The 109,878-nt window shown below is 66.9% G+C and carries 115 protein-coding genes and 6 tRNA genes (2 of these 121 cut by a window edge); 29 read left to right on the top strand and 92 right to left on the bottom strand.

The window, feature by feature from the left end:
• From AC5IG3_RS15780 to AC5IG3_RS15955, 36 genes are all read right to left on the bottom strand, one after another.
• A protein-coding gene (locus tag AC5IG3_RS15780) for a phage tail tube protein (RefSeq protein ID WP_491907244.1) crosses the window boundary here: on the bottom strand, positions 1-634 show its 5' portion. Its footprint begins 371 nt before the window's first position; 634 of the gene's 1,005 nt are visible here — the first part of the coding sequence; it begins with the start codon at positions 632-634; its stop codon lies off the left edge, out of view.
• Positions 607-828: a hypothetical protein gene (locus AC5IG3_RS15785; protein WP_491907245.1), complete on the bottom strand. Its 222-nt coding sequence runs from the start codon at positions 826-828 to the stop codon at positions 607-609. Before AC5IG3_RS15785 ends, AC5IG3_RS15780 begins: the two co-directional genes overlap by 28 nt.
• A gap of 249 nt (positions 829-1,077) precedes the next feature.
• Entirely contained in the window at positions 1,078-1,338 is a 261-nt protein-coding gene (locus tag AC5IG3_RS15790) for a hypothetical protein (protein WP_491907246.1), read from the bottom strand.
• Complete coding sequence (locus AC5IG3_RS15795; protein WP_491907247.1) at positions 1,335-1,769, bottom strand: gp436 family protein; 435 nt, start codon at positions 1,767-1,769, stop codon at positions 1,335-1,337. The genes AC5IG3_RS15790 and AC5IG3_RS15795 overlap by 4 nt, the downstream gene beginning before the upstream one ends.
• Before the next feature lie 12 nt (positions 1,770-1,781).
• Positions 1,782-1,961, bottom strand: a complete 180-nt coding sequence (locus AC5IG3_RS15800) for a hypothetical protein (protein ID WP_491907248.1) — start codon at positions 1,959-1,961, stop codon at positions 1,782-1,784.
• A gap of 10 nt (positions 1,962-1,971) precedes the next feature.
• Complete coding sequence (locus tag AC5IG3_RS15805) at positions 1,972-2,904, bottom strand: major capsid protein (protein WP_491907249.1); 933 nt, start codon at positions 2,902-2,904, stop codon at positions 1,972-1,974.
• A gap of 53 nt (positions 2,905-2,957) precedes the next feature.
• Positions 2,958-3,332, bottom strand: coding sequence for a DUF2190 domain-containing protein (locus AC5IG3_RS15810; RefSeq protein ID WP_491907250.1), 375 nt, complete (start codon positions 3,330-3,332; stop codon positions 2,958-2,960).
• Positions 3,333-3,372: 40 nt separating this feature from the next.
• A complete protein-coding gene (locus AC5IG3_RS15815) occupies positions 3,373-4,452 on the bottom strand; it encodes a phage protease (protein ID WP_491907251.1) in 1,080 nt (359 codons plus the stop codon).
• 75 nt (positions 4,453-4,527) lie between these two features.
• Positions 4,528-5,106 carry a phage virion morphogenesis protein gene (locus AC5IG3_RS15820; RefSeq protein WP_491907252.1) on the bottom strand — a complete coding sequence of 193 codons (579 nt, stop codon included), beginning with the start codon at positions 5,104-5,106 and terminating at the stop codon, positions 4,528-4,530.
• Between the two features lie 132 nt (positions 5,107-5,238).
• Positions 5,239-6,450, bottom strand: coding sequence for a phage head morphogenesis protein (locus tag AC5IG3_RS15825; RefSeq protein WP_491907253.1), 1,212 nt, complete (start codon positions 6,448-6,450; stop codon positions 5,239-5,241).
• A gap of 3 nt (positions 6,451-6,453) precedes the next feature.
• On the bottom strand, positions 6,454-6,747 hold the full coding sequence (locus tag AC5IG3_RS15830) for a hypothetical protein (RefSeq protein ID WP_491907254.1): 294 nt from the start codon (positions 6,745-6,747) through the stop codon (positions 6,454-6,456).
• Between the two features lie 2 nt (positions 6,748-6,749).
• Complete coding sequence (locus AC5IG3_RS15835; RefSeq protein ID WP_491907255.1) at positions 6,750-8,444, bottom strand: DUF935 domain-containing protein; 1,695 nt, start codon at positions 8,442-8,444, stop codon at positions 6,750-6,752.
• Positions 8,445-8,576: 132 nt separating this feature from the next.
• Positions 8,577-10,196, bottom strand: coding sequence for a terminase large subunit domain-containing protein (locus AC5IG3_RS15840; RefSeq protein ID WP_491907256.1), 1,620 nt, complete (start codon positions 10,194-10,196; stop codon positions 8,577-8,579).
• A complete protein-coding gene (locus AC5IG3_RS15845) occupies positions 10,193-10,765 on the bottom strand; it encodes a DUF3486 family protein (RefSeq protein ID WP_491907257.1) in 573 nt (190 codons plus the stop codon). Before AC5IG3_RS15845 ends, AC5IG3_RS15840 begins: the two co-directional genes overlap by 4 nt.
• Positions 10,766-10,768: 3 nt before the next feature.
• On the bottom strand, positions 10,769-11,068 hold the full coding sequence (locus AC5IG3_RS15850) for a VpaChn25_0724 family phage protein (RefSeq protein ID WP_491907258.1): 300 nt from the start codon (positions 11,066-11,068) through the stop codon (positions 10,769-10,771).
• Positions 11,065-11,412, bottom strand: coding sequence for a DUF2730 family protein (locus tag AC5IG3_RS15855; protein ID WP_491907259.1), 348 nt, complete (start codon positions 11,410-11,412; stop codon positions 11,065-11,067). The genes AC5IG3_RS15850 and AC5IG3_RS15855 overlap by 4 nt, the downstream gene beginning before the upstream one ends.
• Positions 11,413-11,423: 11 nt before the next feature.
• On the bottom strand, positions 11,424-11,684 hold the full coding sequence (locus AC5IG3_RS15860; RefSeq protein WP_491907260.1) for a hypothetical protein: 261 nt from the start codon (positions 11,682-11,684) through the stop codon (positions 11,424-11,426).
• Between the two features lie 71 nt (positions 11,685-11,755).
• A complete protein-coding gene (locus tag AC5IG3_RS15865; RefSeq protein ID WP_491907261.1) occupies positions 11,756-12,379 on the bottom strand; it encodes a phage fiber-tail adaptor protein in 624 nt (207 codons plus the stop codon).
• 18 nt (positions 12,380-12,397) lie between these two features.
• Positions 12,398-13,507 carry a hypothetical protein gene (locus AC5IG3_RS15870; protein WP_491907262.1) on the bottom strand — a complete coding sequence of 370 codons (1,110 nt, stop codon included), beginning with the start codon at positions 13,505-13,507 and terminating at the stop codon, positions 12,398-12,400.
• Between the two features lie 12 nt (positions 13,508-13,519).
• The gene (locus AC5IG3_RS15875) at positions 13,520-13,990 is read right to left on the bottom strand and encodes a phage tail fiber protein (RefSeq protein WP_491907263.1); all 471 of its coding nucleotides are present in this window, start codon (positions 13,988-13,990) and stop codon (positions 13,520-13,522) included.
• Between the two features lie 30 nt (positions 13,991-14,020).
• Positions 14,021-14,422 carry a hypothetical protein gene (locus AC5IG3_RS15880; protein WP_491907165.1) on the bottom strand — a complete coding sequence of 134 codons (402 nt, stop codon included), beginning with the start codon at positions 14,420-14,422 and terminating at the stop codon, positions 14,021-14,023.
• Positions 14,419-16,095, bottom strand: coding sequence for a phage head spike fiber domain-containing protein (locus AC5IG3_RS15885; protein WP_491907264.1), 1,677 nt, complete (start codon positions 16,093-16,095; stop codon positions 14,419-14,421). Before AC5IG3_RS15885 ends, AC5IG3_RS15880 begins: the two co-directional genes overlap by 4 nt.
• 1 nt (position 16,096) lies before the next feature.
• On the bottom strand, positions 16,097-16,393 hold the full coding sequence (locus AC5IG3_RS15890; protein WP_491907265.1) for a hypothetical protein: 297 nt from the start codon (positions 16,391-16,393) through the stop codon (positions 16,097-16,099).
• A 37-nt stretch (positions 16,394-16,430) separates the two neighbouring features.
• On the bottom strand, positions 16,431-16,937 hold the full coding sequence (locus AC5IG3_RS15895; protein WP_491907266.1) for a D-Ala-D-Ala carboxypeptidase family metallohydrolase: 507 nt from the start codon (positions 16,935-16,937) through the stop codon (positions 16,431-16,433).
• Positions 16,938-17,082: 145 nt separating this feature from the next.
• Positions 17,083-17,445 (bottom strand): Mor transcription activator family protein, encoded by a 363-nt coding sequence (locus AC5IG3_RS15900; protein WP_491907267.1) that lies wholly within the window; start codon positions 17,443-17,445, stop codon positions 17,083-17,085.
• Positions 17,442-17,867 (bottom strand): regulatory protein GemA, encoded by a 426-nt coding sequence (locus AC5IG3_RS15905; protein ID WP_491907268.1) that lies wholly within the window; start codon positions 17,865-17,867, stop codon positions 17,442-17,444. Before AC5IG3_RS15905 ends, AC5IG3_RS15900 begins: the two co-directional genes overlap by 4 nt.
• Positions 17,864-18,139, bottom strand: a complete 276-nt coding sequence (locus AC5IG3_RS15910) for a hypothetical protein (protein WP_491907269.1) — start codon at positions 18,137-18,139, stop codon at positions 17,864-17,866. The genes AC5IG3_RS15905 and AC5IG3_RS15910 overlap by 4 nt, the downstream gene beginning before the upstream one ends.
• 13 nt (positions 18,140-18,152) lie before the next feature.
• Positions 18,153-18,776, bottom strand: a complete 624-nt coding sequence (locus tag AC5IG3_RS15915) for a DUF3164 family protein (protein WP_491907270.1) — start codon at positions 18,774-18,776, stop codon at positions 18,153-18,155.
• Positions 18,769-19,479: an HI_1489 N-terminal domain-containing protein gene (locus tag AC5IG3_RS15920; RefSeq protein WP_491907271.1), complete on the bottom strand. Its 711-nt coding sequence runs from the start codon at positions 19,477-19,479 to the stop codon at positions 18,769-18,771. The genes AC5IG3_RS15915 and AC5IG3_RS15920 overlap by 8 nt, the downstream gene beginning before the upstream one ends.
• Position 19,480: 1 nt before the next feature.
• On the bottom strand, positions 19,481-19,834 hold the full coding sequence (locus AC5IG3_RS15925; protein ID WP_491907272.1) for a hypothetical protein: 354 nt from the start codon (positions 19,832-19,834) through the stop codon (positions 19,481-19,483).
• Between the two features lie 26 nt (positions 19,835-19,860).
• On the bottom strand, positions 19,861-21,222 hold the full coding sequence (locus AC5IG3_RS15930) for an ExeA family protein (protein ID WP_491907273.1): 1,362 nt from the start codon (positions 21,220-21,222) through the stop codon (positions 19,861-19,863).
• Between the two features lie 25 nt (positions 21,223-21,247).
• A complete protein-coding gene (locus AC5IG3_RS15935) occupies positions 21,248-23,083 on the bottom strand; it encodes a hypothetical protein (protein WP_491907274.1) in 1,836 nt (611 codons plus the stop codon).
• Positions 23,084-23,103: 20 nt separating this feature from the next.
• Positions 23,104-24,105, bottom strand: a complete 1,002-nt coding sequence (locus tag AC5IG3_RS15940) for a hypothetical protein (protein ID WP_491907275.1) — start codon at positions 24,103-24,105, stop codon at positions 23,104-23,106.
• 62 nt (positions 24,106-24,167) lie between these two features.
• Positions 24,168-24,488 carry a helix-turn-helix domain-containing protein gene (locus AC5IG3_RS15945; protein ID WP_491907276.1) on the bottom strand — a complete coding sequence of 107 codons (321 nt, stop codon included), beginning with the start codon at positions 24,486-24,488 and terminating at the stop codon, positions 24,168-24,170.
• The gene (locus tag AC5IG3_RS15950) at positions 24,488-24,910 is read right to left on the bottom strand and encodes a hypothetical protein (protein WP_491907277.1); all 423 of its coding nucleotides are present in this window, start codon (positions 24,908-24,910) and stop codon (positions 24,488-24,490) included. The genes AC5IG3_RS15945 and AC5IG3_RS15950 overlap by 1 nt, the downstream gene beginning before the upstream one ends.
• Positions 24,911-24,942: 32 nt before the next feature.
• Positions 24,943-25,188: a DNA-binding protein gene (locus AC5IG3_RS15955; RefSeq protein WP_491907278.1), complete on the bottom strand. Its 246-nt coding sequence runs from the start codon at positions 25,186-25,188 to the stop codon at positions 24,943-24,945.
• 111 nt (positions 25,189-25,299) lie between these two features.
• On the opposite strand from AC5IG3_RS15955, the gene AC5IG3_RS15960 reads away from it, so the two are divergent.
• The 4 genes from AC5IG3_RS15960 to AC5IG3_RS15975 all read left to right on the top strand — a co-directional run bounded on the left by AC5IG3_RS15960 (position 25,300) and on the right by AC5IG3_RS15975 (position 28,101).
• Positions 25,300-25,878, top strand: coding sequence for a helix-turn-helix domain-containing protein (locus tag AC5IG3_RS15960; protein WP_491907279.1), 579 nt, complete (start codon positions 25,300-25,302; stop codon positions 25,876-25,878).
• 53 nt (positions 25,879-25,931) lie between these two features.
• Positions 25,932-26,378: a hypothetical protein gene (locus AC5IG3_RS15965; RefSeq protein WP_491907280.1), complete on the top strand. Its 447-nt coding sequence runs from the start codon at positions 25,932-25,934 to the stop codon at positions 26,376-26,378.
• Positions 26,379-26,588: 210 nt separating this feature from the next.
• The gene (locus AC5IG3_RS15970; protein WP_491907281.1) at positions 26,589-27,530 is read left to right on the top strand and encodes a hypothetical protein; all 942 of its coding nucleotides are present in this window, start codon (positions 26,589-26,591) and stop codon (positions 27,528-27,530) included.
• Between the two features lie 10 nt (positions 27,531-27,540).
• The gene (locus AC5IG3_RS15975; protein ID WP_491907282.1) at positions 27,541-28,101 is read left to right on the top strand and encodes a hypothetical protein; all 561 of its coding nucleotides are present in this window, start codon (positions 27,541-27,543) and stop codon (positions 28,099-28,101) included.
• Between the two features lie 52 nt (positions 28,102-28,153).
• Here the strand turns inward: AC5IG3_RS15975 and AC5IG3_RS15980 are convergent, their stop codons facing one another.
• Positions 28,154-28,441, bottom strand: a complete 288-nt coding sequence (locus AC5IG3_RS15980) for a hypothetical protein (protein ID WP_491907283.1) — start codon at positions 28,439-28,441, stop codon at positions 28,154-28,156.
• A gap of 558 nt (positions 28,442-28,999) precedes the next feature.
• Here AC5IG3_RS15980 and AC5IG3_RS15985 point away from each other — a divergent pair.
• The 6 genes from AC5IG3_RS15985 (at position 29,000) to moeA (ending at position 34,518) form a co-directional block, all read left to right on the top strand.
• Positions 29,000-30,058, top strand: coding sequence for an extracellular solute-binding protein (locus tag AC5IG3_RS15985; protein WP_491907284.1), 1,059 nt, complete (start codon positions 29,000-29,002; stop codon positions 30,056-30,058).
• An 82-nt stretch (positions 30,059-30,140) separates the two neighbouring features.
• Entirely contained in the window at positions 30,141-30,482 is a 342-nt protein-coding gene (locus AC5IG3_RS15990) for an H-NS histone family protein (protein ID WP_491907285.1), read from the top strand.
• Between the two features lie 143 nt (positions 30,483-30,625).
• Positions 30,626-31,312 (top strand): C40 family peptidase, encoded by a 687-nt coding sequence (locus AC5IG3_RS15995; RefSeq protein WP_491907286.1) that lies wholly within the window; start codon positions 30,626-30,628, stop codon positions 31,310-31,312.
• Positions 31,313-31,415: 103 nt separating this feature from the next.
• Positions 31,416-32,558: a GTP 3',8-cyclase MoaA gene (gene moaA, locus AC5IG3_RS16000; RefSeq protein ID WP_491907287.1), complete on the top strand. Its 1,143-nt coding sequence runs from the start codon at positions 31,416-31,418 to the stop codon at positions 32,556-32,558.
• Positions 32,555-33,175: a molybdenum cofactor guanylyltransferase MobA gene (mobA, locus tag AC5IG3_RS16005; RefSeq protein WP_491907288.1), complete on the top strand. Its 621-nt coding sequence runs from the start codon at positions 32,555-32,557 to the stop codon at positions 33,173-33,175. Before moaA ends, mobA begins: the two co-directional genes overlap by 4 nt.
• A gap of 14 nt (positions 33,176-33,189) precedes the next feature.
• A complete protein-coding gene (moeA, locus tag AC5IG3_RS16010) occupies positions 33,190-34,518 on the top strand; it encodes a molybdopterin molybdotransferase MoeA (RefSeq protein WP_491907289.1) in 1,329 nt (442 codons plus the stop codon).
• A gap of 27 nt (positions 34,519-34,545) precedes the next feature.
• Here the strand turns inward: moeA and ispF are convergent, their stop codons facing one another.
• The 3 genes from ispF to ispD form a co-directional block, all read right to left on the bottom strand.
• On the bottom strand, positions 34,546-35,031 hold the full coding sequence (gene ispF / locus AC5IG3_RS16015; RefSeq protein ID WP_491907590.1) for a 2-C-methyl-D-erythritol 2,4-cyclodiphosphate synthase: 486 nt from the start codon (positions 35,029-35,031) through the stop codon (positions 34,546-34,548).
• A gap of 14 nt (positions 35,032-35,045) precedes the next feature.
• On the bottom strand, positions 35,046-35,753 hold the full coding sequence (locus AC5IG3_RS16020; RefSeq protein WP_491907290.1) for an NYN domain-containing protein: 708 nt from the start codon (positions 35,751-35,753) through the stop codon (positions 35,046-35,048).
• A gap of 87 nt (positions 35,754-35,840) precedes the next feature.
• Positions 35,841-36,539, bottom strand: coding sequence for a 2-C-methyl-D-erythritol 4-phosphate cytidylyltransferase (gene ispD / locus AC5IG3_RS16025; RefSeq protein WP_491907291.1), 699 nt, complete (start codon positions 36,537-36,539; stop codon positions 35,841-35,843).
• A 77-nt stretch (positions 36,540-36,616) separates the two neighbouring features.
• On the opposite strand from ispD, the gene AC5IG3_RS16030 reads away from it, so the two are divergent.
• The 5 genes from AC5IG3_RS16030 (at position 36,617) to AC5IG3_RS16050 (ending at position 42,593) form a co-directional block, all read left to right on the top strand.
• Entirely contained in the window at positions 36,617-37,141 is a 525-nt protein-coding gene (locus AC5IG3_RS16030; protein ID WP_491907292.1) for a Dps family protein, read from the top strand.
• Between the two features lie 103 nt (positions 37,142-37,244).
• Positions 37,245-40,721, top strand: coding sequence for a transcription-repair coupling factor (gene mfd / locus AC5IG3_RS16035; RefSeq protein WP_491907293.1), 3,477 nt, complete (start codon positions 37,245-37,247; stop codon positions 40,719-40,721).
• Between the two features lie 147 nt (positions 40,722-40,868).
• Positions 40,869-41,414, top strand: a complete 546-nt coding sequence (locus AC5IG3_RS16040; protein WP_491907294.1) for a DUF4405 domain-containing protein — start codon at positions 40,869-40,871, stop codon at positions 41,412-41,414.
• A gap of 60 nt (positions 41,415-41,474) precedes the next feature.
• Positions 41,475-42,197 carry a phosphoserine phosphatase SerB gene (gene serB, locus AC5IG3_RS16045; protein ID WP_491907295.1) on the top strand — a complete coding sequence of 241 codons (723 nt, stop codon included), beginning with the start codon at positions 41,475-41,477 and terminating at the stop codon, positions 42,195-42,197.
• A gap of 114 nt (positions 42,198-42,311) precedes the next feature.
• Entirely contained in the window at positions 42,312-42,593 is a 282-nt protein-coding gene (locus tag AC5IG3_RS16050; protein ID WP_491907296.1) for a hypothetical protein, read from the top strand.
• A gap of 10 nt (positions 42,594-42,603) precedes the next feature.
• Here AC5IG3_RS16050 and AC5IG3_RS16055 read toward each other — a convergent pair whose 3' ends face one another.
• The 3 genes from AC5IG3_RS16055 to dsbD all read right to left on the bottom strand — a co-directional run bounded on the left by AC5IG3_RS16055 (position 42,604) and on the right by dsbD (position 46,146).
• Positions 42,604-43,548, bottom strand: coding sequence for an HDOD domain-containing protein (locus AC5IG3_RS16055; RefSeq protein WP_491907297.1), 945 nt, complete (start codon positions 43,546-43,548; stop codon positions 42,604-42,606).
• Positions 43,549-43,689: 141 nt separating this feature from the next.
• Positions 43,690-44,190: a ribonuclease E activity regulator RraA gene (rraA, locus tag AC5IG3_RS16060; RefSeq protein WP_491907298.1), complete on the bottom strand. Its 501-nt coding sequence runs from the start codon at positions 44,188-44,190 to the stop codon at positions 43,690-43,692.
• Positions 44,191-44,247: 57 nt separating this feature from the next.
• Entirely contained in the window at positions 44,248-46,146 is a 1,899-nt protein-coding gene (dsbD, locus tag AC5IG3_RS16065) for a protein-disulfide reductase DsbD (protein WP_491907299.1), read from the bottom strand.
• A 149-nt stretch (positions 46,147-46,295) separates the two neighbouring features.
• Between dsbD and AC5IG3_RS16070 the strand changes: the two genes are divergently transcribed.
• The 4 genes from AC5IG3_RS16070 to AC5IG3_RS16085 all read left to right on the top strand — a co-directional run bounded on the left by AC5IG3_RS16070 (position 46,296) and on the right by AC5IG3_RS16085 (position 50,345).
• Positions 46,296-47,720 carry a roadblock/LC7 domain-containing protein gene (locus AC5IG3_RS16070; RefSeq protein WP_491907300.1) on the top strand — a complete coding sequence of 475 codons (1,425 nt, stop codon included), beginning with the start codon at positions 46,296-46,298 and terminating at the stop codon, positions 47,718-47,720.
• Positions 47,721-47,742: 22 nt separating this feature from the next.
• Positions 47,743-48,831, top strand: coding sequence for a hypothetical protein (locus tag AC5IG3_RS16075; protein WP_491907301.1), 1,089 nt, complete (start codon positions 47,743-47,745; stop codon positions 48,829-48,831).
• 20 nt (positions 48,832-48,851) lie between these two features.
• Positions 48,852-49,973, top strand: a complete 1,122-nt coding sequence (gene nadA / locus AC5IG3_RS16080) for a quinolinate synthase NadA (protein ID WP_491907302.1) — start codon at positions 48,852-48,854, stop codon at positions 49,971-49,973.
• Between the two features lie 87 nt (positions 49,974-50,060).
• Positions 50,061-50,345, top strand: coding sequence for a late competence development ComFB family protein (locus tag AC5IG3_RS16085; RefSeq protein ID WP_491907303.1), 285 nt, complete (start codon positions 50,061-50,063; stop codon positions 50,343-50,345).
• A 36-nt stretch (positions 50,346-50,381) separates the two neighbouring features.
• Here the strand turns inward: AC5IG3_RS16085 and nadB are convergent, their stop codons facing one another.
• A complete protein-coding gene (nadB, locus tag AC5IG3_RS16090; protein WP_491907304.1) occupies positions 50,382-52,097 on the bottom strand; it encodes an L-aspartate oxidase in 1,716 nt (571 codons plus the stop codon).
• Between the two features lie 116 nt (positions 52,098-52,213).
• On the opposite strand from nadB, the gene AC5IG3_RS16095 reads away from it, so the two are divergent.
• On the top strand, positions 52,214-53,440 hold the full coding sequence (locus tag AC5IG3_RS16095; protein ID WP_491907305.1) for a hypothetical protein: 1,227 nt from the start codon (positions 52,214-52,216) through the stop codon (positions 53,438-53,440).
• Positions 53,441-53,470: 30 nt separating this feature from the next.
• On the opposite strand, the gene clpB is transcribed toward AC5IG3_RS16095, so the two are convergent.
• From clpB to AC5IG3_RS16140, 9 genes are all read right to left on the bottom strand, one after another.
• Positions 53,471-56,074, bottom strand: a complete 2,604-nt coding sequence (gene clpB / locus AC5IG3_RS16100) for an ATP-dependent chaperone ClpB (RefSeq protein WP_491907306.1) — start codon at positions 56,072-56,074, stop codon at positions 53,471-53,473.
• Between the two features lie 94 nt (positions 56,075-56,168).
• The gene (locus AC5IG3_RS16105) at positions 56,169-56,561 is read right to left on the bottom strand and encodes a CrcB family protein (protein WP_491907307.1); all 393 of its coding nucleotides are present in this window, start codon (positions 56,559-56,561) and stop codon (positions 56,169-56,171) included.
• A gap of 6 nt (positions 56,562-56,567) precedes the next feature.
• Positions 56,568-57,074, bottom strand: coding sequence for a molybdenum cofactor biosynthesis protein MoaE (locus AC5IG3_RS16110; RefSeq protein WP_491907308.1), 507 nt, complete (start codon positions 57,072-57,074; stop codon positions 56,568-56,570).
• 1 nt (position 57,075) lies between these two features.
• Entirely contained in the window at positions 57,076-57,327 is a 252-nt protein-coding gene (gene moaD, locus AC5IG3_RS16115) for a molybdopterin converting factor subunit 1 (RefSeq protein ID WP_491907309.1), read from the bottom strand.
• A gap of 1 nt (position 57,328) precedes the next feature.
• Positions 57,329-58,600 (bottom strand): molybdopterin molybdotransferase MoeA, encoded by a 1,272-nt coding sequence (locus tag AC5IG3_RS16120; RefSeq protein WP_491907310.1) that lies wholly within the window; start codon positions 58,598-58,600, stop codon positions 57,329-57,331.
• Complete coding sequence (mobB, locus tag AC5IG3_RS16125; RefSeq protein WP_491907311.1) at positions 58,581-59,114, bottom strand: molybdopterin-guanine dinucleotide biosynthesis protein B; 534 nt, start codon at positions 59,112-59,114, stop codon at positions 58,581-58,583. Before mobB ends, AC5IG3_RS16120 begins: the two co-directional genes overlap by 20 nt.
• A gap of 25 nt (positions 59,115-59,139) precedes the next feature.
• Positions 59,140-60,570 (bottom strand): threonine synthase, encoded by a 1,431-nt coding sequence (thrC, locus tag AC5IG3_RS16130; RefSeq protein ID WP_491907312.1) that lies wholly within the window; start codon positions 60,568-60,570, stop codon positions 59,140-59,142.
• Positions 60,567-61,895 (bottom strand): homoserine dehydrogenase, encoded by a 1,329-nt coding sequence (locus AC5IG3_RS16135; protein WP_491907313.1) that lies wholly within the window; start codon positions 61,893-61,895, stop codon positions 60,567-60,569. The genes thrC and AC5IG3_RS16135 overlap by 4 nt, the downstream gene beginning before the upstream one ends.
• A 77-nt stretch (positions 61,896-61,972) precedes the next feature.
• Positions 61,973-63,199, bottom strand: a complete 1,227-nt coding sequence (locus AC5IG3_RS16140; RefSeq protein ID WP_491907314.1) for a pyridoxal phosphate-dependent aminotransferase — start codon at positions 63,197-63,199, stop codon at positions 61,973-61,975.
• Positions 63,200-63,283: 84 nt separating this feature from the next.
• On the opposite strand from AC5IG3_RS16140, the gene AC5IG3_RS16145 reads away from it, so the two are divergent.
• The 3 genes from AC5IG3_RS16145 to AC5IG3_RS16155 all read left to right on the top strand — a co-directional run bounded on the left by AC5IG3_RS16145 (position 63,284) and on the right by AC5IG3_RS16155 (position 66,078).
• The gene (locus AC5IG3_RS16145; RefSeq protein WP_491907315.1) at positions 63,284-63,655 is read left to right on the top strand and encodes an Mth938-like domain-containing protein; all 372 of its coding nucleotides are present in this window, start codon (positions 63,284-63,286) and stop codon (positions 63,653-63,655) included.
• Positions 63,656-63,722: 67 nt separating this feature from the next.
• Positions 63,723-64,193, top strand: coding sequence for a peroxiredoxin (locus tag AC5IG3_RS16150; RefSeq protein WP_491907316.1), 471 nt, complete (start codon positions 63,723-63,725; stop codon positions 64,191-64,193).
• A 148-nt stretch (positions 64,194-64,341) separates the two neighbouring features.
• Entirely contained in the window at positions 64,342-66,078 is a 1,737-nt protein-coding gene (locus tag AC5IG3_RS16155; RefSeq protein WP_491907317.1) for a PhoH family protein, read from the top strand.
• On the opposite strand, the gene AC5IG3_RS16160 is transcribed toward AC5IG3_RS16155, so the two are convergent.
• The 33 genes from AC5IG3_RS16160 to cysS all read right to left on the bottom strand — a co-directional run bounded on the left by AC5IG3_RS16160 (position 66,075) and on the right by cysS (position 99,377).
• On the bottom strand, positions 66,075-67,697 hold the full coding sequence (locus AC5IG3_RS16160; RefSeq protein WP_491907318.1) for a dipeptide ABC transporter ATP-binding protein: 1,623 nt from the start codon (positions 67,695-67,697) through the stop codon (positions 66,075-66,077). The two genes, AC5IG3_RS16155 and AC5IG3_RS16160, sit on opposite strands and share 4 nt — an antisense overlap.
• A 53-nt stretch (positions 67,698-67,750) precedes the next feature.
• A complete protein-coding gene (locus tag AC5IG3_RS16165) occupies positions 67,751-69,142 on the bottom strand; it encodes an ABC transporter permease (protein ID WP_491907319.1) in 1,392 nt (463 codons plus the stop codon).
• Positions 69,139-70,128 (bottom strand): ABC transporter permease, encoded by a 990-nt coding sequence (locus tag AC5IG3_RS16170; RefSeq protein ID WP_491907320.1) that lies wholly within the window; start codon positions 70,126-70,128, stop codon positions 69,139-69,141. The genes AC5IG3_RS16165 and AC5IG3_RS16170 overlap by 4 nt, the downstream gene beginning before the upstream one ends.
• Positions 70,122-72,308, bottom strand: a complete 2,187-nt coding sequence (locus AC5IG3_RS16175; protein WP_491907591.1) for an ABC transporter substrate-binding protein — start codon at positions 72,306-72,308, stop codon at positions 70,122-70,124. Before AC5IG3_RS16175 ends, AC5IG3_RS16170 begins: the two co-directional genes overlap by 7 nt.
• A 42-nt stretch (positions 72,309-72,350) precedes the next feature.
• Positions 72,351-73,274 (bottom strand): LD-carboxypeptidase, encoded by a 924-nt coding sequence (locus tag AC5IG3_RS16180; RefSeq protein ID WP_491907321.1) that lies wholly within the window; start codon positions 73,272-73,274, stop codon positions 72,351-72,353.
• Positions 73,271-73,897, bottom strand: a complete 627-nt coding sequence (gene tadA / locus AC5IG3_RS16185) for a tRNA adenosine(34) deaminase TadA (protein ID WP_491907322.1) — start codon at positions 73,895-73,897, stop codon at positions 73,271-73,273. Before tadA ends, AC5IG3_RS16180 begins: the two co-directional genes overlap by 4 nt.
• Before the next feature lie 58 nt (positions 73,898-73,955).
• A tRNA-Asp gene (locus tag AC5IG3_RS16190) sits at positions 73,956-74,032 on the bottom strand.
• A 62-nt stretch (positions 74,033-74,094) separates the two neighbouring features.
• Positions 74,095-74,170: transfer RNA gene (locus AC5IG3_RS16195), tRNA-Glu, on the bottom strand.
• Positions 74,171-74,192: 22 nt separating this feature from the next.
• Positions 74,193-74,269 (bottom strand) — tRNA-Asp (locus tag AC5IG3_RS16200).
• Positions 74,270-74,294: 25 nt separating this feature from the next.
• Positions 74,295-74,370, bottom strand: a tRNA-Glu gene (locus AC5IG3_RS16205).
• A gap of 35 nt (positions 74,371-74,405) precedes the next feature.
• A tRNA-Ala gene (locus AC5IG3_RS16210) sits at positions 74,406-74,481 on the bottom strand.
• Positions 74,482-74,548: 67 nt separating this feature from the next.
• A complete protein-coding gene (gene gltX, locus AC5IG3_RS16215; RefSeq protein ID WP_491907323.1) occupies positions 74,549-75,943 on the bottom strand; it encodes a glutamate--tRNA ligase in 1,395 nt (464 codons plus the stop codon).
• 7 nt (positions 75,944-75,950) lie between these two features.
• Complete coding sequence (locus AC5IG3_RS16220) at positions 75,951-77,192, bottom strand: O-succinylhomoserine sulfhydrylase (RefSeq protein WP_491907324.1); 1,242 nt, start codon at positions 77,190-77,192, stop codon at positions 75,951-75,953.
• 26 nt (positions 77,193-77,218) lie between these two features.
• Positions 77,219-78,742, bottom strand: a complete 1,524-nt coding sequence (gene purF, locus AC5IG3_RS16225) for an amidophosphoribosyltransferase (protein ID WP_491907325.1) — start codon at positions 78,740-78,742, stop codon at positions 77,219-77,221.
• A gap of 63 nt (positions 78,743-78,805) precedes the next feature.
• Entirely contained in the window at positions 78,806-79,309 is a 504-nt protein-coding gene (locus AC5IG3_RS16230; RefSeq protein ID WP_491907326.1) for a CvpA family protein, read from the bottom strand.
• An 18-nt stretch (positions 79,310-79,327) separates the two neighbouring features.
• Positions 79,328-79,981 carry an SPOR domain-containing protein gene (locus AC5IG3_RS16235; RefSeq protein WP_491907327.1) on the bottom strand — a complete coding sequence of 218 codons (654 nt, stop codon included), beginning with the start codon at positions 79,979-79,981 and terminating at the stop codon, positions 79,328-79,330.
• Positions 79,982-80,003: 22 nt separating this feature from the next.
• The gene (folC, locus tag AC5IG3_RS16240; protein ID WP_491907328.1) at positions 80,004-81,332 is read right to left on the bottom strand and encodes a bifunctional tetrahydrofolate synthase/dihydrofolate synthase; all 1,329 of its coding nucleotides are present in this window, start codon (positions 81,330-81,332) and stop codon (positions 80,004-80,006) included.
• 98 nt (positions 81,333-81,430) lie between these two features.
• Entirely contained in the window at positions 81,431-82,303 is an 873-nt protein-coding gene (gene accD, locus AC5IG3_RS16245) for an acetyl-CoA carboxylase, carboxyltransferase subunit beta (protein ID WP_491907329.1), read from the bottom strand.
• Complete coding sequence (trpA, locus tag AC5IG3_RS16250) at positions 82,300-83,148, bottom strand: tryptophan synthase subunit alpha (RefSeq protein WP_491907330.1); 849 nt, start codon at positions 83,146-83,148, stop codon at positions 82,300-82,302. The genes accD and trpA overlap by 4 nt, the downstream gene beginning before the upstream one ends.
• Positions 83,145-84,425 (bottom strand): tryptophan synthase subunit beta, encoded by a 1,281-nt coding sequence (trpB, locus tag AC5IG3_RS16255; RefSeq protein WP_491907331.1) that lies wholly within the window; start codon positions 84,423-84,425, stop codon positions 83,145-83,147. Before trpB ends, trpA begins: the two co-directional genes overlap by 4 nt.
• Before the next feature lie 41 nt (positions 84,426-84,466).
• The gene (locus tag AC5IG3_RS16260; protein ID WP_491907332.1) at positions 84,467-85,114 is read right to left on the bottom strand and encodes a phosphoribosylanthranilate isomerase; all 648 of its coding nucleotides are present in this window, start codon (positions 85,112-85,114) and stop codon (positions 84,467-84,469) included.
• 5 nt (positions 85,115-85,119) lie between these two features.
• The gene (gene truA / locus AC5IG3_RS16265) at positions 85,120-85,926 is read right to left on the bottom strand and encodes a tRNA pseudouridine(38-40) synthase TruA (RefSeq protein ID WP_491907333.1); all 807 of its coding nucleotides are present in this window, start codon (positions 85,924-85,926) and stop codon (positions 85,120-85,122) included.
• 70 nt (positions 85,927-85,996) lie between these two features.
• Positions 85,997-88,585 (bottom strand): FimV/HubP family polar landmark protein, encoded by a 2,589-nt coding sequence (locus AC5IG3_RS16270; protein ID WP_491907334.1) that lies wholly within the window; start codon positions 88,583-88,585, stop codon positions 85,997-85,999.
• A 287-nt stretch (positions 88,586-88,872) separates the two neighbouring features.
• Positions 88,873-90,000 (bottom strand): aspartate-semialdehyde dehydrogenase, encoded by a 1,128-nt coding sequence (gene asd / locus AC5IG3_RS16275; RefSeq protein ID WP_491907335.1) that lies wholly within the window; start codon positions 89,998-90,000, stop codon positions 88,873-88,875.
• 99 nt (positions 90,001-90,099) lie between these two features.
• Positions 90,100-91,191 carry a 3-isopropylmalate dehydrogenase gene (gene leuB / locus AC5IG3_RS16280; RefSeq protein WP_491907336.1) on the bottom strand — a complete coding sequence of 364 codons (1,092 nt, stop codon included), beginning with the start codon at positions 91,189-91,191 and terminating at the stop codon, positions 90,100-90,102.
• A gap of 34 nt (positions 91,192-91,225) precedes the next feature.
• A complete protein-coding gene (leuD, locus tag AC5IG3_RS16285) occupies positions 91,226-91,876 on the bottom strand; it encodes a 3-isopropylmalate dehydratase small subunit (RefSeq protein ID WP_491907337.1) in 651 nt (216 codons plus the stop codon).
• 14 nt (positions 91,877-91,890) lie between these two features.
• Entirely contained in the window at positions 91,891-93,303 is a 1,413-nt protein-coding gene (gene leuC / locus AC5IG3_RS16290) for a 3-isopropylmalate dehydratase large subunit (RefSeq protein WP_491907338.1), read from the bottom strand.
• A 90-nt stretch (positions 93,304-93,393) separates the two neighbouring features.
• Positions 93,394-93,484 (bottom strand) — tRNA-Ser (locus tag AC5IG3_RS16295).
• A 33-nt stretch (positions 93,485-93,517) separates the two neighbouring features.
• Positions 93,518-94,786: an aspartate kinase gene (locus AC5IG3_RS16300; protein ID WP_491907339.1), complete on the bottom strand. Its 1,269-nt coding sequence runs from the start codon at positions 94,784-94,786 to the stop codon at positions 93,518-93,520.
• A gap of 55 nt (positions 94,787-94,841) precedes the next feature.
• Positions 94,842-96,185, bottom strand: a complete 1,344-nt coding sequence (tilS, locus tag AC5IG3_RS16305; RefSeq protein ID WP_491907340.1) for a tRNA lysidine(34) synthetase TilS — start codon at positions 96,183-96,185, stop codon at positions 94,842-94,844.
• Between the two features lie 67 nt (positions 96,186-96,252).
• Positions 96,253-97,221, bottom strand: a complete 969-nt coding sequence (locus tag AC5IG3_RS16310) for an acetyl-CoA carboxylase carboxyltransferase subunit alpha (protein WP_491907341.1) — start codon at positions 97,219-97,221, stop codon at positions 96,253-96,255.
• 91 nt (positions 97,222-97,312) lie between these two features.
• Positions 97,313-97,990: a DNA-3-methyladenine glycosylase family protein gene (locus tag AC5IG3_RS16315; protein ID WP_491907342.1), complete on the bottom strand. Its 678-nt coding sequence runs from the start codon at positions 97,988-97,990 to the stop codon at positions 97,313-97,315.
• Positions 97,991-97,997: 7 nt separating this feature from the next.
• Positions 97,998-99,377: a cysteine--tRNA ligase gene (gene cysS, locus AC5IG3_RS16320; RefSeq protein WP_491907343.1), complete on the bottom strand. Its 1,380-nt coding sequence runs from the start codon at positions 99,375-99,377 to the stop codon at positions 97,998-98,000.
• A 225-nt stretch (positions 99,378-99,602) separates the two neighbouring features.
• Here cysS and AC5IG3_RS16325 point away from each other — a divergent pair, with 225 nt between their 5' ends.
• The 5 genes from AC5IG3_RS16325 to AC5IG3_RS16345 are packed head-to-tail and all read left to right on the top strand — an operon-like array spanning position 99,603 to position 104,185.
• The gene (locus AC5IG3_RS16325) at positions 99,603-101,447 is read left to right on the top strand and encodes a L,D-transpeptidase family protein (protein ID WP_491907344.1); all 1,845 of its coding nucleotides are present in this window, start codon (positions 99,603-99,605) and stop codon (positions 101,445-101,447) included.
• Positions 101,444-102,001, top strand: coding sequence for a peptidylprolyl isomerase (locus AC5IG3_RS16330; RefSeq protein WP_491907345.1), 558 nt, complete (start codon positions 101,444-101,446; stop codon positions 101,999-102,001). Before AC5IG3_RS16325 ends, AC5IG3_RS16330 begins: the two co-directional genes overlap by 4 nt.
• A 2-nt stretch (positions 102,002-102,003) precedes the next feature.
• Positions 102,004-102,510: a peptidylprolyl isomerase gene (locus AC5IG3_RS16335; protein ID WP_491907346.1), complete on the top strand. Its 507-nt coding sequence runs from the start codon at positions 102,004-102,006 to the stop codon at positions 102,508-102,510.
• A complete protein-coding gene (locus AC5IG3_RS16340) occupies positions 102,507-103,355 on the top strand; it encodes a UDP-2,3-diacylglucosamine diphosphatase (protein WP_491907347.1) in 849 nt (282 codons plus the stop codon). The genes AC5IG3_RS16335 and AC5IG3_RS16340 overlap by 4 nt, the downstream gene beginning before the upstream one ends.
• Positions 103,349-104,185 (top strand): M90 family metallopeptidase, encoded by an 837-nt coding sequence (locus tag AC5IG3_RS16345; protein ID WP_491907348.1) that lies wholly within the window; start codon positions 103,349-103,351, stop codon positions 104,183-104,185. The genes AC5IG3_RS16340 and AC5IG3_RS16345 overlap by 7 nt, the downstream gene beginning before the upstream one ends.
• Positions 104,186-104,249: 64 nt before the next feature.
• Here AC5IG3_RS16345 and clpA read toward each other — a convergent pair whose 3' ends face one another.
• Together clpA and clpS are read right to left on the bottom strand one after the other, a co-directional pair.
• On the bottom strand, positions 104,250-106,556 hold the full coding sequence (clpA, locus tag AC5IG3_RS16350) for an ATP-dependent Clp protease ATP-binding subunit ClpA (RefSeq protein WP_491907349.1): 2,307 nt from the start codon (positions 106,554-106,556) through the stop codon (positions 104,250-104,252).
• The gene (gene clpS / locus AC5IG3_RS16355; RefSeq protein WP_491907350.1) at positions 106,553-106,903 is read right to left on the bottom strand and encodes an ATP-dependent Clp protease adapter ClpS; all 351 of its coding nucleotides are present in this window, start codon (positions 106,901-106,903) and stop codon (positions 106,553-106,555) included. The genes clpA and clpS overlap by 4 nt, the downstream gene beginning before the upstream one ends.
• A gap of 185 nt (positions 106,904-107,088) precedes the next feature.
• On the opposite strand from clpS, the gene AC5IG3_RS16360 reads away from it, so the two are divergent.
• Positions 107,089-107,313 carry a cold-shock protein gene (locus tag AC5IG3_RS16360; RefSeq protein ID WP_491907351.1) on the top strand — a complete coding sequence of 75 codons (225 nt, stop codon included), beginning with the start codon at positions 107,089-107,091 and terminating at the stop codon, positions 107,311-107,313.
• On the opposite strand, the gene AC5IG3_RS16365 is transcribed toward AC5IG3_RS16360, so the two are convergent.
• The 4 genes from AC5IG3_RS16365 to AC5IG3_RS16380 all read right to left on the bottom strand — a co-directional run.
• A complete protein-coding gene (locus AC5IG3_RS16365; RefSeq protein ID WP_491907352.1) occupies positions 107,310-107,672 on the bottom strand; it encodes a VanZ family protein in 363 nt (120 codons plus the stop codon). The two genes, AC5IG3_RS16360 and AC5IG3_RS16365, sit on opposite strands and share 4 nt — an antisense overlap.
• A 32-nt stretch (positions 107,673-107,704) precedes the next feature.
• Positions 107,705-108,358, bottom strand: a complete 654-nt coding sequence (rsxB, locus tag AC5IG3_RS16370; protein WP_491907353.1) for an electron transport complex subunit RsxB — start codon at positions 108,356-108,358, stop codon at positions 107,705-107,707.
• A gap of 81 nt (positions 108,359-108,439) precedes the next feature.
• Positions 108,440-109,681 carry a polyhydroxyalkanoate depolymerase gene (locus tag AC5IG3_RS16375; protein ID WP_491907354.1) on the bottom strand — a complete coding sequence of 414 codons (1,242 nt, stop codon included), beginning with the start codon at positions 109,679-109,681 and terminating at the stop codon, positions 108,440-108,442.
• 185 nt (positions 109,682-109,866) lie between these two features.
• Positions 109,867-109,878, bottom strand: the 3' portion of a protein-coding gene (locus tag AC5IG3_RS16380) for an HDOD domain-containing protein (protein WP_491907355.1). Its footprint extends 855 nt past the window's final position; 12 of the gene's 867 nt are visible here — the last part of the coding sequence; its start codon lies off the right edge, out of view; its stop codon occupies positions 109,867-109,869.

A 109,878-nucleotide genomic window follows, 5' to 3' on the forward strand; every position in this document is an offset into this window, starting at 1 on the left:
CGCCGGCCGACTGCGTGACCGCGCCGATGCGGATGGCCGATGTGGTTTCAGGGCCAACCGCCACCGAGCGCTTCCACGCGGTCAGCGTGGGCGTGGGCAACGTGGCGGCGGCTGGGTCGCTGACCAGTGCGGTGAAGCTGAAATCCAGCGTGGGCGCAGCACCAGGCTTCAGCGCCGCCTTGACGCTGCCGCCGCCGTAGAGCAGCTTGATGACCAGGCCGTCCACATAGGCCCACAGCGTGAGGGACTTGAGGCCGGTGCTGGCAGGCAGGTACGTGACCGAGGCGCCTGCGGCCACCGTCTCGCTCATGGCGCAGGCCAGCAGCAGATCGCCCCAGGCGGGCGCAGTGCCGAGTGCGCCGCTGCCAGCCAGGTCGACACTCACATCCACCTTGCCGCGCCGGGTGTAGGGCAGCTTGTCGGGCGCGCCGTAGTAGCCGCGCAGCACGTCGCGCTCGGCAAACAGCTGGGTGACCGCTGATCTTGAGGTTGGTGGCGAACAGCAGCACCGCGTCGGTGGTGTTGGTCGGTGCGGCGTCGGTGCCGGCGGTGGGTTTCGATCTTGGCGAGCAAGACGACGTTGCGGAAACTGCGTCCAGGCATGGCTTACTCCGGGGTGGGTTCGGTGGCCCACGCCAGGCCGGCGGCCCGGGCGGTGGACTCATCAGCCGGGCTCAGGCCGCCGTCGGCGTCACGCCGCCAGGAGCCGCCGCAGGGCGGGTCGAGCTCGAGCGGCGCGCCGGTCGGGCCGAGCTGCGGGGGGATGCGGATGGGCACTGCGGCGACGTCGACGTCGGCGGCCGAGGCTGTGGTCTTGCGGGTAGCCATGGCGGCATCCTTTGCAGGGGTGTGAAAGTAGGTTGCAGTACAGGCCAGCGTGTGGCCTCAGCTCTGGAGTCCGTTGCCTGCCGTGCTGTGGGTCAGGCGCAAGGTGCGCTGCGCAATGGCAAACGGCGGTGTGGCCGTCAATGACGGCCCCAGTTCAGCTTGGGCGCCAGGTCGACGGCGATCACGCCCAGACCGGGCGGCCAGAAGGCGAGCAGCGGCTCGGCCGTAGCCAGCAGCAGTGCGTCCAGGTCATCGTCGGGTGTGTCGCCTGCGGCCGCGCGCGGCCAGATGGCTGATCTGCAGCGTGGTCTCCCAGGTGGTGGGGGCGCCCGGGCCGGCGTAGTCATGGCGGCCCTGGGTGGCCAGCAGCTGCACATCCACCCGCCGGATGTAATCCCCCAGCGCCTGGCGCCGCGCGCCGCTGGTGACTTTGACGCCCGCCAGTGCCGGCACCTGCTGCAGCGCAGTGACCAGGGCGGCACTCAGGCTGGTGAAGGCCGTGGTGCTCATTCCCAGTCCCCCGACGCCGCTGAGGATTCCCGCGCCCAGACCTTGCTGCCGCCGTCGAACAGCACCGGCCCGGCACCTGCCGCAGCGGGAGCGGCAGCAGGTGCCACCAGCACCACACGGCCCTCGGCCACCTTGACCAGGTAGGTCGTGGCGTCCTCATAGTCCTGGCGTGCCCCTGCGTCGGCCAGGCTGCCCAGCAGCCGGTACCAGGCGATGCTGCAGGCATGCACCTTCAGCACCGCCGGCCAGGCGGCCATGGGCAGGGCATAGCGGCCGACCAGGTAGCCGTCGATCTCGGCGTCAGCATCCGCCAGCTTGGCCATCAGCACGCTGGCGCGGATGGCGCCGGTGGCGGGCGCCTCGATGTCGGTCAGCTCCCGCAGGCGCTCGCTGCCGAAGCGGTCGATCAGGTCCTGGGCGGTGGCGTACATGGCGGGCCTCGGTCAGGCTTGGGCTTCGCCGATGACGCCCAGCGCCATCAACGGGCTGGCGACGTCGACGTCGAGCACCACGGTTTTGCCGGGGGAGTACTCGACACCGTCGTGATGCAAGACGCTCAGCACCGGGTAGGTGGCAGAGGTATCGGCGCCCTCGGTGGGCACAGCAGGTTTCTTGGTTGCCATGTCGCGCCCCTTACGCCACTGCGTTCTGGACGAAATAGCCCAGCGCCGGTGCCGTGATGATTTCCTTGCAGCGCTCACCCACGCGGATGGTTTCGCCGCCGTTGTAGCCGCGCTTCTGGTCGACCATGTTTCCGCTGGTGCGGCCGCCGAACTGAGCCGTCATGCCGAAGGTCACACCGGCTTGCGGGCCGGCAGCGCGGTCGCGGTAGACGAAGCTGGCGTGCTTGCCCCAGACCCGGCTGGTGGCCATTGCCTGGCCCTTCTTGGCGGTGTTGACGAAGCCCGCACCCACGAACACGTCGTTCAGCTCGAAGAATTCCGCGAACTCCTGCCGGCTCACCATGCCCGCACCCTGAGACGTGCCCTTGATGGCCTGCACGATCTTGGGGTGGCGGCGCAGCTTGGTCCAGGTCTGCTGGCCGAAGGTGGCGATGTTGGGGCGGTAGATGGGCACGTCCAACAGGTCGCTGATGGCGGCCACCGGATCGCTGTTGACGCTGTCGCTCCACTGGCTGGTGCCCGAGAGCGTCACGCTCTGGCCTGCGGCATAGCTGGCCGGGTTGAACACCAGGTTGGCCACGCGGATCTCGCGCGCCAGCGCCAGCAAATTCGTCAGGTACATGGTGGCCGAGCCACGCGGGTCGACGCCCTGGTTGTCGGCCTCCAGGTCCTCGTTCGGGATGAAGTCGTCCAGCGCGTAGTCCACGCACTTATCGATGATCTCGGACGCGGTGAACTCCACTTCGGTCGGGTAGCTCTTGCGGCCCACCTTCAGGTCCGGCACGGTGTAGCCCTGCGCCAGGTCGTAGCTCAGCCACTTGAACTCCTGCGCGGTGGGCGTCAGCGGCAGCACCTCGCCGCCGATCAGCGTGGCGTCGGGGTTGGCATAGGCCAGGCTGACGGCGGTCAGCACGGGGTTGACGGGAAACGGACGGCTTGCCATGGGGGCTTCTCCAGTGAATCAGGTAGGGGTCAGGGGTGGGTCAGCGCGGCTGATCAGCCTTGGATCTGGCCGGGCGCCAGCAGCACTTCGATCACGTCGCCGGCCACGCCGCTCTGGCGCGCAAAGCCACAGATGCGCTGGTTCACGCCGGCGGGCGGGGCGGCCTTCACGGCACGCGCCGTGGCATTGCTGGTGATCGGGTCGCCCGCTGCCACGGTGCCGCCCAGCGCCACCTCGGCCAGGCCGCACAGCACCACGTCGCAGCCTTCGCCGCTGGTGGGGGCCACGCCCTCGACCACGCCGATCAGGGCATCGGTGGCGGCTGCAGCGGGCAGGATGGCGTCATCGTTGGCGCCCGGTTTGACCAGGCTGTAGGCCGCAATGGCGGCGCCTGCGGTGTAGCGCTTGGTCAGGGTCTGGTAGCTCATGAAAGGCTCCGTGTGGTTGAAGGTTTTGTGGGCGGCGGCTTCAGCCGCGAAGGCCCACCAGGTGCGCCACGGCCTGCGCGCTGCTCACGGTGACGCCTGCAGCCAGCTGCTCGGTTTGATAGGCGCGCGCCTTGGCCGCCAGGGCCTGGGCGTCATCGGTCGGCATGTCGTCGCCAGCAGGCGCACGGCCGCCGGTCTGGGACTGCAGCGCGGCCACCACCGGCGCGGCGGCCACATAGGCCTTGAGGCCGGCCAGGTCCTTGCGGCCGTAGTCGGTCGCCCACTGGCGCTGCACCGGCAGCAACTTGCCGGCCGACAGGGCGGCGGTCAGCACTTCAGCCACCTCGCGCTCAGCAGCCGCTGCCGTCAGCGTGGCCAGCTCGCCCTGCAGCGCGGCGATGGTGGTGGCCGTGGTGGCGTGGCTGGCAGAGAGCGCGGCCAGCTCGGTGGCGCCCGCGTGGGCCTCGGTCTTGAGCCGGTCGACGGCTGAGAGCGCCTCGGCTTCGGTCGTGCCAGCGGGCAGGCCCAGGCGGGCCATCAATTGGGCGAGTAGATCCACGGAGGGCTCCTTCGGTTGAGATTCGGTGAACGCGCTGAGCTGCGCCGCCAGGGCCTGGCCCAGCGGATCCATGCCCAGCAGCGCAGGGAAGTTGGTGATGGCGGCCATCAGCACGCCGGTGACGCGGCCATCCGTCGGCGAGAACTGGATGACCGGACTGACGTAGCGGTACTCGCTGGCCTCGATACGGGCCTGCGCGGCCTCGGTCCACTGCACCTGGGTGGCAAACAGGCCCCGGGCGCTACGCCACTCGAACTGCGTAGCCCAGCCTGCCGCCGGCGCGGGCTGGCCGTTGACAGCGGCGTTCAGGGTCTGATGGTCGTAGTCGATGACGAAGGCCGTGCGCGCGGCCAGCGCCGTGAGGTCGGCCGCCAGGCGGGTGCCGGTGGCATCGTCGATCTGCCAGGTCTTGCCCGGGCCGGGCCGGCCGTCGCGGGCAGCGAACTTGCCGACAGGCAGCAGCTGCACCTCGGAGGTGGCGGTGGTGGCGCTCAAGCTGAGCGTGGCACTCAGCAGCGCCAGGCCGGTGGCGATAGGTTGGGAGGTCTTGCGGGGGTGCATGCCGCCATGGTCGGCGGCAGCCCTCAAAACGAACAGGGGAAGCAGTTCAGGCTTTTTGCAGCACTCCCGTGCGGCTCACGCCAGCCGGTCGATGTAGCGCTGCACCACGTCCATCACATCGGCGCGATCCTCGGCGCCCAGCGTTCCGGCGTTTGGGTCGGCGGTCAGCAGGCCGCGCCGGGGCATGCCGCCTTTGCCACGCTGGGTGCCGAACTCATGCAGCGCCGCCACGTTCCATTTGCCGTTGTCGGTCAGGCGCAGCATGCCCACTTCCACCGCATTGCCCAGCACGTTGACCTTCAGGCTGTCGCGCAGGCGGCCGGTCTGCTGCAGGTGGCTGGCGACGTTGCTGGGCGCGCGGCCGGCCGCAGCCACGGCCTTGAAGTCGCCGCGCGTGAGCTTGGCGCCGATGCCATCGGCTTTGGCCCGGCCGGCCTTGACCTTGTAGAACTCCAGCGTCGCCGCGCTCAGCGGTGCCCACTTCCGGCCGTTGGGGTCCACCCCCAAATCGAACCGCCGTTGGATGTTGGCCTCCAGCGTGGCGCCGATCTCGCTCAGCAGCGGCTGCGGGTTGGTCAGGCCTTGGGCGAGCTTGTTGAGCTTGGCCTGCAGCTCGGCTTCGCCGGTGAGTTCGATGGTGATGCGGGGTGGCATGGGCTTAGACTCTAGTGCGGGCGCGACACGGTGAAATTCTCCCGGCCGTAGCACGGTGGCTTGCCACCGGAGCGTCATGTGGGGTTTCGGCCATTGGCCGGCGGGAGGCCCCACCGCCCGCATCCCTGGCCTTCATACCGCCCGGCGCCGCAGCCGGCGCAACTCACTGTCCAGCCTGGCCTGGTCTGACGGCAGGCGGCGGAAGCTGCTGATGAACAAGCCCAGCCCCGAGCGCGTGGCCTTCACTGCGACCACCCAACCGTCCTGCTCCAGCAGGTAGACCAGGCTGAACTCACCGTCCTGGATCTTCTCGCCCTCATCGATCGCACGCTGCACGTTCAGGTAGTCGGCGGGCTGAATCTCCGGATGATGGTCAAGCTGCTTGATGGCGGTGTCAGCCGACAGGTTGACCACGGTGGTCTGCGCCCGGATGAGCGCGGCATCTTCAGCCGGCAACACCGCCACCGGCAGCATTTGCCCTGCGAGGGGCTTGCGCACGAATTCAGTGAACACGGACTGGGCCAGTGACTGCTGCAGCACCGCCTTGGCCACTGGCGCTGGCGTCGCAACCAGTGCCGTGTTGACCCGTTCGGTCAGCGCACCGCCTTGCACCCGCCCCGGGTTGTACCCAAACCCCGGATCAATCCCCCGGGGCACCGGCAGCACCTGCCCGGTGTGCGGGTTGACGTAGTCCACCGTCTGCGCTGGCGGTGCGCTGCGCTTGACCGGCTCGCCCGCGGCGACGTACTTCTGCACATCCCTTTCACTCACTGCAAACGCCGTGCAGCGGCAACGCCAGCCGTTGGGCGGGAAGTGGGTCTTCCAGAACGGGGCGTCCACCGGCAGCACCAGGCCGTGCCAGGGCTTGTGGCTCTGGCGCACGCGCTCATCGTGCCGGGTGCGGTACATGACGAAGGGGTGCGAAGCCTTGTTGCGCTCAATGCGTGCCCAGCGCCCGGCCGCATGGCTCTGGCGCAGGTTCACGTCATAGATCAGCCGCAGCCGGGCGTCGTTGAACGTGGTGGTGCGCTGCTCGCCGGTCTTGGGGTCGGTGACGTCGACGTCGCCCCAGAAGCCGGCCTTGACCAGCTGCGGGCGGATGCGCTGGGCAAAGTCCGCCAGGCTGCGGCCCTCGCGCAAGCTCAGGTCGATCTCGTCCTGGAAGGCCTTGAGCACGTCCAGCTGCAGCACGCCGGCCACGGTGAAAGCGCGGGCGTGCTCTTCCTGCCAGACGTCTTGCCAGCGGAAGCTGGGCTGCAGCAGGCCCCGGCGCACAAAGGCGGCGATGGCGTCCTGCGGCTCGATGGCGCCCAGGCGCAGGCCTTCGGGGATTGGCGTGGGCATGGTTCAGAACGCGGTCGGCTGCGCCACGGCGCGAGCCAGCGCCATCAGGCCCTGCTGCACGTCGGTGGTGCCCACGCGCAGCCAGTGCTCGGGATCGGCAGCGGTCAGGCGGGCGAGTTCGGCGGCGTCATGGACCTCGGTGTTGACCTCGTTCATGCAGCGGTAGCGCTGCGCCTCGATGTGCAGGCGCACCCGCGCCGTCAGGTTGCACAGGTGCATGCCAGCGGCCTTGATGTCGTTGATGAGGTCCACCTCGGCGGCATTCAGCGGACGATGGCCGGTGATTCGGTCGGTCATGTTCAGACTCCTTCGGTGCCACTCAAATCCAGATCAGCCTCGCCCGCCAGGCGGGCGGCAAAGGCGGCGCGGCTCAGGCCTTCGGCCAAAGGCGCGGTGCTCATCTGGCCCACCAGGCTGGCGAGCCGGTCGCGGAACTCGGCGAGGCTCAGGCCGCTGGCCACGGCGTCGTCGAGCTTGGCCAGCAGCGGCGTCACCAGGGGGTCGAGCAGCGGTTGCCAGTCGGCGGCGGCTTCGGCCACCAGGGCGTCGATGGCGTCGGGTGGCGTGGGGACGATGGCGGCCAGGGAACTGGTGGGACGCCCGTCATTCCCGCGAAGGCGGGAATCCAGCGGCTCGGTGGCGGCTTGTGCGCCTGGATCCCCGCCTTCGCGGGGATGACGGAGGGTGTCGCGGGGATGACGGGAAACCGGACCGGCAGCAGGTGCCGGCGCCCCCGTCAGCACGTCCTCGCCGTCCTCAGCCTCCTCGATCCGCAGCCGGCGGTGCATGTCCTTCACGCCAATGCGCATGCCGGCGCCGGCCAGCTTGGGCAGCGCGTCGGCATAGAGCTTCAGGTCTTCCGGCTCCGGCACGTCGAGCGTGAAGCGCGGCAGCCGACGCGGGTCGGCACCAGCCAGGTTGAACAGCACCATCGGCGCGATCAGTTGGGTGGTCAGCGTGGCGGCCACCCGCTTGGCGTCGCTCTTGAGGATGTCGAGGCGCACCTCGTTGTGCACGTTGCCCAGCGCCTGGCTGCCGCTTTTGCCCTCGCTGCTGGTCAGGGTCTGGCCCAGGATGATCTTGCTCTGCAGGGCGTCCATGCCGTCCCACATGGTCTTGAAGGGCGCCTCGTTGCCTTGCGCGGCGTTCTGGAAATCGATGGCCATGCTCTGGGGGATCACGCCGCCGGCGTTGTGGCCAATGCTCACCACCGCCTGCAGCAGCTTGCGCTTCTCGTCGTCGCTGGCGCCGGCCGGGTACTTGCCCAGGCGCATGGGCAGGCCGTAGATCTCCAGGAACTCGGCCAGGTCGCGCACCGCGTAGTGCTTGAACAGGAAGGGCCACGCCAGCACCCGCGCCAGGCTGCCGCGCGCCAGGTAGCCGTTGCGGCTCTTGTGCACGTGCAGCAGCCAGCCGTAGGGCTGCAGCGGCGTGCCGAAGGCGTTGCCGCCATCGCGCAGGCGCAGGCTGTTGCGGTCCTCGCCCAGGCACAGCCAGCGTTGCGGGCGCGGCGCGAACTTCGGCTGCAGCGTGCCCTGGTCGGGCTGCCACCACATCTCGACGGGCTTGTAGCCCTTGAGCACCGCGTCCATCAGCTCCAGCAGGATGTCTTCCTCGAACGCGGGGATGCTCCTGATCCAGTCGCGCACCTGGTCGGCCATGGCCTGTTCGGCGGGCGTGGCGTTGTCGGGCGGCTCCACGTCCCATTGCAGCGTGGTCACGGCCGTCTTGCGCTTGGACAGCTCGGCGTAGATCTGGCCGTCGCGCTCTTCCATGTCATCGGCCAGTTCCAGCTGCGCGATCAGGTTGCCGCTCTCGGCCTGCTGCAGGATGCCGTTGAGCCGCGCCGGCGTCAGCGCCCGGCCCGGGTGCGCATCGAACTCGCGCCGCAGCATGCCGGTGCGTGCGTTCAGGTCGGCCTGCTCGGTCTGCGGTTCGCGGATGGCGCTCAGGTCGATGGGTTGACCGTGCTGGTCCAGGATCTGTTTGGCCATGTTGCAGCCCTCGAAACGTTGTTTGAAGAAATCAGGCCCGCCAAGCCCCTGAAGACCCTGAAGCACACACGGATAGCCCCCAAGCCCTGTTCAGGCCCGCAAGGGCGCTTTGGATAGTTTTGGACAGGGGGTCTAGAAGTAGGCGGCGAAGGCATCGGCACCGCTGTCCCCGTCACCGTCCCACTCCTCCACCCGGTCGGGCAGCGGGATGAAGTCCACCTCGCCCGCCTCGCGGGTGAAGGCGTAGTGCGCCAGGAACAGCGCCACCGCAAAGTCACCGTGCCGGCGCAGCTTGGCGCCGCCCTCGGCCGCAGCGGCTTTGGCTGCGGCGCTCTGCGTGTCGGCCTTGGGCAGCTTGGGCACGCCTTGGACCAGGCGCAGCGCGCGCAGGTCGTCACGCAGCGCATCGTCGCGGGGGATGTCGACCAGCGTGGCGTCCTGCAGCCCGGCTTTCAGCTTGGGCATGTGCGCCAGGTAGAAGCCGTCGTTGAGCTTGACCTGCTCCACCATCTGCGTGCCGTAGCGCTGCGCCGCAGCTTCGGCCAGTGCGGCGCCGTTGCCGGTGGCGTCCATCGCGCCGCCACGGAAGCGGGGCGTCATGTCGATGATGAAGAACAGGATCTGCTGCTGGCTGCTGAACGGGCAGTTGGCCAGCTCGACCACCAAGCGCACGCGCTCGATCAGCTCGGCGTCCTGCGACAGCACAGTGATCACCGACTGGTCGCGGTTGCGGGCGAAGTCGTTGCCGAAAGCGTGGCGCTGCTCGGGGTTCAGACGCGCCAGGTGCGGTCCCAGGTGCTCCTGGCACCAGCCGGCGATGGCAAAGCGCCGCACGTCCTCGGGCAGGTAGGCAAAGCCGTCATCCCACTTGCCACGCACCAGCACCGGGCCGGCGGGGTGAGCGGGCGACCAGGCCGGCACCATGCGCTGGCTGATCAGCGCCAGGCTCAGGTAGGCGCCGCCGGACTGGCTGGGCACCACGTCCAGTTCCTCGGCCGCGTCGTCGCCGTACATGGCGCGTGCGGTGGCCACCCAGGTGGCCTGGGCGGTTTCACTCCAGGCAATGCCCTTGCGAAGGCAGACGCGCTGGTAAAGGCCCTGCGCCACCGCCTCATCGAAGGTGATGCGGTGCACCGTGGCGGCGGTGGACGGGCCGCGCTTGCCGGCGCGCACTTCTTCGATCAGCGCGTTGAACGGGTTCTCCACGCCGTCGTGCGTCGACCAGATGCGCACCTTGCTGCCCCACAGCAGCATGGCCATGGCCGCTTTGATGAGCCCGCCCAGCTCGGGCGCGAAAGCGGCCTCATCGATGCCGATGGTGCCCTGCTTGCCGCGCAGGTTGGTCGGCCGGCTGCTGAGCGCCACGATGCGCCGGCCGCTGCCCGGAAAGCTCACCTCGTAGGTCTTGATGAAGCGCCGGCCCTTTTCCGGGTCGACGCCGTCTTCATAGATGCCCTCGCCGATGGCGCTGGCCGCGTAGCTGAAGCCCTTGGCCCACATGGCCACCGCTTCGATGAACTCGCGCGCCATGTCCTGCGTGGCGCTGATGTAGAAGTAGTTCTCGCCGCCCTCGCTCGCAGCGATCAGCACGGCGTCCGCCGCCTCGGCCCAGGTGGCGCCCACCCGGCGGCTCTTCTCCCAGACCTTGAGCTGCGCGTCATCGGCGATCCAGGCCTGCTGGTAGGGCAGCAGCACCGGCGGTGGCGCGTCGTCGACCGCTTCAGGCGTCAGCAGGTCCAGCGCCTCATTCATGCCGCCGCCCGCTTCGTGATGCCCAGGATCTGCGAGCGGATCTCGTCCACCTGCGCCTTCTGCAGCCCACCGGTCTTGGCGATCTTGGCGACGGCATCGGCGGCCTGCTTGGCGGCGGTTTCCACGTCGCGCTTCCACTTGCGCTGGCTGACGCTGGCCACCGACAGGCGGGTGGCGGCCTTGGCGGCTTCGCCCATGATGGCCAGGCGCTCCATCGGGTCGTCTTCGCTCTCGGCTTCGCGGGCCTTCATCAGGCAGTTGAACATGTCGGTGCTGATCAGCGCCATCAGCGCCTCGCCCCGGTTGTCGCCATCGTCGCGCGCAGTCTCTGCAATGATCTTGGCCGCCTCGGTGCTGGCCTTGATGGCTTCCTGAGCCCGCTTGATGCGCTGGCTCTCCAGGCCCACCGCGCTCTTGCCCACGCTCACGTCACAGCCGGACTCGCGCAGCAGGGCCTGCAGCTCCTCGGTCACGCCGACGATGTCGCCAAAGGCGCGCTCCACCAGCGTCTTGTGCAGCCAGGCGCGCACGTCCTCGGGCAACTGGGCGATCTTGCTGACGGGCGGCATGACTCAGGCGCCCGGCTGGGGTTGCGCCACGCCGGGGCACTTGGCGCGGCCGGTGGCTACGTCCAGGCCCCGGGTGGTCAGCGTGGCCACTGTGACGCCCGCGCCGGTGTCGAGCGTCAGCAGGCCCTGCTCGGCCAGCCAGGCCAGGTCGGTCTCGATGCGTTCGGCGCTGACCACATGGCCCACCGCGTCGCAGAAGCGGCGCAGCAGCAGCGCGGGGCCGCGGTACTGCACCGCAGCTTCCAGGCCGCGCAGCAGCACCAGGCGGCGGTCGGCGTCTTGGTAGGTGGCGAAGTTGTTCATAGCCGGCTGTCCTTGGCTTGCAGCAGATAGGCCTCAATGCGGTTGAGCTGCACGCGGGTGATCTGCATCGATTCCTTGATGGCGCTGGTGTCCACCGCCAGCGACTGCACGGTGCCTTCGAGCTTGGCCAGGTCAGCGCTGGTGGGCATGTGGCGCACCTGCTCTTCCAGCGTCACCACGCGGTTGACCAGCTCGTTGTGGTCCCGGTTGAGGCGCTCGCCCAGCTGGGCCACGGCTGCGCTGGCGGCTTCGCCGGGGCGGCGAAGCCACGAGAACAGGCCGAGAGCGCCCATGAACAGCCACTGCAGCCAATCGCTCAGGGTCTTGGGGTCGAGATCCAGCACAGCGCACCCCTTCAGCGGCCCAGCCGCAGCTGCAGCGGCTGGGCCGTGACCAGGCGCAGCAAGGCGTTGCCCACGGCCAGCACGCCGCACAGCACTTCATAGGTGTGGTCGCCGAGTACGGGCTGCAGGACACCGAGCGCCGGCTCGGCTCCGGCCAGCAAGGCCAGCACGGCGTTGAACCAGAGCGACTTGCTCGCCAGCAGCGACTTCGGGGCCAGCGAGGCCGGCGGCGCCTCTTGATCAGGGGATGAGGTGTGCGTGGGATGCGTCATGGCGCCATGGTCGGCGCCGGCCCCCAAAACAGACAGGGGAAGCAGTTCAGGCTTTTTGCAGCATGCGCCCGTCAGGCATACGTGCGCACCGTCACCGACACCTGCACCGCGCCGCGCGTGCTGGTCAGCACCGCCTTGAAGTCGTAGTCGGTATAGGGCTGGCCCGCCGTGACCGTGCCACCCGAGAGCGTCACCTCCAGGAATGTGCCGCGCAGCAGGGCCGAGGCACCCACCGTCAGACCTGGCGCGGTGACGCTGGTGACGCCGGTCAACAGCTCGAACTTGCGCAGCAGCGCCGAGCAGTCGATCACATAGGCCCGCGCATCGCCCACGCGGCGCTCGATGCGCGCGGTGTTGATGGTGGCCAGCGTGGCCGCCACGTCGGCCAGGTTGGAGGTGTCCACGTTAACCTCCTGCACCAGCACGTGGAACTCGTCCTCCAGGCGCATCGTGCTGCCGCCGATCACGATGTCGGTCAGCACCGTCCAGCGGTAGACGGTTTCATCCGTGCCGCCGCTGAGCTGCAGCTGCACAACCTTGCCGCTCACCAGCGTGCGCTCGAGCGTCATGCCGCTGGGTACCTCGACCGTGGGCGTCACGCTGCTGGCGGTGCGGGTGCCGATGGCGTCGCTGTAGTCGAGGTCGAGCAGGAGGATTTCGCGCGGCTGTTTGAGTGTGGAACCAATGATGGCCATGGGGGTGGTGTCTCAGAGTCAGGTGCGCGCAGGGCTGCGGAACGTGGGGTATCGGGCCGGCACGGCAAAGGTCCGGGCGCGCAGCGGCGGCTTGAACACCAGCAGTGCCGGGTAGTAGTCGATCAGGTTGATGGCGGCAGTGGCGGCGGCCTGGCTCACGAGGGCCGCACTCAGGGCGATCTGCGTGCTCAGGCTGCCCGAAGCCGTGGCGCTGGCCTGCGCCGCCGCGCTCAACGCAATCTGCGTCGTCAGGCTGCTTGAGAGCGTGGCCTGACTCACGGCCGCCGCCGCAAACCCGGCCGGCACCAGTGTGGCCGTGACCGTGCTGACGGCCTGCGCCGCAGCGCTCAGGCGAATGGCCGTGGTGAGGTTGCCGGTGGCCGTTGACGACGCCACCGCTGCAGCGGCCAGCGCAATGCTGGTCGTGAGCGTGGCCGAGACGCTGGCCTGGCTGAGCGCCGCCGCCGAGAACGGCGGGCTGGCCGTCAGGTAGGGGTTGGCCGTGCCGGCCGTGAGGCTGCCGGTGGCGGTCCAGGGTCGGGCGTTGCCGCTGGTGTCGTTGAGGCCGGTGGTCGTGTCGGCCAGGGTTGCGGCTGACCACAGGCCCGCCGTCTTGACCGGGCTGTAGCTGGCCTGCTCGGCTGCGATCTCAGCAGCGGTCAGCGCGGCCGACCACACCCGCACCAGGTTGACGCTGGCGGCGGAATTGTCGACCGAGCCATCGGCGCCCGCGCCCAGCGTCTGGATGAGTGCAGGCACTGCGCCTGCGGCCAGCGCCTGCGTGACCGTGGTGGCGGTGGTGCTGTTGTTGCGCGTGACGCGGGTGGTGGTGGTCGTGCCTGACTGGCTGACCGCGACGTACAGCCAGTCTCCCGTGGCCACCGCGCCGAGGCTGGCGAACGCGCTGCCGTTGAAGGCATAGAGCACGCCGTCGCTTTGGTAGCCCACCCACGACACGGTGTTGCCAGTCGAGGAATTGAGATAAGCCAGCGTGTTGTAGCTGCCCACCACCGCACCCACGCGGAACCAGCCGGCATAGGTCAGGCTGCCGAGCGTCAGCCCGGTCGCGGCCCGGCCGATGGCGCCAGCGCCGGTGGTGGCGCTGCGCGTGAGGGTGGTCGAGGCCATCGGCGCAGGCGCTTAGTTGTCGATCTGGAACGTGAACGTGCCGGCGGCAAAGCTCGGCGCCGGGTCGGCGTTGTTGACCGTCTTGTTGGCAGCCAGGGCGGCATAGAGCAGCAGGTTGCCGCCCGTGGCCGCGTCGAACAGGCCCAGTCCCACGACCGAGCCCCACGCCGCTGTGGGCACCGGGAAGGTGATGACGGTGTTGTTGCTGGTGGTGCCCGTATTGCCGGCGCTGGCGACCGTCGACGCCGCAGCCTGCGTGCCGGCCCAGTTCGCCAAGGTGCAGGGCTCAATCACGCGGGCATAGCTGCCGCCCGCCACCTCAGTGCCGGCCGTGCTGTCGGTGGGCAGAGCCGTGAACAGGCCGACGTAGAGGTTGGTCGGGCCGGTACCGGCCGCAGCTGTTGAGCCGGTGATGCCCAGCGCTTGCCCACGGAACAGGAAGTCGATGAGCTTGTTTTCGAGAAAGTCGGTCATGGCGGCCATGGGGGGCTCCAGTGAGTTGAGAGAGTGGGGTTACAGCCAAACCCGCGCCGGCTGCTGCGGCGCCGTGGCCATGCCATCAGCCCCGACCACAAACCACCGCGCCAGATCCCCCAGCCCGGCCTGCACTGCCGGGTCGTCCGACGCCTGCGCCAGATCCATCAAGCTCGCGTCGATGCGCAGGTTGGCGTGCCAATAGGGCTGGCCATCGGGGCTGCAGATCGGCGCAGTGACGGGCGACTCGATGCCCCCCACATCCAGCATCTCGCCGGTCGGGCGGTAGATCGGGCCGACCACATCCCACGCGCCAGAGTGCGGCGGCGCGACGGTGTGGGCATCGGTGTCGGGCACGGGCTGCAGCACGCCCAGCGCGCCGGCCAAGGCATAGAGCGCGGGCACGTCGGACTCGACGCAGCGGACGAAGTAGTCGTTCATTTGGTAAGGGCCTGCAAAGTGGCTGCAGGGAGCGCGGCGGGGTAGTAGCGGACGCGGCGGATGTGGATTGGCTGATGAGCAGATGGTGAATAGGTCCAACGCCCGAGGTGGAGCGTCCCATCATTCACAGAGTTGGTCGGTATAGTGAACTGCACCGGAGTTGACCCGGAGATTGAGTTTGTAGCCACACCAGTCGTCATGTTGAAAGCCGTTGCCGAAGAGCCGTCAGCACCCGTAACCGAAGGCCCAAGGAATCCTCCAGCCCACTGCGCTCTTGAGTTGCTGTTACTAAGCAGAGCCAAAGACGAAAGCGACGAGCCAAGCGAGTACGGTGAGTTAAACCCGATTGGAGTACTCACGTAGGTGTGGCTCTCACAGATAGTCCCTGCCGTATTCCATCCACCAATTCCAGATACTGCCTTGCTGCACACCTCGGCCGCCCGCGTCGCACTCGCTCCAGCAGTCGGGATGTAGCTTGTGGCGACGGGGCCGGCCTCAAACTGATTTCCAGAAACTCGCACGCGAAAATCAACTGCAGTACCAGCCGCTACGCTTGGAACAAATGCAATTCGCAACTTTGCTGTAGTCGCATTGGCGGGTGCAGCACCTGTAGCAACGAGCTTTGTTACGAAATCAACAGCGCCACCAGACCCAGCACTGGATTGGGATATGAAGGCAGAGCTGGCGTCGTACCAAAGAATTGCGATATTTGCAGAGGATACAGCCGCCGTTCCAGAAACACGTTGGACGTTCGCCCGGTAGGTGTAAGTTGCACCTGACGAAACGCCAATAGCTACGGAATCGAGCAAAAAATGGTTGATGTTTGCCGTTGTGCCAGCCAGCCGATAGCTTGATCCATCGTAGCCAAGCGGGTCGGTATCGGATAGCTCTTCGGTAGGCTCGGCGCCGTTGCCGAATGCTTGCGCTCTCCCCCACTGAGTACTCAAGATGCTGCCCTTGCTGTTCGGGACGAGATTCGTCGCCGCAGGCTCCATCAGCAGCCCCCGACACGCGAGCGTCGCCGGGTCATATTCGATGCGCGGGCCGTAGTAGGCCGAGCCGGTGGTGGGGTAGTAGGGCTGGAGGGGGCCCGCGTTGACCTGAAGTCCGTACATCTCGATGACTTGCCCGCTGACGGCAGACCGGTCAATGCGAACTTGACCTGCCCCGCCCTGAGTTAGCCCGGTAGAAGTCACCGAGAGGCGCTGCCATGTCGACGTGACAGTGACGCCCGAGCCGGTATCTAGGTGGGTGCAAAGAGTCAAAACTCGGCTTCCAGACGAAACTCGAAACCATCCAGAAACCGTGACGGTCGAGTTGGGGATCGTGTAAGCCTGCTGCAGCCCTGCGCCACCCAGCGCACCGACCGTCCATTGCTGGGCACCCATCCCGCCGAATGGGTCAGCCACCGAGGTGACGGTGCCGCCGTTTGACTTGTTCCAGACCGCATTCGAGATGTCGCCGCTGTAGAGCAGCAAGTTATGCGGCGCCCACCCCACCAGCCCATCCTTGCCGATCATCGTGGCGTTGCTGGCGCGCGAGAACGTCAGGCCGGGGGGCATGGTGCCGCTGGAGAAGTTGAGGTCGAGGGTGGGCCGTAACCGCCCGCTCTCGGCATTGATCGCGCTGCGCACAGCAGCATTGATCGGCGTGGAAATCAGAGAGCGCAGCATGTCACTCGTCGGCGGCCACAGCGACGGCCGTGCCTGACACACAGGTGAAGCGGAAATCCCGGCCCGTGCAACTGGCGATCTGCACACAGGAAGGCCCTGTGATGACTCGGGGTCCTTTGAGCCCGTTGGAGCCGGCGGCAACGCCCTTGGGTGCGGTGTCGGTCGAGCCTCGGCGGGTCTCGATCAGCACGTCGCCCGTGCTGTCGATGTCCGCAAAGAACACGGTCTGGCTGGGCGTGAACCAGCTGCCGGATTGGCCGGCGTTGAGCGTGGCCACGCTGTTGGCGATGGTCGTCATGGTTGCGCTTCCTTGTAGGGCTGCTGGTGGGCGTGAATCAAGCCAGCCCGGCGCTGTACTGCACCGGCAGGCCCTTGACGAAGTGAGCGGTCAGCACCTGCTGGCGCATCGGGGCATCGGGGTCGGCCAGGCCGAGGTGCACCCAGGTGCCCTCGTAGATCAGCTGGTCGAACGGCAGGCCGAGCGCGACGATGCGCTCGCACACCTGGCGCGGCGTGCCGAACGCCGGGGCGGTGAAGTCCACCGCCAGGCCGCGCAGGTGGGAGCTCTTTTCTGAGCCACCCACCCGCTTGTTGACCGCGGGCGACCGGTAGCCGCTGTGCACGACGATGGGAGCGCCCAGGTTGGTGCGCAGCACCTCCAGCCACTGCGCCAGGCGCTGCAGGTTCTTGCGCTGCCAGGGCTGAGGCTTGTTGCTCAGGCCGGCGCGCACGGCGGTGGGTGAGACGATGAATTCGCTGAGGCGGAAATGCTCGCTCAGTGCCGGATCAATCGCCGGGTCAATCGCCAGATCGGGGGTGGGGGTCGTGGGGGTTTCAGCCATGGCGCCATGGTCGGCGCCGGGCTCAAAAGCCGACAGGTGAAGCAGTTCAGGGAAAGTTCATCAGGCCCGCTGGCCTGTGGCACCCCCCAATGAAAATGACGCCCGGAGGCGTCATTGGGGTGTTGCACTGGAAGTGCGTTCGGCATCAATCCAGGTCATCAAACCCTGGCAGATTGATCTGGTTGCGCTGGGTGGCCCGCTTGCGCATCAAGCCGATGATGAAGCCAATCTGCCGCTCGGTCAGCTTGTACTTCTGCGACAGCTCGAAGCTGTTGGAGCCGTTGAAGTCCCGCCAGATGGCCTCGTCCCGCTTGTCACGCACGGGGTCCAGGAACTTCGGCAGGTAGAACTCGCCGCCGCCGTACTCCGAGCACCACAGGTGCGCGACTTCCCGCATCAGCAACCGGGCTTCATCGGTCTGCAACGGCGCGCTCTGCGTCAGCACCTCGGCGCCGATCTCAATCAAGCGGCGGACCAGCTCTGGCGCCTTGGGCTTGTCACGACTCATGCCCGCCCCACCCACTGCTTGAGGCTCTCGACCGCCAGATCTTCCTGCGCCGGCTTGAGCCATTCAATACGCGCCACGCCGGTCTGCCGCTCGACCCAGGCGTTCAGCGCCGCCATGGTGCGGCTCTTGACCAGGCCGGCGTCTGCGGCCTGCATCCACAGGCTCCAGAGCTTCTTGGCATGCGGTGACAACGGCTTGCGCGCCGGCCGGGCTGCAGGCACCGGCTTGCCCTCGGCGCGGGCCTTGCAGGCCTGCAGGTGCGCCAGCAACCGGGCGCGGCCGGCGCCGTCCAGATCAGCAGCCGACCGCGCACCGCACACCGAGCCCATCACGTCGCGGTAGAGGTCATCGTCCCAGCCCAGCGCGGCCTTGAGCACGTGGATGCGTGCCAGGTCGGTGCGGCGGGTGTCGTGCGGCTTCATGCCTCGAACCAGCCTTGCGCCGGGTCGCGGTACTGCAGTGCATCAAAGCCACCGGCTGGCGTGGCCAGGGCCAGGCGATACGTGGGCTGAGATCCGCGGGTGCGAGTGCGCTGGTCTGCCTTGCACAGCACATCCACAGCCTTGCGGCAACGGTCCATGCTGTTGAGGCCGATGACGCTGAGCGTTTTCCAGGCGCCGTTGTTGTTGATCTGCAGGTGCACCTGCGGCACCGGGTCCAGGGTGCTGGCGGGAATGGCGGCCATCGTGCTCATGCTGCGCTGCTCCTCAAACCGACGCCAGATCCAGCGGGATCAGGCGGTACTGGTCGCTGTCGCCCACGCGCTCGTAGACCCGCACGTAGCTGCTGGAGCCCACCACCTGCACGCTGTCGCTGATGGCGTCCATGGCGCGCTGCCAGCGGCTGTCGGTGATGCCCAGGCGGCGCAGGCCCAGCACGCGGGCGGTGTTGACCTGGCCTTGCTGGTCGACCCGGAAGGCGTCGTTGATCAAGGTCTTGATCTCGTCACGGCTGCCCTCGCTCCAGGCGGTGATGCACTCGTCGACCAGCGCCTTGGCGGCCTGCAGGCGCTCATCGAAGCGGATGTTGTCCTGGCTGCGGCGCTCCAGCTTGAAGCGGCCGTCGAAGCTGTAGAGCACCAGGTTGCCCTTGGTGCCACGCAGCCGGGCGCCGTACTGCTCTGCGCTGGCTTCGGTGAAGGCGGCGATGTCCGCGAAGGCCATGCGCTTGAACGTGGCCAGGATCTGGTTCAGGTCCTGCGCGCCGCTGACGATGTCGCGCACCAGCGCGTCGCGCATCAGGTCGATGGGCTTGATCTGGCTCTCGGGCACCAGGCGGCCCTTGGCGTCTTGCAGGTAGCCGGCGGGGATGGTGGCGGTGTTTTCAGTCATGGGAAGCTCCTTGCGTGGGTTGAAACGAAACAGGGGGTGTTGCGGAAGAGGCTTTCTTGGCCTCGATTTCGGCGCGCAGCTTGCGGGCGTAGAGGCTGGGGCCGGCAGGACGTGCGACGGTTGGCGCGCCTGGATCCCCGCCTTCGCGGGGATGACAAACAGCAAGGGCGTCATTCCCGCGCACACCCCCGTCATTCCCGCGAAGGCGGGAATCCAGAAGCTCGGTGACGGTGGGTGCGCCTGGATTCCCGCCTTCGCGGGAATGACGGGCTGGGTCGCGGGACTGGCGGTCTTGCTCGCGCTCCCGCTCCACCACCGCCTCGGCCTTGTCGACCATCCCGAGCAGCACCTCGTAGAGGTAGCCGTGGCCGGTCAGCGGCAGGGTGAGCGTGCCCTTGTCGCGGGCGGCCAGCACGGTCTCGATCGCGGTCTGCCACTGGGCGGTGGTGGTGGCCCAGTCGCGGCCACGGCGGGTGATGACGCCGCGCTGCATGTCGGGCCATAGCTCGGTCAGCAAGGCCAGCGTGCGGCTCATGGCCAGCGAGCGTTTGGCCGGGCGGAACAGCGCGATGTAACGCAGAAGCAACGCGCCCTGCGGTACACCGGCCTGCAGCAGCTGCGCCAGCACGTGGCGGCCCTCTTCGTGGGCGAGCAGCACGTCGAGATCCATCTCCGCGTTGCAGCCGGGGCACTTCAGGCGCATGTCAGCGGCCCTCGCTGCAGGCCAGCGCGGGGTGGGCGTCGCCCAGCTGGCGCAGGCGGGCGCGTTGCTGGCGCTCGCATTCGGCACGCTGGCCCTGGTGGTAGGCGGCCAGCACCTGCGGCACCCAGTGGGCCTGGGCCTCATGTTGGGCCTGCGTGCGGGCGGCCTCGCGCACAGCGTCCAGCGTGTCCTGCTGCGACTGCGCCATGTACAGGGCCAGGCCGACAGCGGATGCGGCCAGTGCCAAGCACACCAGCACATCGCGGCCGCGCTTGCGGGCGGCTTGCAGGTCGCGCTCATCGTCACTCAGCGGGGCGCTCAGGTCGGCAAACAGCCGGCGGTTGTTGTGGCTCATGAAGGTCTCCCGGTTCAAAGCGTGGTTCAAACCGCGCGCACGACGTCGCGGTTGATGACCGGCACGCCCAAGTCGGCGGCCACGTTCAGCGCGGCGGTCATCAGGTTGTTGACGGCCAGCGGGTACAGCAAGCTGGTGGCGGCCACCTTGTTGCCAGGCCCGGGGCGGGTGTGGGTCAGGCGGGTGCGGATCTCGTCGACGCCGCTGGCGTCCATGAACTCCGCCAGGTCGCGGCCAGCGGCGCGGGCGCGGTGGGCCAGGTAGGCGCTCAGGTCGCCGTCCAGCGGCAGCAGGTGCACCACCTCGCAGCGCTGCGTCACCTCACGCAGGCTGGCACGGCGCGGGTCCAGCTTCAAGGCCAGCTCGGTCTGGCCCAGCAGCAGGATGCCCAGCAGCGGCTTGCGGCCCAGGCGCATCTCATGCAGGCGCTTCAGGTGCTTGAGCGTGGCCTCGGGCAGCGCATGCGCTTCCTCAATCACCAGCAGGTGGCTGTAGCCGGCCTCGGTGCTCTTGACCAGCAGGTCACGCGCCTGGTTGCTGCGGCCCTGCAGGGTCTGGCGCGGCTTGGCCAGCGGATCGAGCGTGGTGACGATGGCCGCCAGGATGTCGGTGCTCTTGAGCGTCTTGCCCTTGGTGTCGTTGTCCTCCATGCCCAGCACCCAGGGCTTGATGAGGATGACCGGCTTGCGGTCGCGCTCGATGCGCGCTTCCAGGTCCTGCAGCATGGTGGTCTTGCCGCCGCCGGACTCGCTCACGATGGCCACGAAGCGCCCGCCGACGGCCGCCTGCAGGCAGGCCTCGCGGACATAGGCGATCTCGCCGTTGGTGAACATCTGCGCGTCGTCGGTCACCTCGCCATCGAAGGGGTTGAGGAACAGCGAGAACGCCTTGCGCGCCGCCGGGGTCAGGGTCTGTTTGGCCATCAGCATGGGGGGATCCTTGGGGTTGAGGTCGGTGAGGTCGGCGAGGTCTTTGGAGTGGGCGGCTTTGGTGCGGGCCGAGGCGCTCCGCAGGGCTTGGGCCTGCAGTTCTTCCCGCAGCGGGCTGGGCAGCGTGGCGTGCACCAGGTGCTGCACTTCCGTGCGCCGGCCGCCATGCCGGCCCAGCGTCAGGACCAGCTTGTGGGCGGTGGCCTTGAGCAGGTCGTCGCTCATGCGCGCGGGCCACTCACCCAAGTTGAGCAATCGGTGGGTGGTGGTGCGGGGCATCGACAGCGCCCGGGCGATGTCGCTGCATGACAGCCGCAGCGCGGCGACCACTTCGGCCAGCGTGCTGACCTCTTGGGCCTGGCCGAAAACGTTCAGCACGCCCAGGGGCTCTGGCGGCGTTGGCGGTGGCAGGGGTTGAGGCACGTCGGGCGCCTCATGAAGGGGGGTGAAGGTTTCCATCGTTAGGGTCCTGGGGTTGTTGGGGTCAGCCGGTCACGACACGCAGGCCGTGGGGGGCGGCGTGCGGTGCGGCATCCGGGGTGGCGGAATAAGTGCCGGTGGCTGCCGCCGGGGTCTGGAACTGCTGGGCGATGCCTTCGAGCTGCGCCTCAGGCACGCCCTCAGGGAAGCGCTGCACCAGCCAGGCGTAGACGTGCGGGCCGTAGGCCTCACCCAGCATGGCTTTCAGGCGTTTGGCGGCATCCACCACGCTCAGCACCACGTCCACGGTGCGCCGCGTAGCGCCCGCTGCAGCCGTGGCGGCCAGTTCGGTGCCCCGGCGCGGCATGTAGGTGGGCAGCTCGGCGGCGTGGATGTCGGCCATCGGGTCGAGCCGCCCGCCCAGCGCCTGCGCGTGCTTCTTGCGCAGCTTCTGGGCCTCTTCCAGCGTGGGCAGTGCGGCGACTTGACCGTCTGCGCCGTCTTCCTTTTTCTGGCGATAGGTCTCGCGCAGCAACTCGTTGCGCTGGTGCTCGGCCTGCGAATAGGCCGCCGGGCGGAAGCTCTGGCCCAGCGTGGGCGCGTCAATCGGAAAGCCGAACTGGTTGACGATCTCCGGCGCCACGGTGTGCAGCACGGTGCCGGCGGCGCCGTCTTCATGCACGTCGATGGCCGGGGCGCGGTAGGCGTTGATCGTCAGCGTCACCTTGACGCCCGCCGATGCGCCGGGCACGTCGCGCAGGTTGTAGGTCTGCGCGCCGAAGCCCTTGATGCTCACGCTCACCGTCAGCGTGTTGCTGACGCGGCGCGTCATCGGCTCTGCATAGGCCAGCTCGCGCAGCAACTCCACGCTGGTGGGGATGCGCAGTTCGGCCTCTTTGATCAGCAACCAGGCCGCATCCCGCGTCATGCCGTGGCGGGTGTGGCGCTCGGTGGCGCAGTGCACGGCCGCCCACTGCGGGCCGGCCACATTCAGCCAGTCCAGCGTGATGGTGGCGGGGTCCATGAAGGGGAAGCCCCCTTCAAAGTTGCGCTCCCAGATGTCGCCGTGCTTCTCCACCGACCCGGTGGCGTTGGCGCGGCCTGGCTCGTGGCGCAGCAGGGTCACACCCAGGTTCTTGGCGAAGTTGAGCCACAGCCCCGCCTTGTTACCTGAGCCCTGGTCGGTGTAGACGTGCAGCGGCACGCCATGCATGGGGCTGTCACCCTGCTTGGTGACGCAGTAGATGAAGAAGTCGATCAGGTTCTCTGCCGACTCGCCGCCCAGGTAGTAGCGGCCCTTGAAGTTGCCGCTGGCGTGGTCGACCGCCAGGTAGCGCGTGATCAGGTCGTTGACCACGCGGGCAAAGTTCTGCGGCTTGTTCTTGTAGAACTCGTCCGTGCTCATGCTGCGCAGGCGGCCGGTCTTGTCCTTGTAGAGGACCGACGTGGAGCTGTCGATCTGCCACAGGAAGTTCGGGTGCGGCGTCTGCATCGTGGTGGCGTTGCGTGGCTGGCTCATCTGCTCGACGTGCAGTTGGTGGTCGCGCAGCTTGGTCAGCAGGCGGGCCGAACTCAGCCCGGTGCTGATCAGGCCGTTGGCGCGCAGCGCGCTTACCGCCCGCTTGCCGGACCACAGCTGCTTGTCGTTGTCGCGGCGGCTGGCCAGCAGCGTGGCGCTGAGCAGCTTCAAGTCGTCCACGCTCACGGCGCTGTTGCCGGCGTCAGAGCGGCGCTTGCGGCCCAGGTCGAGGCCGGCCTGCTCCAGCTTGCGGTACACGGTGGCCACGCTGCAGCCCAGCATCTGCGCGGCGCGCGTCGTCACTTCGGCCTTGGTGCCATGCGGTGCGTTGACCAGCATGTCCCGGGCCTTGAGCATCAGTTCCCACTCGGCTGCGTTCATGGTGTCGTGCCTCGGGAGCTTCAGTTGGCGCCGTTCAGGCCGCCAGCGTTCTTGAGCTTGGCCTGACCCTCGCGCACCCAGCTGGGCACCACCTCGGCTTCCAGGTCGAAGGCCACACCGTGATCGCGCATCACGGCCACCAGGCGCTGGCCGAGCCAGATCAGGTCGTTGTGCGCGGCCAGCGTGCAGGTCTCGGACACGTCTGCGGCGCTCATGTCGGTCATCACCTCGACCAGCTGGTTGAAGCCACCGTTGGCCGCGCTCAGCGCGGTGTGCAGCGCGTCGAGCAGCACCTTTTCTTCAGCGGTACGGGCGGCGGCGAAGGGGCTGGGCTTGAAGGGCTTGTGGAGCTTTTCTTCGAGCTGGTCGATCTTGCTGCTGCGGTCGCCCAGCACCTTGTCCTTGGCCTGGAGTTGCTGGTCGCGGTCGCGCAGTGCCCGGCGCAGTTCGGACACGCTCATGGTGTCGATGGTGTCGAGCGACACCTCGCCGACGCTGTCGCCGCTGGACAGGCGCTCGACTTCTTCGTCATCAAGCACCAGCAGTTCGAGCAGCTTGGTCTGGGTGCCGACGGCGGTCAAAAGTGCCTTTGAGGCACTTTTGCCAAGCTTCAGCGTGGCGCCCATGAACTTCGCCGCCATGCGATACGAGATACCCAGGAGTTCGATGCGCTGCTTGAACTCGCCATGCGGCGTCAGCTCCTTGAGCAGCAGCAGGCGCTTGCCCAGCTCCATGCAGGCTTCCACGGTGCGGCGCTGGTAGAAGCGGATCTCGTCTTCCAGCGCGCCAATGTCGAGCCGGCCTTCGTAGCCCAGCTCCAGGGCCAGGGTTTGTGTCTGGGTTTGCACCTGCTGGTCCAGCAGCACCACAGCGGTGGCCGCAGCGCCGTATTGCGCCGCCACTGCGGCGGTCACCACATCGGTGACAGGCTCTGCTGCAGCCAGCGGCTTGCGGCCCCGTTTCAAGGTGGGATTGGCGGCATCGATCAGGTCGATGGTCTTGTTGTCGTCGGGGTGTTTCATGAGGGGCTTTCTTTTCTGTCTTCCTTCCCCCTTCGGCGAAGGGGGAGCAACACGGGTTCGGGTCAGCCGCGGCTGAAGCGGTTGCGGGTCTCTTCCAGGCGGCTCTGCGCCCGGTCCAGCGCGGCCATGTGCCGCAGCGCGATCTGCACCACCTGAGGCGCCAGGCGCCAGCGGCCGGTCTCGGGCACGTGCTCGGCAAAGCCGGCTTGCTGCAGGTTGGCCAGGTCGCGGGTCACGGTGCTGGCGGTGCAGCCCTGTGACTTGGCAATCTCGGCCGGCGCCAGGCCGGTGATCTCATGGCCCGCCAGCAGCAGCACCAGGCTCAGGGCGCGCTGCTGGCCGTCGTGGGTGTAGGAGGACGGGGCGAAGACGGCGTGGCTCATCACAGACCTGCCGGCACGGTGGGGGCCAGATCGGTGCCGATGGCAGTGCCGTCATCGGCGGTGTCGTCGGGCAGCATCAACGCGGCCCAGCGGTCGCCCAGGCCCACGTCGAGGTCATCCATCAACACGCTCATCAGCGCGGTGCCCAGGGTGCGCAACTCCGCGAGCTGCGCCACGGTGATCAGGCCGTCATGGTCCGGCGGGTTGCTGGCCACCATGCGGGCGCGCACCAGCTCCAGCCGCTCCACGGTGGCATGCAGCGCACCCAGGATGTCGCTGTAGCTGTGCAGCCGCGCCCGGCGGCTGAACACGCCCTGCGGCTGGCGGTGCAGCGCCGCAATGCTCACGCTGGTGCGGGCGGTGGCGCTGGGCATTTGCAGGGCCACGGTCTGGGGCTGGGTCTGGCGGTGGGGTTTGCTCATGGGGGTCTCCTTGGAATGGGGGGTGGGGTGGCTCAGGCGGCGCGCTGCGTGGCGGGAACCGGGCAGAAATCAGCTGTCTGGACGATCACGCCGTCTTTCAGGCCAAGGGCCACCGCGATCTGGTGCGTCTTGCCGCGCTTGCCGGTGAAGCGGCCGTTGAGCACGCCGTAGACGGCCTGGCGCTCGAAGCCATTGGCCAGCGCCCATTGCCGAATGGAGACACCTGCGCGTTCAAAGTCACGTTTGACCTCGTCAGAGGTCTTAACTCGGGGGTCCATGGCTGTATCCTTTCGTGGTGTTGTTGAACGCTTCAAGCGCGTTCAAGTGCTGTTGAATGAATGCATTGTTGTATTCAATTGAATGCAACGCAAGCTTTGGACCCCCCCTGAATGAGTGGTTTTGGTGATCGATTACGCGAGGAGCGCGACAGGCTCGACCTGAGCCAGTCGGCGTTTGCTGCCGTGGCAGGTGTGCAACGGGTTGCCCAAGGTCACTACGAATCAGGCAAACGCTCGCCCGATGGGGATTACCTGACTGCGGTGGCTGCAGCGGGTGTCGACGTGCGTTACGTGATCACCGGCATGCGCGACAACACCACTGCGTCATCCCTACGCCCGGATGAGCAGCGCCTGCTGGCGCTCTACCGGCTGGCAGAGCCAGCCGTGCGCAAGGCGGTGGTGGGGGCGTTGGCGACAGACCCAGACCTCATATTGAAGAGCGATGCAAAGACATTTTTTGTTGAGCTCAAGGCCGCCAAAGAATCTGTTCTTCCGTCCGCCAGAAGCACAGAAAAAGCACTTTCTGCAGATGCCCCTGAAGTGCTGCGCTATGGCGACCGCTCGGTGACGGTCGGCGGCAAGGTGAACCAGCGCATCGAGGGGCCGATGGTGGTCCACGGCTCGCAGACCTTCCACATGGGCGGCTCGGCAGCGGAGTTGCCGAGGCGGGGCCGTAAGCCCAAGGGGTAAAGCAACGGGTGGGCGGTGCCCGGGCTCACCGCCGTTGAAGAGGGAGAGAACGAATGAAATTTCGTCAAATTGCTGCAGCAGCTTGGCTGGTGGCACTGAGTGGCTGTGCATCGGTCATGGTCGACGTCAACTCGGCTGCCCCCGTGCCGCAGAACCGAGTCAAAAACGAGAAGCTGGTGGTGTCCGCGCCTGACAAGGTGGGCGTGACCTTCGTGCGGGATGCCGCTGCGGCAGGTGTTCTGGGTGCTGCATGTCGCCATGACGTCTATGTCGGCCCGCGTGCCGCAGATGGTGATCCGTCTTTCATCATCTACCCAGGCGAGAAGCTGACGATCAACCTGCCCCCAGGGCCCCACAGCTTCTTGATCGAGCAAGGTAGAAATGACATCTGCCCCAGTGCGATCTCGTCAGCCAGCACGGTGCTGGTGGCCGGCGCACCTGAGACATACCGAATCATGGTGCCCAAATCGGGCGATGTAACGATCGCACGGTGGAAGTGATGTAAGCCGCAGTGGAGACGCCAGGCCAAGTACCCGGGCCTGGCTCGCACCGAGCTTCAGCAGTGCCGCTCAAAGCTGACCGAGCCCGAGCTGATCACGGAGATCGACCGGGTCATGGCAGCGTTTCAGAAGGAATACGGGTAGGCGGTGCCCGGTTTCACCGCCAGGCCAAGTGCTGGCACCAGTCGATAAACACGAGGGAGAGACTCTTTGAAATCCAGAGAACGGACCGTTCACTTCTATGACCTGAAGGTCATTTCATCGCTTCACGGCTTCGACGTGGCCCCTATACCCATGGCAACGGATCTGGCTCTGGAATTGGCGCGGAGCAGATTTGGCATAGGCATGGCGGGCAAGCCATGGAAGGACGGTGATCGGCACATCACACTGGACGACTGGCAGTTCAATCCTGCTCGTCGAGAGCACTACTTGGTGGTGAGTTGTGCGGATCCAAAGCTCTCAGACGTTACCTTCAAACATCTGCCCACCGGCACCGCACGTATGGCGGGCAAAGAGAAAGATGAGGCGATCGACTTCTCGGCTCATGTCATTTTGAAGCTGGGCTCACAGCCTACCGAGCCGGCGTTGATGCTCATGACTGGCGGGTCAGGCGTTTCTGCTTCCAAGGTTGCCACCATGCTGGGAAAGCTTGTCAAAGCAATGGCTGCTGACCCGAAAAACAAACCGCACTTCACTCGCGATCATCCCAGCGGCGCGGTCAACGCAAAGCTCAAGCTGCAGGTCAAACTGGAGGTGGCGGGTCATCAAAGCCGCTGGATGCAGAACATTCTGCGTACGGGGCACATCGAAGAGATCGAACTCATCACCGACATGGCCACAGAGTTTGACGTCGACAAAGGGTTTCACGTCACGCGGCAAGTACTGAAGGTTGAGCCAGCCAGTGACGTAGGTGACATCAGTCTGACGCGGCTCAAGAATCTCTTAACAGGAAGCGAAACTCATCAGGCTCACAGGGCACGAATCTCGTTCAAGGAACACACGGGTGCCGCGACTGAGTCACATACTTTCCATACCAATGACTTGGAACAAGCCTTCGTTCGCAAAGATCGCATCAAGTTCGATACGGATATCCTGTCGCGCTACAGCAGCGTGAGTCTCACCGTCATAGACAAGATGCGCAGCGTCCTCTAAGCTGACTTGTATGTCATCCCTCCTGTTGCGCCCCCTGAACTATCTGGCGATCAGGCACGAGAGCCGCATCTTCAGCCTGTTCAACTGGATCTTGCCTGCAGCGTTTAGCGCGCTGGCTGTTTGCGCCTGCTTCTGGCTGGCCCCAGGGGTGAACTTGTTCCATGCAGAGGGGCTGATTGCCAAGATCCTGAACTTTGTGCAGAACATGCCGGGCTTCTATCTGGCTGCGCTGGCAGCCGTGGCCACTTTCGGCAAGGCAGATCTGGATCAGCTGATGCCGGGCCGTCCCCCAACGGCTGTGGTGCTCTACAACGGTCAACCGGTGAAAGTGCAGCTGACGCGTCGTCGTTTTCTCAGCATGATGTTCTCGTATCTGACCGCCCTCAGCCTCATGCTGACCATCGGTGCGATCGTCGCCACCGCGTTTGTGGATGCGCTGCACGGCTCCATTTGGGGCTCAATCCGGTGGGTCGCCTTGTTCGCGTACCTACTCTTTTTCATCCAAATGTTGGTGGTGACGCTCTGGGGGCTGTACTACCTTGGTGAGCGAATCCATACGCCCGACAGCTAGGATCTTTACTCGGATACAAGCCCGCTTCGGCGGGCTTTTTCATGCTATCTGCCTACATCCACTGCTTGATGCACCAGCCTATGGTCAGAATAAAAAGTGGGTAAAAGGCCGCCTTGAATATCGTTTTACTGAACTTCTCAGGCGGTTTTTCGGGCAATAACGACGCCATCATGAAAGTCGCCATCAGCTTCATGCCGCAAGCCGCTGGAACGGTCAACGCGACCAGGCCGAACGTGGGCGTGATGAACCAGCCCCACAGCATGGCCAGCACGAACCCTGACCATGCCATCCCCACGGCAATGATGGCCAACCAGCCAAGAAATCCAAGAATTTTGTCCATTGCGAGCCCCGTTGAAAGAAGCTCCGCAGCTTGACCAGCTGCCGCTGAACCGAACAGGTGAAGCAGTTCCCGACTCGCTCAAGCTGACCCCGGATCTGCCGATAAAGCGGCACAACAACAGGCAGGAGCAGTGAGTGCAGCGATGCATCAAGCGGGAGCGCAGCGGGTCGATTCGCATCGGCGGCGCCGTGGGGCAGCTGGTGATGGGGGATCTGGTCCAGCAGATCTACCTTGGAGGCGTATGCAGCATCTGCATGGCAGAGTGCACAGCCCGCCGCCTGGAAGGGCCACCTGTTGGCCGCAGCGCTAGACCCGTCAAATGGACCCGCAAGCGTTGATGTGCTGAGCCATCAACGCCTTTCATCTGGTGCAAGCCACTTTCACTGCAGCCCGGGACTTCCACCGACTTCCGGGAACTTCCGGGCCGTTTTTCTCATTCCCCCGGTTGGTTTATCTCAGTTCCCTTCAAGAACCGAGGAGTCGTCCACGAATACGAATACTTCTCGTTTGATGTAGGATGCTCATCGAGAAATCGTCCAGGACCTCAAGGAATCCGCCATGAAACACATCGTCCGCACCCTTCGTCTGAGCACCATCGCTGCTGCCGCCTCGCTGGGCGCCCTGTGCCTGCCTCACGCAGCACAGGCGCAGCAGGTGCTGAACCTGTACTCGGCGCGGCACTACCAGACCGACGAGGCGCTCTACAACAACTTCACCAAGGCCACCGGCATCCAGATCAACCGGGTGGACGCCGATGACGCCGGCCTGCTGCAGCGCCTCAAGAGCGAAGGCAGCGCCAGCCCGGCCGACGTGATCCTGCTGGTCGATGCCGCCCGCCTGTGGCGCGCGGAGCAGGACGGGCTGTTTTCGCCGGTGAAATCCACCCTGCTTGAATCGCGCATTCCGGCCACGCTGCGCGGCAGCGACAACGGTCAGGGCGCGCAATGGTTTGGTTTTTCCACCCGGGCGCGCGTGGTGGTCTACAACAAGCTGCGCGTCAAGCGGGAAGACGTGGACACCTACGAGGAACTCGCTGACCCCAAGAACAAGGGCCAGTTCTGCTCGCGCTCAGGCTCGCACCCCTATAACCTTTCCCTGTTCGGGGCCTACCTTGAACATACTGGCGCGGCAGCGACTGAAAACTGGCTCAAGGGGCTGGTGGCCAACATGGCACGCGATCCCAAAGGGGGTGATACCGATCAAATCAAGGCCGTGGCCAGCCGTGAGTGTGGCGTGACCTTGAGCAACACCTACTACATCGCCCGCTTGCTGCGCTCGACCAAACCCGAAGATCGCGCCACGATGGAGCAGGTCGGCATCGTATTTCCGAACCAGCAGACCTGGGGAACCCACGTCAACGTGGCGGGCGGCGCCGTCGCGCGTTATGCCAGAAATCGTGCCGCCGCCGTGCGTTTCCTCGAATATCTGGCCAGCGATGACGCGCAACGATACTTTGCAGACGGAAACAATGAATACGCCGCGGTTGCCTCAGCCAAAGTCAGCAACCCGGCACTCGACGCCATGGGCAGCTTCAAACAGGAGCTGATCCCCATTTCCGTGGTCGGATTGAACAGCGTCAAGGTTCAGCAAATGCTGGATCGGGTCGGATATAAATAATAGGTCGGGTGGTTTTGGGCTGGACACGGCAGGATTTGCGTAATTAGAATGCACTTACAAATCCTCTCACCGGAAAAAGTCCATGGCCACCTATCAAGAACTCCTTGCCCAACGGGTTGAACTGGAAAAGCAGCAAGCCGAGCTGAACAAACAGATTTCCGACACCCTGCGCGCCGAGCGCAGCGGCGTGATCAGCCAGATCAAATCCCTGATGGCAGATCACGGCATCACGGTTTCCGACCTGAGCAGCAAACCCGGCCGCCCGCCGAAAGACCCCAACGCCGCTGAAACCGTGACGCGCAAAGTGGCTCCCAAATATCGCAATCCCGAGACCGGCGATACATGGTCGGGCCGCGGTCTGAAGCCCAAGTGGCTGTCGAGCGCACTGGAAACCGGTCGCAGCATCGAAGAATTTACAATTTAAGACTTGTCGTCTGGTCCCCCTATGAAAAGCAGGCCGCTGGCCTGCTTTTTTCATGGGGTTCCCAGCCGATCGACTGGCTTTTCGGGTTGACACGGCGGCCATTGCCCCCTAGTCTCGCAACCGCCAATTTGTCACGGATCCTGATGCTGCATCGCAACAACCTTCTCGCCTTCGCCCTCGCCATCCTCATGGCGACTTCGGCTGCGGGCGCGTTGGCAGCACCTTCGGACATGGGTACGGTGGTGATGGGTCCCCCGGCGCCCACCACTGGCGTGGAAACCCCGCCCGATGCCATCACCCGCTTCCTGCGTGAAAGCGGCCTGGTGGCTGGCGCTGACGGTGCGCTGCTCAACCAGGTGCGCGAGACCGCCTCCGGCCTGGTGCTGTCGGCGATGAACTTCCTGGGCGTGCCTTACCGGCGCGGTGGCACCTCGGCCGAGAGTGGTTTCGACTGCAGTGGCTTCACGCGCCATGTGTTCGAGAGCAGCGTCGGCCTGCTGCTGCCGCGCCGCTCACGCGACCAGGCCCAGGCGGCAGGTCTGCAGGACGTGCGTCGTGAAGAACTCAAGCCCGGCGACCTGGTGTTCTTCAACACCATGCGCAGCGCGTTCTCGCACGTGGGCATCTACGTGGGCGACGGCAAGTTCATCCACTCGCCGCGCACAGGCAGCCAGGTGCGCGTGGAGGACATGCGGGAAGCCTACTGGACCAAGCGCTACAACGGCGCCCGCCGTGTACCTGAGCTGAACGGCACGGCCAAATTTCCGGCCAACCTGCTGCCTTCAGCCATGGCCGGCACGCCTGCAGGCGACAACAGCCCGTCGCGTTGAATCGATTTCATTCGGCGGCCCCACGGGCAGCCCAGGGTTAGTCCCAAGGCGATAAATCCCCGCGTTCCCAGAGATTCCGGCCTGTCACCGCACAATCGCCGCCATGTCTGAACGCAACATCATCCCGATTGTTTCCAGCCCGGCGCGGCGCCTGCCACAGGTGCCTGCAACGGCCGTGCTGGCGCCCGGCGCCGAGTTGCTCGATCAGCTTGGCCGGCCGCTGCGGGACCTGCGCATCTCGGTCACCGACCGCTGCAACTTCCGCTGCAGCTACTGCATGCCCAAGGACGTGTTCGACAAGGACTACCGTTTCCTGCCGCAGACGGACCTGCTGAGCTTCGAGGAAATCACCCGTACCGCGCGCCTGTTCGCCGGCCTGGGCGTGCGCAAGATCCGCCTGACCGGTGGCGAGCCGCTGCTGCGCAAGAACCTCGAAGTGCTGGTGGCGCAACTGGCCGGGTTGCGCACGCCCGAGGGCGCGCCGCTCGACCTGACGCTGACCACCAACGGCTCGCTGCTCAAGCGCAAGGCGCGCGCGCTGCGTGACGCCGGCCTGCAGCGCGTCACGGTCAGCCTGGACGGCATGGACGACGCGGTATTCCGGCGCATGAACGACGTCGACTTTCCTGTGGCCGACGTGCTGGATGGCATTGCCGCCGCGCAGGAAGCCGGGCTTGGGCCGATCAAGGTCAACATGGTCGTCAAGCGCGGCACCAACGAGCAGGAAATCCTGCCGATGGCGCGCTACTTCCGCGAGCAGTTCGGCGGCCGGGTCGTGCTGCGCTTCATCGAATACATGGACGTGGGTGCCACCAACGGCTGGCGCATGGATGAAGTGATGCCCTCGGCCGAGGTGCAGCGCCTGATCAACGCCGCCTTCCCGCTCGTGGCGCTGGACGCCGCGCAGCCGGGCGAGACCGCCGAGCGCTGGGCCTACCGCGACGGCGGCGGCGAGGTCGGCTTCATCTCCAGCGTGACGCAGGCCTTCTGCCACGACTGCAACCGCGCGCGGCTGTCGACTGAAGGCCAGCTGTTCCTGTGCCTGTTCGCGGGCCAGGGCCATGACGTGCGCGGCCTGCTGCGCGGCCAGATCGACGGCCGGGCTTACACCGACAACGAAATCACCCGTGCCGTCAGCCTGATCTGGCAGCGCCGCGCCGACCGCTATTCCGAGCTGCGCAGCGAACTGCCCGCCTCGCCAGGCCCGGCCCGGCGCCGGGTCGAGATGAGCTACATCGGTGGATGAAGCCGCCTGCTGATACCGAGATCACCGGCCTGATCCTGGCCGGGGGCGAAGGACGGCGCATGGGCGGCGTCGACAAGGGTTTGCAGCCTTGCGGCGGCCAGCCGCTGGTGGCGCGGGTGCTGGCGCGGCTGGCGCCGCAAGTGGGTACGGCGGCGATCAGCGCCAACCGCTCGCTGGATCAATACGCGGCGCTTGGGCTGCCGGTCTGGACCGATCTGCCCGAGGCCGCTGGCTGCGGGCCGCTCTCGGGCCTGCTGAGCGGCCTGACGCACGCCCGCACGCCCTGGCTGCTGAGCGTGCCATGCGACGTGCCCGGCCTGCCGTTGGACCTGGGCGCGCAACTGGCTGAAGCCATTGCCCGTGAGCAGGCCGACCTGGCCATCGCCTGCACCGTGGAAGGCGGCGAACTGCGCCGCCACCCGGTCTTCTGCCTGCTCAACGCCGAAGCCCGCGCGGGTTTGCACGCCTCGCTGGCACAGTATCTGGCCGCTGGCGAGCGCAAGCTCGACCGCTGGACCGCCCAGCACCGCCGCGCGCTGGTGGTGTTCGATGATGCCCGGGCCTTCCGCAACCTCAACACGCTGGCCGATCTGACCGCGTTTGAGCGTGCTTACTGAACCACTTTCTGACGATGCCCCCTGCCGCCGCTCTGCCAGACACCTTCAACCCCTGGCCTGCCCTGCTGGCGGGTTTGCCCGCCCACGACCCGGAAGCCCTGCCCGTGCCGCTGGCGCAAGCCTTGATCGAACGGGCAGTGGCACAACTCGGCCAGCCGCCTGCCACCGAGCGCCTGCCGCTGGCCTATGCGCTGGGCCGGGTGCTGGCCGACGAGGTGATCTCGCCCATCGACGTGCCCGCGCACGACAACTCCGCCATGGACGGCTACGCGCTGCGCGGCGAGCAGATCGCTGCCAGCGGCGACACCGTGCTGCGCGTGGCCGGCACCGTACTGGCCGGCCAGCCCTTTGGCGGCGCGCTGCTGGCGGGCGAATGCGTGCGCATCATGACCGGCGCGGTGCTGCCGCCCGGGCTGGATACCGTCGTGCCGCAGGAGCTCTGCAGCACCGACGTGCGTGGCGTCTGCATTCCCGCCGGTGCCGTCAGGCCGGGCGACAACCGCCGCCGCCGGGGTGAAGACCTGGCCGCCGGCCGCCCGGCGCTGCCAGCCGGGCGCGTGCTGCGGCCGTCGGACCTGGGACTGATCGCCTCGCTCGGGCTGGCCGAAGTGCGCGTGCGGCGCCGGCTGCGGGTGGCGTTCTTCTCGACCGGCGACGAACTGCGCTCGCCCGGCCAGCCGCTCGATGCCGGCTGCATCTACGACAGCAACCGCTACAGCCTGCTGGGCGCGTTGTTGCGGCTCGGGCTGGAGCCGATCGACCTGGGGCTGGTGCGCGACGACCCGGTCGCGCTCGAGACCACGCTGCGCCTGGCCTGCGAACAGGCCGACGTGGTGCTGACCAGCGGCGGCGTCAGCGGCGGCGATGCCGACTACACCCGCGCGCTGATCGACCGACTCGGCCACGCCGTCTACCTCAAGCTGGCGATGCGCCCCGGCCGGCCCTTCGCCATCGGCCAGCTGCAGCCAGGCAGCAAGCCTGACCGTCACAAAGTCTGGATGTTCGCGCTGCCGGGCAACCCGGTCGCCAGCCTGGTGGCGTTCTACGCGCTGGTGCGGCCGGCGCTGCTGCAACTCTCGGGCGCCCATGTGACGCCGCTGCCGATGCTGCGCGCCCGCGCCGCCGAGGCCATGCGCAAGCGCCCTGGCCGGACCGAATACCAGCGGGGCCGCTTGAGCCGAGCTGACGACGGCCACTGGCAGGTGCGGCTGACCGGCGCGCAAGGCTCGGGCATGCTCAGCAGCATGAGCGAGGCCGACGGGCTGGTGCTGCTCGGCCACGCGCAGGGCCACGTCGCGGCAGGCGACTGGGTCGACGTGATGCCGTTCGACGGTCTGGTCTGACGCTGCCTCGGCTCAGGCTGCGTCAGCTCAGGCGGCCACCAGCAGGCAGACCGCGCGCGCCTCGATCGCCTCACCCCGGCCGACCGGGCCCATGCGCTCGGCGGTCTTGGCCTTGACGTTGACGCAGGCGCGGTCGATCTCCAGCGCGGCGGCGATGCGCTCGCACATCGCGCCGATGTGCGGCGCCATCTTGGGCGCCTGCGCGACGATGGTGCTGTCGACGTTGCCGATGCGCCAGCCCGCTGCCCGCACGCGGCGCGCCGCCTCGGCCAGCAGCACGGCCGAATCGGCGCCCTTGAACTCGACGGCGGTGTCGGGGAAATGCCGGCCGATGTCGCCCAGGCCGGCCGCGCCCAAGAGCGCGTCGGTGATGGCGTGCAGCAGCGCGTCGGCATCCGAATGGCCCAGCAGGCCGTGGTGGTGCGGAATGGTCACGCCGCCCAGCACCAGCGCGCGGCCGGGCACCAGCGCATGCACGTCCCAGCCTTCGCCGATGCGGAAGGGCACGGGCATCGAGGCCGCCGCGCTCACGACTCGGCTCCGTGCGAGATCGTCTCCACCTGGATCAACGCGGGCGGCTGGGCCGCACTGGCCTGCACGGGCTGGGGCACGTAGGACGGACGGTCGTTGCGTTCCTGGCGCGGCTCGAAGCGATCGTTGCGGTCGAAGCGTTCGGGCCGCTCGGCGCGCTCCAGGCGGTCGAGCTTGTCGATGGTCGGGTGCATGTCGTCCATCCACAGCACGCGGTCGGCGTAGCACTGCAGATCGGTCGAGAGGTTGGCCATCGCGCCGTGCAGCCAGAACTCCTTGTGCAGCTCGGACTTGATGTACTGGATGGCGTCCTCGAAGTCGCCGTCGCCGGCCGACAGGATCAGCCGGTCGTACACGCCCTGCGCCGCCAGCTTGATGATGAGCGTGGCAATGCCCACGTCCACGCCCTTCTGCATCGGCCGGGTGTAGCCCTGGCCGCAGGACGGGCAGTTGCAGTTGAGGTCCTTGAGCGCGTAGAGCTGCACGCGCATCTTGGGGCCGCGCGGCGCCGCCGACTTGAGCCAGCTGTGGAAGGAGTTCTGGCTGTCGCGGGTGACGTCGGGCGCGGTGTTGAGGTAGTAGGTTTCATAGATCGGCCCGCCGTTGGCGGCCTCGATCTCGGCCTTGAGCTTCAGGTAGTCGAAGGGGCGGTTGCGGCCGTAGTTGAAGAGATAGGCGCCATCAATGATCCAAACGGTTTTCATGGAACTTTCTATAAGGTTCGGTGAACAAGCAAAAAGACAACAAAAAACAGGCAGAGCCTGCGGGACATACGTGAACTTCTGCGGCGGTCAGGCCCGCAGCAGCCGTTCGGCCAGCGCGAAATCCGCTGGCCAGGTGAGCTTGAAATTGCTCAGGTCGCCGCGCACCAGCAACGGTGCGTGGCCCAGCGCTTCGACCGCGCTGGCTTCATCGGTCACGGCATCACCCGCGTGCAGCAAGGCCGGCCGCAGCAAGCCGAGGCGGAACATCTGCGGCGTCTGCGCCGCCCATTTGGCGGTACGGTCCACCGTGGCCGCTACGCGGCCGTTAGCTTCCTGCTTGAGCGTATCGGGCAGCGGCAGTGCCAGCAGGCCGCCTACTTCGTCGTCAAAACAGGCGTCGATCAGGTGGTCCACCGCAGCAGGCTCGATCAGGCAACGCGCCGCATCATGCACCAAGACCCAGTCGTGGGGCTGAGCGCCACGCGCCAGCAGCTCGGCCAGGCCCTGCGCAACGGTCTCGGCGCGGGTGGCGCCGCCGCAGCGCGCGACCCAGCCGCGCTCGCCCTCGAAGCCCGGCACCGCCGCGCTGAATTGATCGTCCTGCGGCGCCAGCACCACCAGCGTGGCCTCGATGCGCGCCACCTGCGCCAGCGCCGCCAGCGTGTGGGCCACCACCGCCCGGCCGGCCAGCGGGTGATATTGCTTGGGGCCGCCCACGCCCGCGCGCAGGCCGACGCCGGCGCAAGGCACAAGGGCAAAACAACGGGGTGAGGTTCCGATCAGCATGGCCGCGATTGTCGCTGTGTGGCGAGGACGGGCAGCGCGGGCTACAGTCTCGTTCACCCTTTTCAGCAGGAGTCTTCATGGCAAAAGCCCCCAAGGAAAATCGCAAGTCGGCTGCCGCAGCGACGGCGCCGCCCATCAACATCGGCATCGACAGCCACGACCGCAGCGCCATCACCGAGGGCCTGTCGCGCCTGCTGGCCGACACCTACACGCTCTACCTGACCACGCACAACTTCCACTGGAACGTCACCGGGCCGATGTTCAACTCGCTGCACGCGATGTTCATGGCCCAGTACACCGAACTGTGGACCGCCGTGGACCCGATCGCCGAGCGCATCCGCTCACTGGGCCATGCCGCGCCGGGCAGCTACGCCGCGTTCGGCAAGCTCAGCTCGGTGCCGGACGCGCCGGCCACGCCGCCCAAGGCGCTGGAGATGGTGCGCATCCTGGTCCAAGGCCATGAGGCCGTGGCCCGCACGGCGCGCAGCCTTTACCCGGTGGTCGAGCAGGCCGGCGACGAGCCCACCGCCGACCTGCTGACCCAGCGCCTGACGGTGCACGAGCAAGCCGCCTGGATGCTGCGTTCGCTGCTGGAAGAGTAAGACCGGACCCACGCCACGGGCGCGGCACCGCGCCTAAACTGCACGCCTTTCGCGCTGCCCGGCCCCGCCTGGCAGCGCGTTGGTCATTCCTGGTGCCCAGAAGATGCAGCTCCCCTCGATCGCCCCCGGCAAGCGCTACACCGTTCCCCGCCCCCTCGGCTCGGCCGACGCCCTGCTGCTGGCGCGCCACGCCCAGGCGCGCAAGGCCGCCGGCCAGATCCTGGCGGTCATCACCGCCGAGCCGGCCGACGTGGCCCGCCTGCCCGACGAGCTGGCCTTCTTCGCGCCCGAGCTGCGCGTGGCCGTCTTCCCCGACTGGGAAACGCTGCCCTACGACAACTTCAGCCCGCACCAGGACCTGATCTCCGAGCGGCTGGCCACGCTCTGGCGCATCCTGCAAGGCCGCGACAAGGGCGAGGTCGATGTGGTGCTGCTGCCCGCCACCACGGCGCTCACCCGACTGGCGCCGCCGTCCTTCATGGCCGGCTACACCTTTCTGTTCAAGCAGAAGCAGAAGCTCGACGAGGCTGCGCTCAAGCGCCAGCTGACACTGGCCGGCTACGAGCACGTCAGCCAGGTGGTGTCGCCGGGCGAATACGCGGTGCGCGGCGGGTTGATCGACCTGTTTCCGATGGGCTCGCTCGTGCCCTTCCGGGTCGACCTGTTCGACCATGAGGTCGACTCGATCCGCGTCTTCGACCCCGACAGCCAGCGCAGCCTCTACCCGGTGCCCGAAGTGCGCCTCCTGCCGGGGCGCGAGTTCCCGATGGACGAGGCTGCCCGCACGGCGTTTCGCGCCCGCTGGCGCGAGAAGATGGACGGCGACCCGACCAAGGCGCGCATCTACAAGGACATCGCCAGCGGCATCGCCACCGCCGGCATCGAGTACTACCTGCCGCTGTTCTTCGACGACAGCGCCACCCTCTTCGACTACCTGGGCGAGCACGCGGCGCTGGCGCTGCTCGGCGAGGTCGATGAATCGCTCACCAAGTTCTGGACCGAAACCCGCGAGCGCCACCGCTTCCTGCAGCACGACCCCGAGCGGCCGCTGCTGCCGCCCGAAGAGATCTACCTCAAGCAGGAAGAGTTCTTCGCGCGCTGCAACCAGCACGCGCAGCTGTCGATCCGGGGCCATGAACCGGTCGAGTGGGCCCGCCCGCTGCCCGACCTGAGCGTGGTGCGCGGCGGCACCGATCCGCTGCGCAAACTCGAAGAACAGCTGCAGAAGATCCGCCACCAGAAGAACCGCCTGCTGATCCTGGCCGAGAGCGCCGGCCGGCGCGAAAGCCTGCTGGAGCTGCTGCGCGAGCACCGGCTGGAGCCCCCAGCCATCGACACGCTGGCCGCCTTCATCGCCAGCGACCACCCCTACGCGATCTCGACCGCACCGCTGGCCAGCGGCTTCTTCTGGACTGAGGCCACGGCCGACTTTGGCATCCAGTTCGTCACCGAGACCGAGCTGTTCGACGCCACGCCCACCGCGCGCCGCCGCCGCAAGCAGGAGCAGACCAGCGACGTCGACGCGCTGATCAAGGACCTGTCGGAGCTGAAGGTGGGCGACCCGGTGGTGCACGCCAACCACGGCATCGGCCGCTACCAGGGCCTGGTCAACATCGACATCGGCGAAGGCCCGACCGAGTTCCTGTTCCTGCAGTACGCCGACGACGCCACGCTCTACGTGCCGGTGTCGCAGCTGCAACTCATCAGCCGCTACACGGGGGTCAGCGCCGACGAGGCGCCGCTGCACCGCCTCGGCTCCGGCCAGTGGGAAAAAGCCAAGCGCAAGGCGGCCGAGCAGGTGCGCGACGCCGCCGCCGAGCTGCTCAACCTCTACGCGCGGCGGGCCGCCCGCGAGGGCTTCGCCTTCCGCTACTCGCCGCAGGATTACGAGGCGTTTGCCACCAGCTTCGGCTTCGATGAAACGCCCGACCAGGCCGCGGCCATCCACGCCGTCATCCAGGACATGATCAGCCCGCGCCCGATGGACCGGCTGGTCTGCGGCGACGTCGGTTTCGGCAAGACCGAGGTGGCCTTGCGCGCGGCCTTCGTGGCAGTCACCGGCGGCAAGCAGGTGGCCCTGCTGGCGCCCACCACGCTGCTGGCCGAGCAGCATTTCCAGACGCTGGCCGACCGCTTTGCCAAGTGGCCGGTCAAGGTCGGCGAAATCAGCCGCTTCCGCTCGGCCAAGGAGGTCAAGGCGACGCTGGCCGGGCTGGCCGACGGCACAGTCGACATCGTGGTCGGCACGCACAAGCTGCTCAGCCCGGACTCCAAGTTCAAGAACCTGGGCCTGTTGATCATCGACGAGGAGCACCGTTTCGGCGTGCGCCACAAGGAACAGATGAAGGCGCTGCGCGCAGAAGTCGACGTGCTGACGCTGACCGCCACGCCGATTCCGCGCACGCTGGGCATGGCGCTCGAAGGCATGCGCGACCTGAGCGTGATCGCCACCGCGCCGCAACGCCGGCTGGCCATCAAGACCTTCGTGCGCACCGAGACCAGCGGCACGATCCGCGAGGCGGTGCTGCGCGAATTGAAGCGCGGCGGGCAGGTCTACTTCCTGCACAACGAGGTCGACACGATCGAGAACCGGCGCCAGAAGCTCGAAGAAATGCTGCCCGAGGCGCGCATTGCGGTGGCCCACGGCCAGATGCCCGAGCGCGAGCTGGAGCGCGTGATGCGCGACTTCGTGGCCCAGCGCTACAACATCCTGCTGTGCTCGACCATCATCGAGACCGGCATCGACGTGCCCACCGCCAACACCATCATCATGAGCCGCGCCGACAAGTTCGGCCTGGCGCAGCTGCACCAGCTGCGCGGCCGCGTCGGCCGCAGCCACCACCAGGCCTACGCCTACCTGCTGGTGCCGGATGTGGAAGGCCTGACCAAGCAGGCGCAGCAGCGGCTGGACGCGATCCAGAGCATGGAAGAACTCGGCAGCGGTTTCTACCTGGCCATGCACGACCTGGAAATTCGCGGCGCCGGCGAGGTGCTGGGCGACAACCAGAGCGGCAACATGATGGAAGTCGGCTTCCAGCTCTACAACGAGATGCTGGCCGAGGCCGTGCGCGCGCTCAAAGCCGGCCAGGAGCCCGACCTGCTCTCCCCCACCGGCTTCTTCGGCGCCAGCACCGAGGTCAACCTGCACGCCCCCGCGCTGCTGCCCGACAGCTACTGCGGCGACGTGCACGTGCGCCTGAACCTCTACAAGCGCCTGGCCACGGCCGACAAGCTCGACAAGATCGACGCCATGCTCGAAGAGCTGATCGACCGCTTCGGCAAGCTTCCCGCCCAAGGCCAGGCGCTGTTCGACCTGCACCGCCTGCGCGTGCAGGCACGGCCCTATGGCGTGATCAAGATCGACGCCGGCCCGGCGGTGATGAACATCCACTTCAAGCCAAACCCGCCGATCGACCCGATGCGCATCATCGACCTGGTGCAGAAGAACCGCAACGTCAAGCTCGCCGGCAACGACAAGCTGCGCATCGACCGCGCCTACCCGGACGCCAAGGACCGCGCGCAGTACGTGCGCGACATCCTGCGCGCGCTGGGCCAGCCGCTGGCGGGCAAGGCAGCGTGATCGGCGTGGGGTGATCTGCCTCAAACAGCCGGTGTGCAGTTTTTCCGGCTCTGCCCGACTGCTTCACAAACGGAAGCAGTCGGGCGGGCGAGTTGCAATGTTCGGGCGGCACACTGCACAGCCTTCACACAACAATTCCAACCCGTCATGAAAATTCAGCGCGACTGGGCCACGCCCGTCACCATCGGCGTCTTCGCCCTGATGTCGATCACCGGCATCCTGATGTTTTTCCGCGTCCACCGCGGCCTCAACGGCTTTGCGCATGAGTGGCTGGGCTGGATCATGGTGGTCGGTGTGGCCTGCCATTCGGCCGCGAACTGGAACTATTTCAAGCACCACCTGGGCACGCGGCGCGGCAAGCTCGTCATTGCGGGTTTTGTGGCGCTGCTGGCACTGTCGTTCTACAGCCCGCCCGAGAAAGACGACGAGCGTGAGCCTGATTTCGCCGCCCCCGTGCGCGCGCTGGCCCGTGCACCGCTGAGCACGCTGGCGCAGGTCACCGGCCAATCGAACGAGCAGCTGCTGGCCACGCTCAAGCGGCTGGGCATCGCCGCCGACGCGGCCCAGTTCGACAGCAAGAGCCTGCAGGACCTGATCGGCCCCAAGCTGCGCCGCCAGGTCGATGTGCTGAGTTCGGTCACGCCGGCCGCGCCTGCGGCTTCTGCCCCCGTCTCCGCAGCCTCCGCGCCCTGAGCGCAGTTAGCATGCGCGGCCTTGTGTCTCACCCACCGCGCCGCTGAGGCGCCGCCTCTCATGCCTGCTCAAGAACACGCTCCCGGCCTGGTGATCCAGGGTTTCACGCCACCGCTGCGGCTGGCGGACTTCAAGCTGATCGCGTTCGACATGGACTCGACGCTGATCAACATCGAATGCGTCGACGAGATTGCCGACGCCGTGGGCCGCAAGGCCGAGGTCGCCGCCATCACCGAGGCCGCCATGCGCGGCGAGATCACCGACTTCAAGGACAGCCTGCGCCGCCGCGTCGCGCTGCTCAAGGGCGTGACCACCGCCGACATGGCGCGCGTCTACACCGAACGCCTGCGCCTCAACCCCGGCGCGGCCGAGTTGATCCTGGCCTGCAAGCGCGCGGGCCTGAAGGTGCTGCTGGTCTCGGGCGGCTTCACCTTCTTTGCGCACCGCGTGTGCGATCGGCTGGACATCGACTTCTCGCGCTCCAACCTCCTGGAGACCGAAGACGGCGTGCTGACCGGCGGCCTGGTCACGCAGAGCTGGGGCGACATCTGCGATGGCGCTGAAAAACGCCGCACGCTGCTGGAAGTGGCCAGCCTGCTGGGCATCAGCCCGCAGCAGACCATCGCGATGGGCGACGGCGCCAATGACCTGCCGATGATGGCGGCATGTTCTGATGCTGGCGGCCTGTCAGTGGCCTATCACGCCAAACCCAAGGTGCGCGAGCAGGCGATGGTCGCCATCAACCAAGGCGGCCTGGACCGTCTGCTGGACGTGCTGCGCTGAGCCGGTAACCGGCACGAAGACGCGAAAACTGCGGGCGAGTTGTCCCGTTTTTCAGTCCATGCCTCGCCCTGCAACGGTGCGATCCTCTGGCAGCAACCTGCCTTGGAGCGAGACATGAGTGAATTTCTGCGTCAATGCAGCCTGTGCCACCCGATCAGCACGCCGTCCGGCCCCTCAGCCGTACCGGCTGATCCGGGCGCGCAACTCGTCGCCCAGGCCAGCAAGACGCTGCAGGAGATTCTGGACGGCATCGATCAGGTGCATCAGTCCATCCTGCAGATCGACGCCCTGGCGCTGCAAGCGCAGCCACCGCAGCAACCTCAGGACGAGGCGCAGCTGGAAGAGGCCCGCCGGCTGCGCGGCGCCGGGCGTGCCTGGCTCCGCGTGGTGACCTGAAGGTCGGGCGTCAGAAGCTCAACGCGAGCTGGGCCTGCACTTCGTCGGCCCAGGCTTCGAACTCGCTCTCGCTCAGGCCCAGCGCATGCAGGGCCTGGCGGCCACCGCGCTGCCATTCACGGTGGCGGTTCAGGCCGGCTTCGCGCTGGATGATGTGGTCGGCCACCAGCACCAGCGCCACCAGCACACGCAGGCGTGGCGCCACCGAGCCGCCGAACACGCGCGGATAGTCGTGGTGCAGCGCCACCGCCTGGGCGATTTCATCGCTCACACCCCAGCTGCGCGCCAACTCGGCACCCACCTGGGCGTGATCGGTGCCGTGGCGGCTGCGCTCGATCTCGGTAAACGGCCGGTGGCCCAGGTTGGCCTCGGCCAGCGTGACGCGGTAACTCGGCGTATGGCAGTTCTGCAACAGCACGGCAATGCCCACGTCGCAGAACAGGCCCAGCGTGTGTGCGACATCGGGCTCGATCAGGCCGTGCCGGCGTGCCAGCCACGCCATGGCCAGGCCGCGGCGCTGGGCCACGTCCCAGAAGCGTTCCAGCGTCGGACCATGCGCGGGCAGGACCTGGCGCAGCACCAGCGCACCCAGGATGGCAATGCAGCGCTCGGCGCCCAGCCGCTCGAACGCCGCACGCAGGGTGCCCGGCCCGCGTGGCACGCCCGGCAGCGGCGCGTTGGCCACCCGCAGCAGGGCGGCGGCCACCGCCACGTCGTAGGACGCCAGTTGCACCAGCATGTCCAGGCGCGGCGCTGGCCGGCTCAACTCCTGGTGCAGCCGCGCCAGCAACTCGGGCTGCGGCGGAATGCCGATGTCTTCCACCAGATCCGCCAGGCGCGGGTCCGTCAGCCGCGCTGCGGCCAGCGGCGCCGGAGCGAACTCGCTCAACATCGCACCCGACTGCACAAACGGCAGCGGTGCAGCGGAACGGGGCAAAACGTGGAATGGATGCATGTGGCGGACTCCCAGGGCGCCGGCCCACACCGAAACGGCATGCGCAAAGCGACAAACCGTATATCGACCTCGCCACAGCGACCTTGAGTGAGATCAGCCCGTTCAAATGCAAATCAGCGCGAAATATCCGCGCGCAACCGATCAGGTCGGCGCGTGAGGCATGACGACGATGCCATCGGCATCGGCGCACAGCCAGTCGCCCGGCTGGATCCGCACGCCCTGCACCTGCACCGGCACGTCGACCAGGCCGGCGGCGCGGCGTTCGGTGGGCAGCGGCATGGCAGCCAGTGCGCGCAGGCCGACGTCGCAGGCGGCCAGTTCGGCCACGTCGCGTACGCAGCCGTCCACCACCACGCCGGCCCAGCCGTTGCGCGCGGCGGCGGCGGCGATGTTGCCGCCGATCAGCGCGCGGCGCAGCGAGCCGGCGCCATCCACCACCAGCACCCGGCCGAGGCCAGGGCCTTCAAGCAGGGCCTTGACGGAGGTGTTGTCCTCAAAGCACTTGACCGTGACCACCGTGCCGGCAAAGGCCGCGCGGCCGCCGAACGCCCGGAACACCGGTGGCAGCACGCGGAAGTCGCCGCTGCTGTCGCTCTTGTGGGTGTCGCACAGGTCACAGGTCGAAGGTGGGGTGAAGTTCATGGCGTGGATTGAAGTTGACAAAAAACAGGGCGGACAGGTCGAATCCATCCGATCGCTTCAAAGACCGGCAGCGCTCAGGCTGCGCACGAAGTCGGGCGCACGCTGGAAGCCGATGACGCGGGCGGCGCTCTGCTCCTGGCCGCGCGCGTCGAAGAAGATGATGCCGGGCGGACCGAACAGCTGGAAGCGCTGCAGCAGCGCGCGGTCGTCGGCGTTGTTGGCGGTCACGTCGGCCTGCAGCAGCAGGGCGCCCGCAAGCTTGGCGCGCACGGCGGGGTCGGTGAAGGTGAACTGCTCGTATTCCTTGCACGACACGCACCAGTCGGCGTAGAAATCCAGCATCACGGGGCGCCCCGCGCTGCGCACGGCGGCGTCCAGTTCGGCCACGCTCCGGACGCGCTGAAAGGAGACACCCGAAGACTCGGCCCGCGCCACGCCGCCCATGCTGATGGCCCCCAACGGCTGCAGCACCGAGCGCGAGCCCGACAGCGCCCCCACCACCTGCGCCGCGCCCACCAGCGCCAGCAGCACGCCCAGTGCCTTGAACAGCCGCACATGGCCGCGGGCGTGGTCGGACAGGCGCTCGAAGGCCTGCAGGAACACCGCGCAGCCCAGCGCCAGCGCACCCCAGGCCAGCATCTGCACGGCCACCGGCAGCACGGGGCTGACCATCCAGATCGCCACGCCGATCAGCAACACGCCAAAACAGCGCTTGACCGACTCCATCCACACCCCGGCCCGCGGCAGCAGCGAGCCCGCCGACACGCCGACCAGCAGCAGCGGCACGCTCATGCCGCAGGCCAGCGCGAACAGCGCCGTGCCGCCCAGCACCACGTCGCGCGTCTGGCTGATGTAGAGCAGCGCGCCGGCCAGCGGCGCGGCCACGCAGGGGCCGACGATCAGCGCCGAGACGCCGCCCATCAGCATCACCGCGCCGTGGCGGCCGCCGTTGAAGCGGTTGGAGTGCGCCGACAGCCGGCTCTGCAGCGCGGCGGGCAGCTGCAGCTCGTAATAGCCGAACATCGACAGCGACATGCCCAGCAGCAGCAGCGCGAACAGCGCCAGCACCCAGGGCTGCTGCAGCGTGGCGGCCAGCCCTTCGCCCGCCAGCCCGGCGGCCACGCCCAGCGCGGTGTAGACCAGCGCCATGCCCAGCGCGTAGGCCAGCGACAGGCTCAGGCCGCGCCAGCGCGAAACGCTCTCGCCCTGGCCGACGATGATCGACGACAGGATCGGCACCATCGGCAATACACAGGGCGTGAACGACAGCAGCAGGCCCGCCAGCAGGAACACGCCCACCACCGTCAAGCCGTTGCCCGAGCGCAGCGCCGAGTCAATGCCCGGAAGAGCCGTCGAAGGCAGCTCGGCGGTGGCCGGCGCACCCGCACCCGCACCCGCACCCGCACCCGCACCCGGTTGCCAGCTTGCCGCCTCGGCCTCGCTCAGCAGGGTGACGCGCTCCATCGCCCCACCGGCCATGCGAATGCGCAGCGCGTGGGTCTGGGGCGGATAGCACAGGCCCGCATCGGCACAGCCCTGGCTGGTCACGTTGACGCGGAATTCGGCAGGCGCGCCCATGACCGGCACCGGGATCAGCAAGGTGTCGCGGTAGGTTTCGACGTCTTTCTGGAAGGTCTCGTCGAACTTGACCTGGCCGGCGGGATAGCCCGCCGCGCCCAGCGCCGCTTCGGCGGGCAGCGCAGCCACCGCAAAGCGTTCGCGGTACATGTAGTAGCCGGGGGCGATGTCGTAGCGCAATTCCAGGGTCTGGCCGTCGGAGGCACGGGCGCTCAGGCGAAAGGCCTGCTCGGGCGGCAGGTAATCCTCGGCGCCGACGGCGGCTGACATCACCAGCACAGCCCCCAGGCTCGACAGGAAGGCCGTTCGGGCCAGGCCAAGAAGAAAGACGCCAAAGGCTCGCAAGGTTCGCAAATGCAGCAGCAGATTCCGGTTCATCGCAAGATTGTGACCCGACCGGTCGCCAGGGTCTCAAGGTGTCGATCTGTATCGGGGATCCAAGGAGGTGCGCGGCTCAAGTAAAGTTTGCCTTTGACCTGTCTGGCCCTGTTGGGGTCTGCCCCGTTCTGCCGTCCCTGGATTCGACGATGCTCAAAAGCCTGTTTGGTGACCTCTTGCCACTGCGTGAAACGCGGGACGCGCGTGACACGTTGTCGCGCCACCAGGCGGCGCCGGAATTCGTGGCCACAGCCTTGATGGATCGATCCGAGTTGACCGGCCAGGACGACACCCGCCCAGCGCCGCTGCCCACGCACGGTGCGAGCCAGACGCAGCGCGACCTGTTCGTGAGCGGCTCGCCTGCCCAGGCCATGCGGGCGCATTTCTCCAGCATCCGCGACCGCGCCCAGCCCGGCACCCGCACCATCGCCCTGCACGACCCGGAGGCGACCTGGGCGCCCGCCGTGCTGTCGGCGCTGTCGGACGCCAGCGGCGGCCCGGTCGAGCGGCTGCACCTGCGCGATCAGGTCAGCATGCAGGTGCTCGCCACCATCGCCCGCACCCGGCTGACCCGCCGCGCCGACGACACGCTCAAGGTCTATCACGCCCAGGTGCAGGCCAGCTTGCCCAACAGCCTGGCGATCCAGGCCGCGCTGATGGAGCACGCCGACCTGTCGGTGATGGTGATCGGGGCTCAGGGGCCGTCGGTGATCGACGAGTGGCTGGCCCAGTTGCGCCGCGCGGTGGTCAGCCCGCACTGGCGCTGCCCTTGCCTGTTGATCCTGATTCCGGTCGGCGCGGGCTGGATTGCCAGCAAGGTCGATGCGGTGGTCTGGCCCATCGGGCTGAGCGTACGCACCGCCGCCGAGCCGCTGAGTGGCGCCAGCGTCATCTGGAACAAGCTGCTGGGGCACTGGACCCAGATGCTGCAGCCCAAGTCAGGCAGCGCCCTTTTGACGATCAGCGCCACGCCCCAACCCTTTGGCGGGACGGAGGCTGCGCGTGCCAGTGGCTGGGATCTGGTGTCGGCCTTTGCGGATACGCATCCCCCCGAACTCAGCCCAGCGCCTACAGTGCGCAGTGTGCATACCAACAACCTGCTGCCTGCGGGCGCGTCCCATTCCTCGGCCTACCCGTCGGCCGCGTCAGCCTATCCGGGCGCGCCCAGCGCCGAAGCGCCCGCCGAGTCCGCCTCACGCCTGGCGGATTCGGCCGGTGCCGAGGCTGCGCTGCAGGAGCTGATGGGACTGGACGGGGTGATCTTCACCGCGCTGGTGGATGTGCGCACCGGCCAGGTCGTCTACAGCCCCAGCCGCGGCCTGGACATCGAGCGCGCCGCCACCGCCGCCGCCGACCTGCTGCGCCTGCACCGCAACACCTTGCGCCACCTCGGCCACGGCCAGGGCAGCGACACGGTCGATGAGGTCATGGTCACTGCCGGCAGCCGCTATCACGTGCTGCGGGGCGTGCAGGCCCGGCCGGACCTGCTGATCCTGGCGGTGCTCGACAAGCTGCGCAGCAACCTGGCCGTGACGCGCTACCGCATCATGGAAGCGCAACTCACCCTGCGCTGAAAGACGGCTGCCCACCCCGACCGTGCCGAACTCCATTGCCCATACCGTCCGCGAACTGCGCACCAGCGACGCCTGGCCCAGCGCGCCGCGCCCCGAACTGCTGTTCAGCCGCGAAGCCTCGCCGCCGAAGCGCGTCATCGTCGCCTGGGACATCAGCCGCAGCGGCCATGAACTGAACCTGGCGCGCATGGCCACCGACGCCCAGCATGCCCCCCCGGCCCGCCTGGATGAGGTGCGCCTGTTCCGCACCGACGATGCCGTGCCGCTGGCCGTGATCAAGTACACCGTGGTCTCGGCAGACGTGGGCGACAAGCCCCACGACAGCTCCGGGCTGATCGGCCTGCTGCAGGTTCATGCCGCTGTCACCGATGCGCAAGCCACCCACATCGCCCTGACACTGCTGGCGCAGGCCGACCACGCACTGCTGCTGACCGGCGAGGCCGGCGGCGATGTCGTCATGCGCCGGCTGCTGCGTGCGCCCTGGCCCAAGGGCCTGCGCAGCCGGATCATCGAGACACCCGCGCCTGACCCGGCGATCAGCCCCTGGCCGTGGCTGCAGAATCTGATCCATCCCCCAGTGCAGGCCACGGCGACGGCGGCACCAGCCGACGACACAACGATCCCGGACAATGACGCCCAGAACACGGCCTCGGAGAACCCTGTGACACGACACAAAGCACCCCGCAATTCAGCGGAGAGCAACCCCGCCCACTCGGGCAAGACCGGCCCCGCGCCAGGCTCGGGCAGCGACAGCCCCCGCCCGAGCGCCGAGACCTGCCAGCAGGCGCTGGCGCTGGTCGCCATGGCGCCGGGCGTCACCGTGGCTGCCGTGCTGGACTGCCGCGACGGCAGCCTGCTGGCCCACCACGGCGCGCTGCCGCTGACCCAGCTGTGCGCCCACGCCGCCACCCAGCTCTGGAGCGCCTACAGCGCCCTGCCCGGCACGGAAACCCTGCACGAGCTGGACTGGGCCAGCGGCCAGCGCCACCACCTGCTGCTGCCGATCCGCAGCTATCCCGGCCTATGCCTGCTGGCGGCGGTGGACCGGGAGTTCGGTGACCTCGCGGCCGCCCGCTGGCAACTGGCCGTGGCGCGCAACAACTTCCTCTGAACCTGCAGAACAGCCTGACCATGACCTCCGTCCAGTTCGACTACCAGCAACAAGACGCCAGCGGCGCCGCCTGCATCGCCCACGCCTGGGCCAAGGTGCCCGAGCCGCTGACGCCCGACCAGCGCCAGCAGCTCAAAAGCCGCGCCCGCGACCTGCTCCTCCAGCACCAGGCCGTGCTGGTGGCGCATTACTACGTCGACGGCGACCTGCAGGATTTGGCGATGGAGACCGGTGGCTGCGTCTCCGACAGCCTGGAGATGGCCCGCTTCGGCCGCGACCACGCCGCGCAGACGCTCATCGTCGCCGGCGTACGCTTCATGGGCGAGAGCGCCAAGATCCTCAGCCCGCACAAGCGCGTGCTGATGCCCGACCTGGACGCCACCTGCTCGCTCGACCTCGGCTGCCCCGCCGACGCCTTCAACGCCTTCTGCGACGCCCACCCCGACCGCACCGTGGTGGTCTACGCCAACACCAGCGCGGCAGTGAAAGCGCGCGCCGACTGGATGGTCACCAGTTCCTGCGCGCTGGCCATCGTCCAGCACCTGCACGACCAGGGCAAGAAAATCCTCTGGGCGCCCGACCGCCACCTCGGCAACTACGTGCAGCGCCAGACAGGCGCCGACATGCTGATGTGGCAGGGTGACTGCATCGTGCACAACGAGTTCAAGGGCCTGGAGCTGGAACTGCTCAGGCGCGAGCATCCGCTGGCCAAGGTGCTGGTGCACCCGGAGTCGCCGCAGGCCGTGGTCGAGCAGGCCGATGTGGTGGGTTCCACCGCGCAACTGCTCAAGGCCGTGATCGAGCTGGACGCGCCCGAGTTCATCGTCGCCACCGACAACGGCATGTTCCACCGCATGCGCCAGGCCGCGCCCACCAAGACGCTGTTCGAGGCGCCCACCGCCGGCAACAGCGCCACCTGCAAGAGCTGCGCGCACTGCCCGTGGATGGCGATGAACGCGCTGCAGGGCGTGATCGATTGCCTGGAGCGCCTGGGCCAAGGCCACGGCGAGATTCAGGTCGAGGAAGCCACCCGCGTCAAGGCCGAAGGCTGCATCAACCGCATGCTGGATTTCGTCACCCGGAACCCGGCGGCCCTGAGCGCCCCGGCGGGCGGCTTCGTGCCGAAGATCGGCGCAGCCTGAATCTTGACCCGCTGATTTGCGTGATTGTTCAAGTTCGGCAGGGACTGACCGAAAACCCAGGGAACTTCCCTGCAGGACTTGTCGACCATGAGCTCAGATTTCAGCTCCGTGCACAACCACTACGAGCGACCGGTGTTTGACGCCGTCGCCCGGCTGGCGCCCCAGTACCCCTACCTTGGCGAGGAAACGCTGCCCGACGTGGCCTGCGTGGCCCTCAACCGGCTGGGGGCGCGCTACATCCGCCACTCGGTCGACCTGTCGTTCTACCTGACCGAGAAAGAGCGCCTGTCGATGGAGCAGACCATCAGCGACGCCGTCAGCTTCGCCTTCGAATTTGTGCAGGCGCGGCTGGCGATGCGGGCGCGGCGCTAGAGCGCCACGCCTCTCAAGCCACGACTCGCTCCGACGTCAAAGACTCCAGGCCGTCACATCGGCCAGCCGCGTGCGCAGGCCGGCGCGGCCGGGGTTGTGAGGTCGGCTGCGCGCCTCGCGCACCAGCACGGTCGGGAAGCTCACCGGCAGCGTGTCGGGGAAATCGCGGCTGAAGTGCAGGCCACGGCTCTCGTGGCGCAGCAGGGCCGAGCGCACGATCAGCTCGGCGCAGTCGACCAGGTTGCGCAACTCCAGCAGGTCGCGGTTGACGCGGAAGTTGGCGTAGTAGTCGTCGATCTCGCCGCGCAGCAGGTGGATGCGGTGCAACGCCCGCTCCAGCCGGCGCGTGGTGCGCACGATGCCGACGTAGTTCCACATCACCAGCCGCAACTCGTCCCAGTTGTGGGCGATCACAACCTGCTCGTCGGCATTCTCGACCTGGCTTTCATCCCAGGCCGGCAGCTGCGGGCGCTCGGCTGGCAGACGCGCGGTGATGGTGTCGGCGCAGGTGCGGCCCAGCACCACGCATTCGAGCAGTGAATTGCTCGCCAGCCGGTTGGCGCCGTGCAGGCCGGTATAGGTGGTCTCGCCCACCGCGAACAGGCCCGGCAGGTCGGTGCGGCCGTTCAGGTCGGTGACCACGCCGCCGCAGGTGTAGTGCGCCGCCGGCACCACGGGGATGGGCTGGCGGGCGATGTCGATGCCCAGCGCCAGGCAGCGCGCATGGATGGTCGGAAAATGCTCTTTCAGGAAGGCTTCACCCAGGTGCGTGGCGTCGAGCCACACGTGATCGAGGCCATGCTTCTTCATCTCGAAGTCGATGGCGCGTGCCACCACGTCGCGCGGCGCCAGTTCGGCCCGCTCGTCATGGTCGGGCATGAAGCGCCGGCCGGGACCCGTGCCATCCGTGGAGGGCAGTTTCAGGTAGGCGCCTTCACCGCGCAGCGCTTCGGTGATCAGGAAGCTGCGGTCCTGCGGGTGGTACAGGCAGGTCGGGTGGAACTGGATGAATTCCATGTTGCCGACCCGGCAACCCGCCCGCCAGGCCATCGCGATGCCGTCGCCGGTCGATGTATCCGGGTTGGTGGTGTAGCGGTAGACCTTGCCGGCACCGCCGCTGGCCAGCACCACGGCGCTGGCGGCCAGGGTTTCGACGCGCTGGGTGTCGATGTCGAGCGCGTAGACGCCGTAGCAACGCGGCGCCTCGTCGCGCTTGATGTGGCGCGAGGTCACCAGGTCGACCGCCATCCAGCGCTCGCGCAGGCTGATGTTGGGGTGGCACTTGACCTCGGCCAGCAGCGCGTCGTGGATGGCCTTGCCGGTGGCGTCCGCCGCGTGGGCGATGCGGCGCACGGCGTGGCCACCTTCGCGCGTGAGGTGCAGGCCGAGCGGGCCTTCGGGGTCGGGCGAGAACGCCACGCCTTGCGACACCAGCCACTCGATGGCGCGGGCGCTGCTCTCGGCGATGAAGCGGGCGGTGTGCTCGTCGACCAGGCCGGCGCCGGCTTCCTGCGTGTCGCGCACGTGGCTCTCGACGCTGTCGTCGCTGCCCAGCACGCCGACGATGCCGCCCTGCGCCCAGGCGGTGGCGGCTTCGTCCAGATGGCGCTTGGCCAGCACGATGACCGGCGTGGTCGCAGCCAGGTGCAGGGCGACCGTGAGGCCCGCCAACCCCGCGCCGATGATCACCACCGGCAGCATGTCGGCGGACGCCGATTCGGGCGAGTTCGGATTCTGTGTCTGGCTGGGCATGGCGTCGGGCCGTCAAAACGGGCGATGATAGGATGAACCCAAACCCTGGCGCACAGTCGCCCATCCGCTGTCCTCGGGCGAAAACGCCGGGCAGCGCCCCCGCTGAGGCCCCACGCATGCAACGAGCGCTCCATCCGGACGAACCGATCACGGTTCCGCCAGGCGCCCCCGCGCACGACACCCAGTACAACACGCAGGTGCAGCGCCATCCGGACGATCCGTCGGCCGCCGCAGCCGAGACCGGCGACATCGGCCAGGCCGTGGGTCCGCATGTGCGCGAACTGTTCGTGTCCTGCGAGCCGGCCGAGGCGCTGGTGCAGCAGCTGGAGCACCTGCGCCCGGCCTATGTGGCGCTGCACGACGTCGCCAGCCACGCCTCGGCCAAGCTGCTGCGCGCGGTGGCCGCCGCCGCCGGCCAGCCGCTGCAGCGGTTGGTGATCCGCCGCCACAGCTACGGCACCACGCTGGCCACGGTCGAGTTTGTCGACTGCCCCAGCGCAGCGGGCATCAGCGTGCGCTTCTACGGCACCGACGCCGAGTCCGACACCGCCACCCGCCTGGCCATCGGCCGCGTGCTGCTCTGCCACGCCAGCCTGGTCGTCGCCATGGTGGGCGATCTGCCGGCACACGCCCTGACCGAGCAGCTGCAGCCGCTGCGCCAGCTCATCTTCAGCCCCGAATGGCAGGCGCTGCAGCTGCAGCTGATGCCGCTGTCGGCCACCACCGCGCACGCGCTGGCCAACCTCTCGGCCGGGCTGGGCGCCGGCTCGGGCCTGCCCATCAGCGTGGCGCCGCTGGTGCAGAAGCCGCTGGAAGCCTGGTCGCACCTCAGCAAGACCTGGAACCAGCTGCAGAACAGCCTGCACCCTGACGGCCAGGGCGCGGCGCTGCTGACCGAACTGGCCCCGGCACGCCCCGACCTGCAGGCCATGCCCGGCCACCGCAACCGGCACACTCCGCCAGAAGCACCGCTCAAGCGCCTGGCGCGTGAAGCCGCTGCCCTGCCCGGCGTACAAGCCGTGTGCGTCTTTGAAGTCGCCACCAGCCGCGTGCTGGCCCAGGCCGGGCAGACGGCGGTCCCGGCCGACCTGGCCCGGCGTGGCACCCTGCTGCTGACGGCCGCCGCCACCAGCCGCAAGCACCTGGGCCTGCATGACCGGGTCGAAGAGCTGCTGGTCATGGGCGACAGCCAGGCGCTGGGCTTGCGCCTGCTGGCCTCGCACCCCGGCGTGGCGCTGCACCTGATCTTCAGCCCCAAGACCGCCGACTGGCCGCAACTGCGCCCACGCCTGATGGCGCTGGATGCCGCCGTGCACAGCCCCGGCCTGCCACCGGCCCGCTGAAAGCCCGGGCCGGTGGCGTGGTGCCTCGGTTCAATGCACCGTGCGCCCGAACTCGAAGTCGCCTGTGGCCGACACGCCCACCGGAATCACATCCTTCGGGCCGAAGCGGCCTTCCAGGATCAGCCGTGACAGCGGGTTCTCGATGCGGTGCTGAATCGCGCGCTTGAGCGGCCGCGCGCCAAATGCCGGGTCGAAGCCGACCTTGGCCAGCTCGGCCAGCGCCTCGGGCGACACATCCAGCCCCATGTCCATCTTGGCCAGCCGCGCTTCCAGAATCTTCAGCTGGATCTTGGCAATCGACTGGATGTTGGCCTCGTCGAGCGCGTGGAACACCACCGTCTCGTCGATGCGGTTCAGGAACTCGGGCCGGAAGTGGCTCTTGACCTCGCCCCACACCGCCTCGCGGATCAGCTCGGTGTCCTGCCCCGCCATCGACATGATCAGGTGCGAACCCAGGTTGCTGGTCATCACGATCACGGTGTTCTTGAAGTCGACCGTGCGGCCCTGGCCATCGGTCAGCCGGCCATCGTCCAACACCTGCAGCAGCACGTTGAAGACATCCGGGTGCGCTTTCTCGACCTCGTCGAGCAGCAGCACGCTGTAAGGCTTGCGGCGCACGGCCTCGGTCAGCGTGCCGCCTTCGTCGTAGCCGACATAGCCCGGCGGCGCCCCGATCAGCCGGCTGACCGAGTGCTTCTCCATGAACTCGCTCATGTCGACGCGGATCATGTGGTCCTCGCTGTCGAACAGGAAGCCTGCCAGCGCCTTGCACAGCTCGGTCTTGCCCACGCCGGTGGGGCCCAGGAACAGGAAGCTGCCCAGCGGCCGGTTCGGGTCGGAGAGGCCCGCGCGGGAGCGGCGGATCGAGTTGGCCACCGCCAGGATCGCCTCGTCCTGGCCCACCACGCGGTCGTGCAGCTTGGCCTCCATCTGCAGCAGCTTGTCGCGCTCGCCCTGCATCAGCTTGGAGACCGGAATGCCCGTCGCGCGCGACACCACCTCGGCGATTTCCTCGGCGCCCACCATCGTGCGCAGCAGCTGCGGCGTGCCGCCCTCCTTGCCCGACTTGGCCTTGCCCGCCTCCTTGGCCTGCGCCTCGTGCAGGCGCTTTTCCAGGTCCGGCAGCTTGCCGTACTGCAACTCAGCCACCTTGTTGAAGTCGCCACGGCGCTTGAATTCCTCGATCTGGTGCTTGATCTGCTCGATCTGCTCCTTGACCTGCGCCGAGCCCTGCGCTGCGGCCTTCTCCACCTTCCAGATTTCCTCCAGATCGGCGTAGTCGCGCTCGAGCTTGACGATCTCTTCCTCGATCAGGCCCATGCGCTTGATCGAGGCCTCGTCGCGTTCCTTGCGCACCGCCTCGCGCTCGATCTTGAGTTGGATCAGCCGGCGGTCGAGCTTGTCCATCACCTCGGGCTTGGAGTCGATCTCGATCTTGATCTTGGCCGCCGCCTCGTCGATCAAGTCGATGGCCTTGTCGGGCAGAAAGCGGTCGGTGATGTAGCGGTGGCTCAACTCGGCCGCAGCGACGATGGCCGGGTCGGTGATCTCCACGCCGTGGTGGATCTCGTACTTTTCCTGCAGGCCGCGCAGGATGGCGATGGTGGCCTCGACCGTCGGCTCGTCGACCAGCACCTTCTGGAAGCGGCGCTCCAGCGCGGCGTCCTTCTCGACGTACTTGCGGTATTCGTTCAGCGTGGTCGCGCCGATGCAATGCAACTCGCCCCGCGCCAGCGCGGGCTTGAGCATGTTGCCCGCGTCCATCGCACCCTCGGCCTTGCCGGCGCCGACCATGGTGTGCAGCTCGTCAATGAACAGGATGATGCGGCCCTCGTCCAGCGCCACTTCCTTGAGCACCGCCTTGAGGCGCTCCTCGAACTCGCCGCGGAACTTGGCGCCCGCCAGCAGGCCGGCCATGTCGAGCACCAGCACGCGCTTGTCGCGCAGGGTGTCGGGCACCTCGCCGTTGACGATGCGCTGCGCCAGGCCTTCGACGATCGCCGTCTTGCCCACACCCGGCTCGCCGATCAGCACCGGGTTGTTCTTGGTGCGGCGCTGCAGCACCTGGATGGCGCGGCGGATCTCGTCGTCGCGGCCGATCACCGGGTCGAGCTTGCCTTGCCGTGCGCGCTCGGTCAGGTCGAGCGTGTATTTTTTGAGCGCCTCGCGCTGGCCTTCGGCCTCGGGGTTGTCGACCTTCTGGCCGCCGCGCACCGCGTCCACTGCGGCTTCGAGCGCCTTGCGCGTCAGGCCGTGGCCGCGCACCGTCGCGCCCAGATCGGTCTTGGCCTCGGCCAGCGCCAGCAGGAACAGCTCGCTGGCGATGAACTGGTCACCGCGCTGCATGGCCTCCTTGTCGGTCGCCTGCAGCAGCGTGGTCAGGTCGCGCCCCGGCTGCACCGGCCCGCCGCCCTGCACGCTCGGCAGGCCCTTGATGAGCAGGTCGGCCGCCGTCTTCAGCGCCGTGGTGTTGGCGCCGGCACGGTCGAGCAAGGCGCGCGGCCCGTCCGGCTGGGCCAGCATCGCCGCCAGCACATGGACGGGCTCGATGTAGGCGTTGTCACGCGCCACGGCCAGACTTTGCGCGTCAGCCAGGGCTTGTTGAAAGGCAGTCGTGAGTTTGTCGAGTCGCATGGGTTGAAACCTCCGGGTTGGCGAGGAGTTGAGGCGAGCACACGCCATTTCAAGCCCAGCATCGCCACTCAAGTGGCGGGCGGTTTAATTCAGATCAAACCAAGGTCCCGGGCCAGAACCACCGCCCCAGCGCATGCCCCAGTGCGGCACAACCCAGCGCGCCCACCACATGCGCCAGCGTGTGCGCCAGCGCCAGGCCGTAGCGGCCCGACAGCAGCAGGCCGAGCGACTCACCCGAGAAGGCCGAGAACGTCGTCAGCCCGCCCAGAAAACCGGTGATGGCCAGCAGGCGCCAGACCTGCTGGTCCGGGTGGAGCCGAAACCACGCCAGCGCCAGCCCGATCAGCAGCCCGCCGCCCAGGTTGACGGCCAGCGTGCCCGCCGGCCAGCCGGCAATCAGCCCGAGCCGCGAGCCCGCTTGCCAGCGCACCAAGGCGCCGGCCGCCGCACCGACACCGACCGCCATGGCCTGGATCAAGGCACTCATGGCCGCTCAGACCTGGTTGGCCGAGGCGATGCCCCAACGCTGCAGCGCGGCGTCATCACTGACGCGGGCGTCGACCCAGCGGGCGCCTTCCGGCGTGGTTTCCTTCTTCCAGAACGGCGCCTGGGTCTTGAGGTAGTCCATCAGGAACTCGCAGGCCTGGAAGGCCTGGCCCCGGTGCGCGGAGGTCACCACCACCAGCACGATCTGGTCGAGCGGCAGCAGCGGCCCGACGCGGTGGATGACGCGCGCGGCGCGGATGTCGAAGCGCTGCTGGGCCATGTCGATCATGGCCTCGATGCTGCGCTCGGTCATGCCGGGGTAGTGCTCCAGCTCCATCGCCGAGATGCCGCCCGCATCGCCGGTGCGGTCGCGCACCGTGCCGATGAAACTGACGACCGCGCCCACACCCGCATCATGAGCGCGCAGCGCGGCGACCTCGGCCGACAGGTCGAAGTCTTCGGTCTGGATGGTGACGCGGGTAGCGTGCGAGGGGCGGGCCGCAGCAGCGCTCATGTCAGCCTCCGGTGACGGGCGGGAAGAAGGCGACTTCGGCGCCGTCGGTCAGCTCGGCCGCTTCCGCGCACAGCGTCTGGTTGAGCGCAGCGCGCAGCGCCCGACCCCGCGCCAGCGCAGCGGCGTAAGGCTCGCCCCGGGCGATCAGCGTGTCGCGCAGCGTGCCGACCGTGGTGCCAGCGGCCACGTCGAGCGCCTCACCGGAACCCAGGGCTTCGCGCAGCGAAGCGAAGTAGCGCAGTTGGATCTTCATGTCAGCTCAATTCCCGCAGCGGCAGAAAGCGCACCAGGTCGCCGGCCTGCACCACCTGGCCGGAAGTGAGATCCACCAGCCCGTCGCCCCAGACCACCGAGGTCAGCACGCCCGAGCCCTGGTTCGGGTAGAGCGCCAGCCCGCCTTGCGCGTTGATGCGGGCACGCACGAATTCGCGCCGACGGTCAGGGCGCGGCCAGTCGAAATCGGCGCGCAGCGTGTAGGCGCGCGGCGCCAAGTCGGTCGCGCCCATCAGGCGCAGCAGCACCGGGCGCACCAGCAGCTGGAAGGTGACGTAGCTGGAGACCGGGTTGCCGGGCAGGCCGATGAACCAGGCCTCACCCGCATCCCCACCCTGCTCGCGCCGTACCGCGCCGAACGCCAGCGGCTTGCCGGGCTTGATCGCCATCTGCCACAGGTCCAGCCGGCCTTCGGCCTGCACCGCGGGCTTCAGGTGGTCTTCTTCGCCCACCGACACCCCCCCGCAGGTCAGGATCAGGTCGGCCTGCTGCGCGGCCTGGCGCAGCGCGGCGCGGGTGGCGTCCAGGCGGTCGGGCACGATGCCCAGATCGATCACCTCGCAGCCCAGCGCCTGCAGCAGCGCGCGGTGGGTGAAGCGGTTGGAGTTGTAGATGGCGCCGGGCGGCATGGCGTCGGGCGCGACTTCGCCGGGCATGACGAGTTCATCACCGGTCGAGAACACCACCACGCGCGGGCGGCGCGCCACCGTCAGGCGCCCGGCACCCACCGACGCGGCCAGGCCGAGTGCCTGCGGCGTCAACCGGGTGCCGGCGCTCAGCACGACCGCGCCGCGTTGAACGTCTTCGCCACGGCGGCGAATCCACTGGCCGACGTCCACCGTCGCCTTGACGCGCATGGCGGCAGTGCCGTCGGCCAGCGTCAGCGCCTCGCACTGCTCCTGCATCACGACCGCATCGGCACCGGCAGGAATTTGCGCGCCGGTGAAGATGCGCGCCGCCGTGCCGGGCTGCAGCGGCTGGCCGACCACGCCGGCGGGAATGCGCTGGCTGATCGGCAAGGCGACGTCGGCGACCCCATCCGCCGCGCGCAGTGCGTAGCCGTCCATGGCGGTGTTGTCGGCGGGCGGCACGTCGATCAGGCTGGCGACATCGGCCGCCAGCACGCGGCCGAGCGCATCGAAGGTCGAGACGTCCTCCGTCGTGCCCAGCGGGCTGACGGCGGTCAGCAGACGCGCCAGCGCGTAGTCCAGGCTTTGCAGCGGCGGGCGGCGATCAGCGGGGGGCGTAGTCATAGCGGGCGGCGTCCTGCTGCAGGAAGTGGGCGATGGTGGCGGGCTGATCGAGGTCGAGCACGGGCAACTGCGTCGGCTCGGGCAACGGGTCGTTGGTCGCCACCGCCACCACATGCGGGTCGTGCGGGTAGCGCAGATCCGCCGGGCGCACGGCGCGCCAGACTTCGATCTTGGGCAGGTCGGCGTGCTTGAAGCCTTCGACCAGCACCCAGTGCGGACGGTTGGCGTCGCCCAAGTCGGTGAGCTGGGCGATCAGCTCATGCACGTCCGGCTCGCGTTCGGACTCGAACTCGCGCATCAGCGCGACGCGGTGGCTGTTGGCCACCAGCACCTCGTAGGCGCCCGCCGCGCGGTGGCGGTAGCTGTCCTTGCCGGGCAGGTCGATGTCAAAGCGCTTGTGGGCGTGCTTGATGACCGACACCCGCGCGCCGCTGGCCTTGAGCGCGGCGATCAGGCCCTCGGCCAGCGTGGTCTTGCCGGAGCCGGAGGCGCCGCACAGGCCGACGACCTTCATCCGCGTGAAGCCTTCATCGGGCCGCTCACAGCGGCACGTGCTGGCGGATGTACGCCTGCACCTGCGCCGTGTCGGCCGGCATGACCTGGAAGCGCTTGGGGCGGCTCTCCAGATCGGCCAGACCGTCGGGACGCGGCGCGTGCACGTCGGGGCCGAGCGCCTCGGCAATCGTGGCTTCGAACTTGGCAGGCAGCGCGGTCTCGAGCACGATCATCGGCACGCCGTCTTCGCGCAGTTCGCGCGCGACCTTGACGCCGTCGGCGGTGTGGGTGTCGACCAGCACGCCCTGGCCGGTCCAGGTGGCGCGGATGGTCGCCAGCCGGTCGGCGTGGGTCGAACGGCCGGACTGGAAGCCGTAACCAGGGATGCGGGCGAACTCCTCGGCGCTGATCTGAAACACGCCGGCCTGCGCCAGCGCGTCGCCGAACAAGGCCTTGGTGTGCGCGCCGTCGCGACCAAGCAGGTCGAAGATGAAGCGCTCGAAGTTGCTCGCCTTGGAGATGTCCATCGACGGGCTGGAGGTCTCGTAGGTCTCGGCACTGGCCCGCACGCGGTAGGTGCCGGTGCGGAAGAACTCTTCCAGCACGTTGTTCTCGTTGGTGGCCACCACCAGATGCTTGACCGGCAGGCCCATCATGCGGGCAACGTGGCCGGCGCAGACGTTGCCGAAGTTGCCCGACGGCACGGTGAAGCTGACCTGCTCGTCGTTCGACTGGGTGGCCTGGAAGTAGCCGGCGAAGTAGTACACCACCTGCGCCAGCAGCCGCGCCCAGTTGATCGAGTTGACGGTGCCGATGCGGTACTGGCGCTTGAAGGCCAGGTCGTTGGACACCGCCTTGACAATGTCCTGGCAGTCGTCGAACACGCCTTCCACGGCGATGTTGTGGATGTTGGCGTCCTGCAGGCTGAACATCTGCGCCTGCTGGAACGGACTCATGCGACCGTGCGGGCTGAGCATGACGACGCTGACGTTGTGCTTGCCGCGCATGGCGTATTCGGCCGCGCTGCCGGTGTCGCCGCTGGTGGCGCCGAGGATGTTGAGCGTCTCGCCACGGCGCGCCAGTTCGTACTCGAACAGGTTGCCGAGCAGCTGCATCGCCATGTCCTTGAAGGCCAGCGTCGGACCGTTGGACAGGGCTTCCAGGCACAGGCCGGCTTCGAGCGGCTTCAGCGGCACGATTTCAGCCGTGCCGAACACATCGGCCGTGTAGGTCTTGCGGGTCAGCACGCGCAGGTCATCGGCCGGAATGTCGTCGATGTAGAGCGACAGGATCTCGAAGGCCAGGTCGGCGTAGCCGCCATGGGCCAGGACGCCGCGCCAGGCGGCGAGCGTGGCCGCGTCGACCTTGGGGTAGGCAACCGGCAGGTACAGGCCGCCATCGGGCGCGAGGCCTTCCAGCAGGATTTCGCAGAAATGGCGCTCGGTGCGGTCGCCTCGGGTGCTGATGTACTTCACGCCAACTCTTCCTTGCGCAGGCTGACGATCGGTGCCAGCACGGTCGGCAGCGCCTGCATCTGCGCCAGCGCGGCGCGCATGCGGCCTTCGACGGTGTCGTGGGTCAGGATGATGACGTCGGTCTGGTTCTCGCCTTCGGCGGACTCGCGCTGCAGCACGGCGTCGATCGAGATGTCGCTCTCGGCCAGGATGCGGGTGATGGCGGCCAGCACGCCCTTCTGGTCGGCCACGCGCAGGCGCAGGTAGAAGGCGGTGACGACGGACTCGATGCCGACGATCGGCGTGGCGTGCAACTCGTCAGGCTGGAAGGCCAGGTGCGGCACGCGCTGCTCGGGGTCGGCGGTGTGCAGGCGGGTGATGTCGACCAGGTCGGCGATCACGGCGCTGGCGGTCGGCTCGCTGCCGGCGCCCTTGCCGTAGTAGAGCGTGGTGCCGACGGCGTCGCCCTGCACCATCACGGCGTTCATGGCGCCTTCGACGTTGGCGATCAGGCGCTTGGCCGGCACCAGGGTGGGGTGCACGCGCAACTCGATGCCGCCGGCCACGCCGTTGACGCTGGCCTGGCGCTTGGCGATGCCCAGCAGCTTGATGCGGTAGCCGAGTTGCTCGGCGTAGCGGATGTCGGCCGCGCCCAGCTTGGTGATGCCCTCGACGTAAGCCTTGTCGAACTGCACCGGGATGCCGAAGGCCAGCGCGCTCATCAGCGTGGCCTTGTGGGCGGCGTCGACGCCTTCGATGTCGAAGGTCGGGTCGGCCTCGGCATAGCCCAGCGCCTGCGCCTCCTTGAGCACGACCGCGAAGTCGAGGCCCTTGTCGCGCATCTCCGACAGGATGAAGTTGGTGGTGCCGTTGATGATGCCGGCGATCCACTCGATGCGGTTGGCGGTCAGGCCCTCGCGCAGCGCCTTGATGATGGGGATACCGCCAGCGACGGCCGCCTCGAAGGCCACCATCACGCCCTTTTCACGGGCGGCCGCAAAGATCTCGGTGCCGTGCACGGCCAGCAGCGCCTTGTTGGCCGTCACGACGTGCTTGCCGGCGGCGATCGCTTCGAGCACCAGCGCCTTGGCAATGCCGTAGCCGCCGATCAGCTCGATGACGATGTCGATCTCGGGGTTGGCGATCACGGCGCGCGCGTCGGCGACCACCTGCACGCCGTCGCCGACGATTTCACGGGCGCGTTCGGTGTTGAGGTCGGCCACCATCGTGATCTCAATGCTGCGACCGGCGCGGCGGCGAATCTCTTCCTGGTTGCGGGTGAGCACGTTGAACGTGCCGCTGCCAACGGTACCGATGCCCAGCAGGCCGACTTGGATGGGTTTCATGAGACAAGGGGCGCGTCGAGGCGCCGGGTTCAGGGGAGAAGTGGGCGAAAGGTCTGGCGTCAGGCCGACGTCACGCCTCAGGCGTGGCGGCGGCGGTAGCCGTCCAGGAAACGGGCAATGCGGCCGACCGCATCGGTCAGGTCGTCGGAGTTGGGCAGGAAGACCAGCCGGAAGTGGTCCGGCGTCTTCCAGTTGAAGCCAGTGCCCTGCACGATCAGCACCTTCTCGTCGGCCAGCAGTTCGTAGGCGAACTGCTGGTCGTCGGTGATCGGGTACATCTTCGGGTCCAGGCGCGGGAACATGTAGAGCGCCGCCTTGGGCTTGACGACGCTGACGCCAGGGATCTGCGTCAGCAGGTCATAGGCCAGGTCGCGCTGGCGGCACAGCCGGCCGGTGGGCACGACCAGGTCCTTGATGCTCTGGTAACCACCCAGCGCGGTCTGGATCGCCAGCTGGCCGGGCGTGTTGGCGCACAGGCGCATGGTGGCCAGCATGTTGAGGCCTTCGATGTAGTCCTTGGCATGGCGCTTGTCGCCCGAGACCACCATCCAGCCGGCGCGGTAGCCGCAGGAGCGGTAGTTCTTGCTCAGGCCGTTGAAGGTGACGAACAGCACGTCGTCTGCCAGAGAGGCAATGCTGGTGTGGGTGTTGCCGTCGTAGAGCGTCTTGTCGTAGATCTCGTCGGCAAAGATGATCAGCTGGTGCTGGCGCGCCACGTCGACGATCTCACGCAGCAGGCTGTCAGGATAGAGCGCGCCGGTCGGGTTGTTCGGGTTGATGACGACGATCGCCTTGGTCCGCGGCGTGATCTTGGCCTTGATGTCGGCGATGTCCGGATACCAGTCGCTCTGCTCGTCGCACTGGTAGTGCACCGGCGTGCCGCCCGACAACGACACCACGGCGGTGTAGAGCGGGTAGTCGGGCGAGGGAATCAGCACCTCGTCGCCGTCGTCGAGCAGCGCGTTCATGCTCATGGCGATCAGCTCGGAGGCGCCGTTGCCCAGGTAGACGTCATCGACCGTCACGCCGGCGATGTTCTTCTCCTGCGTGTAGTGCACCACCGACTTGCGCGGCGCGAACAGGCCCTTGCTGTCGGTGTAGCCGGCCGCGTTGGAGAGGTTGCGGATCATATCCTGCACGATCTCCTCGGGCGGCTCCAGCCCGAACACCGCCAGATTGCCGATGTTGAGCTTGATGATCTTGTGCCCTTCTTCTTCCATCTGGCGCGCCTTCTCGACCACCGGACCACGGACGTCGTAGCACACGTTGGCGAGCTTGCTGGATTTGACGATGGGCTTGAGCACAAGTGTTCCTTAAATCAAAGCAATGGCAGACGAAAGATAGAATTTTACGCATAGCCCCTCGGGGCAGCCACCGGACGTCGCACCGTGAAGTTTCAGCCCGACCACCTCGAAGGCGTCAACGCCATTTCGGCCCGCACCGCAGACGCCATTTCCATCAACGGCCAGGTCTGGCGCTCCAGCCTGATCGTGCCCTGGCGGGGCGACATCCAGGCCTGGGATTGCGCCCGCCACGCCGACCTGCAGGCCGAGCATTTCGAGGCGCTGATCGCCCTGCAGCCCGAGGTGATCATCTACGGCAGCGGCGCTGCGCTGAAGTTCGCCTCGCCCGTGCTGCTGCGCAGCCTGATGCAGCACCGTATCGGGGTCGAGAGCATGGACACGGCCGCCGCCTGCCGCACCTACAACATCCTCGTCAACGAGGGCAGGCGCGTGGTCGGTGCGTTGCTGCTGGGGTGAAACCCTCAAGCCCTTATAATCTGTGGGCTGTGCCCGACCGGGCATTTTGAACACATATAGACACTGCATGACGCCCGCTATCAATAAAGCTCTTCCCGAACTTGAAGCGAATGCAACCGGTGGCGTGAAATTCACCCCTCAGGCCTTTATCGGCAAGACCGTGGTGCTGTACTTCTACCCGAAGGACAACACGCCCGGCTGCACGACTGAAGCGATGCAGTTTCGCGACCAGCACCAGGCGTTTGCCGACGCCGGTGCCGTGGTCTTCGGTGTTTCGCGCGACAACATGGCCTCGCATGACAAGTTCAAGCAGAACCTCGAGTTGCCGTTCAACCTGATCGCCGACACCGAAGAAAAGCTCTGCCACATGTTCGGCGTGGTCAAGAACAAGATCATGTACGGCAAGAAGGTCAAGGGCATCGAGCGCTCGACCTTCCTGATCAACCCCAAGGGCATCCTGTGCGCCGAGTGGCGCGGCATCAAGGTCGCCGGCCACGTCGACGAAGTGCTCAAGGCGGTTCAGGATCTCAAGGGCTGATTTCACGATCCGGGTATGCATAATCGTTGCATGCGCGTGACCCCCTCCCCGCACCACTGCCTGACCGACGTGACACTGTCGGTCGACTCCTCAAGCCGTACAGCTCGCTGTGCGGCTTTTTGCTTTCTGGCTTCGTCACACTGAACTCATGCCACTGCCAAAACCTCCAGCCAAACGCGGCGCGATGCTTGACGCCAGCGCCTTCGAGACTTCAGCGACGCTCCAGCCCGCGCAGAAATCCACCCGCCGCCCGGCCAAACCGACGCCCGCTGCGGCACCGGTCATGGCGCCTGTGGCGACCCGAACCGCTGCAGCCGGCAACAAGCCCGCAGCGAAGCGGCCGGCGCCGGCCCCTGCGGCCAAAGTCCGTCCCACCGCCTCACCGGTGGTTGTGGTGGCCGAAGCTGCCAAAGCCCCCGCACCGGTTGCGCCCAAGCCGCCCGCCACGACTGGCTCGCGCCGCGCCCGTACGCCACGCGGCACCGGCCCGGCCAAGCTGTTCGTGCTCGACACCAATGTGCTGATGCACGACCCGATGTCGATCTTCCGCTTCGAAGAGCATGACATCTACCTGCCGATGATCACGCTCGAAGAGCTCGACGGCCACAAGAAGGGCATGAGCGAGGTCTCGCGCAACGTGCGCCAGGTCAGCCGCGAGCTGGATGCGCTGGCCGCCAGCCTCGAGGACACCGCCAACCTCAACACCGCAGCCGGCATTGCGCTGGCCAAGACCGGCCACCGCGAGGCCGGCGGCAAGCTGTTCTTCCAGACCACGCTGCTGGACGTCACGCTGCCCACCGGCTTGCCGCAGGGCAAGGCCGACAACCAGATCCTGGGCGTGGTGAAGGCCTTGCGCACGCAGTTCAACGACCGCGAGGTGGTGCTGGTGTCCAAGGACATCAACATGCGCATCAAGGCGCGTGCGCTCGGTCTGCCCGCCGAGGACTACTTCAACGACAAGACGCTCGAAGACGGCGACCTGCTCTACACCGGCGCACTGCCGCTGCAGGCCGACTTCTGGGAGCGCCACGGCAAGACCATGGAGAGCTGGCAGCAGAACGGCGCCACCTACTACCGCATCAGCGGCCCGCTGGTGCCGGCGCTGATGATCAACCAGTTCGTCTACTTCGAAGCCGCGGGCGCCGCGCCGCTCTACGCCAAGGTCACCGAGATCACGGGCAAGAGCGCCGTGCTCAAGACCCTCAAGGACTACACCCACGCCAAGCATTCGGTCTGGGGCGTGAGCGCCCGCAACCGCGAGCAGAACTTTGCGCTCAACCTGCTGATGGACGCCGAGTGCGACTTCATCACCCTGACCGGCACCGCCGGCACCGGCAAGACACTGATGACGCTGGCCGCCGCGCTGAGCCAGGTGATGGACGAGCGGCGCTACACCGAAATCATCGTCACCCGCGTGACCGTGCCGGTGGGCGAGGACATCGGCTTCCTGCCCGGCACCGAGGAAGAGAAGATGAGCCCGTGGATGGGCGCGCTCGACGACAACCTCGAAGTGCTCGGGCGCGGCGATGGCGGCGGCGGTGAATGGGGCCGTGCAGCGACCACCGATCTGGTGCGCAGCAAGATCAAGATCAAGAGCCTGAACTTCATGCGCGGGCGCACCTTCCTGAACAAGTTCGTCATCATCGACGAGGCGCAGAACCTCACGCCCAAGCAGATGAAGACGCTGATCACGCGCGCCGGGCCGGGCACAAAAATCGTCTGCCTGGGCAACCTGGCGCAAATCGACACGCCCTACCTCACCGAAGGCTCTTCCGGCCTGACCTACGCGGTCGACCGCTTCAAGGGCTGGCCGCATTCGGGCCACATCATGCTGGCGCGCGGCGAGCGCTCACGGCTGGCGGACTTCGCCTCCGAGGTGCTCTAAGCCGTTCCGCCCAGCCGGGGCACCGCCGCCAGCAGTTGCTGCGTGTAGGGATGCGCCGGCCGCTGCAGCACCTGCGCGACCGGGCCGGCCTCGACGATGTGGCCGGCGCGCATCACCGCCACGTCATCAGCCACCACCTCGACCATGCCGAGGTGGTGGCTGATGAACAGCATCGCCACGCCGGTCTCGCGCTGCAACTCGGCCAGCAGGCTCAAGATCTGAGCCTGCGCCGCCACATCGAGCGCCGAGGTCGGCTCATCGCACACCAGCAGGCGCGGCTGCACGGCCAGCGCACGCGCAATGGCAATGCGTTGCCGCTGCCCACCCGAGAGCTCATGGGGATAACGCGCCAGCGCCGCAGCCGGCAGGCCGACGCGGTCGAGCCAGTGGCGCGCGGCGGCCTGCCGGGCAGCTGCATTCAACTCAGGCCGCAGCGCGATCAGGCCTTCCTGCAGCGCGTCGGCGACCAACTGGCGCGGGTCGAGCGAGGCCTGCGGGTCCTGGAACACCATCTGCACCTGCCGGCGCACCTGCCGCAGCGCCGCGCCTTGCAGCGTCAGCAGGTTCTGCCCGGCCCAGTCCGCCTGACCGCTCACGCACGCCGTGCCTTGCAGCAGTTGCAGCAGCGCCCGGCCCGTGGTGGTCTTGCCGCTGCCCGACTCGCCCACCAGCGCCAGCGTGCGGCCGGCGGCCACCTGGAACGACACACCGTCCACGGCGGCGTGGTGCTCGGCGGGGATGCCACTGAGGCGTCGCAGCCAGCCTGATCGCTGCGGGAATTCCACGCGCAGATCACGCACCGTCAGCAACGGAGCGGCAGGGGGCACAGCGGTCGAACGGGGATCCGTCCGGGCGGTACTGGACCAGACCTGCAGCAGCTGCCACGCCTGCGGGTGACGCGGCGCGCTGAAGAATTCCGCCGCCGGCGCGACCTCGACGATCTGCCCGGCCACCATCAGCGCCACCTGCTGCGCGCGTTGCGCCACCAAGGCCAGGTCATGGCTGATGAGCAGCAGTCCCAAACCCAGCTCGCGCTGCAGTTGCTGCAGCAGGTCGAGTACCTGCTGCTGGGTGGTCATGTCGAGGGCGGTGGTCGGCTCGTCGGCGATCAGGAAATCAGGCTCGGCCGCCAGCGCCATGGCGATCATGACGCGCTGCTGCTGGCCACCAGACAGGCGGAACGGATAGTCGTCCAGCGCGCTGGCGGGCAAGTCCACCCGTTGCAACCACGCCAGCGCCCGCTGCCGCGCCGCGGTACCCCGCAGCGGGGTATGGGCCTTGATCGCCTCGCGCAACTGCGCGCCCACCGTCAGCACAGGGTTCAGACAAGTGGCCGGCTCCTGGAAAATCATGCCGATGCGCCCGCCGCGCACCGCGCACATGGCGGATTCGGGCAGGTCGAGCAGGTCCAGCTCGGTGCCATCGGCCTCGCACAGGCAGACTGCGCCGGCCTCGATGCGGCCGGCCTCCGGCAACAGCCGCATCAGCGCCAGTGCGGTCAGGCTCTTGCCGCAGCCGGACTCGCCCACCAGCGCCACGGTCTGGCCGCGCGGAATGTCCAGACTCAGATCCCGGATGGCATGCCGCCGGGCGGCGTCTTGCGCCCCCGGCAGACTCATGCTCAGGCCCCTGATGCTCAACCGGGTGGCGCGTGGCCGGGGCTGTGCAGCGCTCATGACCGATCGGCTCCACCCGCGCGGGGATCAAAGGCCTCGCGCACCGCATCCGCCAGCAGGTGCGCAGCCAGCACCAGCGTGACCATGAAGCCGAACGCGGCCGTGAAGCGCCACCACACCACCGGATCGCGGCTCATTTCGCTGCGCGCCAGGTTGATCATGCCGCCGAAGCTGTTGAGCGTCGGGTCGACGCCGATGCCCACGTAGCTCAGCACCGCCTCATAGAGCACCAGCGACGAAAACTCCAGAACGACCATGATCAGCACAAGGTGCGTCACATTGGGCAGGAGATGGCGGCGCATGATGCCCAGCCGGCTGACGCCCAGCGCCTGCGCGGCCTGCATGTAATCCAGCTCGCGCAGCTTGAGGGTCTCGGCGCGCACCAGCCGGCACAGCGCGGTCCAGCCGGTCAGGCCCAGCACCAGGCACAGCAGCAGCAGCTTGAGGTCGGCGCGCTCGGCACCGGTCTCGACCGCGTCGGGCTGCTGGTCCAGAAACGCCTGCAGCATCAGCACGCAAGCGGCAATCAGCAGCACGTTGGGCACCGAAGACAGCACGGTGTAGAGGTACTGCACAGCAGCGTCGACCCAGCCGCGCAAGTAACCCGCCGCCAGGCCCAGCCCCACCGCTAGCGGCAGCATCGCCAGACTGGCCACGCTGCCGATGACAAAGGCAGTGCGCAGACTCTTGAGCGCCTGGTAGAGCACGTCGTTGCCGGTGCTGTCGGTGCCGAGCACGTGATAGTGGCCCATCCACTGGCTGGCCGGCCCGACCAGCGTGGCCAGCGCGATCAGCGTCCAGAAAACAGCGCGCCGGGGTGATCGGGCGGTGCCTGCCGGCGGCCGGGTCCGCCCCCACAGCACGGCGGCGGCCAGCACAACACCCCAGCCGACCAGCAGCCCCCGCGCGCCACGCCACAGCACATCCGGCACCCACTCGCGCGCCGGATTCTGCAGATGCGCGCCGCCAAAGCGCAGGCGCGGGGCGATGCGCTGAATCTGGCCGTCGACCTCGACCGACTCCCTGGTGAAACCGACATAGGCCAGCGGGCCGGAATAGGTGGCCTCGCGCGTGTCGATCAGGCGTGCCAGCAGCAGGTCGAGCACCGAAACCAGCCGCACCTCATACGCCGGCGCACTGGCGGTTGTCGCGCCGGGCGCCGCAGGCAAGGCGCGGCGCAGATGCACGCTGTCGAGCAACGTCACCCCCAGGCAGGCCGCCAGCACCACCGTTGCCACCACCGCCGGCACCTGGCTGAACACGCGCTGCCAGGGCTGACACAAGGCCGGGTGGCGCCGCACGTGGTGCACGTAGGCGAGCAGGCCCAGCACCATCAGCCACAGCGCGGCGTCGGTCCACAACAGGACGAAGCGGGGCCAGGCGGTCATGTGGAATTCAGCCGCACACGCGGGTCGACCCAGACATAGGCCAGGTCGATCAGCAGGTAGCAGCCGATGTGCAGCAGCGAGCCGATGAAAACCATGGTGCGCACCACGGCGAAGTCCTGCCGGGCGATCGCCTCGAACACATAGGCGCCCAGGCCGGGCAGGCCGAAGAAGTTCTCGAACACTAGGCTGCCCAGGTAGACGTAGAGCAGAAAGCTGCCGGCGCTGGTCAGGATCGGCAGCAGTGCGTTGCGCAGCACGTGGCGGACCAGCACCTGCGCCTCGGTCAGGCCCTTGGCGCGCGCGGTGCGCACGTAGTCGCGGCGCAACTCCTCGAGCAGCATGGCGCGGAACAGCCGTGCCTCGCCACCCAGCCGGGCCAGCAGCGACAGCAGCACCGGCAGCGCCAGGAAACGCACCGCGTCCAGCCCGCTGGCGTAGCCCGACACCGGCGCGAGCTTGAGCACCCGCGCGAAGAAATACTGGCCGACGATGATGTAGAACAGGCTGGAGATCGACAGCATCAGCACGCACACCACCCCGCCCCAGAAGTCCCAGCGCGTGTGGCGCAGCATCACCAGCAGCAAGGCCAGCGCAACACCCGCCAGCATCTGCAGCACCAGCAGCGGCAAGACCAACTGTGCGCTGACGGCCAGGCGGGCGCGCACCTCGGTGCCGATGTCGGCGGCGCCGGCCGAGTCGGCCCGACCGAAATCCAGCGCAAACAGGCTGACCGAGCGCTCCCAGAAGATCGTGCGCGTCAGCCGCTGCGCGCCCGCTTCGTCAGGGTTCCAGTAAAGCGGCTTGTCGTAGCCGCGCTCGGCCTTCCACTGATCGACCGCCTGCTGGGTGACACGCTTGCCGCCGATGTTCAGCCGCGCCATGTCATCGGCGGTGTTGAGGGTGAAGAACAGGAAGAAGGTGCCCAGGTTCACGCCCAGCAGCACCAGCGCAGCGTAGAGCAGGCGCCGCAGGATGTGGCTCAGCATGACGGCACCGTGGCCAGGGCGCGGCGGCGCTGGCGGGCACGCCACTGGGCGCGTAAAGCCAAGGCCAGCGTGACCAACGCCAGCGCTGCCACGCCCACCGGCCACCACAGCGGCCGGTTCCAGGCGGCCTGCTGGCGCACGCGCTCGGCGGTGTCGAGGCGCAGATAGCGGCCCTGATCCTTGATCAACGTCGCCGAGCGCGAGTTGTGCACCCAGTGCTGCACGGCGGCCGAGGAGTAGGGAAAGTAGCCCAGGCTCCACGGCGCGTCCTCGCGCACCAGTGCCACCAGCTGGTCGATCAGCGCCTGCTTGGCCGGGCCGTCGTCGGTCAGTTGCATCTGTGCGAACAGGCGATCAAAGTCAGGGTTCTGGTAGTTGGCGACGTTCTCTCCCTCGGCACGGGTCTTGCCATTGGGGCCGTAGAGCAGGAAGAGAAAGTTCTCGGCGTCGGGGTAGTCGGCGTTCCAGCCCATCCAGAACACCTGGTGCTTGCCATGGCGCACCTTCTCCTGGAACTGGTTGTTGTCGGTGGCGCGCACCTCCAGCTGGATGTCGATCTTGGCGAACTGGCGCACCACCCAGTCGATCTCGGGCTTGCGCTCGGGCGAGGCCAGCGCGTAGTAGTCGTAGTTGAGCACCAGCGGCTGGCCGGTGGTGGCGTCGCGGCCATCGGGATAGCCGGCCTCGACCATCAGGCGTTTGGCCTCTGCCAGGCCGCGACGCTGGACGCGGCCATCCTGCAGCCGATGCGTGACCGGGTTGAAGTCGCCCGCCTGACCATGGCGCGAGCCGAAGATGCCCGCCGGCAGCGGGCTCATTGCCACATCGCCGGCCTGGCGCGGAAAGACGGTGGAGAACTCCTCCCAGTCCATCGCAATCGAAATCGCCTGGCGCAGCTTGCGGTTGCGCTCGGCCCGGGCCGGGCTGTCGCCCTGGCCGATGACAGGGTCGAGCATGTTGAAACCCAGCGTCCAGGACGCCACATCGGCCACCTTGGCGAGCCGGAAACCTTGCGCCTGATAACGCGCGCGCGCCTCGGCCGAGTCGAGCATGTCGATCAGGTAGTCCATGCCGGCGTCCGAGCGCTCGAACACCTCGGTGTCGAAATAGCCCTGGCGGAACTTGGCCTTGATGGAGAGGTTCTCATGCTCGACCGTCGACACCAGCGTGTCGATGAAGGGCGTGGGCTTGCCGCAATCGTCGAGCAGGCCGGCCTCACGGTCGCCGGGCATGCCTTCGCAGGGGTAGGGCTCGCCGCGGTAGTGGGGATTGCGCTGCATCACATGGCGACGGTCCTGGATGAACTCGGTCATCATGTAAGGCCCGGTGCCGATCGGCCAGCGGTCCAGGCTCAGACCGCGTGCGGCCATGCCGGGCTGGGCATAGAAGGAATCGGCCTCCCAGGGAATCGGCGCGGCAAAGGTGGTCGCCAGCCAGTAGCTCCACTGTGGGTATTTACCCTGCAGGCGGATACGCAGCAGGTGCTTTTCCGGTGCGCTGACGCCGACCAGCGGCCAGCGGCGCAGGTCGAGAAAAGGCTTGTCGGGGCTGGCCTCAGGCAGGCCGCGCAGCAGTTGGGCGTCTTCGGCCTTGATGCGTTTGCCGTAGTCCTTCAGACCGATCACATGCTCGGAGAACAGCCCGAAGATCGGCGCGACGATGCGGGTGGTAGCGTGGCGCTTGAAGGCGTAGACGAAATCATCGGCCACCAGTTCACGCGTGCCGCTGTGCTCGAACTGCAGCGGGCTGGTGCGCTCGCCCAGCTCACCGGGCCGGAGCGCGTGGTAGCGCAAGGCGCCCGATGCATCGCGTGCAAACGCCGGGTGCGGCTGGTAGCGCACGCCGGGTTTGATCGGGATGTCATAGACGCTCTCGGCCACTTGCTCGCCCGGCGCATCGGCAGGCAAGACGTGGCCGTTCTTGTCCAGATAACGCGGCGCAGCGACGACCTGTGCGGCCTTGGGCACCAGCTTGAACGGGCGCAGCAGGTAGTGGTAGCCGTAGAGCGGCTCGTAGACCTGGTAGGTGTAGGGCGTGTCGTTGGCCCAGTAGGACGCAGTCGGATCCAGGTGCTTGGGTGAGGCCTCGAGCACCGCCGTGTACAGCGCGTTGGCCTGCGCGGCGCCGTCAGGCCAGGGGCTGTTGTTGCAGGCGGCAAGCAGCAAGCCAGCCAGCCCCATTCCTGTCGCGATCAGCCACCGGCACAGCACGGGCTGAGTGCCTTACCAGGCGATCAGCACATCGCGCCCTTGCACCACCAGTTGCGCCTTGCGCCCCATCGGCAGCGTGACCTTGGTCTCGCCATGACCGAACGGCAGGCCGGTCAGCAGCGGCGTGGCCGAGACGCTGCGCAGGTGCGCCACCATGGTCTTGAAGTTGTAGCCCCGGTCAAGCGGACTCTTGCGCCAGCCGCTGAAATCGCCCAGCAGCACCGCCTTCTGCGCACCCAGCACGCCAGCCTGATGCAGTTGCAGCAGCATGCGTTCGACGCGGTACGGGTGCTCGTTGACGTCTTCCAGATACAGCACGCCGCCCTTGATCCTGGGCCAGTGCGGCGTGCCCAGCAGCGAGCACAGCACCGTCAGGTTGCCGCCCCAGAGCGTGCCTTGGACGTCCAGACCGTCAAAACCCGCTTCGGTGCGGAAGCCCACGGCTTCCAGCTCACCGCTCATCGCCTCGACGAAGCAATCGGGCGTGATCTCGTCGAGGCCGCCATCGGCGTCGCTGCGGCCGAAATCATCACAGGCCAGCGGTCCGGCCCAGCTTGAGGCTTTGGTATGGGCATAGAGCGCCAACTGCAGCGCGGTCTGGTCGCTGTAGCCGACCCAGCGCGTGCCCTGCTCCACCGCTCGGGCCAGGCGTGGCCACTCGATACGATCCAGCAAGCGCGTCAGGCCGTAGCCGCCACGCGTGGCCAGCGCCACGGCCGGCGCGGCATCGGCCACGCGGTGCAGCGCGGCGAGCCGGGTGTCATCGTCACCGGCAAAACGCTGGCTGCGGGCCAAGGCGCTTTCGTCGATCGTGACCTCGAAACCCAGCGTGACCAGGCGGCGCGCGGCCCGGCGCAGCGCAGGCGCCTGCATCACCACGCCCGAGGGGCTGTAAATCGTGAGCGCGCCGTGCACGGGCGTTGGAGTCGTGGTCATGGGAGGTTATCTCGTAGCGCGTCGAATTCAGCCACCATCGTGTCGCCGCCTTCGGCAACATCAGGCAACGGCAGTATCGACTCTGAATCGATGGTCTGCTGGCGCTGATTTCTTTCAGCCTCGCGCTCGGCTTTTTGCTGGGCGCGGCGCTGGGCAAAGAAATCTTTCAGCACCTGCCCGCAGGGTTCTGCCAGCACATCACCCTGAATCTGGGTTTGATGATTGAGTTGCGGCTGGGCAAAAATATCGATCACCGAGCCGGCTGCACCGGTTTTAGGGTCGCGTGCACCAAAAACCACCCGTTTGACGCGAGCGTGCAGCATAGCCATGGCGCACATCGCACAGGGCTCAAGCGTCACATAAAGCTCGCAATCAGGCAGACGATAGTTTTCGAGCAGTTGTGCGGCATGGCGCAGCGCGACAATTTCAGCGTGCGCGGTCGGATCATGGGTGGTAATCGGACGGTTGTAGCCTGTGGCGATGACCTGCGGCCCTTGCTCGGTGTGCCGGATCAGCACGGCGCCGACCGGAACCTCGCCCACCAACTGCGCATTCAGGGCCTGATCCAGCGCCAGGCGCATGGCCTGCTCATCGCGGTGTGACATGTCGGGGACGGGATTCATGCTCGGCAGAAACAATAAAGGGCACCCTGGGGCGCCCTTATTAAATCATCAAAGCTGATGGCGGAGTGGACGGGACTCGAACCCGCGACCCCCGGCGTGACAGGCCGGTATTCTAACCAACTGAACTACCACTCCGCAGTGGAGCGAGATTTTCGGATTTCTCCGCAAGCTCTGCGCTGCTTGAGCCAAACTGAATTTGGCGACCCCTAGGGAATTCGAATCCCTGTTACAACCGTGAAAGGGTCGTGTCCTAGGCCTCTAGACGAAGGGGTCAAAACTTGTAAAACAAACTACTTGGCGGAGTGGACGGGACTCGAACCCGCGACCCCCGGCGTGACAGGCCGGTATTCTAACCAACTGAACTACCACTCCGCAGCGGTACAAAACTTCAAAACTTTGGCGACCCCAAGGGGATTCGAACCCCTGTTACAACCGTGAAAGGGTCGTGTCCTAGGCCTCTAGACGATGGGGTCTAAATTTATCAAGATTGAACTTCAAAACGCCTTGATGGTGGAGGTAAGCGGGATCGAACCGCTGACCTCTTGCATGCCATGCAAGCGCTCTCCCAGCTGAGCTATACCCCCGTACACCGCAAACTTGTTTGCTAGAGGCGCTTCGTTGTTCAAACGAGAACGATATTATGCGATGGATTTAAACGCTTTGCAAGCGTTGTTCGACATCTTTTTTATCAAACAGCGCCAACACCGCATCCACCGACGGCGTCTGGGTGCTGCCGCACACCAGAAGACGCACGGGAATGGCCAATTGCGGCATCTTCAGGCCGTGCGCGGTGATGCTTTCCTTGATGGCCTGGCTGATGGCCGCCTTGTCCCAGCACTCCAGCGCTGCGAGCTTGTCGCGCAGCGTCACGACAGCCGCCTTGGCCGCGTCGGTCAGGTGCGTGGCCAGATCAGCCTGGCTGGGCTCTACAGGGCGGAAATACATCATCAGCCAGTCCGCCAGCTCGACGGTGGTGCTGCAGCGGTCCTTGAACAGCGCGCACATGGCAGCCAGCTTGTCGTCGATCGCCACCTGCACCCCGCGCTTGGCAAGCTGTTCGGCCACCAGCGCAGCCAGCACTGTGTTGTCGCCGTTCTTCATGTGCTGGGCGTTCACCCAGCGCAGCTTGGCTTCGTCGAACTGGCCGGCACTGCGGCCGAGGTGGTCGAGGTTGAACCACTCGATCAGCTGCTGGCGGCTAAATATCTCGTCGTCGCCGTGGCTCCAGCCCAGGCGCGCCAGATAGTTCACCACCGCGTCGGCCAGATAGCCCTCTTCGCGGTACTGCGTCACAGGCTTGGCACCGTGGCGCTTGCTCATCTTCTCGCCCTGCGCGTTCAGCACGGTCGGCAGGTGGGCGTAGACGGGCGCCTCATGGCCCAGCGCGCGGAAAACGTGGATCTGCCGCGGCGTGTTGTTGACGTGGTCATCACCGCGGATCACGTGGGTGATCGCCATGTCGATGTCATCGACCACCACGCAGAAGTTGTAGGTCGGCGTGCCATCGGGTCGGGCGATGACCAGATCGTCGAGCTCATCGTTGCTGATCTCGATGCGGCCCTTGACCTTGTCCTCCCACACCACCGAGCCGCCCTGAGGCGTCCTAAAACGCAGCACCGGCGCCACGCCCTCGGGCACCGGTGGCAGCGTCTTGCCGGCCTCGGGGCGCCAGGTGCCGTCATAGCGCGGCTTTTCCTTGTTCGCCATCTGGCGCTCGCGCAGCGCGTCGAGTTCGGTCGTGCTCATGTAGCAGGGATAGACCCAGCCCTTGGCAACCAGCTCGGCCAGCACTTCCTTGTAGCGCGCCATGCGCTGCATTTGGTAGAACGGGCCTTCGTCGTGGTCCAGGCCGAGCCACTTCATGCCCTCAATGATGACATCGACCGCCTCCTGCGAGGAGCGTTCGACATCGGTGTCCTCGATGCGCAGCACGAAAGTGCCGCCCGTGGCGCGCGCAAACGCCCACGGATAGAGCGCCGAGCGGATGTTGCCGAGGTGGATGAAGCCGGTCGGCGACGGGGCAAAACGGGTGCGAACTTGGGTCATGACAGATTCAGATCAGGGCCAGGCCGCGCGCGAGGTCGGCCTTCAGGTCTTCGATATGTTCCAGGCCGACCGCCACGCGGATCATGCCCTGCGTGATGCCGGCGGCCAGCCGCTGCGCCTCGGTCAGCCGGCCGTGCGAGGTGCTGGACGGGTGCGTCACGGTGGTCTTGGTGTCGCCCAGGTTCGAGGTGATCGAGCAGATCCTGGTGGCATCGATCACCGCAAACGCGTTGGCGCGCGCCGTCTCCGCCGTGTCGCCGTGCGTGACGAAGCTCACCACCGCGCCGCCCGAGCCGCTCTGCTGCGCCATCGCCAGCGCGTGCTGCGGGTGCGACGGCAGGCCGGGGTAAAACACCTGCGCCACCTGCGGCTGTGCTTCCAGCCACTGCGCCAGCTCCAGCGCCGCGCGGCTCTGCGCCTGCATGCGGATCGTGAGCGTCTCCAGCCCCTTGAGCACCACCCAGGCGTTGAACGGCGACAGGCACATGCCGGCCGAGCGCATCACCGCCATGAACGGACCTTCGATCAGCGCCGCCGGGCCGCAGATCGCGCCGGCCACCACACGGCCCTGGCCGTCGAGGTACTTGGTGCCGGAATGGATGATCAGGTCGGCACCCAGCTTGACCGGCTGCTGCAGCGCGGGCGAGCAGAAGCAGTTGTCGACCGCCAGCAGCGCGCCCGCCTCGTGGGCCACGTCAGCCAGCGCGCGAATGTCGCAGACCTCGGTCAGCGGATTGCTGGGCGTCTCGGCGAACAGCAGCTTGGTGGTGGGGCGCACGGCGGCACGCCACTCGGTCACGTCGGTCTGCGAGACAAAGGTGGTCTCGACGCCGAACTTGCCGAACTCGCCCTGCAGCAGCTTGATGGTCGAGCCGAACACGCTGCGCGAGCAGATCACGTGGTCGCCCGCCTTCAGCAAACCCATCAGCAACAGCATGATGGCCGACATGCCGCTGCTGGTGGCGATGCAGGCTTCGGTGCCTTCGAGCGCGGCGAGCCGGCGCTCCATCATCATCGTGGTCGGGTTGGTGAAGCGGCTGTAGACGAACGCTTCCTCTTCCTGCGCAAAGCGCGCCGCCGCAGTGGCCGCGTTCGGGTGCACGAAGCTGCTGGTCAGGAACAGCGCCTCGGAGTTTTCACCCCAGGGCGTCGCGGGCAAGCCCTCGCGCACGGCGACGGTTTCCAGCCGCACATCGGCGGGCAGTTCCACGCGCGGCAGGCGCTTGGACGACTGATTCGGATTGCTCATCTTGAGGGCCTCTTTGCTCGACCGGCTTATTCAGTGGCGTTCTGCAGTGCGAGGCGCGAGCGGTCCGCGCCGCCCTCCTCTTCCTGCGGCTGCGATTCGCGCTGGGTCTTCATGGCCTCGAAGTCCGCCACGCTCACGTCGCCAGTGATGTAGTGGCCGTCGAAGCACGACGCCTCCAGGCTGTCGAGCTTGGGGTTGAGCGCCGAGACGGCGCGCTTCATCGCTTCCACGTCCTGATAGATCAGCGCGTCGCAGCCGATGTACTGGCGGATTTCTTCCAGCGTGCGGCCATGGGCGATCAGCTCGGCCTTGGTCGGCATGTCGATGCCGTAGACGTTCGGGTAGCGCACCGGCGGCGCGGCCGAGGCCATGTAGACCTTGTTGGCGCCGGCCTCGCGGGCCATCTGCACGATTTCCTTGCTGGTGGTGCCGCGCACGATCGAGTCATCGACCAGCAGCACGTTACGGCCCTTGAACTCCATGCCGATGGCGTTGAGCTTCTGGCGCACGCTCTTCTTGCGCGTCGCCTGGCCCGGCATGATGAAGGTGCGGCCGACGTAGCGGTTCTTGACGAAGCCTTCACGATAGGGCTTGCCGAGCTTGTGCGCGAGCTGCATCGCCGACGGCCGGCTCGACTCGGGGATCGGGATCACCACGTCGATTTCGCCTGGCGGCAGCGTGTTGATGACGCGCTGCGCCAGCGTCTCGCCCATGTTGAGGCGGGCGTGGTAGACCGACACGCCATCGATGACCGAATCGGGCCGCGCCAGGTAGACGTACTCGAACACGCAAGGGTTGAGCGTCGGCGACACCGCGCACTGCTTGGCGTGCATGCGGCCGTCGGTGTCGATGAAGATCGCCTCGCCCGGCGCCACGTCGCGCACCAGCTGGTGGCCGGTGCCTTCGAGCGCGACCGATTCACTCGCCAGCATCCAGTCGACACCGCCGTCTGCCGACGGCTGCGAGCCGATGCACAGCGGGCGGATGCCGAACGGATCGCGGAAGGCCAGCAGGCCGTAGCCGGCGATCAGCGCCACCACGGCGTACGAGCCCTTGACGCGCCGGTGCACCTCGGCCACCGCCTTGAAGACCTCGGCCGGCGAGAGCGGCTGGTCGCGCGCGGCGCGTTCCAGTTCGTGCGCCAGGACGTTGATCAGCACCTCGGTGTCGCTCTCGGTGTTGAGGTGGCGGCGGTCGACGTCGATCAGCTCTTTTTTGAGCGCATGCGCGTTGGTCAGGTTGCCGTTGTGGACCAGCACCACGCCGAACGGCGCGTTGACGTAGAAGGGCTGGGCCTCTTCTTCGCTGTAGGCGTTGCCGGCGGTCGGGTAGCGCGCCTGGCCCAGGCCGATGTTGCCGGGCAGGCCGCGCATGTTGCGGGTGCGGAAGACGTCGCGCACCATGCCGCGCGCCTTGTGCATGAAGAACTTGGTGCCCATCGCGGTCACGATGCCAGCGGCATCCTGTCCCCGGTGCTGCAACAGCAGCAGCGCGTCATAAATCAGCTGATTGACCGGCGACTTGGCCGTCACCCCAACGATGCCACACATCCTGAACTCCAATCACTGAGGCCTGATCCGCAAGGAGTCAGGCCGGGAAACTACAACGGCGCGCTAGAAGCGCACCGGCAAATTCTCGAATTCATCTGGCGCTGCAGCGCTCACCAGCAAGGGCTGCACGCTGCCGATCAGGCGCTGCGCCCACGCCACGCCCGCAGAGGCCTGCCAGAACGCCTGACGCGCCAGCGGCGAATAGTCCACCAACGCCACCATCACCATCACGATCAGCACGCCACGCACCAGCCCGAACACACCGCCCAGCAGGCGGTCAACTGGCGCCAGCGGCGTGGCCTGCACGATCTTCTGCAGCAGCCAGCTCAGCATGCGCCAGCACAGCAGCACGACCACAAAGGTCATCATGAAACCGAGTGCCTTCTGCAGGCTCGAGTCCTGCGGCAGGCCGGGAATCTGATGCGCCACCGGCCCGGACCATGCCTGCGCCGCCAGCCAGGCCACCAACCAGCCCAGCACCGACATCAACTCCTGCACCACACCACGCAGCAGGCCCAGCACCACCGACAGCACCAGCACCGCCAGCCACACGACATCAACCCACACCCACCCCTGCATGACGCGTCAGATCGCCAGCAACGCCGCGCTCAGGCCCGCTGCACGCAGACGCGCAGCCACCCGGTCGGCCTCTTCACGGGTGGCGTAGGGCCCCAGGCGCACGCGGGTGCGACGGCCACTGCTGGTCTCGACGTCCTGCTGCAGCGACGACAGGCCGAGCTTCTCGATGCGCTGGCGGGCCTCTTTCACCTTGGCCGAATCGGCGTAAGCGCCCACCTGGATGACGTAGCGCGTGGCGCTCTCGGGCTTGCGCGCGGCGGGCGGCTTGGGCTCGGCGCGAGGCGCCTCGGCGGCAGGCTTCGGGGACGGTTTGGCGGCAGGACTGGGCTCGGGCTTCACCAACGGCGCGGGCGTTTCAACTGCGGGGGCCGCAGGCAGCGCCGTCGCCGGGCGCTCGGGGCTGACGGGCGCAGCGCCATCCCGGGCCACGTCACGCGCAGGCATCTGGATGGCCACGCTGGACGGCAGCGGACGCGGCTCGGACTCCAGCACCAGCGGCAGCACGACCACCGCGCCGATCACCAGCACGGCAGCGCCGACGAAACGGCGGCGGGCGCGGGCGCGCAGCACCTCGACGCTGGCCGGATCGAGCGGCGCGGCTTGCCGCTTCGGGCGGCTGGCACGGTCAGGTTGACGCTGAAATAACGAGGAAAAACCCATCGGGATCACACAAGAATCGGTCTCACCCGAGATGCGCCGCGCCCAAGCGCGGCAACCCGTTCTGCAACACACCGCCAATGGTGTGGAAAGAACCAAAGACCATAATTCTATCAGTGGGGTTTGCCCCAAGTACCGCCGCAGCCAGCGCGTGCTGAGGGGTGTCGTGCATCACGATCTGCGCCTGGGGCAAGGGCACGGTGCTCTGCGCGGCTGCTTGCACGCGGGCGCGCTCGATCACCTCGGCCAGTTGCTGCGCGCTTGCCGCACGGGCGATCGGCAGGCTGGTGCAGTGCCAGGTGTCGACGTGCGCCAGCAGCGGCGTGACCAGCCCGGCCAGATCCTTGTCGGCCATGGCGCCCAGCACGGCGTGCGTGCGCGGGAAGAAGCCCATCTGGTCGAGGTTTTGCGCCAGCACGGCGGCTGCGTGCGGGTTGTGTGCCACGTCCAGCACCAGCGTCGGCTGACCCGGCACGATCTGGAAGCGGCCCGGCAACTCCACCATGGCCAGACCGTTGCGCACAGCCTGCGCCGACACCGGCAGGCGCGAGCGTAGTGCGTCCAGCGCGGCCAGCACGCCCGAGGCGTTGAGCAACTGGTTCGCTCCCCGCAAGGCCGGGTAGGCGAGCGCGTTATGGCGCCGGCCCCGACCACTCCAGTTCCACTGCTGGCGGTCGCCGGAATAATTGAAATCGCGGCCCATCAGCCACAGATCGGCGCCAAGTTCCTGCGCCCGAGCCAAGACGGACGCCGGTGGCTGCGGGTCCGACACCACCACCGCGCGACCGGCGCGCATGATGCCGGCCTTCTCGCGGCCGATAGACTCTCGGTCGGGGCCCAGGTAGTCCATGTGGTCGAGCGCCACGCTGGTGATCACCGCGCAGTCGGGGTCGATCACGTTGACGGCATCGAGCCGCCCGCCCAGCCCGACTTCCAGCACCACCGCGTCCAGCGGCTGGCCGGCCATGCAGCGCAGCAGCGCCAGCGTGGTGAATTCGAAGTAGGTCAGCGCCTCGTCCTGGCGTGCTGCTTCCACCGCCTCGAAATGCGGCAGCAGCTGCTCGGCCTGCACGATGTCGCCGTTGAGGCGCAGGCGCTCCTGGAAATGCACCAGATGCGGCGAGGTATAGACCCCGACGCGGTAGCCCGCCTGCAGCAGGATGGCTTCGAGCATGGCGCAGGTCGAGCCCTTGCCGTTGGTGCCGGCCACGGTGAAGACCGGCACTTCGAAGGCCAGACCCAGGCGGTCGCGCACACGGGCGACGCGCTCCAGCGTCAGGTCGATCGTGACCGGATGAAGGCGCTCGCAATGGGCCAGCCAGCCCTCCAGCGTCTGAGGCAAGTTCTCGGGCATGAGTTCGGTGCGTCGGACGCACCACCGTGAAAGTGAGTGAGAAAAAACAAGGGGCGCCCTGTGACGCCCCTCATCGATCGGCCCGTTCAGGCCGGCGGTCAGGACACCGCGTCGGCGCTCTGGCGCTGCAGCATGGCCAGCGTGCGGGCAATGGTGCTGCGCAGTTCACGGCGGTCGACGATCATGTCGATGGCGCCCTTCTCCAGCAGGAACTCGCTGCGCTGGAAGCCCTCGGGCAGCTTCTCGCGCACGGTGTTCTCGATCACGCGCGGGCCGGCAAAGCCGATCAGCGCCTTGGGCTCGGCCATCACCACATCGCCCACGAAGGCGAAGCCGGCCGAGACGCCGCCCATGGTCGGGTCGGTCAGCACGCTGATGTAGGGCAGTTTGGCCTTGGCCAGACGCGTGAGCGACGCATTGGTCTTGGCCATCTGCATCAGCGACAGCAGACCTTCCTGCATGCGCGCACCGCCGGTGGCGGTGAAGCAGACGAACGGCACCTTCTGTTCGATGGCCGCTTCCACGCCGCGCACGAAGCGCTCGCCGACCACCGAACCCATCGAGCCACCCATGAAGTCGAACTCGAACGCCGCCACCACCAGAGGAATGCTCAGCACCGAGCCGCCCATGACCACCAGCGCATCGGTCTCGCCGGTGGTTTCCATCGCCTCTTTGAGGCGCTCGGTGTATTTTTTGCTGTCCTTGAACTTGAGCGCGTCCACCGGCAGCACTTCCTGGCCGAGTTCGTAGCGGCCTTCCGGATCCAGGAACTGGTCGAGCCGGGCACGCGCATCGGTGCGGTGGTGGTGCGAGCACTTGGGGCAGACGTTGAGGTTCTGCTCCAGGTCGGTCTTGTAGAGCACGGTCTCGCAGGCCGGGCACTTGACCCACAGGCCCTCGGGCACCGAGCGGCGCTCGGTCGGGTCGGTAGGCTGAATTCGGGGGGGCAGAAGCTTGTCGAGCCAACTCATGCGGAGTCTCCTGGTGCGGTGCCGAGGCGGTTGTCAGGGCCGCCGTAAGCGGCATCGAGCGCAGCGCGAATCTCGGCGATGAAGCCGGCGGCAACCGGCGCCACCCGCTCGCGCGGCTCGTTTTCAATCAGCTGGATGATACGAGAGCCGATCACGACCGCGTCCGATGCCGCCGCCACCGCCACCGCCGTGGCCGCGTCGCGAATGCCGAAGCCCACGCCCACCGGCACGTTCACATGCGTGCGAATGCGCGGCACCATGCGCGCCACGGCGTCGGTATCCAGATGGCCTGCGCCGGTCACGCCCTTGAGCGACACGTAGTAGACGTAGCCGGTGGCGATGCGGCCCACCTCGGCCATGCGGGCGTCGGTCGAGGTCGGCGCCAGCAGGAAGATCGGGTCGAGGCCGACCGCGCGCAGGCCGGCGGCGAACTCCTCGCACTCCTGCGGCGGGTAGTCGACGATCAGAACGCCGTCCACGCCAGCGACTGCCGCATCGGCAATGAAGCGCGCCGAGCCATAACGCTCGACCGGGTTGGCGTAGCCCATCAGCACCACCGGCGTGTTGGCGTCATCACGGCGGAAGTCGCGCACCATGTCGAGCACGTCGTTCAGGCCGGTGCCAAAGCTGAGTGCGCGCTCACTGGCGCGCTGGATCACCGGGCCATCGGCCATCGGGTCCGAGAACGGCACGCCGAGTTCGATCACATCGGCGCCGGCCTGGGCCAGGCCATGCATCAATTCGACGCTGACGTCGCCATACGGGTGACCGGCGGTCACGTAGGGAATCAGTGCCTTGCGGCCCTGTTCAGCCAAGCGGGCAAAAGTGGCGGCAATGCGGCTCATGCGGCACCTCCTTGGCGTTGGATCTCGATCGGCTGCACGCCGCCCTTGATGCCCTGCCCGCGGCAGGACGGTCGACAATAAAAGTCGGCTCCCGACAGATCAGCCACCGTGCCGATGTCCTTGTCCCCCCGACCTGACAGGTTGACCAGAATGCGCTGGTCCGGGCGCATGGTCTTGGCCAGCTTCATCGCGTAGGCGACGGCGTGGCTGGATTCCAGCGCGGGAATGATGCCTTCGGTGCGGCACAGGTAGTGGAAGGCTTCGAGCGCTTCCGTGTCGGTGATGCCGACGTATTCAGCGCGGCCGATGTCCTTGAGGTACGCGTGCTCGGGGCCGACGCCGGGATAGTCCAGGCCGGCCGAAACCGAGTGCGTCTCGGTGATCTGGCCGTTGGCGTCCTGCAGCACATAGGTGCGGTTGCCGTGCAGCACGCCGGGCGCGCCCTTTTGCAGCGAAGCCGAATGCTTGCCGGTCTCCATGCCCTCGCCCGCTGCCTCGACGCCGATCAGGCGCACCTGCTCGTGCGGAATGTAGGGGTAGAAGATGCCCATGGCGTTACTGCCGCCGCCGACGCAGGCGATTACCGCGTCCGGCTGCTGGCCGGTCATGGCCGGCATCTGCACCAGGCACTCGTCGCCGATGACGCGCTGAAAGTCGCGCACCATCGCCGGGTACGGGTGCGGGCCGGCCACCGTGCCGATGATGTAGAAGGTGTTCTCGACGTTGGTGACCCAGTCGCGCATCGCCTCGTTGAGCGCGTCCTTCAGCGTCTTGCTGCCGGACTCCACGGGCACGACGGTCGCACCCAGCAGCTTCATGCGGTAGACGTTCGGGCTCTGGCGCTTGACGTCCTCGCTGCCCATGTAGACCACGCATTCCAGGCCGTAACGGGCGCAGATGGTGGCCGTGGCCACGCCGTGCTGACCGGCACCGGTCTCGGCAATCACGCGCGGCTTGCCCATGCGCTTGGCCAGCAGCGCCTGGCCGATGGTGTTGTTGATCTTGTGCGCGCCGGTGTGGTTGAGGTCTTCGCGCTTGAGGTAGATCTGCGCACCGCCGGTCTCGCGGCTCATGCGCGCAGCGTGATAGATCGGGCTGGGGCGGCCGACGAAATGGGCCAGTTCATTGCGGAACTCGGCCTGGAACTCCGGGTCGTGGCGATAGCGCTCGTAGACGGCGTTGAGTTCATCGAGCGCGTGGCTCAGGGTTTCGGAGACGAAACTGCCGCCGTAAATCCCGAAATGCCCACGGACATCGGGTTGGTTGTATTCGAACATGGCAAGGCCTCTCGGCTGAGGAGGCCCGCAGGCCTCAAGACTCAATAAGCGCTGTCTGCGTCGGCGCGACGGGCGTCGGCTTCACGGACGGCTTCACAAAACTGGCGCATCAGCACGGCATCCTTGATGCCTTTGGCCGACTCCACACCAGAACTCACGTCAACGGCCCAGGGCCGGACGCGCAGCACGCCATCGATGACATTTGCAGGATTCAACCCACCAGACAAAACGACCGGACGGGGCACGCCTGAGGGAATGACAGACCAATCGAAAACCTTTCCGCCGCCACCATAGCCCTCGACATGGGCGTCGAGCAGCACAGCTTGGGCGCTAGAAAAACGCGTCGCAAAGTCTAGCAAATCGAAGCCCGGCGCCATGCGGGCCGCGCGCAGATAGGGCCGCGCCGCCGCCTCGCAGTCCGCCACGGTCTCATCGCCGTGAAACTGCAGCAGCAGGCCAGGAATGGCGTCGCAGGCGGCGCGCACTTCGTCGGGCGTGGCGTTGACGAACAGGCCCACCGGCATCACGAACGGCGGCAGCAAGGCCACCAGCGCACGGGCGCGCTCCAGGCTGACATGGCGTGCGCTGTGGGCGTAGAACACCAGGCCGATCGCATCGGCACCGGCGGCCACGGCATCGTCCACATCGGCCTCGCGGGTCAGGCCACAGATCTTGATTCTTGTGCGCATGGAATTCATTGTCGTGAGGCGCCCGGCAGCCAGTCGAGTGCAGGGACATGGGTGGGCAACGCGAAGGTAGCGTCGTACTGCGGCCCCATGAAGTAGAGGCCATCGGCCGAGAACGTCGGCGCGGCAAGCGCGCGCTGGCGCGACTTCAGCACGCCCAGCAGCCATTGCGAATCGCGCACACCCGAACCCACGGCGATCAGGCAACCCATCAGGTTGCGCACCATGTGATGCAGGAAGGCCGAGGCCTCGAACTCGAAGCGCCAGTACGCACCGTACCGGGCCACGCTGATTTCGCGCAAGTGCTTGACCGGCGAATGCGCCTGGCATTGCGAAGACCGGAAAGCCGAGAAGTCATGCTCGCCCAGCAGATGCTGCGCCGCAGCACGCATGGCCGCGCCATCCAGCGGCCGGAAAGTCCAGCCGACCAGACCGGCTTCGAGCGCCGGGCGTTGCGGTGCCTCCAGCAGGATGTAGGCGTAGCGGCGACCCACAGCCGAGAAGCGCGCGTGAAACTGCTCGGGCACAGGCTTGCACCACTGCACCGAAATATCAGCCGGCAGATAGGTGTTGGTGCCGCGCACCCAGGAAAAATCATCCCGGATGCGGTCAGTGTCGAGGTGCACGACCTGATTGATGCCGTGCACGCCGGCATCGGTGCGACCCGCACAGATCGTGCTGATCGGCACCGTGGCGAAGCGCGACAGCGCCACCTCCAACTTGTCCTGCACCGTGTCGCCCGAGGCCTGGCTTTGCCAGCCCCGGTAGGCACCGCCCCGATAGGCGATGCCGAGCGCGATTCGGTGCGCCGTCACGCGAGCAACTGGGCCGTGAAGACCGCAAACGGCGCGGCCGGCCTCACGGCCGGCCGCTGAACTCGCTCAATCACGAGAACTTGTCGAGCAAGGCCTGCGCACGGGCCTTGAGTGCGCCGTCCGCCTTCTGGACCACGTCCTGCAGCAGATCGCGCGCACCTTCGAAGTCACCGATCTGGTGGAACTCCTCCGCCAGTTCGAGCTTGCGGACCAGCGGATCCGTGCCGTCGTCCATGTCGCCGGCCTGGTCGAGCAGACTGTTGGCCGTCACGCCCGCAGGCGCAGGCGCCGACGGAGCATCCAGATCCAGCGAGATACCCCCCAGATCAATGCCGAAGCCGGTGATTTCAGGCGCGGGCGCCGTCGCAGCACCGCTGATGTCCGGCAGGTCCTTCAGCTCGAAGTCCATGCTGTTGCTGTTCGTGCCCAGGCCACCCCGTGCCGACACCGAACTCTCGTCAAACCCAAGCGGCGCGCTGCTGAAGGCGCTGGTGCCGGACATGGAGACGCTGTTGTCGAATGCGGCAGGCACGGACACGTCCAGATCGACATCGGCCGAACTGCCCGATGAGGGCATTTCATCGTTCAGATCGAGGTCAGGCATGCTGTGCTCGAAACGCGACGGCGAAGGCACGATGGACTGCGGCATCGTCGTCGCACCCAGCATTTCGCCCGCACCCGACTCCGACAACGGACCGCTCGGCTGGCCGCCGGGCTCATAAAGCGGGTTCTCCGGATCGATCGAGCGACCCAGTTCCTGCGCGTGCGACCACTCGTCGCCATGGCCACCGGTCAGGCCGTACAACTCACCGGCCAGCAACTCGAAGCCCTTGATGTCGCGGCGCTTGGCGTAGACCTCCAGCAGCTTGGAGCGAATCGCGAGCCGCTCGGGGTTGGCGCGCATCGCCTCCTTGAGGATTTCCTCGGCCTGCAGATCACGGCCGTAGGCCAGATACACGTCGGCTTCGGCCACGGGATCGACATCGCCGATGGCATCGATCTGACTGAGCGAGTAGCTCATCGACGACGGCGCACCCGAGGCATCACGCGTATCCACGCGCTGGCCGCCGCTGGCGCCAAAGAAGGAATCCGGCTGCAGACGGCTCTCCAGGAACGACGTCACGCCCGCTTCTTCCTGCTTCTTGCCACGCAGACGGTAATACCCGAGACCGGCCAACAGCGCCAACACCAAGCCGGCTCCGGGCAAGACCAGCGGATTGCTCGACAGGCTTTCCAGGAAGGACGGCTCTTCGGCATCGGCCATCGCCGGCGCCACGGCGCTGGCGGGCTGAGACGCTGCCGGTGCAGCAGCGACTGCAGAGGCCATCACCTCAGGAGCGGAAGCCGCCATGGCCTCGGAGGCAGCCGGTGCCTCGGCCGAAGCAGCGCTCACCACCGGTGCAGGTGCGGCGACCGAAGCTGCCACGGCAACAGGACTCGCTGCGAGCGCAGGCGCTGAGGCCACTGCAGCCACAGGGGCCGGCTTGACCGCCGGCATGGCGGTCACAGCGCTGGCCGCTGCACGGCCAACGGGCGCCGGGGCCGATGCAGCTTGCAGCTTCTTGAGCGCTTCCATGTTGCGCTGGATTTCGCTGGCGCGGGCACTCGACTCCTTGGCCGCACGTTCCTTGGCGATCACATCTTCAGCACTGGCAGCACCGCCCACGGCGCTGGATTTGCCCTTATCCAGACGCAGGCGATCCGGCGTCGGCGTCTGGGCCTGCTTGCGGTCTTCGACCTCGGCCTGCACCTTGCCAGCGGACACCCGTGGCGCTTCAGGCTCGCGGCGCTGTTCAGGCACGGCCCCCGCCAGACGGCGGCGGTAGGCGTTGAAATCGGCGCTCTGCGCCTGGATCAGCTGACGCGCTTCGCCCGAATCCACTGCAGCGAGTTGCTCGCTGGAAGGCACGTTCAGCACGACGCCCGCACGCAGACGATTCATGTTGTTGCCGACGAACGCCTGGGCGTTGCCGCGGTAGAGACCCGCCAGCATCTGGTCGAGCGAAACGCCTTGCGGCTGCATGCGCGAAGCAATGCTGGAGAGGGTGTCGCCACTCTTGACGCGGTACTCGGAGCCCTCGGTGGAAGCCCCCTTGGCCGGACGCTGCGTTGCCGGGCTCTCGGTTTTGCGGGTAACAGACTTGGCAGGCGCAGGCGCGACAGGGGCTGGTGCCACTACGGCAGGGGCTGGCGTCGGTGCTGGTGTAGGCGCAGGGGTCACGGCAGCCACCACCGGCGGCGTGGCCGAGGTGGCAGGCGTGCGCGCTGCAGCCGTTGCCGGCGGGTCGAACAGCAGCGTGTATTCACGCAGCAGACGGCCACTGGCCCAGGACATCTCGAGGATCACGTCGACGAAAGGCTCCTGCACGGGCCGATCGGCAGAGATGCTCAGGTAGGGCGAACCGTCCGCACGGCGCTGCAACACCACCCTGGTTTGCGGCAGCACAGGGTTGTAGTCGATACCGGCGATGCGGTAAGCATCGGCAGACGCCACGCGCACGCGCAGGTTGGCGGCCTCGTCAGCCGACAGACTGGTGACGTCAATCTCTGCCTTGAGGGCTTCTCCGAGCGCAGACTGAACGGTCAAACGACCCAGGCTCAGACCCCAAGCCGATGGCACCAGGCACAAGGTAGCTGCAGCTGCGGCAACGACCGCCATACGTTTAAGAGCGAGTTGCCCCACGTGTTTTGTCTGTGTTTTCAAGGCGACTCCCGAGCGACGGAATTCAGGCTATGCCATTCGTCCGCTGCCGTCAGATTTAGCAATAAAGAATCAAGCCGTATTCTCATGAATCACAACTCAAAAAAGCTGAAATCACAATAACATCAACAAGATACAAAGACAAGCTGATCCATCGCATCACGTTGCGGCGAGGACGGCAGCCTGAGAAGCCTGTCGCACAGTCCGTTGTCCGAGGACAACGGACTGCAGGTCAGCCCCGCTCGTCAAGCGTCGAGCAAAATACGCAGCATGCGACGCAACGGCTCGGCCGCACCCCAGAGCAGTTGGTCACCAATGGTGAATGCGCCCAGATACTCCGGACCCATGGCCATTTTGCGCAGACGGCCCACCGGAATCGTCAGCGTGCCAGTAACCGCCACGGGCGTGAGTTCACGAATGGTGGCTTCGCGGTTATTGGGAACCACCTTCACCCAGGGATTATCGGCAGCGATCATGGCCTCGATATCCGCCAGCGGCACATCCTTCTTGAGTTTGAAGGTCAGCGCCTGGCTGTGGCAGCGCATGGCACCCACGCGCACGCAGAAACCATCGACCGGCACGGCAGGCGCCGAAAAACCTTCGCCCTGGCCGAGAATCTTGTTGGTCTCGGCCATGCCTTTCCATTCTTCCTTGGACATGCCATTACCCAGATCCTTGTCGATCCAGGGAATCAGCGAGCCACCCAGCGGCACGCCGAAATTGGCGGTCTCGGCCTCGGTCAGCGAACGCTGCCTGGCGATGATCTGGCGGTCGATTTCCAGAATGGCGCTCTTGGGGTTATCGAGCAGGCCACGCACTTCGGCATTGAGCGTGCCGAACTGCGTCAGCAACTCGCGCATGTGCTGCGCGCCACCGCCTGAAGCGGCCTGGTAGGTCTGCGTGCTCATCCACTCGACCAGACCGGCCTTGTAGAGCGCACCCACGCCGATCAGCATGCAACTCACGGTGCAGTTGCCGCCCACCCAGTTCTTGCCGCCCTGGGCCAGCGCGTTCTTGATCACGGGCATGTTCACCGGATCAAGAATGATGACGGCGTCATCTTTCATGCGCAGCGTCGAGGCCGCGTCGATCCAGTGACCGTTCCAGCCGGCGGCGCGCAGCTTGGGGAACACCTCGCTGGTGTAGTCGCCGCCCTGGGCCGTGATGATGATTTCGCAACGCTTGAGGGCATCGATATCGAACGCATCCTGCAGCCGGGTTTCATTCTTGGCCATGGCCGGGGCGGCGCCGCCGGCGTTGCTGGTGCTGAAGAACACCGGCTCGATCAGGCCGAAATCGCCCTCTTGCTGCATGCGATCCATCAGGACGGATCCGACCATGCCGCGCCAACCAACCAAACCTACGAGTTTCATGTCTGCGCCTTTCTAGCGTGACTGTTCTGCTGCATCAAGACCCTCCCCGGCTCGTATCGCCGGGGGTGAAGGGGTCTGGGCGAGACGAGACGGAGCGGATCAGCTCTTGGTAATCGTTTTACCGGTAATCGCCGCAACCACGGCGTCACCCATCTCGCGCGTGCCCACCCGCTGCGTTCCCTCGGACCAGATGTCGGGCGTGCGCAAGCCCGCCGACAGCACAGCGCGAACCGCCGACTCGATGCGGTCGGCAGTTTCAGCTTGGTTGAGGGAGTAACGGAGCATCATGGCAGCAGACAAGATTGTAGCCAGCGGGTTGGCCACACCCTTGCCGGCGATGTCGGGCGCACTGCCGTGGCTCGGCTCGTACAGGCCCTTGTTCTGCGCGTTCAGCGAGGCCGAGGGCAGCATGCCGATCGAGCCGGTCAGCATGGCCGCCGCGTCCGACAGGATGTCGCCGAACATGTTGCCGGTGAACAGCACATCGAACTTCTTGGGCGCCTTGACCAGTTGCATGGCGGCGTTGTCGACGTACATGTGGTCCAGCTCGACGTCCGGGTACTGCAGGCCGATCTCGGTGACCACATCCTTCCAGAGCTGGAAGGTCTCCAGCACGTTGGCCTTGTCGACGCTGGTGACGCGCTTGTTGCGCAGGCGCGCGGCCTGGAAGGCGACGTGGGCGATGCGCTCGATCTCCGGGCGGCTGTAGCGCATGGTGTCGAACGCCTCTTCCGAGCCGGGGAAGTGCCCGTCGGTGGCGATGCGGCGGCCGCGCGGCTGGCCGAAGTAGATGTCGCCGGTCAGCTCGCGGATGATCAGGATGTCCAGGCCGGCCACCAGCTCGGGCTTCAGGCTCGATGCGTGCGTAAGCTGCTCGTAGCAAATGGCGGGGCGGAAGTTGGCGAACAGGCCCAGATGCTTGCGCAGACCCAGGATCGCCTGCTCGGGGCGCAGCGGGCGGTCGAGCTTGTCGTATTTCCAGTCGCCGACAGCACCGAACAGGATCGCGTCGGCGGCCTTGGCCAGGTTCAGCGTCGACTCGGGCAGCGGGTGGCCAGTCAGTTCGTAAGCTGCGCCGCCCACGGGCGCCTCTTCCATCTCGAACGAGAGGTCGAGCACCTTGAGCACCTTGACGGCCTCGGCGACGATTTCGGTACCGATGCCGTCACCCGGCAGGATTGCGATTTTCATGACGTGTACTTCAGCAATGGAGTGGAGTGCGGCCTCAGCCGACCAGACGGTGGTTGAGCCAGGGCTTGGTCGCCAGGCGCTCGGCCTCGTAGGCGCGGATCTTGTCGGCGTGACGCAGCGTCAGGCCGATGTCGTCGAAGCCGTTGAGCAGGCAGAACTTGCGGAAGGGCTGCACGTCGAACGGCAGTTCGGTGCCATCGGGCTTGATCACCACCTGGCGCGGCAGGTCGACCGTCAGCTGGTAGCCGACGAAGCCGAAGACCTCGTCGAACAGCTTGGCGACTTCATGCTCGGGCAGCGTGATCGGCAGGATGCCGTTCTTGAAGCAGTTGTTGAAGAAGATGTCGGCAAAGCTCGGCGCGATCAGCGCGCGGAAGCCGTACTGCTCCAGCGCCCACGGCGCGTGCTCGCGGCTGGAGCCGCAGCCGAAGTTCTGGCGCGCGATCAGGATCGAGGCGCCCTGATAACGCGGCTGGTTCAGCACGAAGTCCGGGTTGGCGCGGCGCGTGGCCGGGTCCTGGCCGGGTTCGCCCTGGTCGAGGTAGCGCCATTCATCGAACAGGTTGGGGCCGAAGCCCGCGCGCTTGATCGACTTCAGGAACTGCTTGGGAATGATGGCGTCGGTGTCGACGTTGTCGCGATCCATCGGGGCCACGAGGCCCTGGTGCACGGTGAACGGGTTCATGTCTCGGACTCCTCTCAGGCGATGCGGCGCACGTCGACGAAATGGCCGGCCATCGCGGCGGCGGCAGCCATCGCGGGGCTCAGCAGGTGGGTGCGGCCACCGGCGCCCTGGCGGCCTTCGAAGTTGCGGTTGCTGGTGGAGGCGCAACGCTCGCCCGGCTCCAGCCGGTCGGCGTTCATGGCCAGGCACATCGAGCAACCGGCCTCGCGCCACTCGAAACCGGCGGAGATGAAGATCTTGTCCAGCCCTTCGCGCTCGGCCTGCTCCTTGACCAGGCCGGAGCCCGGCACCACCAGCGCCAGCCGGACGTTGGACGCAATCTTGCCGCCCACGCGACGCACCACGGCGGCGGCTTCGCGCATGTCCTCGATGCGGCTGTTGGTGCACGAGCCGATGAAGACCTTGTCGATGCGGATGTCGCTGATCGCCTTGTTCGGCTCCAGGGCCATGTACTGCAGCGCGCGCTCGATGGCGCCGCGCTTGACGGCATCACGCTCCTTGTCCGGATCGGGCACTCGGTCGTCGATCGACAGCACCATTTCGGGCGAGGTGCCCCAGGTAACTTGCGGGCGGATCTGGCTGGCGTCGAGTTCGACGATGGCATCCCAATGGGCGTCTGCGTCCGACTGCAGGTCGCGCCAGTAGGCCACGGCCAGGTCCCACTCCACGCCGGTCGGCGTGTAGGGGCGACCCTTGACGTACTGGATGGTGGTGTCGTCCACCGCCACCAGGCCGGCGCGCGCGCCACCTTCGATGGCCATGTTGCAGACCGTCATGCGGCCTTCCATGCTGAGCGCGCGGATCGCACTGCCACCGAACTCGATGGTGTAGCCCGTGCCGCCGGCCGTGCCGATCTTGCCGATGATGGCCAGCACGATGTCCTTGGCGCCGACGCCCTTGGGGCATTGGCCGTCCACGCGGATCAGCATGTTCCTGGCCTTCTTGGCCAGCAGTGTCTGCGTGGCCAGCACGTGCTCGACTTCGCTGGTGCCGATGCCGTGCGCCAGCGCACCGAACGCGCCGTGCGTCGATGTGTGGCTGTCGCCGCAGACAACGGTCATGCCCGGCAGCGTTGCGCCCTGCTCAGGCCCGATGACATGAACAATGCCCTGGCGCTTGTCAGACATCTTGAACTGCGTGATGCCGTGGCGATCGCAGTTCTTGTCGAGCGTGTCGACCTGCAGGCGCGAGATCGGGTCGGCGATACCCTGGCTGCGGTCGGTGGTGGGCACGTTGTGGTCGCTCACCGCCAGATTGGCGCTCAGGCGCCAGACCTTGCGGTGCGCCAGATCAAGACCCTCGAAGGCCTGCGGGCTGGTCACCTCATGCACGAGGTGGCGGTCAATGTAGAGCACGGCCGTGCCGTCCTCCTCGGTATGGACGACATGGTCGTCCCAGAGCTTGTCGTAAAGCGTACGTCCGGACATGGCAACCCCACAAAAACAAAAACGGCGCGCCAGAAACGACAAAAGCCCTCGAACACCGGAATTCCGGGTTTCGAGGGCTTGTGTGCTGTCTGGCGGAGACGAAGGGATTCGAACCCTTGATGCGCTTTTGGCGCATACTCCCTTAGCAGGGGAGCACCTTCGGCCACTCGGTCACGTCTCCGAAGAGAAAAGAGTATAGCCTAAATTTACGGGATCAGGCCGCAGCTTGATCCAGATCGAAGGCTTTGTGCAGCGCGCGCACCGCCAACTCCATGTACTTCTCGTCGATCACGACCGAGGTCTTGATCTCGCTGGTGGTGATCATCTGGATATTGATGCCCTCTTCGCTCAGCGAGCGGAACATCGTGCTGGCCACGCCAGCGTGCGAGCGCATGCCGATGCCGACGATCGAGACCTTGCAGATCTTGGCGTCACCCACCACGTCGGCCGCGCCCAGGGCTGGCAGCACCTCGGCCTTGAGCAACTCGATCGTGCGGGCGTAGTCGTTACGGTGCACGGTGAACGAAAAGTCGGTCTTGCCGTCGTGCGAGACGTTCTGGATGATCACGTCCACATCGATGTTGGCGTCCGCCACCTTGCCCAGGATGCCGTAGGCGATGCCAGGCTTGTCGGGCACGCCCATGACGGTGATCTTGGCTTCGTCGCGGTTGAAGGCGATGCCCGAGACAACGGCTTGTTCCATTTTTTCGTCTTCCTCGAAAGTGATCAGGGTGCCGGACTTGGCTTCCTCATCGATATTGATATCCCAGGGCGTGAAGCTCGACAGCACGCGCAGCGGCACGCGGTACTTGCCGGCAAACTCGACCGAGCGGATCTGCAGCACCTTGGAGCCGAGCGACGCCATTTCCAGCATCTCCTCGAAGCTCACCGTGTGCAGGCGGCGCGCCTCGGGCACCACGCGCGGGTCGGTGGTGTAGACGCCGTCGACGTCGGTGTAGATCAGGCACTCGTCGGCCTTCATCGCAGCGGCCACGGCCACAGCAGACGTGTCCGAACCACCGCGACCGAGCGTCGTGATGTTGTTGTCGCTGTCCACGCCCTGGAAGCCAGTGATCACGACCACGCGGCCGGCGGCCAGATCGGCGCGCACGCGGACGTCGTCGATGCTCTCGATGCGCGCCTTGGTGTAGGACGAATCGGTCTTGATCGGCACCTGCCAGCCGGAGTAGCTCACGGCTTCCATGCCTTCGGCCTGCAGCGCCAGCGCCAGCAGACCCACCGAGACCTGCTCGCCGGTGCAGGCGATCATGTCCATCTCGCGCAGCACGGCAGGCGTGTAGGCGGAAGGTGCCAATTCCTTGGCCAGACCCAGGATGCGGTTGGTTTCACCGCTCATGGCAGACGGCACGACGACCATCTGATGGCCTGCGCGCGCCCATTTGGCGACACGCTTGGCGACATTGCGGATGCGCTCGGTCGAGCCCATCGACGTGCCGCCGTACTTGTGAACGATCAAGCCCATGGCTGTAGTGGCAGTAAGGTAAGTGGAGTCGCCCCAGGCGACAAAGCCCATGATTTTAACCGCTCAGTCGCGCCTCCCAACGCAAGCCCACTTGGGGCTGCCCCGGCGGCGCCCAGCAGCGCGCATCCACACCCAGTCCCGGCGCAAAGATCAGCACCTCGCCACGCCAGACCAGCGGCCCGGCGCGCAGCCATTGCGGCATGCCCACGGCCTGATATTGCTTCTTGAGTTGCCGCGGCAGACTCCTGGGTGCGAGTTGGAACTGCTCGCCACCCTGCCGCAGGCGCAGGCTCACGGCGCCCAGCCGATTGAAATCCAGCCCACGTTCAGACACCCATTCCACGATCAAGCGCCCGCCCCAGTCGGGCAACTCATGCGCGCCCGGGCTCAAATCCAGCTCGGAACGCTGCAGTGACGAGCAAGCTTGAAGCGCGGGCGGCAAACACACCAGGCGCTGCCGATAGACGCGCAACTCCGCGCCACCCGGCACCGCCCAGCGGCCCGATGGCGCATGCGCCAACTCATCGGCCAGACGGCAGATCAGGCTCGCTGGTGCCGGCTGCGACACGACCTCCTGCAGCCAATGCTTGAGCAGATTGCGCCGTCGCGGCAAGCTCAAGGCCAGCAGCGCGGCAACGGCCAAGTCCGACCCCAGCTCAGCCGCTGGCAAATCCAGCCGTGCCAGATCGGCCAGACATACCGCCGCATCCTGAGCGCGCCGGGCCGCATCAACAAGACGCTCGGGCGCATCCGCAAACGCCTGCTGCAGCGTAGGCATCACCTGCAGACGCAGGCGGTTGCGGGCGTGGCGCGGGTCGGTGTTGCTGTCGTCGTCGACGTAGGCCAGGCCGTGCGCCCGCACATGCGCTTCGATCTGCGTGCGCGGCAGCGCGAGCCAAGGCCGTGACCAAAGCAGGCCGTCGCGAAAGGCCTGATCCGGCATGGCCGACAGGCCCGCCGCACCCGCGCCGCGCAAAGCCTGCAGCAGAAAGGTTTCGGCCTGATCGTCACGGTGGTGCGCCAGCAGCACCCGGCGCGCGGCAGCCGCCTGAGCCATGCGGGTGAGCGCGGCGTAACGCGCATGGCGCGCCTGGGCCTCCAGACTCAGGCCGCGCTGATGCTGCAAGCCCAGCCGCGCCACCTCCAGCCGCAGCGGCCAGCCCTGCGCGCGCCAGGTCCGGCATTGCGCCTCAAGGTGTTCGACCCAGCCATCGGCCTGCGTACTCAGGCCATGATGCACGTGCAGCGCCAGCACCTCGAAGCCTGCGGTGGCTGCCAGTCGCGCCGTCACATGCAGCAAAGCCATCGAGTCACGCCCGCCGCTGCAGGCCACCGCCACCACGTCGCCGGACGCCAGATCAGCGCAGGCGCGCTGCGCGGCGTGTTCGAGAGAGTCCATCAGGCATTGCCTCGTCAATGCAAAACGGCCGCAAGAGCGGCCGTTGGCGGGTGTCACTCCAGAGATCTCAGCTCTTGGTGTCAGTAAAGCGGCCATAGCCGCGCAGGCGCTCATAGCGGTGGTTGAGCAACTCGCGCGGCTTCAGGTCGATGATCTGACGCAACGAGTCGTTCAGCGCCCGCTTCAGGTAAGCGGCCATCTGCTTGGTGTCGCGGTGCGCGCCACCGACCGGCTCGTTGATGATCTTGTCGACCAGCCCCAGCGCCTTGAGGCGGTGTGCGGTGATGCCGAGGGCCTCGGCCGCATCGCTGGCGCGCTCGGAGGTCTTCCACAGGATGGAAGCACAGCCCTCGGGCGAGATCACCGAGTAGACCGAGAACTGCAGCATCAGCACCTGATCAGCCACGCTGATGGCCAGCGCGCCGCCGGAGCCGCCCTCACCGATGATGGTGGTGATGATGGGCACTTCCAACTGCGCCATCTCGAAGATATTGCGGCCGATGGCTTCGGACTGGCCACGCTCTTCGGCACCGATGCCGGGGTAGGCGCCCGGTGTGTCGACGAAGGTGAACACCGGCAGGCCGAACTTCTCGGCCAGCTTCATCAGGCGCAGCGCCTTGCGGTAGCCCTCGGGGCGCGCCATGCCGAAGTTGCGCGCGGCGCGCTCCTTGGTGTCGCGGCCCTTCTGGTGGCCCAGCACCATGCAGGCGCGGCCGTTGAAGCGCGCCAGACCGCCAACGATCGACTGGTCATCGGCGAACGCGCGGTCGCCGTGCAGTTCCTCGAAGTCAGTAAAGATCTCGTTGACGTAGTCCAGCGTGTACGGCCGCTGCGGATGACGCGCAATCTGCGTCACCTGCCAGGGCGTCAGGCTGGAATAGATGTCCTTGGCGAGCTGCAGGCTCTTCTTGGACAGGCGGTCGATCTCCTCGGAGATGTCGACTGCCGATTCGTTCTGCACATAGCGCAGTTCCTCGATCTTGGTTTCAAGCTCAGCAATCGGCTGCTCGAATTCGAGGAAGTGTTTTTTGCTCATGAAGCCGGGTCCTCCAGAGAAGACGTCATCAAAGTGACGCGCAGTGTAGAACAGCCCTGCGCGCTGGAAATCGTCGCTTTCACCAACTGCCTCAGTAGACCACCGGCAGCGGCTCCAGGCTACGCCAGATATACCAGGTGGCGACCGAGCGGAAAGGCGCCCAGCCTTCGCCGAGTTCGCGCGCCTCGGCCCGCGAGACCGGCTCGCCGCTGAAATAGTTTCGGCTGATGCCCTTGAGCAGGCCGACGTCGTCGAGCGGCAGCACGTTGGGGCGCATCAGGTGGAACATCAGGAACATCTCGGCCGTCCAGCGGCCGATGCCGCGAATGGCGACCAGTTCCTCGATGATGGCCTCGTCGTCCATGCCCAGCCAGTCGGCCTCGTGGACGCTACCCTGCTCGAAGTGCAGCGCCAGATCGCGCACGTATTCGACCTTGCGGGTCGACAGGCCGGCGGCACGCATCTGCTCGATGTCCAGGGCAAGCACGGCGCCCGGCACCAGCGGGTCATCGCCCTCGGAGGCCAGCGCCGTGAAGCGCTTCCACACCGCCTGCGCCGCCTTGACCGAGATCTGCTGGCCAACCACCGAGCGCACCAGCGTGTTGAAGGCGCTGCCGCGGCTCTCGAGCCGGGCCTGGCCGAACTGCGGAATGAGCTTGTTCATGACCCGGTCGCGCCTGGACAGGTGCTTGCAGGCCTCATCCCAATAGTCGGGCGTCACGAAGGTCGGTGCAGGCGCGGCCAGCCCGGAGCTTACATCTGTCGTCATGCGGGGCTCACGCCTTGACCCAGGTGGTGCCCTGCGGCGTGTCCTTCAGGACGATGCCCTGCTCGGCCAGCACGCGACGGATGCGGTCGGCCTCGGCAAAGTCGCGGGCCTGCTTGGCGGTGTTGCGGGCGTCGATCTGGGCCTGGATGGCAGCCTCGTCAGACGCACCACCGCCCTGCAGGAACTGGCGTGGCGCCTGCTGCAGCACGCCCAGCACGCCACCCAACTGCTTGAGCAGCAGCGCGGTGGCGGGACTCTTGTCGCGGTTGACTTCAGCGGCCAGGTCGAACAGCACCGAGACGGCTATCGGCGTGTTGAAGTCATCGTCCATCGCGGCCTTGAAGCGCTGCGCGGCAGGGTGATTCCAGTCCACTGCTGCGTCGCGGGCATCGACGGCCACACCATCCAGCGCGGTGTAGAGCCGGCGCACGGCGTTGCGCGCGTCGTCCAGGCCGGCATCGCTGAAGTTGAACGGGCTGCGGTAGTGCACGCGCAGCATGAAGAAGCGCATGGTCTCGCCGTCGTAGCTCTTGAGCACGTCGCGGATGGTGAAGAAGTTGCCCAGCGACTTGGACATCTTCTCGTTGTCGACGTTCAGGAAACCGTTGTGGATCCAGGTCCTGGCAAACGGCACGCCGTGCGCGCCCTCGCTCTGCGCGATCTCGTTCTCGTGGTGCGGAAACTGCAAATCGAGCCCGCCGCCGTGGATGTCGAAGGTCTCGCCCAGCAGCGCGCAACTCATGGCTGAGCACTCGATGTGCCAGCCCGGCCGGCCCGGGCCGAACGGCGAGTCGTACTTGGCGTCGGCCGGCTCGTCGGGCTTGGCGGCTTTCCAGAGCACGAAGTCGAGCGGGTCGTCCTTGCCTTCGGCCACCGCGACACGCTCACCGGCGCGCAACTGGTCGAGCGACTTGCCAGAGAGCTTGCCGTAGCCGTCGAACTTGCGCACGGCGTAGTTCATGTCGCCGCTGCTGCCGCGGTAGGCCAGGCCCTTGTCCTGCAGCTGGCCGATCATGCTCAGCATCTGCGGCACGTAGTCGGTGGCGCGCGGCTCGTGCGTGGGCCGCTCAATGCCGAGTGCGCCGATGTCCTGGTGCATGGCTGTGATCATCTCGTCAGTCAGCTGCCGGATCGTGATGTTGCGCTCCAGCGCGCGGCGGATGATCTTGTCGTCGATGTCGGTGATGTTGCGCACGTAGGTGACCGCATAGCCGCTGGCGCGCAACCAGCGGTACACCACGTCAAACGACATCATCATGCGAGCATGGCCGACATGACAGAGGTCATAGATCGTCATGCCGCAGACATACATGCGAACCTTGCCGGGTTCGATCGACTGGAAGTTCTCCAGCTTGCGGGTCAGGCTGTTGTGGATACGCAGCGTCATCTTCAGGGGGGAGCTTGCTGCCGCCAGCCCGGCTCCGCACTTGCATGACAAGTGGGTGCGCGACGCCAGCGGCCACGAATGGGAAACATGAATCGGGGGCGGGTCGCGTCGAGGCATCGACCTACAATCAAATCAGTATAGCGTCGCACTTTTGGCGCGAAGTCCTGCGTCAGCCCCGAAACCCCACCCGCCAGAATGACGTCTCTCGACCGACAGTTACGCTCTGTGGACGTCGTCCCCCAGGTGCGCAGACTCGGCGTGGTGCTGTGGTTGGTGGCCTTGCAGCTGATCTGGTTGATCGGCACGCACGGTGCGCTGGAGGCGCAGGCTGCACCGGCAGAATGGCCGCCGATGCAGGCCACGGCTGTGGCGTCAATCGCCACGGCACGCACGCTGGCTGACGAAGGCCGCATCGATGAAGCGCAGGCGCTGCTGCAGGCGCTGGCACAGCAATATCCGCAGCGCCCGGAGCCGCATATTGACCTGGCCGCGCTGGCGGCGCGCCAACAGCAGCCCGCACAAGCCCGCGCCCATCTGGAAGCCGCCCTGCAGACCAGTCCCGCACACGCCCAAGCCTATGAGGCCTTGCAGATGCTCAACGCCCGACTCGCCCAACGCGCCTATGCCCAGGCCCTGCAGCCGGGCACCGATCAGCCTGTGCCGGAACTCGCATTGCCGTGGGCAACGGTGCAGGCGGCTTCGGCCACCTCCGCACCCATGCCGGCATCAGCCGCTTCGACCGCCTCGGCTGCCAACATCCCTAAAGCGATCACGGCACCCACCAGCACGACACCATGGCTTTACGCCGGCGTACTGGCCCTGCTGCTGAGCCTGTTGGCCGGCGGTGTCTGGGCTGCACGCAAGACGACGGCGCAACCCGCCAGCGCTTCTACCGCACAAGTGGACCAGGACACGCAGCCGCACTTCTTTCCCTCGACCCAGCAGGGCGCACCCGCCAGTGCAGCGGCTGCGACACCTGCAGCGGGCGCACCGGAGGCCGAGCTGATCGAGGTCTACAAGCTGATCGGCTCCGGCGCACTACCGCAGGCGCTGCAGCGCGCCGAGGCGCTGGCGCAGGCCCAGCCGCGCTTCCAGCTTGCGCAACTCACCTACGGCGACCTGCTGCTGGCGCAGAACGGCGCCCTGCCCGCCTGGGGCGGCGGCCACGACAGCCCTGCTTACGTCGCGCTGCGCCAGGAGGCCACCCAGAGACTTCACGCACTGCGCGATCAGCCCGCGCCCGACACGGTGCCGCAGCAGGTACTGCAACTGGGCGGCTCGGCCCGACATGTGGTGGCGGTCGATGCGTCGCGCTCGCGGCTGTACGTGCTGGAGCATCAGGGCGGCCAGTTGCGCCTGGTGGCCAGCCACTATGCCGCCATCGGCAGTTTGGGCGTGGGCAAGCAGCAGGAAGGAGACATGCGCACACCGCTGGGCGTGTACTACATCACCAGCAGGCTGGAGGCGCGCCAGCTGGGCGATTTCTACGGCGCGGGCGCCCTGCCGCTCAATTACCCCAACGACCACGACCGCCACCTGGGCCGCACCGGCGCCAACATCTGGCTGCACGGCACGCCCAGCGCGCAGTACGCGCGCTCACCGCGCTCGACCAACGGCTGCATCGTTCTGCCCAACGCCGACCTGAGCCGCTGGCTGAAGGAGCTGGCACCGCGCCACACGCCGGTCATCATTGCCATGCAGCTCCACTGGGTGTCGCCCCGCGCCCAGACCGCCGAGCGGCAGGCGGCCCAGGCCGCGCTGGAGCGCTGGCGGCAGGCACGCGGGCAGAGCGACATCAAGCGCCTGATGGCGCTGTACGCGCAGCATTTCGACAACGGCGAGTTCGGCCTCGACGCCTGGCGCAGCCGCCTGCTGCAGGAGATGCATGCCGGCGAGCGTGATCGCCAGCTCGAAGACCTGAGCCTGCTGACCTGGCACGAACGCAGCGACCTGATGGTCGCCACCTTCACCGAAGTGCCGCGCGGCGCGCGCGAAGGCATCCCGCGCCGCCAGTACTGGACGCGCGCGAGTGGACAATGGAAGATTTTCTCGGAAGGAGTCCTCGAATGACATTCACCACCCTGGCTCGCGGCGCGGCTGCTCTCACCCTCGGGCTGGCCCTGGCAGGCGCCGCTCAGGCGCAGAAGGTGCGCCTGGCCACGTCGATGGGCGACATCGTCGTGCAACTTGACGAAGCCAAGGCGCCCAAGACGGTTGCCAACTTCGTGCAGTACGTCAAGGACGGCCACTACGACGGCACCATCTTTCACCGCGTGATGGGTAATTTCATGATCCAGGGCGGTGGCATGCTGCCCAGCATGGAGGAAAAGCCAACCCGCGCGCCGATTCCGCTGGAGAGCCGCAACGGCCTGTCCAACCTGCGCGGCGCCATCGCGATGGCACGCACCAACGCGCCCAATTCGGCCACCGCACAATTCTTCATCAACGTCGTTGACAACCCCAACCTTGACAGCGGCGGAGGCGGCTACGCCGTCTTCGGCCGGGTCGTCGAAGGCATGGGCGTGGTCGACAAGATCCGCGCCGTGCCCACCCGCAATGCCGGCCAGCACCAGAACGTGCCGGCCGAACCCGTTCTCATCAAGACAGCCTCACTGGAGAAATGACCATGGCAAACCCCCAAATCGATCTGCAAACCACCGCTGGCGTGATCCGCCTGGAACTCGACGCTGACAAGGCCCCGCTGTCGGCGGCCAACTTCGTCAACTACGTCAAGGCCGGCCACTATGACGGCACGGTGTTCCACCGCGTCATCAAGGGCTTCATGATTCAGGGCGGCGGCATGACGGCCGACATGAAGCAAAAGTCCACCGGCGCCGAGATCAAGAACGAAGCCAACAACGGCCTGAAGAACAACAAGTACACCGTGGCGATGGCGCGCACCAACGCACCGCACTCGGCCACGGCGCAGTTCTTCATCAACGCGACCGACAACGACTTCCTGAACTTCCGTTCCGAGTCCGCGCAGGGTTGGGGCTACGCCGTTTTCGGCCGTGTGGTGGCTGGCACCGAGGTGGTCGACCAGATCGAGAAGGCCAAGACCAGCCGCAGCGGCGGTCATGACGACGTGCCGGTCGAGGCCATCGTGATCACCCGCGCCGTTCTGGTCGAGTGATCCCGCCAGACCTCGCGCTGCACGCCGGGTCGCCCGCCGGAGCCCACGCTCCGGTGTGGCAGATTCCAGCGGGCTGGTCGGCGGTGGACATGGTCTCGGACCTGCACCTCGGTGCCGAAACCCCTGCCACGCTGGCCTGCTTCGCCGCCTACCTGCAGCGCACCACGGCCGACGCCTTGCTGCTGCTGGGCGATGTGTTCGAGGTCTGGGTCGGCGACGACACCCTGGCCGAGCCCGACAGCTTCGAGGCGCACTGCGCAACGCTACTGCGTACGGCTGCCACGCAACGCACGCTGGCCCTCATGGTCGGCAACCGCGACTTCCTGTTCGGCACCGCCGCGCTGCACGCCTGCGGCCTGCGCGCGCTACCCGACCCCACCCTGATCACCGGCTGGAACCAGCGCCTGCTGCTCGCCCACGGCGACGCCTGGTGCCTGGACGACCAGCCCTATCAAACCTTCCGCCAGCAGGTGCGCAGCCCCGCCTGGCAACAAGCCTTTCTGGCCCAGCCCTTGGCCGAGCGCCGCGCCATCGCCCGCCACCTGCGCGCCGAGAGCCAGCGCCGCAAGACCACCCAGGGCTTCGAGGGCTATGGCGACCTCGACCCGGGCGCCATGGCCCAAGCGCTGCAACAGGCTGGCGCCACCACGCTGATCCACGGCCACACCCACCGCCCCACCACCGAGGCGCTGGCGGACGGACGCGAGCGCTGGGTGCTGTCCGACTGGCATTGCGAGGACGACGGCGAAGCCACCCCGCGCCGCGCCCAGGTGCTGCGCTGGACAGCCGCCGGCCTGACGCGGCTGGACGTCACACCGGACGGCAGCCTCAGCCCGGCATGCTGAACCGCAGCTGGCTGGGCCGCTGGTGGCAGCGCCGTCGTGAGGCGCGCGTCGAGCGCCTGCTGGTGCAGCGCGCTATTCCGGACGAACTCTGGCTCGACACACTCGCCGCCTACCCTTTCCTGAAACGCCGCCCGCTCGCCGACCTGCAGCGCCTGCGTGAATTGACCACGCTCTTTCTGGCACGCAAGGAATTCAGCACAGCGGGTGGACTGGTGCTGACCGACGCCATCGCCGTGGCCATTGCAGCTCAGGCCTGCGTGCCGGTGCTGTGCCTGGAAGATGGCGTGGAACAGGGGCTGGCCTGGTACGACGGCTTTGTCGGCATCGTGCTGCAGCCCGACGAAGTGCAGGTGCAGCGCAGCTGGCAGGACGAGGACGGCATCGTCCACAGCGGCGAAGAGCATCTGGCCGGCGAAGCCATGGCCGGCGGGCCGGTGATGCTGTCGTGGCGCGACGTCGAAATGGGACAGACACCCGATGAATCAGCGCTCGGCTACAACGTCGTGATCCACGAATTTGCCCACGTCATCGACATGCGCGACGGCGACGCCACCGGCATGCCACCGCTGCCCAGCCGGGCTGCGCAAACCCACTGGCGCGAAGTGATGGACGCAGAGTTCGACCGCCTGTGCGCCGCGCTCGACGCCGGTGAAGACACCTGGCTCGACCCCTATGCCGCTCAAGGCCCGGAAGAGCTGTTCGCCGTCGCCAGCGAAGCCTTCTTTGTCGCGCCGCACGAATTCCGGCAGGCGCATCCGGCGCTCTATGACTTGCTGCGCGGCTTTTACGGCCAGGATCCGGTACGGTATGCCTCAAACCACCGCGCCTGAAAAACATCGGGGCCCCGCAGGGCCCCGAATTCTTGGTGAGTGACGAAAAGGGTCAGGAGAAGGATCAGGCCGTGGCCGGCTCCGCCTTGGGCTTGTCGCTCTTGTTGTTGCGCGGCTCGATGTCGAGTTGCACCTCGTCCTGGTCGTCCAGGCTGACCGTCAGGCGACCGCCATCGGTCAGGCGACCGAACAGCAACTCGTCGGCCAGCGCGCGGCGGATGGTGTCCTGGATCAGGCGCTGCATCGGACGCGCGCCCATCAGTGGGTCGAAACCCTTCTTGCCCAGGTACTTGCGCAGCGCGTCGGTGAAAGTGACCTCGACCTTCTTCTCACCCAGCTGACTCTCCAGCTGCAGCAGGAACTTGTCGACCACGCGCAGGATGATTTCCTCGTCCAGCGGCCGGAAGCTGACGATGGCGTCCAGGCGGTTGCGGAACTCGGGCGTGAACATGCGCTTGATGTCGCCCATCTCGTCGCCGCTCTCACGCGGGTTGGTGAAGCCGATGGTCGCCTTGTTCATGGTCTCGGCACCCGCGTTGGTCGTCATGATGACGATGACGTTGCGGAAGTCGGCCTTGCGCCCGTTGTTGTCGGTCAGCGTGCCATGGTCCATCACCTGCAGCAGCACGTTGAAGACATCCGGATGCGCCTTCTCGATCTCGTCGAGCAGCAGCACGCAGTGTGGCTTCTTGGTCACCGCCTCGGTCAGCAGGCCGCCCTGGTCGAAACCGACGTAGCCCGGCGGCGCGCCGATCAGGCGGCTGACAGCGTGACGCTCCATGTACTCCGACATGTCGAAGCGGATCAGATCGATGCCCAGGATGTAGGCCAGCTGCTTGGCGACCTCGGTCTTGCCAACGCCGGTCGGGCCGCTGAACAGGAAGGCGCCAATCGGCTTCTCGGGTCGGCCCAGGCCGGAGCGGGCCATCTTGATGGCCGCAGCCAGCGCGTCGATCGCCTTGTCCTGGCCGAACACGACGCTCTTGAGGTCGCGGTCCAGGCTCTTGAGCTTGCTGCGGTCGTCGCTGCTGACGCTGGCAGGCGGGATGCGGGCGATCTTGGCAACGATGTCCTCGACCTCGTTGCGCGTGATTTTCTTCTTCTGCTTGCTCTTGGGCAGGATGCGCTGGGCGGCGCCGGCCTCGTCGATCACGTCAATCGCCTTGTCGGGCAGATGGCGGTCGTTGATGTACTTGGCCGACAACTCGGCCGCAGCCTGCAGTGCACCCAGGTCGTACTTGACGCTGTGGTGCTCTTCGAAGCGTGACTTCAGGCCCTTGAGGATCTCGATGGTCTGCTCGACCGTCGGCTCGGCCACATCGACCTTCTGGAAGCGACGCGACAGGGCGGCGTCTTTTTCGAAGATGCCTCGGTACTCGGTGAAGGTGGTCGCGCCCAGGCACTTGATCTGGCCGGAACTGAGCGCCGGCTTGAGCAGGTTGCTGGCGTCCAACGTGCCGCCCGAGGCCGCGCCGGCGCCGATCAGCGTGTGGATTTCGTCGATGAACAGCACCGCGTGCGGGTGCTCCTTCAACTGCTTGAGTACGCCCTTCAAGCGCTGCTCGAAGTCGCCACGGTACTTGGTGCCGGCCAGCAGCGCGCCCATGTCGAGCGAGTAGACGGTCGACTCCGACAGCACGTCCGGCACGTCGCCCTGAGTGATGCGCCAGGCCAGGCCCTCGGCAATCGCGGTCTTGCCGACGCCAGCCTCACCCACCAGCAGCGGGTTGTTCTTGCGGCGGCGGCACAGCACCTGGATGACGCGCTCGACCTCATGGTCACGGCCGATCAGCGGGTCGATGCGGCCATCGCGCGCCGCCTGGTTGAGGTTCTGCGTGTAGAGCTCAAGCGGCGAGCCCTTGCTCTCGCCCTCTTCCTTTTCACCCTCGCCGTTGCCCGTGGGCTCGCTGGACTTGGTCGGCTCGGGCGGGTCGGACTTCTTGATGCCGTGGGCAATGAAGTTCACCACGTCCAGGCGCGTCACGCCCTGCTGGTGCAGGTAGTAGACCGCGTGGGAGTCCTTCTCGCCGAAGATCGCCACCAGCACGTTCGCGCCGGTGACTTCCTTCTTGCCGTTGCCGGTGGACTGCACATGCATGATGGCGCGCTGGATCACGCGCTGGAAACCCAGCGTGGGCTGGGTGTCCACCTCATCGGTGCCGCCCACGGTGGGCGTGTTCTCTTTGATGAACTGCGCCAAGCTCTTGCGCAGATCGTCGATGTTGGCCGCACAGGCCTTCAGGACCTCGGAGGCTGATGGGTTGTCCAGCAGCGCCAGCAACAGGTGCTCGACGGTGATGAACTCGTGCCGCTGCTGCCGGGCTTCAACGAACGCCATGTGCAGACTGACTTCCAACTCTTGCGCAATCATGCTTCCTCCATAGTGCACTGCAGCGGGTGGCCCGAGCGACGCGCGGCCGCCTGAACCATCTCGACCTTGGTGGCGGCCACGTCCTGGGTATACACCCCACAGACAGCCCGCCCCTCGTGGTGAATCTTCAACATGATCTGCGTCGCAGTCTCGATGTCATGGTGAAAGAACTGCTGTAACGCCATGACGACGAATTCCATCGGCGTGTAATCGTCATTCAGCATCAGAACTTGATAGACGCGTGGTGGTTCCACGCGTGCCAATTGGCGTTCAGCGACAACATCACCCTGTCCACCATCGGGCGGTGCAGGTTGCTGTGGCGATCCGGGTTGATGACTACTCGACATACGATGATTCTATAGACCGATCTTCTGACACGTGCGTGTGGCAGCAAGTTGCCAGGACATGGGCAGGTTATGCGGCAAGCGGACGAGCAGCAATGCCGAATCCCGAAATGCAAATTCTTGACACGAACCGTCACATTACAGAAAAATCACGACCAAATTCAAGAACGCTCTCGGAGGATATTCATATGGCATTCGGCATGGTCAAGTGGTTCAACGACGTCAAGGGCTTCGGCTTCATCGAGCCCGAAGGCGGTGGCGAAGACATCTTTGCGCACTTCTCGGCCATTCAGATGGAGGGCTTCCGCAGCCTCAAGCAAGGCTCGGCGGTGACCTTTGATCTGGTTGATGGTCCCAAGGGCCGGCTGGCCCAGAACATCCGCGCCAGCGACGCGTCAGAAGAAGGCATTTAATCGCGGTGGCGCGACAGCCCCACCACTCGCGTCGCCAGCGCCAGCAGGGCAGCGCCCAGCAGCAGTCCCAGCACATCGGCCAGCCAATCGCCCCATTCGGCGGTTCGGTAGGTCGTCAGCGCCTGCAGGCCCTCGATCAACGCGCCGAACACCATCAAGCCGAGCGCCACCTTCAGCGGGCGGCGGGGCCATGCCCGCAGACCCAGCACCGCCAACACCCCGAAACCGAGCAGGTGATTGGTCTTGTCCCAGCCCGTCGTCGGCATTTCCGGGCCGATCGATATCAGGGACAGCACCAGAATGACCAGCGCACTGGCGCCGAAAGCACCTTGGCGCCAAGCGGCAGAGTTCCAATTCATCTTCATTGAAGCCACAGGCTCTTGGGTTGGGGTCAGGCGCCGCGCTGCGCCCGGGCACGCGCCAGCGCTGCCTGGATGACGCTGCGCTTGCGATCGAGCTCAGTCGCATCGTCCGAGCGCGTGAGTTCAGCCAGATGGTCGAGCTTGTACTGCGCCTTGGCTTCAAGCTGTTCGGCCTGCTGCTGCACCGCAACCGCGCGGCGCTGGTTGCGGGCCTGGTAGGCGGTGCGCGCCTGATCGGCCTGAACTGCCGTCCAGGCATCCCAGCCGCTGGCGCCGGGCGTGACAGTTTCGACGGCAATGCAGTCGACCGGACACGCCGACACGCAGAGTTCGCAGCCTGTGCAGTCCGCTTCGATTACGGTGTGCATCTGCTTAGGCGCACCGACGATGCAATCCACCGGACAGGCCTTGATGCACAAGGTGCAGCCGATGCACCAGGCCTCATCGATCCAGACCACCGTGCGCGGGCCTTCGAAGCCATATTGCGCGTCGAGCGCGGTCACGGCCTGGCCGGTGAGGTGCGCCAGCCGGGCCACGCCCTCTTCTCCGCCGGGTGGACAGCGGTTGATGGCAGCCAGGCCATCGGCGATGGCCTGGGCATAGCTGCGGCAATCGGGATAGCCACAGCGGGTGCACTGGGTTTGCGGCAGCAGCGCGTCGATCTGGTCGGCAGTTGGAAACATGGCGTCGCAAGAAACAAGAAGGGCCGGTTCAACCGGCCCTTGATTGTCGTGGCGATGAATCGCCTCAGCGTAAGGTCAGTTTCAACCCTGGTGCTTCAGGATGAAATCGCGCACTTCCGGGTAAGCCTTCTCGCGCCAGCGGCGGCCCGAGAAGATGCCATAGTGACCGGCGCCTTCGACCGAGTAGTGGCGGCGTTTCTCGGCCGGAATGCCGCTGCACAGGCCTTGGGCCGCCTCGGTCTGGCCGGCGCCGGAAATATCGTCCAGTTCACCCTCGACCGTCAGCAGCGCGGTGGCCGTGATGTCCTGCGGCCGCACCAGCTTGCCCTTGACCAGCCAGGTGCCGTTGACCAGGGCAAAGTCCTGGAAAACGGTCTTGATGGTTTCGAGGTAGTAATCGGCCGACATGTCGAGCACGGCGTTGTACTCGTCGTAGAACTTGCGGTGCGAGTCGACGTTGTCGTCGTCACCGCGGATCAGGTCGAGGAAGTAGTCGTAGTGCGAATTGACGTGGCGGTCCGGGTTCATCGCCACGAAGCCGGTGTGCTGCATGAAGCCCGGGTAGACGCGGCGGCCTGCGCCCGGATAGTTCTGTGGCACGCGGTAGATCACGTTGTGCTCGAACCACTCGTAGGGGCGGTTCATGGCCAGGTTGTTGACCGAAGTCGGGCTCTTGCGAGCGTCGATCGGGCCACCCATCATGGTCATGGTGCGCGGCGTGACTTCGCCGGCCGAGGCCATCAGCGAGATCGCGGCCAGCACCGGCACGGTCGGCTGGCAGACCGAGATCACGTTCACCTCGGGGCCGAGGCGGCGGATGAAGTCCTGCACGTAGGCCACGTAGTCGTCCAGATGGAAATCGCCTTTTTCCAGCGGCACCATGCGGGCGTCGACCCAGTCGGTGATGTAGACCTTGTGGTCCTGCAACAGCGTGCGCACGGTGTCGCGCAGCAGCGTCGAGTGGTGGCCCGACAGCGGCGCCACCACCAGCACCGAGGGCTGGGCGCGCATGCGCTCCAGCATCTGGGCGTCGTCGGTGTAGCGCTTGAATCGCAGCAGGCGGCAGAAGGGCTTGGCCTCGACGATCTGTTCCTGGACCGCGATCTCGGTGCCATTGACCTGTACCGAGGTGATCTCGAAGGCCGGCTTCTCGTACTCCTTGGTCAGCCGGTGCAGCAGATCGAAGCCTGCCGACATGCGTGTCGCACTGGGTGCGCTGGAGAACGGTGAAAGAGGATGGCTGTAGAGCTTGGAAGTCGCGCTGGCGAATTCTGCAAACGGGCTCAGCAGGGCTCGCTGGGTTTCATAAAGCTGGTAGAGCATCGCGATTCCTTGAAGATCCGTACGGTCACAGGCACGTTGCGGGCAGCATCGTATGCTGCAGTGCAACATTATAAGGATTGCCTTACAGGATGCCGACGCAACTCCGACAAATCAAGCCGGAATTTGCCCTGAGAAGCTGCGTCGCTGTCCCAATCCGGGACAACCAGGCGTTTTACCTGAGGTCATCAGTGCACGTG

Origin of the sequence: Leptothrix sp. (in: b-proteobacteria) (assembly GCF_965250675.1) — a bacterium.
Taxonomy (GTDB): Bacteria; Pseudomonadota; Gammaproteobacteria; order Burkholderiales; family Burkholderiaceae_C; genus Sphaerotilus.

Excerpts from the sequence above, each read along its gene's own strand:
- ispF (WP_491907590.1), bottom strand. The coding sequence starts at position 35,031 with ATGCCCGTGCCCTTCCGCATCGGCGAAGGCTGGGACGTGCATGCGCTG.
- AC5IG3_RS15925 (WP_491907272.1), bottom strand. The coding sequence starts at position 19,834 with ATGAGCCACAACAACCGCCGGCTGTTTGCCGACCTGAGCGCCCCGCTG.
- AC5IG3_RS16360 (WP_491907351.1), top strand. The coding sequence starts at position 107,089 with ATGGCATTCGGCATGGTCAAGTGGTTCAACGACGTCAAGGGCTTCGGC.
- AC5IG3_RS16160 (WP_491907318.1), bottom strand. The coding sequence starts at position 67,697 with ATGAGTCTGCCGGGGGCGCAAGACGCCGCCCGGCGGCATGCCATCCGG.
- AC5IG3_RS15980 (WP_491907283.1), bottom strand. The coding sequence starts at position 28,441 with ATGGACAAAATTCTTGGATTTCTTGGCTGGTTGGCCATCATTGCCGTG.
- AC5IG3_RS16235 (WP_491907327.1), bottom strand. The coding sequence starts at position 79,981 with ATGGGTTTTTCCTCGTTATTTCAGCGTCAACCTGACCGTGCCAGCCGC.
- rraA (WP_491907298.1), bottom strand. The coding sequence starts at position 44,190 with ATGAACTTCACCCCACCTTCGACCTGTGACCTGTGCGACACCCACAAG.
- mfd (WP_491907293.1), top strand. The coding sequence starts at position 37,245 with ATGCAGCTCCCCTCGATCGCCCCCGGCAAGCGCTACACCGTTCCCCGC.
- AC5IG3_RS15880 (WP_491907165.1), bottom strand. The coding sequence starts at position 14,422 with ATGAACGACTACTTCGTCCGCTGCGTCGAGTCCGACGTGCCCGCGCTC.
- AC5IG3_RS15890 (WP_491907265.1), bottom strand. The coding sequence starts at position 16,393 with ATGACGACCATCGCCAACAGCGTGGCCACGCTCAACGCCGGCCAATCC.
- AC5IG3_RS16150 (WP_491907316.1), top strand. The coding sequence starts at position 63,723 with ATGACGCCCGCTATCAATAAAGCTCTTCCCGAACTTGAAGCGAATGCA.
- AC5IG3_RS16030 (WP_491907292.1), top strand. The coding sequence starts at position 36,617 with ATGGCAAAAGCCCCCAAGGAAAATCGCAAGTCGGCTGCCGCAGCGACG.
- trpA (WP_491907330.1), bottom strand. The coding sequence starts at position 83,148 with ATGAGCCGCATTGCCGCCACTTTTGCCCGCTTGGCTGAACAGGGCCGC.
- AC5IG3_RS16110 (WP_491907308.1), bottom strand. The coding sequence starts at position 57,074 with ATGAGCGCTGCTGCGGCCCGCCCCTCGCACGCTACCCGCGTCACCATC.
- AC5IG3_RS16085 (WP_491907303.1), top strand. The coding sequence starts at position 50,061 with ATGAGCTCAGATTTCAGCTCCGTGCACAACCACTACGAGCGACCGGTG.
- AC5IG3_RS16260 (WP_491907332.1), bottom strand. The coding sequence starts at position 85,114 with ATGCGCACAAGAATCAAGATCTGTGGCCTGACCCGCGAGGCCGATGTG.
- AC5IG3_RS15845 (WP_491907257.1), bottom strand. The coding sequence starts at position 10,765 with ATGCCGCCCGTCAGCAAGATCGCCCAGTTGCCCGAGGACGTGCGCGCC.
- AC5IG3_RS15800 (WP_491907248.1), bottom strand. The coding sequence starts at position 1,961 with ATGGCAACCAAGAAACCTGCTGTGCCCACCGAGGGCGCCGATACCTCT.
- AC5IG3_RS15905 (WP_491907268.1), bottom strand. The coding sequence starts at position 17,867 with ATGAAGCCGCACGACACCCGCCGCACCGACCTGGCACGCATCCACGTG.
- AC5IG3_RS15945 (WP_491907276.1), bottom strand. The coding sequence starts at position 24,488 with ATGAGCCACGCCGTCTTCGCCCCGTCCTCCTACACCCACGACGGCCAG.
- AC5IG3_RS16105 (WP_491907307.1), bottom strand. The coding sequence starts at position 56,561 with ATGAGTGCCTTGATCCAGGCCATGGCGGTCGGTGTCGGTGCGGCGGCC.
- AC5IG3_RS15870 (WP_491907262.1), bottom strand. The coding sequence starts at position 13,507 with ATGGCCTCGACCACCCTCACGCGCAGCGCCACCACCGGCGCTGGCGCC.
- AC5IG3_RS15895 (WP_491907266.1), bottom strand. The coding sequence starts at position 16,937 with ATGGCTGAAACCCCCACGACCCCCACCCCCGATCTGGCGATTGACCCG.
- AC5IG3_RS15985 (WP_491907284.1), top strand. The coding sequence starts at position 29,000 with ATGAAACACATCGTCCGCACCCTTCGTCTGAGCACCATCGCTGCTGCC.
- AC5IG3_RS16345 (WP_491907348.1), top strand. The coding sequence starts at position 103,349 with ATGCTGAACCGCAGCTGGCTGGGCCGCTGGTGGCAGCGCCGTCGTGAG.
- AC5IG3_RS15910 (WP_491907269.1), bottom strand. The coding sequence starts at position 18,139 with ATGAGCACGATGGCCGCCATTCCCGCCAGCACCCTGGACCCGGTGCCG.
- AC5IG3_RS16310 (WP_491907341.1), bottom strand. The coding sequence starts at position 97,221 with ATGAGCAAAAAACACTTCCTCGAATTCGAGCAGCCGATTGCTGAGCTT.
- folC (WP_491907328.1), bottom strand. The coding sequence starts at position 81,332 with ATGCCCGAGAACTTGCCTCAGACGCTGGAGGGCTGGCTGGCCCATTGC.
- AC5IG3_RS16135 (WP_491907313.1), bottom strand. The coding sequence starts at position 61,895 with ATGAAACCCATCCAAGTCGGCCTGCTGGGCATCGGTACCGTTGGCAGC.
- moeA (WP_491907289.1), top strand. The coding sequence starts at position 33,190 with ATGCCCCCTGCCGCCGCTCTGCCAGACACCTTCAACCCCTGGCCTGCC.
- AC5IG3_RS15810 (WP_491907250.1), bottom strand. The coding sequence starts at position 3,332 with ATGAGCTACCAGACCCTGACCAAGCGCTACACCGCAGGCGCCGCCATT.
- rsxB (WP_491907353.1), bottom strand. The coding sequence starts at position 108,358 with ATGTTTCCAACTGCCGACCAGATCGACGCGCTGCTGCCGCAAACCCAG.
- clpA (WP_491907349.1), bottom strand. The coding sequence starts at position 106,556 with ATGATTGCGCAAGAGTTGGAAGTCAGTCTGCACATGGCGTTCGTTGAA.
- AC5IG3_RS15795 (WP_491907247.1), bottom strand. The coding sequence starts at position 1,769 with ATGTACGCCACCGCCCAGGACCTGATCGACCGCTTCGGCAGCGAGCGC.
- AC5IG3_RS15920 (WP_491907271.1), bottom strand. The coding sequence starts at position 19,479 with ATGCGCCTGAAGTGCCCCGGCTGCAACGCGGAGATGGATCTCGACGTG.
- mobB (WP_491907311.1), bottom strand. The coding sequence starts at position 59,114 with ATGAAGGTCGTCGGCCTGTGCGGCGCCTCCGGCTCCGGCAAGACCACG.
- AC5IG3_RS15835 (WP_491907255.1), bottom strand. The coding sequence starts at position 8,444 with ATGGCCAAACAGATCCTGGACCAGCACGGTCAACCCATCGACCTGAGC.
- AC5IG3_RS16315 (WP_491907342.1), bottom strand. The coding sequence starts at position 97,990 with ATGACGACAGATGTAAGCTCCGGGCTGGCCGCGCCTGCACCGACCTTC.
- AC5IG3_RS15785 (WP_491907245.1), bottom strand. The coding sequence starts at position 828 with ATGGCTACCCGCAAGACCACAGCCTCGGCCGCCGACGTCGACGTCGCC.
- AC5IG3_RS15840 (WP_491907256.1), bottom strand. The coding sequence starts at position 10,196 with ATGAATGAGGCGCTGGACCTGCTGACGCCTGAAGCGGTCGACGACGCG.
- leuD (WP_491907337.1), bottom strand. The coding sequence starts at position 91,876 with ATGAACCCGTTCACCGTGCACCAGGGCCTCGTGGCCCCGATGGATCGC.
- asd (WP_491907335.1), bottom strand. The coding sequence starts at position 90,000 with ATGAAACTCGTAGGTTTGGTTGGTTGGCGCGGCATGGTCGGATCCGTC.
- nadA (WP_491907302.1), top strand. The coding sequence starts at position 48,852 with ATGACCTCCGTCCAGTTCGACTACCAGCAACAAGACGCCAGCGGCGCC.
- AC5IG3_RS15805 (WP_491907249.1), bottom strand. The coding sequence starts at position 2,904 with ATGGCAAGCCGTCCGTTTCCCGTCAACCCCGTGCTGACCGCCGTCAGC.
- AC5IG3_RS16335 (WP_491907346.1), top strand. The coding sequence starts at position 102,004 with ATGGCAAACCCCCAAATCGATCTGCAAACCACCGCTGGCGTGATCCGC.
- AC5IG3_RS15930 (WP_491907273.1), bottom strand. The coding sequence starts at position 21,222 with ATGGAAACCTTCACCCCCCTTCATGAGGCGCCCGACGTGCCTCAACCC.
- AC5IG3_RS16070 (WP_491907300.1), top strand. The coding sequence starts at position 46,296 with ATGCTCAAAAGCCTGTTTGGTGACCTCTTGCCACTGCGTGAAACGCGG.
- AC5IG3_RS16300 (WP_491907339.1), bottom strand. The coding sequence starts at position 94,786 with ATGGGCTTGATCGTTCACAAGTACGGCGGCACGTCGATGGGCTCGACC.
- AC5IG3_RS15995 (WP_491907286.1), top strand. The coding sequence starts at position 30,626 with ATGCTGCATCGCAACAACCTTCTCGCCTTCGCCCTCGCCATCCTCATG.
- ispD (WP_491907291.1), bottom strand. The coding sequence starts at position 36,539 with ATGCTGATCGGAACCTCACCCCGTTGTTTTGCCCTTGTGCCTTGCGCC.
- clpS (WP_491907350.1), bottom strand. The coding sequence starts at position 106,903 with ATGTCGAGTAGTCATCAACCCGGATCGCCACAGCAACCTGCACCGCCC.
- AC5IG3_RS16050 (WP_491907296.1), top strand. The coding sequence starts at position 42,312 with ATGAGTGAATTTCTGCGTCAATGCAGCCTGTGCCACCCGATCAGCACG.
- leuC (WP_491907338.1), bottom strand. The coding sequence starts at position 93,303 with ATGTCCGGACGTACGCTTTACGACAAGCTCTGGGACGACCATGTCGTC.
- AC5IG3_RS15900 (WP_491907267.1), bottom strand. The coding sequence starts at position 17,445 with ATGAGTCGTGACAAGCCCAAGGCGCCAGAGCTGGTCCGCCGCTTGATT.
- AC5IG3_RS15950 (WP_491907277.1), bottom strand. The coding sequence starts at position 24,910 with ATGAGCAAACCCCACCGCCAGACCCAGCCCCAGACCGTGGCCCTGCAA.
- AC5IG3_RS16155 (WP_491907317.1), top strand. The coding sequence starts at position 64,342 with ATGCCACTGCCAAAACCTCCAGCCAAACGCGGCGCGATGCTTGACGCC.
- AC5IG3_RS16365 (WP_491907352.1), bottom strand. The coding sequence starts at position 107,672 with ATGAATTGGAACTCTGCCGCTTGGCGCCAAGGTGCTTTCGGCGCCAGT.
- nadB (WP_491907304.1), bottom strand. The coding sequence starts at position 52,097 with ATGCCCAGCCAGACACAGAATCCGAACTCGCCCGAATCGGCGTCCGCC.
- AC5IG3_RS16170 (WP_491907320.1), bottom strand. The coding sequence starts at position 70,128 with ATGCTGAGCCACATCCTGCGGCGCCTGCTCTACGCTGCGCTGGTGCTG.
- clpB (WP_491907306.1), bottom strand. The coding sequence starts at position 56,074 with ATGCGACTCGACAAACTCACGACTGCCTTTCAACAAGCCCTGGCTGAC.
- moaA (WP_491907287.1), top strand. The coding sequence starts at position 31,416 with ATGTCTGAACGCAACATCATCCCGATTGTTTCCAGCCCGGCGCGGCGC.
- AC5IG3_RS15960 (WP_491907279.1), top strand. The coding sequence starts at position 25,300 with ATGAGTGGTTTTGGTGATCGATTACGCGAGGAGCGCGACAGGCTCGAC.
- AC5IG3_RS16330 (WP_491907345.1), top strand. The coding sequence starts at position 101,444 with ATGACATTCACCACCCTGGCTCGCGGCGCGGCTGCTCTCACCCTCGGG.
- AC5IG3_RS16120 (WP_491907310.1), bottom strand. The coding sequence starts at position 58,600 with ATGACTACGCCCCCCGCTGATCGCCGCCCGCCGCTGCAAAGCCTGGAC.
- AC5IG3_RS15850 (WP_491907258.1), bottom strand. The coding sequence starts at position 11,068 with ATGAACAACTTCGCCACCTACCAAGACGCCGACCGCCGCCTGGTGCTG.
- AC5IG3_RS16220 (WP_491907324.1), bottom strand. The coding sequence starts at position 77,192 with ATGAGCAATCCGAATCAGTCGTCCAAGCGCCTGCCGCGCGTGGAACTG.
- AC5IG3_RS16020 (WP_491907290.1), bottom strand. The coding sequence starts at position 35,753 with ATGAAAACCGTTTGGATCATTGATGGCGCCTATCTCTTCAACTACGGC.
- accD (WP_491907329.1), bottom strand. The coding sequence starts at position 82,303 with ATGAGTTGGCTCGACAAGCTTCTGCCCCCCCGAATTCAGCCTACCGAC.
- AC5IG3_RS15955 (WP_491907278.1), bottom strand. The coding sequence starts at position 25,188 with ATGGACCCCCGAGTTAAGACCTCTGACGAGGTCAAACGTGACTTTGAA.
- AC5IG3_RS15885 (WP_491907264.1), bottom strand. The coding sequence starts at position 16,095 with ATGCTGCGCTCTCTGATTTCCACGCCGATCAATGCTGCTGTGCGCAGC.
- AC5IG3_RS15915 (WP_491907270.1), bottom strand. The coding sequence starts at position 18,776 with ATGACTGAAAACACCGCCACCATCCCCGCCGGCTACCTGCAAGACGCC.
- leuB (WP_491907336.1), bottom strand. The coding sequence starts at position 91,191 with ATGAAAATCGCAATCCTGCCGGGTGACGGCATCGGTACCGAAATCGTC.
- AC5IG3_RS16040 (WP_491907294.1), top strand. The coding sequence starts at position 40,869 with ATGAAAATTCAGCGCGACTGGGCCACGCCCGTCACCATCGGCGTCTTC.
- AC5IG3_RS16095 (WP_491907305.1), top strand. The coding sequence starts at position 52,214 with ATGCAACGAGCGCTCCATCCGGACGAACCGATCACGGTTCCGCCAGGC.
- AC5IG3_RS16180 (WP_491907321.1), bottom strand. The coding sequence starts at position 73,274 with ATGACCACGACTCCAACGCCCGTGCACGGCGCGCTCACGATTTACAGC.
- cysS (WP_491907343.1), bottom strand. The coding sequence starts at position 99,377 with ATGACGCTGCGTATCCACAACAGCCTGACCCGCAAGCTGGAGAACTTC.
- AC5IG3_RS16055 (WP_491907297.1), bottom strand. The coding sequence starts at position 43,548 with ATGCATCCATTCCACGTTTTGCCCCGTTCCGCTGCACCGCTGCCGTTT.
- gltX (WP_491907323.1), bottom strand. The coding sequence starts at position 75,943 with ATGACCCAAGTTCGCACCCGTTTTGCCCCGTCGCCGACCGGCTTCATC.
- AC5IG3_RS15935 (WP_491907274.1), bottom strand. The coding sequence starts at position 23,083 with ATGAACGCAGCCGAGTGGGAACTGATGCTCAAGGCCCGGGACATGCTG.
- AC5IG3_RS15830 (WP_491907254.1), bottom strand. The coding sequence starts at position 6,747 with ATGACCGACCGAATCACCGGCCATCGTCCGCTGAATGCCGCCGAGGTG.
- AC5IG3_RS15860 (WP_491907260.1), bottom strand. The coding sequence starts at position 11,684 with ATGACGCATCCCACGCACACCTCATCCCCTGATCAAGAGGCGCCGCCG.
- purF (WP_491907325.1), bottom strand. The coding sequence starts at position 78,742 with ATGTGTGGCATCGTTGGGGTGACGGCCAAGTCGCCGGTCAATCAGCTG.
- mobA (WP_491907288.1), top strand. The coding sequence starts at position 32,555 with ATGAAGCCGCCTGCTGATACCGAGATCACCGGCCTGATCCTGGCCGGG.
- tilS (WP_491907340.1), bottom strand. The coding sequence starts at position 96,185 with ATGGACTCTCTCGAACACGCCGCGCAGCGCGCCTGCGCTGATCTGGCG.
- tadA (WP_491907322.1), bottom strand. The coding sequence starts at position 73,897 with ATGAATCCCGTCCCCGACATGTCACACCGCGATGAGCAGGCCATGCGC.
- AC5IG3_RS15875 (WP_491907263.1), bottom strand. The coding sequence starts at position 13,990 with ATGGCCGCCATGACCGACTTTCTCGAAAACAAGCTCATCGACTTCCTG.
- AC5IG3_RS15940 (WP_491907275.1), bottom strand. The coding sequence starts at position 24,105 with ATGAAACACCCCGACGACAACAAGACCATCGACCTGATCGATGCCGCC.
- AC5IG3_RS15790 (WP_491907246.1), bottom strand. The coding sequence starts at position 1,338 with ATGAGCACCACGGCCTTCACCAGCCTGAGTGCCGCCCTGGTCACTGCG.
- dsbD (WP_491907299.1), bottom strand. The coding sequence starts at position 46,146 with ATGAACCGGAATCTGCTGCTGCATTTGCGAACCTTGCGAGCCTTTGGC.
- AC5IG3_RS16375 (WP_491907354.1), bottom strand. The coding sequence starts at position 109,681 with ATGCTCTACCAGCTTTATGAAACCCAGCGAGCCCTGCTGAGCCCGTTT.
- AC5IG3_RS15965 (WP_491907280.1), top strand. The coding sequence starts at position 25,932 with ATGAAATTTCGTCAAATTGCTGCAGCAGCTTGGCTGGTGGCACTGAGT.
- AC5IG3_RS15975 (WP_491907282.1), top strand. The coding sequence starts at position 27,541 with ATGTCATCCCTCCTGTTGCGCCCCCTGAACTATCTGGCGATCAGGCAC.
- AC5IG3_RS15825 (WP_491907253.1), bottom strand. The coding sequence starts at position 6,450 with ATGCCCACGCCAATCCCCGAAGGCCTGCGCCTGGGCGCCATCGAGCCG.
- AC5IG3_RS16175 (WP_491907591.1), bottom strand. The coding sequence starts at position 72,308 with ATGGGGCTGGCTGGCTTGCTGCTTGCCGCCTGCAACAACAGCCCCTGG.
- serB (WP_491907295.1), top strand. The coding sequence starts at position 41,475 with ATGCCTGCTCAAGAACACGCTCCCGGCCTGGTGATCCAGGGTTTCACG.
- moaD (WP_491907309.1), bottom strand. The coding sequence starts at position 57,327 with ATGAAGATCCAACTGCGCTACTTCGCTTCGCTGCGCGAAGCCCTGGGT.
- AC5IG3_RS15815 (WP_491907251.1), bottom strand. The coding sequence starts at position 4,452 with ATGCACCCCCGCAAGACCTCCCAACCTATCGCCACCGGCCTGGCGCTG.
- trpB (WP_491907331.1), bottom strand. The coding sequence starts at position 84,425 with ATGTTCGAATACAACCAACCCGATGTCCGTGGGCATTTCGGGATTTAC.
- AC5IG3_RS15865 (WP_491907261.1), bottom strand. The coding sequence starts at position 12,379 with ATGGCCATCATTGGTTCCACACTCAAACAGCCGCGCGAAATCCTCCTG.
- AC5IG3_RS15820 (WP_491907252.1), bottom strand. The coding sequence starts at position 5,106 with ATGCCACCCCGCATCACCATCGAACTCACCGGCGAAGCCGAGCTGCAG.
- AC5IG3_RS16270 (WP_491907334.1), bottom strand. The coding sequence starts at position 88,585 with ATGGCGGTCGTTGCCGCAGCTGCAGCTACCTTGTGCCTGGTGCCATCG.
- AC5IG3_RS16165 (WP_491907319.1), bottom strand. The coding sequence starts at position 69,142 with ATGACCGCCTGGCCCCGCTTCGTCCTGTTGTGGACCGACGCCGCGCTG.
- AC5IG3_RS15990 (WP_491907285.1), top strand. The coding sequence starts at position 30,141 with ATGGCCACCTATCAAGAACTCCTTGCCCAACGGGTTGAACTGGAAAAG.